The sequence below is a fragment of the Methylobacterium sp. TK26 genome (assembly GCF_055361565.1).
Map to the genome: position 1 here is coordinate 3,766,974 of NZ_CM143965.1, position 112,750 is coordinate 3,879,723.

Below are 112,750 nucleotides of genomic sequence, written 5' to 3' on the forward strand. Positions count from 1 at the left end.
TGCCGATGCGCGCCGAGGTGCTGAAGCAGCTCCCGGACCTCAAGCTCATCGCGGTGGCCGCCACCGGCACGGACGTGGTCGACAAGGCCCAGGCGAAGGCCCAAGGCATCACCGTCGTCAACATCCGCAACTACGCCTTCAACACCGTGCCCGAGCACGTGGTCGGCCTGATGTTCGCCCTGCGCCGGGCCATCGTGCCCTATGCCAACTCGGTGAAGCGGGGCGATTGGGCGAAGTCGCGCCAGTTCTGCTACTTCGACTACCCGATCTACGACATCGCCGGCTCGACGCTCGGCATCGTCGGCTACGGGGCGCTGGGCAAGTCCATCGCCAAGCGGGCCGAGGCCCTGGGCATGAAGGTCCTGGCCTACGACACCTTCCCGCAGGAGGGCCTGTCCGACTTCGAGACGGTGCTCACCCAGTCCGACGTCATCACCCTGCACGTCCCGCTCACGCCGGAGACGAAGGGCCTGATCGGCGCCGCCGAACTGAAGCGGATGAAGCGGAGCGCCATCCTCATCAACACCGCCCGGGGCGGTCCGGTGGACGAGGCGGCTTTGCTCGAAGCCCTCAAGAACGGCACCATCGCGGGCGCCGGCTTCGACGTGGTGGCGCAGGAGCCCCCGCGCGACGGCAACATCTTGTGCGAGGCGGATCTGCCGAACCTCATCGTCACGCCGCACGTCGCCTGGGCGAGCAAGGAGGCGATGCAGATCCTGGCCGACCAGCTCGTCGACAACGTCGAGGCGTTCGTCGCCGGCAAGCCGCAGAACGTGGTCGAGGGGTAGGGCGCTCCGCCCGCGCCGCGCCGTCATTCCGGGGCGCCGCAGGCGAGCCCGGAATCCAGACGCGCGATTTGCCAAGTTCACGCATCGACAGCGCGTCTGGATTCCGGGCTCCGCGACGCGGCCCCGGAATGACGGGGCGGGTCAACCCATAGGCTGTTTCGGCCCGATCAGGGCTCAGGGAAGCGAGACACGATGAAAAAGCTGCTGTTCCAGTTCGACACCGATTCCGCCCCGAGCGTCTTCGACGTGGTGGTGGGCTACGACGGCGGTGCCGACCACATCACCGGATACGGCAACGTCACGCCGGACAATGTCGGCGCCTATGTCGATGGGACGATCTACACCCGCGGCGGGTCGGAGAAGAAGTCGACGGCGATCTTCGTCGGCGGCGGCTCCATGGCCGAGGGCGAGGCGGTGTTCGAGGCGGTGAAGAAGCGCTTCTTCGGCCCGTTCCGCGTCTCCTGCATGCTCGATTCGAACGGCTCGAACACCACGGCCGCCGCCGGCGTCGCGCTGGTGGCCAAGGCCGCCGGCTCGCTGCAGGGCAAGACCGCCGTGGTGCTCGCCGGCACCGGCCCGGTCGGCATGCGCTCGGCCGCGCTCCTGGCAGGCGAGGGCGCGCAGGTGACGATCGCCGGCCGCAGCCTCGACAAGACGCAAGCGGCGGCGGATGCCATCAACAAGCGCTTCAACGTGAGCGTCCAGGCGGCCGCGACCCCGGACGAGGCGTCCCGCATCGCGCTCGCCAAGGGCAAGAACCTGATCTTCTCGGCCGGCGCCATCGGCGTCGAGCTGCTGCCGGAATCGGCCTGGAGCCAGGATCCGGCGGTGGAGTTCCTGGCCGATTACAACGCCCAGCCCCCGACGGGCATCGGCGGCCTCGACGCCATGGACAAGGGCAAGGAGCGCCACGGCAAGAGTGCGTTCGGCGCGCTCGGCATCGGCGGCCTGAAGCTCAAGCTGCACCGGGCCTGCATCGGCAAGCTGTTCGAGAGCACCGACAAGCTGTTCGACGCCGAGGAGATCTACGCCCTCGCCAAGGAGATGGCATGATGGGCGACAAGACCCGGCCCGAGTCCGACTCGATCGAGACGTTCCTGACGGAACTCGCCAGCGCCGCCCCCACCCCCGGCGGCGGCGGGGCGGCGGCCATCTCCGGGGCCATGGGCGCGGCCCTGGTCTCGATGGTGTGCAACCTGACCATCGGCAAGAAGAAGTACGTCGAGGTCGAGGCGGAACTGAAGGACGTGCTGGCCCGCTCCGAGGGCCTGCGCGTCGGCCTCACCGGCATGATCGCCCAGGACGTCGCCGCCTTCGACGCGGTGATGGGGGCCTATGGCCTGCCGAAGGGCACCGACGAGGAGAAGGCCACCCGCTCCGAGCGGATCCAGGCGGCGCTGAAGGAGGCGTGCGACGTGCCGCTCTCCTGCTGCCGGGCTTGCCGGGCGGTGATCGACCTCGCCAAGATCACGGCGGAGAAGGGCAACCTCAACGTCGTGTCGGACGCGGGCGTCGCGGTGCTCTCGGCCTATGCGGGCCTGCGCAGCGCCGCGCTCAACGTCTACGTCAACGCCAAGGGCCTTGAGGATCGCGAGTTCGCGAAGGAGCGCCTGGACGAACTCGAAGGCATCCTGGCCGAGGCCGGGCCGCTGACTGAAGAGATCTACGAGGTGGTCAAGGGTAAGGTGAACTGAGCGGACCTTTCCGCTCGCTTCCCTCCCAATCCCTCCCCTCATCCTGAGGTGCCCGCCTCGGCGGGCCTCGAAGGAGACCTCCAGACCGCTCTGCGATCCCTGGAGCCCTCCTTCGAGGCTGCTTCGCAGCGCCTCAGGATGAGGGAGTGGATGGGGCGGCGGGACGATTATGCCCCGTCCACCCGCCGCAGCCCCTTCTTGTACCGCTGCCCGTTCTCGACATAGCGCCGCGCGGAGTCCCGCAGGCCTTCGACCGCCGCCTCGTCCAGCACCCGGATCGCCTTGGCCGGTGCGCCGACGATCAGGCTGTTGTCCGGGAATTCCTTGCCCTCGGTGACCAGCGCGTTGGCGCCGACGAGGCAGCCCTTCCCGATCCTCGCCCCGTTCAGGACCGTCGCGCCCATGCCGATGAGCGTGCCGTCGCCGATCGTGCAGCCGTGGACGATGGCCCCGTGGCCGACCGTGACGTCCTCGCCGAGGGTCAGCGGGAAGCCCGGATCGACGTGCATCACCACGCCCTCCTGCACGTTGCTGCGGTCGCCGATGCGGATCGGCTCGTTGTCGCCCCGCAGGCTCGCCCCGAACCAGATCCCCACATCGACCCCGAGATGCACCTGCCCGATCACCGCCGCGTCCGGCGCGATCCAGGTGCGGTCCGGGTCGGCGAGCTGGGGGACGTGCGCGTCGAGGGCGTAGAGGGGCATGGCGTCTCTCCGGTCGGGGGGGCTACCACCAGTTGGCGTTGGTGGGGGCGGCGTCGGCGCGGGCCGGCGTGGGTTTCAGCGAACGGTCGAGGGCGGCGAGGATCGCGCGCACCGACGCCTCGCTCTGCGGCGAGGCCGGATCGCGCGGGCGCGGCAGGCCGATGCGGATCGTCTCGTCGAGGCGTCCGGGACGGGGGCGCATCACCACCGCCCGGTCGGCCAGAGCCACTGCCTCCCCGACATCGTGCGTGACGAGCACGACCGTCGGCCGGTGCTCCTCCCACAGGGCGAGGAGATGCCCGTGCAGGTCCTTGCGGGTGAAGGCGTCGAGCGCCGAGAACGGCTCGTCGAGGAGCAGCACCCGGGGCTCGGCCACGAAGGCGCGGGCGATGGAGACCCGCTGCTGCTGGCCGCCCGAGAGGTCGCGGGGCCAGCGCCCGGCATGGTCCGCGAGGCCGACCCGCTCCAGGGCGTGCATCACCCGCGCCCGGCGCTCGCCGCGCTTCAGGTCGGCCAGGCCGAAGCCGACATTGGCGGCGACATCGAGCCAGGGCAGCAGGCGCGGCTCCTGGAACACCAGCCCGACGCCGGGATGGGGGCCGGCGATGGCCTCGCCGTCGAGGGTGATCGCCCCCGCGCTCGGCCGGTCGAGGCCCGCGATCAGGCGGAGCAGGGTGGTCTTGCCGCAGCCGGAGCCGCCGACCAGGGCCAGGATCTCCCCCGCCGGCACGGTGAGCGCGATGCCCTCCAGCGCCCGCGTGCCGTCGGCATAGGTCTTGGTCAGGTCGCCAATGGCGAGCACGCCGCGCTCCGATCGTGTTGAGGGCCGTTCCCGGTCCCCGCTCCCTGTCGCGGGAATGGCACAGGTGAGTCCGGCCTGCCAATGCTAAGTGGGGCCCCGGAGGGCGCGATGACACGTTGGAAGCTCGCTGTCGGTCTCTTGGGTCTGCTCGCCGCCGCGCCCGCCCCGGCGGCCGACCTGCTGCGGCCGGCGCCGCTCGGCCGCTTCCTCGCCACCTGCGAGGATCTCGGCCGCCTCTGCTTCGCGGAGGGCTGCGGGCGCGATCAGATCGAGGCCGCGCAGGGCTGCCGGGCCCAGTGCCGGAGCGCGGTGATCATGACCGTGCGGCCCGTCGCCTGCCCCCTGCCGGCCCCGCCCGAGGCGGTGATCCTCCGCCGCCGGGGCTGAGTTCTTTCCCCTCACGGGTGCCATCACGCGCGGCTTGGTGAAGGAAAAAAGCTCTTCCGTGGGAAAAAGTTGGAGCGTCCTGCAACAAAGTCGCGCGTGCCGCATTGAGCTAGCGCTGACCGTCAATGGTGTGAAGGCCGGTGATCGCCATCCGTTGCGAAGGCCGGACCCCGACCATGCTCAAGAGTGATCTCCACCCGCCGCTCGACGGCCCGAATGCCGATCCCGTCCTCTACGGCGTCGCCGCGGGGCTGGCGCGGCTCTTTCCGCCGGTCGAATCGCCCAATCCCCGCCCGGCGCGGGACGAGCACCGCGACGATGGCGGCCCCGACGCCCCCGGCGAGCGCCGCGAGCGCTGATCAGAGCGAATCGCGCGCCGTATCCTGCCAGCGCACCAGCGGCGCGGTGAGGCCGACGAGGAGCGCGTCGGCGAGCTTGCCGACCACGGCGAAGGCGATGATCGCGGCCAGGATCTGGTCCGGCTTGCCGAATTGCTGGCCATCGACCAGCAGGTAGCCCAGGCCCTCGGACGCGCCCATCAGTTCCGCCGCCACCACGAACAGGAAGCCGAGGCCCAGCCCCGTCCGCAGGGCGGTGAGGGTGGCCGGCAGCACGGCCGGGAGCAGGATCCGCCGGACCTGCGCCGCCTTCGACAGGCGGAACACGCGGCCGACCTCCACGAGCTTGCGGTCCACCGAGGCGATGGCGCCCGCCACCCCGACATAGACCGGGAAGAACACGCCCACCGCGATCAGCAGCACCTTCGGCGTCTCCAGGATGCCGAACCACAGGATGAACAGCGGCACCCAGGCGAGGGAGGGCACCGCGCGGAGCGCCTGCAGGCTCGGATCGATGAGGGCGCGCAGGCGGGGCAGGGTGGCGACCAGGGCGCCGGCCAGGATGCCCGCCAGCGCCCCGAAGGCGAAGCCGAGGCCGACGCGGGCCAGCGTCGCCTGGACATGGATGGCGAGGTCGCCCGAGGCGGCGAGGCCCCAGAGGGTCGCGCCGATCCGGCTCGGCGGCGGTAGCAGCCGGCCGGAGAACAGGTCCGCCGCGACGCCCCCTTCCCACAGCAGGCCGAGCGCCAGGGGCGGCAGCAGCCCGAGCAGCAGGAGGGCGCCGCGCCGGGGGGCGGCGGGCTTCGGATCGGCGTCGGGGATGGCGTTCACCGGGTGGCGGGAGGCCGGATCAGGCGGCCAGCCGCGAGAGAAGGAGCAGGGTCGCGGCGACCGGCGAGGCGGCGGCGATCCACAGGGCAAGGGGGTTGAAACCGCGGGGTCCGGCGGCGCTCACCGGAGCCGGGGCACGCCCGGCCGCATCGCCTCGTCCTGCACCCGATCCGACCGGCATACGCCACCTCCCTGTCGCGGGACGTAGAGAATACCGCAAGCCCTGAAAGCCGCCTCAACCGGGGCGGCTTTCCGGGATCGTCATGAACAGATTCTTACAGGGCGCGGTCGAACTTGAGCTCGCCGTTCGGGCTCTTCAGCACCAGCTGCGAGCCGACGAGGTCCCAGGCGGCTGCCGTCCGCAGGGCGACGAAGAACGCCTGTTCGGTGGCGGCCAGGGACTTGTCGCAGGCCTTCTTGGTGAGGGCGAGGGGCCCCACCGCGATGTGCTGCTCCTTGAGGGGGAAGGCGGTGGCCGCGAAGGTGTTGCAGCCGCCGTAGCCGCGGGCGCGGTACTGCTTGTCCACGATGAAGCTCGGCCGGTCGGCGCCGCCGAAGGGCTTGCCGTTCAGGCTCACCGCCGTCCAGGTGGAATCGAGGGGGAAGTTCTTTTCCTGCGCCTTGGTACCCGGCACGTATTGAGGCTTCTTGCCCTCCTCGCCGCCGGGGCGGCGATAGCCCTTGCCGTAACCCGTGGACGGACCGCCCATCTGCGCCTGCGCCTCGCTCGTCGCGAACACGCCCACGGCCGTCACGGTACAGGCCAGCGTGGCGATCAGCACCGCTCTCATCGTTCTGCCCCTTCAGTCGCGCGTTCGCGCGGATTAGACGTCCGGCGCCCGCCCCCCGGCGGTTCCGGCGTCGGCGTCCATGGCGGCGAATTTCAGCACAATTATGATCATGGCGGGCGCCGCAGGGAAACGTTGCCGTGCGCACGCCGTTGTGGACGCAGTGACGGGAGGGTTGGCGTGACGGGATCCGACGAAGGCGTCCAGAGCGGCGCGGTGCCCTTGGCGATGAGTCCGGCGCAGTCGCGGGCGGCGCGGGGGCTGCTCGGCTGGTCCGAGGCGGAGCTCGCGGAGAAGGCGGGCTGCGAGGCCTCCCTCGTGAGCAGTTTCGAGAACGGCTACGGTGATTCGCCCTCGGGGCAGATCGAGGTGCTGCGCAGCGCGCTGACCGCCGCCGGCATCGTCTTCACCGAATCACCCCATCCGGGGGTGAGCCTCGGCGAGGCGCGGGGCTTCGACGAGGGCACGCGGCTCGGCAACCTGACGACCGAGAACGACCGCTAGCGCTCAGGGCCCGTTCAGCCGGCCTGACCGATGGTCCGGCCGAACCTGGAGAGCCCCGACCGCGATGCGTGCCGACGATTTCCTCGCCGCCGCCGATTCCCTGCCGTTCGGCACCCTCGACGCCCTGGCGGGGCCCGGCGGCCTCGTCGTGGTCGCGCCGCATCCGGACGACGAGAGCCTCGGCTGCGGCGGGCTCATCGCCGCCGCCCGCGCCGAGGGCCGCGACGTGCGCCTCGTCGTGGTGAGCGACGGCTGCGGCTCGCACACCCATTCGGCCCTCTACCCGCCCGAGCGGCTGCGTTCCCTGCGCGAGGACGAGACCCGCCGCGCCGTCACGGTGCTCGGCATGGACCCCGCCCACGTCACCTTCCTGCGCCTGCCCGACGCCCATGTCCCGAGCGCGGGGCACCAGGCCGAGGCGGCGGCGCTCGCCGTGGCCGAGGCGGCGCGGGCGGGGGCGGCGAGCGCCGTGTTCGTGACGTGGCGGCACGATCCCCATTGCGACCACAGGGCCTCCGCCGCCATCGTCGGCCTCGCCCGGCGCCACATGCCGGGGGTGGCGATCTACGAATACCCCGTCTGGGGCTGGACCCTGCCGCCGGAGACCGAGGTCGGCCCCCCGCCGCAGGGGATGCGCCTCGACGTGTCGGCTTACGCGGCGACCAAGGCGGAGGCGGTCCACGCCCACGCCTCGCAGACCACCGACCTCATCAGCGACGACCCCACCGGCTTCCGCCTGGAGCCGGCGATGATCGAACGCCTCTGCGGGCCGAGCGAGCGCTTCGTGGCGGTCCCCGCATGAGCCTCGCGGTCGTCACCCTGAACAAGGGGCGGGGGGCGCATCTCGCACGGCTCCTCGAAGGGCTCGCCAAGGGCCGGGCGCCGGATCGCTGCATCGTCGTGGAGATGGGCGGGGACACGACGCCTCTGCCGCCGCTGCCCTTCCCCGTGGAGCGCGTCCCCCTCGCGGGCGAGGGCCTGCCCCTGGCGGCGGCCCGCAATGCCGGTCGCCGCGCGGCGGGCGCGGCGGACACGCTGGTCTATCTCGATGTCGATTGCATCCCCTCGGCGGATCTCGTCGCGGGCCTCGCGGCGGCGGTCGCGGAGCGGGACGGGCTGATCTGCTGCGCGGTGCGCTACCTCCCGGCGGGCGCCGTGCGGGACGGCTGGCACGAGGAAGACCTCGCGGCGGCGGGGCATCTGCATCCGGTGCGGCACTTCCCCGAATCGGGGATCGTCCCCTCGCCGCAACCCGGCCTGTTCTGGTCGCTGGCCTTCGCGGTGCGGGCCTCGACCTACGACCGGCTCGGCGGGTTCGACGAAAGCTTTGCCGGCTACGGCGCGGAGGACACGGACCTCGCCTTCCGCGCGGACGCTGCGGGGGTGCCGATCCTGTTCCTCGGCGGCCCGCTGGCCTTCCACCAGCACCATGCGGCCTACGACCCGCCCCTGCAGCATTTTCGCGACATCGTCGCCAATGCGCAGCGTTTTCACGACCGCCACGGGATCTGGCCGATGGACGGCTGGCTCGACGGCTTCGCCCGGCTCGGCCTCATCGCGGAGACCTGGCGCGAGGGTATCACCCTGCGGCGCGACCCCACGCCGGAGGAAATCGCCGCCGCCCGGTTACCGGACGACCGCCCGTTCTGACGGGCGGTCCACCGACTTTAGGGGAAAGCCCCCCGGTTCTTGGCGCGGCGCGCGACTTCGCTTATCTTCGGGAGCGGAGCCGGTGATGGCTACACCGGCTCCTGGCGATCACCCGTTAGGGCTCAGCCATTTCAGGACGATTGGGTGAACGGCGAGGCGGAGGTGAACTCTCCACTCGCCGTTTCCTCTCCTGACGACCACCAAAGCGAAGACCATTCGCTTCACTCCCGGCCGCAACCGGCCGCGTGCGGCCCATCACGGGCGGGCTGGTCAGGCCCGCGACAATATCCCTATCAGGGCGGACAGAAGGCGCAACCGAAGTCACGCCTCCTATCCGGTGTGCGCGGTCAGCGCATCGCGTCGGCCTTCTCGATCAGCGCCTCGGCCATGCGGATCGAGGCGATGTCGATGAGGCGGCCGTCGAGGGAGACGGCGCCGCGCCCGGCCTTGGCGGCCTCCTGCATGGCTTCCAGGATGCGGCGGGCCTTGGTCACTTCGGCCTCGGAGGGGGTGAACACCTCGTTGGCGAGCTCGATCTGGCTCGGGTGGATCGCCCACTTGCCCTCGAAGCCCAGGGCCGAACAGCGGCGGGCCGCCGAGCGGTAGCCGTCCGGATCGGAGAAGTCGCCGAACGGGCCGTCGATCGGGCGCAGGCCGTAGGCGCGGCAGGCCACCAGCATCCGGTTCTGGGCGAACAGCCACGGGTCCTGCCAATGGGTCTGGCGGGAGCCGGACTCGTCCTTGTCGGTGAGCACCGAGAAGTCGGGGTTCACGCCGCCGATCACGGTGGAGCGGGCGCGGGTCGAGGCGGCGTAGTCGGCCACGCCGAAGGACATGGCCTCCAGGCGCTTGGACGACTGGGCGATAGCCTCCACGTTGGCCATGCCGAGCGCGGTCTCGATCAGCACCTCGAAGCCGATCTTCTTCTCGCGCTTCTTGGCCTGCTCGATCTGGGTGGTGAGCACGTCGATGGCGTAGACGTCGGCCGGCACGCCGACCTTGGGGATCAGGATCATGTCGAGGCGCGGGCAGGCCTCCACGATGTCCACCACGTCCCGGTACATGTAGTGGGTGTCGAGACCGTTGATGCGGATCATCATGGTCTTGTTGCCCCAATCCAGGTCGTTCAGCGCCTGGATGATGTTCTTGCGGGCCTGCTCCTTGTCGTCGGGCGCGACGGCATCCTCGAGGTCGAGGAAGATCACGTCGGCGGCCGAGGAGGCCGACTTCTCCATGAAGGTCGGGTTCGAGCCGGGGACGGCGAGTTCCGAGCGGTGCAGGCGCGCCTTGGCCTGCTGGATCAGGGTAAAGCTCATTCTTGTTTTCCTCCTTGGGTGGTCTCGTCCCGCGCGGGTGGGATGTGGCGCGCTGGGGTTTCAACTGGGGCCGCCGACCCTTCCGAACAGGGCCGCCGGGGCGTCGCGCTCACCCGGTCGCCCCGAAGCCGACGGCGATGCAGTTGATCGACAGGAGCAGGGCGGATTTCACCGCCTCCTTCCGGTCCTCGTCCGTCTCGCTGCGGTAGCGGGCGAGCAGTTCGACCTGCTCGCGGGAGACTTGGTTGATCGTCGGCAGCCGCCCCTTCAGGCGGTCGCGGAACAGGGGGAAGCGCTCGGCCAGTTCCGAGCCGCCGCTCACCCGCAGCACCATCTCCCGCGTCAGGGCGTATTCGGCCTCGATGGCGGAGAAGATCCGGTCGCGGATGCCCGCATCCGGCACGAGGCCGGCATAGGCGCGGGCGATGTCGAGATCGACCATCAGCAGCGTCTTCTCGACCTCGTCCAGCACGAGGCGCAGCACCCGTGAGTCGGCGAACAACCGCTTCAGGGTGGCCTCGCCCTCCCGGCCGCGCACGTCGATGAAGCTCGCGAGCCCCGAGCCGACGCCGTACCAGCCGGTCACGACGTGCCGGTTCTGCGACCACGCGAACACCCACGGGATCGCCCGCAGGTCCGAGAGCGAGCGGGCGCCGAAGCGCCGGGCCGGGCGCGAGCCGATGTTGAGGAGCGCGATCTCGTCCAGCGGGCTCGCGGCCTGGAAGTAATCGACGAGGCCCTGCGTGTTGAGCAGGTTGACGTAGGCCGCCCGCGAGGCCCCCGCGAGGGCTTCCAGGGCGTCGTCGTGCCCCGCGGGCTGGCCGTTGCCCTCGCCGGCGAGCGCGTGCTCGAACACCGAGGCCGCGAGCAGTTCCATCTGGTAGGCGGCGGTGCCCCGGTTCGCGTATTTGAACGAGACGACCTCGCCCTGCTCGGTGATGCGGAAGCGTCCCCGGATCGAGCCCGGCGGCTGGGCCGCGATGCCGCGATGGGTCGGCACGCCGCCCCGGCTCACCGAGCCGCCGCGCCCGTGGAAGAAGGCGATCGGCACGCCGAGTTCCTGGCCCAGCCGCGTGAGCTTGCTCTGCGCCTTGTAGAGTTCCCAGTTCGCCGCGACGAAGCCGCCATCCTTGTTCGAGTCGGAATAGCCGATCATCACCTCCTGCACCCCGCCCTGCCAGCGGGTGGAGCGGCGCACCACCGGCACGGCGAGCAATTCGCGCATGATGGCGGGGGCGGCGCGCAGGTCGTCGATGGTCTCGAACAGCGGCACGATCGGCAGCGGGCAGATCTCGGTGCCCGATGCGTCGAGGAACACCCCCGCTTCCTTGGCGAGCAGGTAGGCGCCGAGGATGTCCGGCACCGAGCGGGTCATCGACAGGACGAAGGCGCCGAAGGCCTCGCGGTCGAGGTTCTCGCGCATCTCGGCCACGAGGGCGAAGGTGGCCAGCGTCTCGCGGGCGGCGTCCGGCAGGTTCTCGAAGGAGCGCTCGGGGTTGCGCGGCCGGGCGAGGCTGGCGTCGAGCCAGCTCCGCCAGTGCGGGCTGTCCAGCGCCGGGGGCTCGCCGTCGCCGTTCTCCTGCTGCCACAGGGCGCGCAGGGTCTCGCTGGTGCGGGTGGTGTTCTCGCGCAGGTCGAGGCGCACCGTCGAGAAGCGGAAGATCTCCACCATCCGCCGCACCGGCCGCACGAGGTCGCGGGCCAGCGCGCTGCATTTCGCGTCGGCGAGGCCCCGCTCCAGGGTGCGCAGGTCCTCGATCAGCCCGTCCGCGCTCGGATAATCCGGGCCGGACGGGTGCCGCCCCTCGTTACGGGCGATGGTCGCCTCGATCTTGCGCAGGACGCAGGACAGGTACTGGCGATAGGCCTCGCCGGGGTTGCGGCGCTCGATGGCCCGCGCCTGCCCGCTCTCGGACAGCTGGTGCGCCAGGGCCTCGCGGAAGGCCGGGGGCACGGGGAGCGTCCGCTCGGTGAGGGAGAGGGTGCGGCCGAGTTCGCGCACGCCGTCGCGGTAGCGGCTCAGCGAGGCGAGGGCGTTGCGCTGCAGGGTGGTGCGCGTCACCGCCGCCGTGACGAAGGGGTTGCCGTCCCGGTCGCCGCCGATCCACGAGCCGAACTGGAAGAAGGGCGGCACCTTGAACGGGGTGTCGGGATAGGCCTCGCTCAGGGATTCTTCCAGGGAGACCATGGTCTCCGGCAGCATCTCGAACAGCGACTCGTCGAAGAAGTGCAGCCCCCAGGCGACCTCGCGCTCCACCGTCGCCTTTTCGAGGTGCAACTCGCCGGTCATCCAGACCAGTTCGATCTGGTCGCGCAGCTCGTTCATCAGGCCGTTGCGCTCGCGGTCGGTCCAGCGCGGCATCTCCAGTTCGCGCAGCACGAGGTAGATGCGGCGGAACTTCTCCAGCACGGTCACGCGCTTGCCCTCGGTGGGGTGGGCGGTGAGCGTCGGGCGGATACGCAGGTCGTTGAGCAGCGCCTGGATCGTCTCCCGGGGGATGCCCCGGGCGCGGGCCTCGGAGAACACCTTCGCGAAGGAGCCGCCGAGCGCGGCGCGCCCCTCCGTCCGCTCGGTGTGCCGGCGGCGGCGCATGGCGGCGTTCTGCTCCGCGATGGAGATCAGCTGGAACCAGATCCCCTGCACCTGGAGGGCGCGGGCCAGCATCTCCGGCGAGAAGCGCGAGATGTCGGCGGTGCCGTGCAGCACCGCCTCCAGCTCGGGATCGTGCCGGCGGGCGACGTCGAGCAGGGCCTGGAACAAGATGTCCAGCGCGCCCTCGGACGAGGTGCCGGTGATGACCGGCGGCGCGAAGCCGGTGACCGAGGCGGGGCTGGCGTGAAGCGTCGTGGGCATGGGGTCGCCCTCTTTCTTGAAATCGTCGCGACGGTCTCGGCCTTCTCCCACCCGCCGACCTCATCCTGAGGGGCGGCGTCAGCCGCCTCGAAGGAGGCTTCCAGGGGCCGGGCTACCTCAGGATGGGGCCCAGGATGGGAGAAGGCTCACTGGCTGAGCTTCAGGCCGCCCGCGCGAGCACGTCGGCGACGGTCTGGCCGAAGGAGCCGGGGTCCGGCGCCACGGTGAGGCCGTAGCTCTTCATGATCTCGGCCTTCTCGGCGGCGCTGTCGCCGGTCGCCGAGATGATCGCGCCGGCATGGCCCATGCGGCGGCCCTTCGGGGCGGTGAGGCCCGCCACGAAGCCGATCACCGGCTTCGACATGTTGTCCCGGATCCAGGCCGAGGCCTCCGCCTCCTGCGGGCCGCCGATCTCGCCGATCATCAGCACCGCGTCGGTGTCCGGGTCCATCTCGAACAGGGCGAGGTGGTCGAGGAAGGACGAGCCGTTGATCGGGTCGCCGCCGATGCCCACCGAGGTCGAGATGCCGAGGCCCAGTTCCTTCAGCTGCGAGGCGGCCTCGTAGCCGAGGGTGCCGGAGCGCGAGATCACGCCGACATTGCCCTTCAGGTAGATGTGGCCGGGCATGATGCCGAGCATCGACTTGCCGGGCGAGATGATGCCCGCGCAGTTCGGGCCCACCACCATCGTCCGCTTCTCCTTGGGGTAGCGGTAGAGGTAGCGCTTCACCCGCATCATGTCCTGGGCGGGGATGCCGTCGGTGATGGAGCAGACGAGGCGCAGGCCCGCATCGGCCGCCTCCATGATCGCGTCCGCCGCGAAGGGCGGGGCGACGAAGGTGATCGAGGTGGTGGCGCCGGTCGCCTCCACGGCCTCCTTCACGGTGTTGAACACCGGCAGGCCGAGATGGGTGCGCCCGCCCTTGCCGGGCGTGACGCCGCCGACGACGTTGGAGCCGTAATCCAGCATCTCCTTGGCGTGGAAGGTGCCCTTGTCGCCGGTGATGCCCTGGACGATGATCGGCGTGGTTTCGTCGATGAGGATGCTCATGGCGCGATCTCCCCCCTTGGCTCAGCGGTTGCTTTTGGCGGCGTTGCAGGCGTCGACCGCCTTGCGCGCGGCCTCGGTCAGCGTGTCGGCGGTGATGAGGTCGAGGCCGCTCTCGGCCAGGATTTTCTTGCCGGCCTCGACGTTCGTGCCGGCCAGCCGCACCACCAGCGGCACGTCGATCTTCACCTCGCGGGCGGCCTGGATGACGCCCTCGGCCACCCAGTCGCAGCGGTTGATGCCGGCGAAGATGTTGACGAGGATCGCCTTCACGTTGCGATCCGAGAGGACCAGCCGGAAGGCGGTCGCCACGCGCTCGGGGGAGGCGCCGCCGCCCACGTCGAGGAAGTTCGCCGGCTCACCACCGGCGTGCTTGATCATGTCCATCGTGGCCATGGCCAGGCCGGCGCCGTTGACGATGCAGCCGATCTCACCCTCGAGGCCAATGTAGCTGAGGTTGTGCTCGGCGGCCTGGGCCTCGCGCGGGTCGCCCTGGGACGGGTCGTGCATGTCCGCGATGCCGGGGCGGCGGAACAGGGCGTTGTCGTCGAAGGACATCTTGGCGTCGAGCGCCAGCACCCGGTCGTCCTTGGTGACGACCAGCGGGTTGATCTCCAGCATCGTGCCGTCGCAATCGCGGAACGCCCGGTAGGCGTTCATGATCGTCTTCACGGCGGCGGCGACCTGCTTGATGTTGAGGCCGAGCTTGAACGCGATCTCGCGGGCCTGGAACTGCTGCAGGCCGACGGCGGGCTCCACCACGACCTGGATCAGCGCCTGCGGCTCCTCGGCGGCGATCTGCTCGATCTCCATGCCGCCGCGCTGGCTGGCGATGACGCGGACGCGCTCGGCCTTCCGGTCGAGGACGAAGCCCAGATACAACTCGCGCTCGAAGGGGTCGGCGGTCTCGACGTAGACGCGCTGGACCGGCTTGCCCTCAGGCCCGGTCTGGTGCGTGACGAGGCGCTTGCCGAGGAGTTCCTTGGCCGCGTCGCGGACGTCGTTGTAGGTGCGGCAGAGCTTGATGCCGCCGGCCTTGCCGCGGGCGCCGGCATGGATCTGCGCCTTCACCGCCCAGAAGGAGCCGCCGAGTTCGGTGGCGGCGTAGACCGCCTGATCCGGGCTGAAGGCGATGGCGCCTTTCGGAACCGCGACGCCGAAGCTCGCGAGCAGCTCCTTGGCCTGGTACTCGTGAACGTCCATGCGGCGCCTCCTCCGGTGTTTCTTGGTGACCCGTGTTCGGCGCTTATTTTACTTGTGGCCAGGGATTCCGCCCGTCAAATTTTTTGATTTGCTGGGTCAGCCTGCCTTTCTCGCGGCCGCAGCACGAACCGTATGCAATGGTGCGTTGCGAAATGCTTGAAACGACGAAGCCGGACGCATTTCCGCGCCCGGCTTCGACTTGAGGTGCCGGCAAAAATATTTTGCGGTGGCTATCCGAGCAGGTCGATGAGGAACGGAATCAGCGGCGCGTCGGCCGGGGGCATGGCGAGGTCGCGCAAGGCCTTCGGGCGCACCCATTTGAGGGCCTGCCCCTCCAGGGAGCGCGGCGTGCCCTCCCAGCGGCGGCAGACGTAGAGCGGCATCAGCAGGTGGAAGTCGGGATAGGGGTGGCTCGCGAAGGTGAGGGGCGCGAGGCAGGGCTCTTCGACCGTGATGCCGAGCTCTTCCGCCAGCTCGCGGATCAGGGTCTCCTCCGGGCGCTCGCCGGGCTCAACCTTGCCGCCGGGGAACTCCCACAGGCCGGCGAGCTGCTTGCCGGCGGGGCGCTCGCTCACCAGCACGCGACCGTCCGCATCCACGAGGGCCACGGCCACGACGAGGAGGAGGCGAAGGCTGCTCATCGGTCGAGGGCGAAGGTGGCCGAGACGGAGGCCGCGCTCTCGATGCTGCCGGCCTCGATGGGGACCGGCCGCGCCTTCGGGGAGGGCGCCGCCATGGCGCGCATGGCGAAGGGCCCGGGGCCGGTGTCGAGGGCGGTGAGGGTGCAGAGGGTCCCGAGCTTGGCGCCCACGGCCTCGGCCAGGGCGGCGGCGCGGGTGCGGGCATCCTTGGCGGCGGCGACCTGCAGGGCGGCGCGGGCCGCCTCCGGATCGCGCAGGCCGAAGGTGATGCCGTCGATGCGGTTCGCGCCCGAATCGAGAATCCGCCGCAGGAGGTCGCCGAGGCGGCCCATGTCGCCGACGCGCAGCCGCACGATGTTGGTCGCCGCGTAGCCGTCCGGCTCCTCGGTGACGCCCCCCGGCCGGTTGACCGCGCGGGTGGCGGGCTGGAGGCTCACCGCCGCCGTGCCGATATCCGCCGACGACAGGCCGGCATCGCGGGCGATGGCGGTGAGACCCGCCACGGCCTTCGAGGCGGCGTCGAGGGCGGCGGCGGCGTTGGCGCCCTTCGCCTCGATGCCGACGGCGACCTCGGCGAAATCCGGCGCCTGCGCGGAGGAGGCGTGCCCGGTGACGCTGACGTGCCGCTCGCAGGGCCGGTCGTCGGCGCGGGCGGCCCCGCCGCCGGCCAGCAGGGCGAGGAGGGCGAGGGGCGCCGCCCTCACGAGCGGTAATCCCCGTTGATCTCGATGTAGCCCTTGGTCAGGTCGCAGGTCCACACCCGCGCCTTGCCGGCACCGAGGCCGAGGTCGACGCGGATCTCCACCTCCGGCTCCCGCATCACGGCGCTGGCCGCATCCTCGCTGTAGGCGGGGTCGCGGGCGCCCTCGACGGCGACGCGGACATCCCCGAACCAGATCGCGAGACGGTCGCGGTCGGCGGGCTCGCCGGCCTTGCCGACCGCCATCACGACGCGACCCCAATTAGCGTCCTCGCCGGCCACGGCGGTCTTCACCAGCGGCGAGTTGGCGATGGACATCGCGATCCGGTGGGCGGAGGCATCGCTCTCGGCGCCGCCGACCTTCACCGTCACGAACTTGCGCGCGCCCTCGCCGTCGCGGGCGACGAGCTGCGCCAGTTCCGCGAGCAGGTCGTCCAGGGCCGCCTTGAACCCGGCGAGCGCCGGGTCGGCGGCGTCCGCCACCTCGGCGTTGCCGGCTTGGGCCGTGGCGAACAGCATCAGCGTGTCGGAGGTCGAGGTGTCGCCATCGACGGTCACGCAGTTGAAGCTGTCGTTCGCGCCCTGCGCCAGCAGGGCCTGCGCCGCCCCCTGGGACAGGGCGGCGTCGGTGAACACGAAGGCGAGCATCGTCGCCATGTCGGGGGCGATCATCCCCGCGCCCTTGGCGATGCCGTTGATGCGCACCTTGGTGCCGCCGATCTCGGCCTCGCGGGTGGCGAGCTTGGGGAAGGTGTCGGTGGTCATGATGGCATGGGCGGCCTCGGCCCAGGCCTCGGCGCCGTCCCGCGCCCGGCCCGCGCAGTCGGCGAGCACGCCCTCGAACCGCTCGGCCGGCAGCGGCTCGCCGATCACCCCGGTCGAGGCGATGTAGACCTCGTCCTCGGCGCAGGCGGCGGCCTGCGCGGCGATCCGGGCGGTGAGCGCCACGGCCTCGCGGCCGAGCCGGCCGGTGAAGGCGTTGGCGTTGCCCGAATTCACCACGAGGGCGCGGGCCCCGCCGTTGGCGAGGGCGTCACGGCACCAATCGACCGGCGCGGAGGGGCATTTCGAGCGGGTGAACACCCCCGCCGCCCGGGTGCCGGCATCGAGCCCGACGAACAGCACGTCCGTGCGTCCGCTGTAGCGGATGCCGGCCTGGGCGGTGGCGAGGCGCACCCCGGCGACCGGCGGCAGGTCGGGATAGGAGGTGGGCGCGAGGGGCGAAACGGGCGACGGCTTGGACGACATCGAATCGGAGGCTCCGTGATCCGGCTGAGAGCCGGCCGCCCATTGGTGTTGCCCGCCGGGGCCCCGCCGCGTCAACCGATTCCCGAGGCCGTTGCCTCATACGGCGCCACCTTCCACGCATGCCTCCCCCTTGGGCAGAACAGGCGTCCTTTGGGGCAATTTCGCGGTTCCACCCTTGCGCGAAAACGAGATCAGGGCATAGCATGCCGCATTGCAACCCGAAGTGATGGTCTAACGCGCATGGGATCACCCGCCGTCGGAGCCTCCGTACGGTTTCCTTCCGCTACCGGGGGTTGTTACCGCATCCAGGTGCTCGTGGTGGGGCGCGACAAGCGCTGGCGCGACGAGGCGGCGGCGCATGTGCACCGCGTCGGCTATCAGGCCACGCTCTGCGACCGTGGGGTCGATGCGATGACGGTGCTGGCGCTGGGCCTGCCCGTGGATGTCCTGGTCATCGATACGGCGTTGCAGGGCAGCCTGTGCTGCAGCCGCCTCGCCGTGGAGGCGCGGGTGCTGCGGCCGAACCTGCGCATCGTCTTCGCCAGCGACGACACCGACGACGGCATCGCCGACATGATCCCCGACGCCCTTACCGTGGACCGCGACCGCCTCACCGGGGGCGAGGTGGTCGGCACCGTGCGGGACGTGCTGGCCGGGCGGCTGTCCTGAGACGCATTCCGATCCGACCCTCCACGACCTCAGGATGAGGTCGAGGAAGGCGGCTCGTCGCGAAGATTGTCCTCCCGATCCGCCCGCGAGCGGCGGTCGAGGAGGGAGCGGCCCACGGCGCGCAGGGGGGCGGTGAGGCGGCGGACGTCCTCCGCCCGCTCCATGAACCGCTCGCCGTTGCGGATCTCCTTGTCGAGCCGCGCCATGGTCCGGGCGAGCGCCGGATCCTCGTCCTCCAGCCACACCTGCGTCACGCGGGCGAAGGCGATCACCACGCCCTGCAGCTTGAGCTGGCCGAGGGGCCCCTCGGTGTCGATGCCGGCGGCGGCCAGCATGTAGCGGTGCGAGTTCAGCATCACGCCGTTGAGGGCGAGCAGCGAGAACGGGTCGCCGCGCAGGGAGTAGGAGATCCGCTGCAGGGCGGTCTTGTAGGGGGTCATCGCGTCGAGGCGGCGCATCAGCACGTCGAACAGGCGCTCCCGCGTCGGCTCGTCGGCGAGGTCCGTGCCGTCGCCCTCCAGCACCTTCCGGTCGATGATCCGCGCGAGGCCGCCGAGCACCGCGCCCTTGGAGGGGAACAGTTCGCGCAATTCGCCCAGCGTCATCCCCGCCTCGCGGGCAATGTCGCCGACCTCGATGTCGTTCCAGGGCTGCTCGGCGGCGAGCCGCATCAGCGCCTCGACGGCGGCCTCGCGCGGCGCCGGCTTCGGGGCGGCCGGGGCCTCCTCGCGCTCCGGCGCGGCGGCGGGCGCCTCGGTGGCGGCGGCGGAAGCGGCGGGCGCGGCGGCCTTGCGGGGGCGCTTGGTCGGGCCTTTGGGATCAGTCATCGCAGGTCGTCGTTCCGGTTCTGTCCTGCTCCCCATTTAGGCGCGGAACCGCCCCATGTCAGGGGCGGGCGCGGGATGCCGCAGAGAGAAGGCCCCCCGGTTCAGCCCGACAATTCGCCCGCGCGGCGCTGGGCGGCGGCCACCGCCCGGCGCATCAGCGGCGCCATCCCGTCCTCGGCCATCAGCACCTGAAGGGCCGCCGCCGTGGTGCCGCCGGGGGAGGTCACGGCCTGCCGCAGGGCGCCGGCCTCGGTCGCGTCGGCGTCGAGCAGGGCGCCCGCGCCGGCCACCGTCGCCCGCGCCAGCCGCGTCGCCACATCCGGCGCGAGCCCGGCCGCGATCCCGGCCTGGGCCAGGGTCTCGGCCAGGAGGAAGACATAGGCCGGGCCGGAGCCCGACACGGCGGTCACGGCGTCGATCATCGCCTCGTCGTCGAGCCACGCCACCAGGCCCGAGGCCGCGAGCAGCGCGTCGGCGCTCGCCCGCTGGCCCTCGGAGACCGCGCCGTTGGCGAAGGCCCCCGTCGCGCCGTGACCGATGCTCGCCGGCAGGTTCGGCATCGCCCGCACCACGGCCCGCGCCGCCGGCAGGCGCCCGCGCAGGTCGGCGACGGTCTTGCCGGCCAGCACGGAGACGAGGAGGGTGTCGGGCCCGATCCGCTCATCGAGGCCGGGCGCGGCCGCGTCGAGCCCCTGGGGCTTGATCGCGAGCACCAGCACGGCGGCCGGGGCGGGGTCGGGCGGGTTGAGGGCGACGCCCCGGCCGGCGCAGAGCCGCGCCATCGCCTCGGAGGGCGCCGGATCGAGCACGGTGGCGGCGGCGGGGTCGAGGCCGGACTCCAGCCAGCCCGCCAGCATCGCCCCGCCCATCTTGCCCGCGCCGACCAGCATCAGCGAGGCGGGCATGCCCGGCCGGGCGCTCACGCCTCGCCTTCGGTCTCGAACAGGGCGGCGTCGAGGGCCTCACGGGCGTTCTTGCCCGCCCAGAGCACGAACTGGAACGCCTGGAAGTAGCGCTCGCAGGCATCGACCGCGCATTTCATCATGGTCGCGCATTGCGGCTGGGTCGGCACCACCCCGCCCGCCAGGAGCAGGGAGTGGCGGAACATCACCACATGGTCGCTCGACCACAGGTCGAAATGGCCGATCCAGAGCTGCTCGTTCACGAGGCCGATCAGCTTCTGGATCTCGGGGCGGCGGCGCTCCGGCACCTTCAGGTCGAAGGCGCAGGCCACGTGCAGGGCTTCCACGTCCTCGATCCAGGTGAAGGCGACATGATAGTCGGTCCACCGGCCGGGACTGTTCACGGACATCTCGTCCGTTTCCGCCCGGTCGAAGATCCAGTCACGCAGCGAGGCCAGCCGTTCGACCACGTCGAGCGGGTGCTCCGTCCGGTTCGGATCGTGATAGTCGATGTGAAGCAGCGGCATGACGATCCAAGTTGACGGCGCGGATACTGCCCGTGCCGGCGCAATGACGACGTGACGAGAGGCGCATCGACGCCCCGAGATCGAGAGTTGTTTGGCTGATAGGGAGGTGGACGACGAGAACGACTAAGAAACGTGCGCTCTCATCCTTCCGCCTGCCCCGAATCAGTCCATGGCCCAATATAAACCGGGCGCGACTCGCGACACAAAGCCGATTGCGGGATCGGTGAACAGGAAACGGAATCGCCGGGGCGGCTTCCTGTGCAAAACCATTTCCGCCGAAATCAAGCCCCTTCGCTCAGGCCCGCGACCCCGGCGGCGGGGCCCGCCTTGGCTTCCAGGGCGGCGACGCGGGCGGTCAGGGCGTCGTTCTGGGTGCGGAGCGTGGTGACGAGGTCGCGCAGCACGTCCAGCTCCTCGCGGGAGGCCACGTCGAGGTCGCGGATCAGCCGTTCGGCCTGGGCGCGGACGACCGTCTCGGCCTCGCGGCGCACGCCCTGGGCGGCCCCGGCGGCGTCGGTCATCAGGCGGGCGAGGTCGTCGAACAGGCGGTTGGAGGGGGGCATCGTCCGTCTCCCGGAGGGGTCGCCGGAGGCCGCGCCGGCGGCGCTGGCAATTCCGGGGACCGCAAGCGCCCCGACATAAGAATCTTGCGGCGCCGGGGCAACGCCGGCCCGGCTCGGATCTGTGCGTCGTCGGAGAGGGGGGCGCCCTCCGGTCGCGACCGGAAGGCGCCGAACGGCTCACATGCCGCGACGCATCATCCGGCGCTCCATGTGGCGGCGCATCATGCGGCGCTCCATGTGCCGGTGCATCATGCGGCGCTCCATGCGACGGTGCATCATCCGGCGCTCCATCGGCGTCATGCGCACGTCCGTGGTCATGGTCTCGGGGGCGGCGATCGCGGTCGGGGAGGCGGGGACGGCAAGGGCGGGGGTCGCCAGCGCCGCGCCGAACAGGGACGCGAAGGCGGCGGCGGTCAGGGTCAGTTTCCTCACGAGGGAGACTCCAATTCTTCCGTTTGCCGGGATGACACCCGGTTTGTCCTCCCGCAGGGGGAGGTTCGGGGGAGTTGTCTCGTGCCGCGAAGGCACGGCGGACCTGTGCCGGTCCGCCGTGTGTAACGGTCAGGTCAGAGATTCGTTTCCTCGAAAGCTGCGACCCATTCGGCGCAGATGCCGGAGCGGACGATGTCCGCGCGGGTGAACTCCACGATCGGGATCGGCATCATCCGGCTCTTCACGAGGTGGATCACCGTGCGCAGCCCCGAGGTCTCCCGCAGGTCGGTCTGGGACACGTCGCCGTTGATGATGACCTGGCAATCGTCGCCGATGCGGGTCAGGAACATCTTGATCTCGTTGGTGGTGGTGTTCTGCGCCTCGTCGAGGATCACGAGGCAGTTCTTGAAGGTGCGTCCGCGCATCACCTCGAAGGGGACGATCTCGATGTCCCCGGCCTTGAGGGCGATCTCGAAGGCGCCGGCCCCCATCCGCTCCTTCATCGCCTCGGTGAGCGGGGCGACCCAGGGGGCGATCTTCTCTTCGAGGGTTCCGGGGAAGAAGCCGAGCGACCGGCCGGAGGGCACGTTGGGCCGCGTGATGACCACCTTGGCGATGCGGCGCTGGCGGAGCTGGTCGGCGGCGCGGGTTCCGGCGATGTAGGTCTTGCCGGTGCCGGCGGGGCCAAGGACGATGACCTGGGGGGAGCGGCCGAGGGCTTCGAGATACTCGGCCTGGCGATCGGTGAGGGGGAGGATCGGGCTGAGGTGCCGCTCCTCGTCGAACCGTGTGCGGTGGAGGCGGGTCGTTCGGTCTTCAACCAATTCAAGGCGTGCGCGGCGTCTCTTCATGGGTCAACACTCCAACGGGGCTGGCCTATCTGGACGTGTACCTGAACCGACTTAGTCTACGTACTCCTGCTACTCTCAAGCATAACGATGGGCCAATTCTTGGCGCACATCGAAGTTCCAGGGCTTCGAAGGTTGCCTGTGGAGAGTAAACCATTTCTCCCCCGGAACGGAGCCGGCGAAGCAACCAACACACCAAAATCGGCTGCGCGGCAGATTTGTTCGCCGGGTGTGACTCGCGGGTGACGGTTTCGGGCCGGGGGGGCAGAAAGGCGAATCACACGGTTCGCCGTGTCCCGGCGGCCACGCTCAGGCGGGCTGGACGAAGCTGTCGAGGACCATCTTCCGCCCCGCCTTGTCGAAATCGACCGTGAGCTTGTTGCCGTCGACCGCCGCGACCTCGCCGGGGCCGAACTTCATGTGGAAGACCCGCTGTCCCACGCTGTAGGCGGAGGGCGTGCCCGTCGACTTGGCGATCAACTCGCCCTCGATCTGCCGGGGGCCCGACGAGGCGGTGCCCCGCCGGCCGGGGGAGGCGCCGAAGCCGCGCCCGCCGGTATTGGCATTCGTGCGCTCTTGCGCCCGCTGCCAGCCGGGGGTGCCGTAGCTCGATCCGAAGGGTTGCGGGTTCCGGTCGAAGCGCGAGGCGCCGGCCGAGTAATGGGCGGGGGCCTCCACCACGTCCACCGAGGCGGCGGGCAACTCGTCGATGAAGCGCGAGGGGATGGTCGAGGACCACAGGCCGTGGATGCGCCGGTTGACCGCGAAGGACAGCTTCGCGCGCTTGCGGGCGCGGGTGAGGCCGACATGGGCGAGGCGGCGCTCCTCTTCCAGGCCGGCGCGGCCGCTCTCGTCCAGGGCGCGCTGGTTCGGGAATAGGCCGTCCTCCCAGCCGGGGAGGAACACCGTGTCGAATTCCAGCCCCTTGGCGGCGTGCAGCGTCATCAGCGAGACCCGGTCGGCGCCCTCGGCCTCGCTCGCCTCCATCACCAGGGAGACGTGTTCGAGGAAGGCGGCCATGTCGGGGAATTCCTCCATGGAGCGGACGAATTCCTTCAGGTTCTCCAGGCGCCCGGCGGCGTCGGCGGAGCGCTCCTTCTGCCACATCTCGGTGTAGCCGGATTCCTCCAGGATCGTCTGCGCGACCTCGTTGTGCGGCTGGCTCTCCACGAGCCGCGCCCAGCGGGAGAAGCTCTCGGTCAACGCCCGCAGGGTCTGGCGGACCTTGGGCTTCAGCTCGTCGGTCTCGCACAGGCGGCGGGCGGCGGTGAGCAGCGGCACCCGCTCGGCGCGGCCATAGCCGTGCAGTTGCTGCAAGGTGGCGTCGCCGAGGCCGCGCTTGGGCGTGTTGACGATCCGCTCGAAGGCGAGGTCGTCGCTGCCGTTCATGGTGACGCGCAGGTAGGCCAGCGCGTCGCGGATCTCGGCCCGCTCGTAGAAGCGCGGGCCGCCGATCACCCGGTAGGGCAGGCCGAGCTGCACGAACCGGTCCTCGATCTCGCGCATCTGCGCCGAGATGCGCACCAGCACCGCGATCTCCGAGAGCGGGTGCTTCTTCACCTGAAGGGATTCGATGGCCTCGGCGAGCAGCCGCGCCTCCTCCTCGGAATCCCAGGCGCCCGTCACCGTCACCGGCTCGCCGGGCTCGTCCTCGGTGCGCAGCGTCTTGCCGAGCCGGCTCTCGTTCTTGGCGATGAGGCCGGAGGCGGCGGCGAGGATGTGGCCCGTCGAGCGGTAGTTGCGCTCCAGCCGGACCACGGTGGCGCCGGGGAAGTCGTGCTCGAAGCGCAGGATGTTGTCGACCTCGGCGCCGCGCCAGCCATAGATCGACTGGTCGTCGTCGCCGACGCAGGCGACGTTCTTGCGCTTCTGCGCCAGCAGGCGCAGCCACAGGTACTGCGCGACGTTGGTGTCCTGGTACTCGTCGACGAGGATGTACTTGAACCGCTCCTGGTAGTTTTCGAGGACGTCCGGGTTCTCGCGCCAGAGCTTGAGGCAGAGCAGCAGCAGGTCGCCGAAATCGACCGCGTTGAGGGTCGCGAGGCGGGCCTGGTAGGCGGTGTAGAGGGCGCCGCCCTTGCCGAAGGCGAAGGAGGTCGCCTCGCCCGGCGGCACCTGCTCAGGCGAGAGGCCGCGGTTCTTCCAGCCGTCGATCGTGTGGGCGAGGGCGCGGGCGGGCCAGCGCTTCTCGTCGATGTTCTGGTCGGCCAGCACCTGCTTCATCAGGCGAAGCTGGTCGTCGGTGCCGAGGATGGTGAAGTCGGATTTCAGCCCCACCATCTCCGCGTGGCGGCGCAGGATCTTGGTGCCGATGGCGTGGAAGGTGCCGAGCCAGGGCATGCCCTCGCCCGCCGGGCCGATCAGCGACCCGATCCGCGACTTCATCTCGCGGGCGGCCTTGTTGGTGAAGGTCACGGCCAGGATGTCGAAGGGCCGGGCGCGGCCGGTGGTGATCAGGTGGGCGATGCGCGTGGTCAGCACCCGCGTCTTGCCGGTGCCCGCGCCCGCGAGCACGAGGATCGGCCCCTCCGTCGTCTCGACGGCGAGGCGCTGCTCGGGGTTCAGCCCGTCGAGATAGCCGTCCGAATCCCGCCGCAGCGTGCCGAGGGCGCGGGCGGTGATCGAAGCGGTGGGGCCGTCCGCGGCGGGCAGGGCATTCGGGCGGTTCTGCATCGTCCCTCACTGGACCAAATCGCGAACGGCGTCGAGGCCGGAACCCCGCCGCCGGCCGCCGCTTGACCCGTCAGACGTCTCGACACCCGACACCGGAAGGTCCCCCATGCGTCCGTTCACCGCCCTCGCCGCCCTCTCCCTGTCCCTCGCCTTCACGGCCGCCCCGGCTCTGGCGCAGGTGCAGCAGGGCAACCCGAACGCCGCCAACGATTCGATGTCGCGGATGAGCACCCAGCGCTCGCAGGAGATCGGCGCCGGCCCCTCCGCGAACAGCGGCGCGACGATGACCCAGCCGCGCAGCGCGCCGACCCCGCCGCCCGTCCCGACGCCCATCCCCAGGGCCGGCGGCGCCACGGGCCGCTGAGGGCTCGCGCGGGCCCGCCCCCTTCATGCTATAGGCGCGGGCGGGCGGCCCACGGGGGCACGCGGCGAGGTCTGGAACGGGAACGGTGCGTGATCTGCTGACCGCGCTGGCAGGCGCGATCGTCCTCGTCCTGATCGCGGCGCTCGCCGTTCCGCCCTTCATCGACTGGACGGCCCACCGGGCCTTCATCGACCGCACGCTGTCGCAATCCCTCGGGGTGCCGGTGCAGAGCCAGGGCCGGGTCGAGGTGCGGCTCCTGCCCTCGCCGCGCCTGCGCGTCGACCGGCTCGTGGTCGGCGGGCGGGACGGCCCCGCCCTCGACGCCCGCTTCGTGAAATCCGAGATCGCGCTGGCCCCGCTCCTCAAGGGCGAGGCGCGGTTCACCGAGACGCGGGTCGGCCGGGCCGAGATCCGCCTGCCGGTGAGCGAGGGCGAATCGGTCCACCTGCCGCGCGGCCTCCTCGACGGGCTGCGCACGAAGGATCTCGCCATCGAGAGCCTTCACATCCAGCAATTCCTCGTCACCACGGCGGTGCGCGCCACCGGCCGGACGGACCAGTTCACCGCCGACGACGTGCGGGTGCAGGCGCCCTCCCTCGTCGGCCCCTGGCGCGTCGAGGCCACGAGCGGCGGCGTGCCCTTCCGGGCCGTCAGCGGCACGCCCGATCCCGAGGGCCGCCTGCCGGTGAAGATCTCCGGCGGCGGCGACGCCTCGCCCCTGTTCGAGGTCGATGCGCGGTTCGGGCTCGCCCTCGACGACACCGATTCGGATGCCAGCATCGTGCGGGCCGAGGGCACCGCCCGGCTCGTCGTCGGCCCGCCCAGCCAGGCGGCCGGCGCCTACCTGCCCTTCACCCTGGCCGGCACGTTCAAGTCGCGCGGCACGCAGGTGCGGTTCGATCAGGCGAGCGTGGACATCGACCCCGGCGGCAAGACCCTGCGCCTCGAAGGGACCGGCCGCCTCGACCTGCACCAGTGGCGGGCGGCCCTCGCCCTCAAGGCGCGCCGGCTCGATCTCGACGCGTTCCTCACCTCCACCGAGGGCGGGCGCCTGCTGGCGCGGGGCATCCCGCGCGGCGGCTGGGGCCTGCCGGTGATGCTCGATCTCGACGTCGCCGTGGACAGCGCCGCCTTCGGGGCCGCCGAATGGAGCGACATCGCGGTCTCGGGCACGGCGGAGCGGGGCGGCGGGCTGCTGATCCGCCGCCTCGCCGCGACCGGCCCCGGCGAGGCGCGGATCACCGCCAGCGGCGAGATCGAGGGGGCGCCCCTGCGGCTCACCGGCCCGGTCTCGCTCCTCGCCAAGCAGTCGGACGCCCTCGGGCGGCTGCTGCGCCGCCTCGGCGCCGAGGGGCCGTGGCTGAGCCTGCTCGACGGGCGGCCCCTCGACCTCTCGGCGGATGTCGCGGCCTCGTCCTCCGATTTCTCCCTGCGCAACCTGCGCGCCGGGTTCGGCACCGCCCGCCTCAGCGGCAATGCCCGCTACGTCGCCCCGGAGGCCGGCACGCGGGGCCGGTTCGAGGCGCAGCTGCTGGCGAACGGCCTCGACATCGCCGCCCTCCCGCCCTCGGGCACGGCCCTCTCGGCCCTGCGCGACATGGACCTCGCCCTGACCCTCCAGGCGAAGGACGTGCGCTTCGGCAGCGTCGGCTCCGGGGCGGGCACCATCGCCGCGCGGATCCAGTCCGACGGAAGCCGCCTCGTGGTGGACAGCCTCGACGTGACCGACCTCGCGGGCGCCAGCGCCAAGCTCTCCGGCTCCCTCGCGGCGGACGGCACCGGCCGCATCGCCGGCCGGCTCCAGGCCCCCGCCGCCGCGCCCCTGGTCGGTCTGCTCGAACGGGTGTGGTCGGACGAGTTGCAGGCCGTCCCCGCCTTCCTGCGCACCGCGCCCCTCGACCTCGCCGTGGTCCTCGACCGGGACGCGCCGGAGAGCGGCGGCCTGCGGGTGCAGGCCAAGGGCAAGGCCGGCGGCGGCACCCTCGACCTCGCCGTGCGCAGCCGCGACGGACGGTTCCTGGCCGGCAACGGCACGCTCTCCACGCCCCGCGCGGGATCGTGGTTCGGCCGCACCGACATCCCCGGGCTGCAACAGCCGGCGGACCTTCGCTTCACCGCCGAGCCGCGCGGCGCGGTCTCGGAACTGCGCCTGCCGAAGGAGCCCGAGGGGACGGGCTTCGCCCTCACCCTCGCCGGCACCGTGGCGGGGCTCTCCATCGGCACCGACCAGCCGATCCTCCTGCCCGCGAAGGGCGCGGCGCCGGAGGGCGGGCGGATCAGCCTGCGCACGGCCGACCTCGCCCCGTTCCTCGCCCTCGCGGGCGCGGCGCGGCTGGAGCCAGGCGCATGGCCCGCCGACCTCACGGCGACCCTGTCCGCGGACGGGGGCGATCCGCAGGCGGCGGTCTCCGGCGCGATCGCGGGCTCCGCCGTCGAGGGCACGCTCATCCATGGCGGCGACGGCGCCCTGCGCGGCCGCGCGCGCCTCGCCCAGCTGTCGCTGCCCCGCCTCGCGGCCGCGCTTCTCATGCCGCAGGAGGGGGGCCGCCCCGGCCCGCTGCCGGCCCGGCCGCAGGGCAGCCTCGACCTCAGTGTCGCGCGCCTCGATCTCGGCCGGGGGCTCGTCGCCTCGGACGCGGCCTTCACCTTCGGCCTGGAGCCCGACACCCTCACCCTCGGCGGCCTGACGGCGCGGCTGGCGGACGGGCGGCTCTCCGGCACCGCGACCCTGGCGCGCCGGGGCGACAGCTTCGCCGTGACGGGGGAGGGGAGCGCGGAGGACCTGTCGCTCGCCGCCCTGTCCGGGGGCCGCGCGCTCACCGGGCGCCTGACCGCCGGGATGCGGTTCGCGGCGAGCGCCAACGCCCTGCCGGCGCTGGCGGCCAACCTCGCCGGGAGCGGCCGCCTGACGCTGAAGGACCTCGCCGTCTCGGGGCTCGATCCCGCCGCCCTCGGCCGCGCCCTGGCGCTGTCCGCCGAGGCCGAGGATCCGCTGCGCGAGGGACGGCTCGGTGCCCTGGTCTCGCAGGAACTCGGCAAGGCGGGGGCGCAGGCTCCCGCGCCGGTCTCGGCCCCCGCCACGATCGTCGGCGGCGTGCTGCGGGCCGGCCCCCTCGACATCGATCTCGGCCCCGCCCGCTGGACCGGCAGCGTCACCGAGGATCTTCGCGAGGGCCGCCTCGACGCGCGCGGCACCCTCGCCGGCGGCGCGGTGCCCCCGGGCTGGCCGGCGGGCCCGCCTTCGGTGCAGTACGCCCTGACCGGCAGCCTCGCCGACCCGGCGCGGAGCCTCGATGCCGGCTCCCTGGCGACCGGCCTCGCGGCCTTCGTCCTGCAGCGCGAGCTGGAATCGCTGGAACTGAACGAGGCGGATCAGATCGAGCGGCAGCGCCGCCGCGACCGGATCGAACTCGACAAGACCCGCGCGGCCGCCCTCAGGGCCTACGCGGACAAGCTCGCCGCCGAGGAGGCCGAGCGCCAAGCCCGCGAGCGCAGCGAAGCGCCCGCCCCGGCCGCCCCGGAGCCGGTGTCGCCGCAACCGTAGCGACACATTGATCTGCCACCTTTATGGTGGCAGCGTAACCTGCTATGGAGAAGCGCCGGCCGACCTACGATCTCGATGCGGTCAAGCAGGTGCTTGGCGCGGGGGAGACGCTGGCGATCACGACTTCCGCGCTGCGCGATGCCACGGCGCTGGGGTTCGACCGGCACGGCATCGCCGCGACGATCGCAGGCCTCGAACGCGCGATGTTCGTGAAGTCGATGACCACCTTCGCCGACCATCGCGTCTGGCAGGATGTCTATCACGCACCCGTCGCCGGCCTGACGCTCTATGTGAAGGTGCAGGCAGACGTGGTGACTGAGTTTCGCCTCATGTCGTTCAAGGAGCGGTGAGATGCCCCGGCCGATCCTGCCCGAGACGATGACCGCGCCGGAGACGGGCCTGACGCTCGCGCGCGGCGTGCGTCCCTTCGCGGTGACGTACAAGGGCGAGACGCTCACCGTCGACCTGCCGGGCTATTACCCCGACGGCGAGGGGGAGGGGGTCCATGTCGGCGACGACATGACCGTCGTGGATGCGGCTCTGCGGACCCTGAAGGAGAGGATCGACGGGGTGCCGAGCCCGGCGACCATCCGCCGGGTCCGGCGCAAGCTCAAGCTCTCCCAGCGGGAGGCCGGCACCCTGCTGCGGGTCGGCGAGAACGCGTTCGACAAGTACGAGCGCGGCCTCGTGGAACCCAGCGGGCCGACGATCCAACTCATGCGCGTGCTGGACCGCCACCCCGAACTGGCCGAGGAGCTTCGGCTTTCCTACTCCACCCCCGCCGCCGCCAGGGCGAAGGCGTAGATCAAGGCGACCTCCTCCAGGCGGTCGAACCGGCCGGCGGCGCCGCCGTGGCCGGCTTCCATGTTGATCTTGAGCAGGATCGGCCCCCCGCCCGTCATGGTCGCGCGCAGGCGGGCGACCCATTTCGCCGGCTCCCAATAGGTCACGCGCGGGTCGGTGAGGCCGCCCAGCGCCAGGATCGCCGGATAGGCCTTCGCCTGCACGTTGTCGTAGGGCGAGTAGGCGAGGATCGTCTCGAAGGCCGCGACGCTCTCGGCCGGGTTGCCCCATTCGGGCCATTCCGGCGGGGTGAGCGGCAGTTCCGCATCGAGCATCGTGTTCAACACGTCCACGAAGGGCACGTCCGCGACGATCCCACCGAACAGCTCCGGCGCGATGTTGGCGACCGCCCCCATCAGCATCCCGCCCGCCGAGCCGCCATGGGCGACGATGCGCTTCTCCGCCGTGTAGCCGGCGGCGATCAGCGCCCGCGCGCAGGCCACGAAATCCGTGAAGGTGTTGGGCTTCTTCTCGCGCTTGCCGTCGAGGTACCAGCGCCAGCCCTTCTCCGTGCCGCCCCGGACATGGGCGATGGCGTAGACGAAGCCGCGATCCACCAGGGAGAGCAGGTTCGTGCGGAAGGCCGCCGGCATCAGCGTGCCGTAGGAGCCGTAGCCGTAGAGCAGGAGCGGCGCGGTGCCGTCGAGCGCCAGCCCCTTCCGGTGAAGGAGCGAGATCGGCACCTCCTGCCCGTCCTCGGCGGTCGCGAACAGGCGGCGCGTCACGTAGTTCGCCGGATCGTGCCCGCTCGGCACCTCCTGGCGCTTGCGCAGGTAGCGCTCGCGGCTGGCGCAATCGTAGTCGAAGGTCTCGGCCGGGGTCGTCATTGAGGAATAGACGAAGCGGATCCGCGCCGTCTCGAACTCGCTGCCGGGCTGCAGGCCCAGGGAATAGGCCTCCTCCCCGAAGGCCACCGGGTGCTCCTGCCCGTCGAGGAGGTCGCGCACCACGATGCGGGGCTTCGCGTTCTCGATCTCCAGCCGCACCATGTGGCCGGAGAGGACGTGCAGGTGGCGGATCATCACCCCCGCCCGGTGCGGCACCAGATCCCGCCAGTTCTCGATGCCCGGATCGGCGAGGGGCGCGGTGACGACCTTGAAGTCCTCGGCGCCGTCCGCGTTGGTGCGGATGAACAGGCTCTCGCCGTGGTCGTCCACCGAATAGATCAGGAGCGGCGTGCGCGCCTGGACGAGGAGCGGGGGGGAGGCCGGCGCGGCGCGGGCGATGAGGCGCACCTCGGCGGTCTCGTGGTCGCTCGCGGTGATGGCCAGGAACCGGCCGGATTGCGTCTCGGAGATGTGGACGAAGTAGCCGGCATCCGGCTCGACATAGACCGTCTCGTCCTCGGCCTGGGCCTGGCCGAGCCGGTGGAACATCACCCGCGCCGGGCGGTGGTTGGCGTCGAGGGCGACGTACCAGAAGCCGCCGCCGTCCGCCGTCCAGACGGCCTCGCCGGAGGTCGCCTCGATCAGGTCGGTCCCGTCCTCCCCCGTGGCGAGGTCGCGCACCCGGATCGCGTGCAGTTCCGAGCCCTTGGTGTCCGCGCCCCAGGCGAGGCGGGCGTGGTCGTCCGAATGGGCGGCCGAGGCAATCTCGAAGAAGGGCAGCCCGGTGCCCTCCTTGTCGCCGTCGATGAGGATCGTCTCCTCCTCCGGCAGGCCCAGCGGCGCCTCCGGCCGGGTGGGGCGGCGGCAGACCAGGGGGTGCTGCCCGCCGTCCCGGTGGCGGGTGTAATAGGCGAAGGGGCCGTCCGGCTCGGGCACCCCGCTGTCGTCCTCGCGGATGCGGGCGCGCATCTCGGCGACGAGGCGCTTGCGCAGGCCGGCGGTGCCGGCGAGCGCGGCGTCGGTATAGGCGTTCTCCGCGCGGAGATACGCGGCGATGTCCTCCGGCAGCGCGGCGGGGTCCTTCAGCACCGCCTGCCAGTTCGCGGCCTTGAGCCACGCGTAATTGTCCGGGACCACGCGCCCGTGGACGGTGACCTGCGACGGGCGGATCTCGGCGACCGGCGCGTCCCCGCCCTTACCCTTCAGCATCTGCGCGCCCTCCGTCTCGGCATTCATCGTCTCGGCATTCATCGTCTCGGCATTCATGGCGCCGGGTGTGCCGCGTGCGGCGGACGGAGGCAAGCGGAGCCGTCGCGGGGTCGAAAAGCAACTGCGGATCGTAGTTCTGCCTGAAACACTACTGCAGGAGAGGTATTGCAAATCAAATGAGGGATATTGGAAGCAATTGATTCGTCAATTTCCCCGTAGTGGCGTCTTGCGATGCCTTTTACGATATCATATCCGAATTGAATGCCGCATGGTGAGGTTGTCGCGAAGTCAGGCTCCGGCGGCATAAAGCAAGATTGTTAGTGATAACTCAGTCAGCGCGTTAGCGATTTAAAAACTAAACAGGAAACGACACGGGCTATTCACTCACTGCCCTTGAGGTAAGGATCTAAGGTCATGAAAAGACAGCAAATCGCGCTCGACCGGATGCGGATGACCGTCAAGATCGCCACGTCCTACGTCAGCAACAGGAACATCGCGGCGGAAGAACTCGTGCCGCTGCTCGAACGCATCAGTCATGCGCTGGTCGGGGTGGCGACGGGCAAGGTCGTGGCGACGGCGCCCACCGGCCCGCTGGAGCCGGCGGTGCCGGTCAAGAAGTCGGTGACGGACGAATACATCATCTGCCTGGAGGACGGGCGCAGCTTCAAGTCGCTGAAGCGGCACCTGCGCGCGAAATACAACCTCAGCCCCGAGCAGTACCGGGCCAAGTGGGGCCTGCCGCCGGATTACCCGATGGTGGCGCCGAACTACGCCCAGGCCCGCTCCAACCTCGCCAAGGCGATCGGCCTCGGCCAGCCGCGCGAGAGCTTCGGGCGGGCCGCCTGATCCTCCGCTTCGGCCCCGGGTTCCGGCCCGGGGCAGGGCAACGCTTGCGCGCCCGCGGCGTTATGGCTGAGCCAAGCTTGCAGCGTTGGGCTCAGCGAGGAACGACATGGCCCGTGACCCCGTGACCGGCGAGGCGAGCCCCGCCGAGGATCTTGACGCCGTCAACGCCAACCTCGCGGATTGGGCGGCGCGCTCGGCCGCGACCAGCGACGCGCTGGTGGAGCGGTTCGAGGCCATGGGCTACGAGGTCCGCGGCAAGGACGAGGACGCGATCGCCGAGGTGCTGCGCCACCCGCCGACGCGCCCTGTGGGCAGGCCGGCCTGAATTCTTGACTTAAGACTATTTTCTGGTATCTCGGGTTTCCTCCGGTTCACTGCGTCGCGATGAGGGAACAAACCATGAACAAGCGCACCGAGAGCATGGCCCGTGGGCCCCTGCGCCGGGGCGAGGCGCGGCGGGCGGCGCCCGCGAGCGTGATCCTGTCGCGGGAGGCCACGCGGCTGCTGGCGGCCCTGGCGAATCCCGGCGCCGAGGCGCGGCCCGATCCGTTCGACGGGGAGGCGCTGATCGTCCGCCGGGCGGAGGGTGGGGTGTCGCTCGGCGGCGGGCGGTTCCCCCGGCGGGCGGCGGAGGATCTGCGCGCGGCCGACCTCGCGGCGGCGATGGCGGGCGGGCGCGTGGTGGTGACGGCGCCGGGCCTCGCGCGGCTGCGGCGGGAGCAGGGCGGCGCCATCGAGCCGTTCCGGGGGCAGCATCTCGATGTGGTGCGGGGCCGGGGGGCGGGCGAGCCGCCCCTGCGCGATGCCGGGGAGAGCCCGCTCGCCTGGATGGCCCGCCGCCGGGACCGCGACGGGCGCCCGATGATCGATCCCGTAGAGTACGAGGCGGGGGAGCGCCTGCGCCGGGACATCGCCCAGGCGCTGATGCTGCCGAAGATGGGCGCGGACTGGACCGCCCCCCGCGTGGATGGCGGCGGCGCGCGGGACCCGGCCTCGGGGTCCGACACGGCGGTGGCGGCGCGCCAGCGGGTGCGTGCGGCGCTCGCGGCGGTGGGGAGCGACCTGTCGGACCTGCTCCTCGACCTCTGCGGCTTCCTGAAGGGGCTGGAGCGGATCGAGACCGAGCGCCGCTGGCCGGCGCGCTCGGCCAAGGTGGTGGCCCGCATCGCCTTGGCGCGGCTCGCGGAGCATTACGGCCTGGAGCGCGAGGCGCGCGGGTCGGAGCGGGCCCGCTCCCGCCTGTGGCGGATGAACGGCTAGGCCGAGAGGCGCACCGCGTCGCGATGGATGCGGTCGGCCATGGCGCGCACGCCGTTGGAACGCTGCGGCGTCAGGTGCTCGCCGAGGCCGAGCTTGGTGTAAAGGGCGAAGGCGTCGGTGTCGGCGGCTTCGCGGGGGGACTTGCCGTCGAACAGGGCGACCATCAGGGCGACGAGGCCCCGCACGATGTGGGCGTCGCTGTCGCCCTTCACCCGCAGCCTGCGGTCGCCCCCGGCCTCATCCACGGCGAGGTCGAGCCAGACCTGGCTGGCGCAGCCCTGCACCTTGTTGGCCTCGGCGTGCAGGGCCTCGTCGGCGGGGGGCAACTGGCGGCCGAGCTCGATCAGGTAGCGGTAGCGCTCCTCCCAATCGTCGATGAACTCGAAATTGTCGATGATGGTCGTGATCGGCGGCAGCATGGTCGAACTCACGGCGCCTCGGTGGCGCGGGGCAGGGGCAGTTCCAGCGTCAGCGGGTTGGCGGGGGTCGCCTCGCCGCCCACCAGGATCTCGGCCTGCGCGGCGTAGGCGGCGATGAGGCGCGGGCCCAGCTTCGGCACGGTCGGCCGGTTCGGCTCCCCGACATCGCTGACGTTGGAGATGACGGAGACGGTGATCGGCCCGTCCGGCGGCGCCTCGATGCCGATGGCGATGGAGCAGGCCACGGTCTCGGCGGTGGCGTCGAGGCATTCGGCGACGATCTCGGCGACGATCATGCCGAGCGCGTTGGCGGTGCGCGGCTCCACGAGGCCGTTGCCGCCGCCGTTCACCTGCACGCCGATCCGCCCGGCCCGGCGCAACTGCCCGAGGCCGGAGGCGAGGCGGCGCAGGTAGTCGCGCAGGTCGATGGAGGCGATGTGCGGCGCCTCGTGCAGGTGCTGCTGGACGAGGGCGATGGCCCGCACCCGCTGGCCCAGGGCCTCGAAGCTGCCCCGGCAGGCATCCGGCGCGGCGCGGCCGTAGAGGCCGATCAGGCTCACCATCACCTGAAGGTTGTTGCGCACCCGGTGATAGACCTCGGCGAGCAGCGCCTCCTTCTCGGCGAGCGCATGCTCGATATGCTCCTCGGCATGCTTCCGGTCGGTGATGTCGAAGCAGGAGCCGAGATAGCCGAGGAACCGCCCCTCCTCCACGAGGGGGCGCGCGGTGTCGAGGAGCCAGCGGTAGACGCCGTCGTGCCGGCGCAGCCGGAACTCCACGGTGAAGGGCTCCCGCGCGGCGAGCGCCGTCTCGACGATCCGGGCGTGGCGCTCGAAATCCTCCGGGTGCAGGCCCTCGCGCCAGCCCCGGCCAAGCTCGTCCTCCAGGGTCCGCCCGGTGAATTCCAGCCAGCACTCATTGTGGTGGACCGCCTGACCGTACTGGTCGGAACGCCACAACATCAGAGGCACCACGTCCGCGAACTGGCGGAAGCTGTCGCTCAGGGCAGCCGCCCCCGCATCGTCCGACACCTGGGATCCGCTCCGATCAGCCGATGATGGGATTTCGCCCATGCTTAACTCTTAGCGCTATCGGGATGGGTGGCCGAAGGAAACGCGCCGGTCAACGTGTCGGGGTGGGTGCCGTTCCGGCTTCACACAGCGGACATGCCGACGCGGCCCACCTCGCAAGACCACAGGCCCAGGATATGACTTTTATCGTTGACACCGGCACGCTGGTTCGGTAGAAGGTACGCACGCTCAAGAAGTGTGGGGGCGGCCGATGCCTAACAAAGCCGGCCACCCGGCCGCATTGCGCGCCGAGGCGCAGCGTCTCCTTCAAGACAGAAGCCTGACCGTCGGCGCCATCGCGCAGCGGCTGGGCGTGCCCGCACGCACGGTCGTCGGGTGGAACCTGCGCTGCGGCGCGCGGCCGCCGAAGCCCCATCCGCGCACCCTCAAGGAATGGCTCCCGTCGCGGCGGGGGGCGATGTCGCGGCTCCTCGCGGTGCCGGAGATCGACCCCGGCGACGTCGCGGAGGCGGCGGGCTATGCGCGGGACGCGGCGGACATGCTGCTGGCCGCCTTCGGCGCCGCGCCCTGGCGCGAAGCGGACGGGGACGTGGCGGACCCGCCCCGCCTGCGGGCGCGGCTGCGGGCGCATATCGGCCGGCAGATCGCGGTGCTCGACGCGGCGCTTTCGGCGCCGGAGCGGCCGGGGCTCGATTCGGCCAAGGTGCTGCGCGACCTCGGCGGCCTGAAGCGGCTGCTGGACGATCTCGATTCCGATGGGGCAGGGGAGGGCGCGGTCCATGACGAGCCGTCCCGCTCCGACACTTCCGCCGGCGCCGGCGACCCGGCCGCCCTCCGCGAGGAGATCGCGCGGCGCTTTGATCGCTTTGTCGCGGGCGGGGAGGCTCCCTGACTTCCTGGCGGGCCTGCCGCCGGATCTGCTGGCCGGGCTCGACGCGGATTGGCTCCACCGGGCGCGGGCGGATCAGCTCCCGCCGGAGGGCGACTGGACCATCTGGGCGGTGATCGGCGGGCGCGGCTGCGGCAAGACGCGGGCGGGGGCCGAATGGGTCGATGCCCTGGCGCGGGGCGATCCCGCCTTCACGGGGGAGGCGGTGGGGCGGATCGCCCTGGTCGGCGAGACCCTGCACGATGTCCGCGACGTGATGATCGAGGGGGAATCGGGCCTGCTCAACCTGCCCCGGCGGGGCCGGGCGCGGCCCGTCTGGTTCCCGAGCCGCCGCCGGGTGGTCTGGGGCAACGGGGCGGTGGCGCAGGCCTTCTCGGCCGAGGAGGCCGATTCCCTGCGCGGCCCGCAATTCGGCGCGGCCTGGTGCGACGAGATCGCCAAGTGGCGCGAGGCGGAAGCCGCTTTCGACATGCTGCAATTCGGCCTGCGCCTCGGGGCGCGGCCGCGCAGCCTCGTCACCACCACGCCCCGGCCGGTGCCGCTGATCCGGCGGCTGCTCGCCGACCCGCGCACGGTCGTCACGCGGGCGCGCACCCATGACAACGCCGAGAACCTCGCCCCCGATTTCCTCTCGGCGGTGGTCGGGCGCTACGCCGGCACCCGCCTCGGGCGGCAGGAACTCGACGGCGAACTCATCGCCGACCGGCCGGACGCCCTGTGGACGCGGGAGGGGATCGAGGCGGCCCGGGTCGCGGCGGCGCCGGACCTGTCGCGGATCGTCGTGGCGGTGGACCCGCCCGCCAGTTCGGGGGCGCGCTCGGATGCTTGCGGGATCGTCGCCGCCGGGCGGCAGGGGGAGCGCGCCTTCGTGCTGGCGGATGCGAGCCTGCGCCGGGCCACGCCCGAGGCGTGGGCGACGGCGGCCCTCGCGCTCTATCACCGGCTGGAGGCCGACGCCCTGGTGGTGGAGGTGAACCAGGGGGGCGAGATGGCGGAAAGCGTCATCGCCCAATGCGACCCCGCCGTGCCGGTGGTGGCGGTGCGGGCGCGGCGGGGGAAGTACCTGCGGGCGGAGCCGGTCTCGCTGCTCTACGCCCGTGGCCTCGTCCACCATGTCGGCGCGTTGCCCGCGCTGGAGGACGAGATGTGCGATTTCGGGCCGGAGGGCCTGTCGAACGGGGCCTCACCGGACAGGCTCGACGCCCTCGTCTGGGCGCTCACCGACCTCATGCTCGGCGCCCGCGCCGAGCCGAGGATCCGGCGCCTGTAGCGGGACCCGCCCGGCGCCGGGAACCGGCCTTACTTGTTGCTGCCGCCGCCCTGCGGCACGGCGCGGGAGGGCTGGCCCGCATTGCCGCCGGCCGAGGAATTGGTGGTGACGGTGTCGGCGGGGTTGCCGTTCGAGATGGTGGCGGCGTTCGGCGCGCCGGTCGAGCCCGATTGCGGCGTGACCACGGGCGCCGAGGATTGCGGCGCGGTGGGCGGGGTCGCGGCGGTCTGCGCCAGGGCAGCGCCGGTCAGGCCGAGCACGATGGTCGTGGACGCGACGATGGTACGAACGAGCATGTAAGCGAACCCTCTTTCCAAGACGTCTCGCTGTCCAACGTCCCCCGGCGCGAAGAGGTTCGCAGAAAAACGGCGCGCCCCGGGCAGGGCGCGCCGTCAGTAGGTTCGTGGTCTCTGGAACGAACCGTATTCCGAATACAGCATCATGCTGTGGCTCGCTGTGGCGAAAGCATCACGCCCGCCGGGCAATGCGGCATTCTTTCGCGCCTAAGTTGCGTCGCCCCGCGCGACGCCTTCCTCCCGCACGAGGCAAACCATGCCCAAGCTTCTCGACCGGCTCGTCCGGGCGGCCGGACGCGCGCGCCCGGCCCTCGCCACCAAGGCGTCGCCGCCGGGCTTCGCGCTCTATGCCGATTGCCGGCCGAGCTGGACCCCGCGCGATCCGGCCTCCCTGGCGCTCGCGGGCTACCAGCGCAATCCGGTGGTCTACCGGGCGGTGCGGCTCGTGGCGGAATCGGCCGCGAGCCTGCCCCTGGGCGCGGTCTCCGGCGAGGGGCGGGGGCTGATGGCGCTCCTCGCCCGGCCGAACCCGCGCGAGAGCGGCGTGCAGCTGCTGGAGACGGTCTATGCCGACCTGATGCTCGCCGGCTCGGCCTATCTCGAAGCGGTGAGCGTCGATGGCCGCGTGGTGGGGTTGCAGGCCCTGCGGCCGGAGCGGATGCGGGTGGTGACCGGGCCGGACGGCTGGCCGAGCGCCTACGTCTACACGGTGGACGGGCGCAGCCGCCGCTTCGACCTGGCGGACGGGGCGCTGCCGCCGATCCTGGCGCTCAGCCTGTTCCACCCCGGCGACGACCATGGCGGCCTGCCGCCCATCGCGGCGGCGGCCGCCGCGCTCGACATCCACAACGCGGCGGCGGCCTGGAACAAGGCGCTCCTCGACAACGCCGCCCGGCCCTCCGGCGCCCTCGTCTTCGCGGGCGCCTCCCTGTCCGAGACGCAGTTCGACCGGCTGAAGGGCGAGCTGGAGGCGAATTACCAGGGGGCCGGCAATGCCGGGCGCCCGCTCCTCCTCGAAGGCGGGCTCGACTGGAAGCCGCTGGCGCTCTCCCCCCGCGACATGGATTTCGTGGAGGCCAAGAACGCGGCGGCGCGGGAGATCGCCCTGGCCTTCGGGGTGCCGCCCCTGCTCCTCGGCCTGCCGGGGGACAGCACCCACGCCAACTACGCCGAGGCCAACCGCGCCCTCTACCGGCAGACCCTGATCCCCCTCGCGCGGCGCACGGCGCAGACCATCGCCCACTGGCTCGAACCGGCCTTCGGCGCGGTGGAGCTGGAACCGGACCTCGACCGGATCGAGGCCCTGGCCTCCGAGCGGGAATCCCTGTGGCGGCGCGTCCAGGCCGCCGACTTCCTCACCCAGGCCGAGAAGCGCGAGGCGGTGGGCTACCCGCCCGAGGCCTGAGCCCACCACCCCACCCCACCAGGAATGCCCCCATGGATGGCCTCATCACCGGCTATGCCAGCCTGTTCGGCGTGCCCGATCTCGGCCGCGACGTGGTCATGCCCGGCGCCTTCGCCGGCACCCTGGCCCGGCGCGGCGCGGCGGGCGTGCGGATGCTGTTCCAGCACGATCCGGCCGAGCCCATCGGCCGCTGGATCGCGCTCCGCGAGGATGCGCGCGGCCTCTACGCGGAGGGCCGGCTCAACCTCGCCGTCCAGCGCGCCCGCGAGATCGCGGCGCTGATGCGCGAGGGGTCGCTCGACGGCCTCTCCATCGGTTTCCGCACCCTCAGCGCCCGCCCCGGCGCCGACGGGTCCCGCCGCCTGCAGGGGATCGACCTCTGGGAGATCTCCGTCGTGACCTTTCCCCTGCAGCCGGGGGCGCGGGCGAGCCCGAGCCCCAGCCCCGAGGCCCTTCGCGGCCTCGCCCGGCTCATCGCCCCCGCCCGACCCCTTTCCACCCCCCGCCACGAGGTTTGCCGATGACGTTCCATGCCGCCCTCGAAACCAAGGCCGTTCTGCCGCCGCTGGAGAACAAGGCCGCCGAGCCCGCCCCCGTCCGCTCGGCCGTCGATGACGTCGCCGCCGCCTTCGCGGCCTTCAAGGAGACCAACGACACGCGCCTGCGCCAGATCGAGACGCGGCTGTCCGCCGACGTCGTCACCGAGGAGAAGCTCGCCCGCATCGACGCGGCCATCGACGCCGCCCGCACCCGCCTCGACCGGATGGGCCTGGAACGCGCCCGCCCGGCGCTCGCCGACCCGCTCCCCCGCGACGACGGCGCCTCGCAGGAGCACAAGGCGGCCTTCGACCTCTATGTCCGGGCCGGCGAGAGCGGCGGGCTGAAGCGGCTGGAATCCAAGGCGATGTCGGCCGGCTCCGGGCCGGATGGCGGCTACCTCGTCCCCGACAACCTGGAGCGGACGGTGCTGCAGCGGCTCGCCGTCCTCTCGCCGATCCGCGCCATCGCCAGCGTGCAGCAGATCTCCGGCGGCCAGTACAAGCGGGCGGTCTCGACCGGCGCCCCCGTCACCGGCTGGGTGTCGGAGACGGCGGCCCGCCCCGGCACCGACGCGCCGAGCCTCGCGCAGATCGCCTTCCCGGCGGCGGAGCTCTACGCGATGCCCGCCGCCACCCAGACGCTCCTCGACGATGCCGTCGTCAACGTCGAGGAATGGCTGGCGGGGGAGGTCGAGACCGCCTTCGCCGAGCAGGAGGGCATCGCCTTCGTCACCGGCAGCGGCGTCGGGCGGCCGAAGGGCTTCCTCGCCGCCGACACGGTGGCGAACGCCTCCTGGGCGCCGGGCAAGCTCGGCTTCGTCGGCACGGGCAACTCGGCGGCCTTCGCGGCGGCGAACCCGTCCGACGTGCTGTTCGACCTCGTCTACGCCCTGCGGGCCGCCTACCGCCAGAACGCCCGCTTCGTGATGAACCGGAAGACGCAGAGCGCCATCCGCAAGTTCAAGGACGCGGACGGCAACTACCTCTGGCAGCCGGCGCTGGCCGCCGACCGCTCGGCAACGCTGATGGGCTTCCCCGTCACGGAGGCCGAGGCCATGCCCGACATCGGGGCGGGAAGCCTCTCCGTCGCCTTCGGCGACTTCCGGCGGGGCTATCTCGTGGTGGACCGCACGGGCCTGCGGGTGCTGCGCGACCCCTATTCCGCCAAGCCCTACGTGCTGTTCTACACCACGAAGCGCGTCGGCGGCGGGGTGCAGGACTTCGACGCGATCAAGCTCCTGAAGTTCGCCTGATCGCGCGCCCGTCCCGGCCGGTGCGCCTCAGCGCCGGCCGGGACGGGCCATCCAGTCGGAGCGGTGGCGGCGGGGGATCGCCTCGCCGGGCTGCACCTGCGCCAGCTCGGCCGCCCGCGAGGCGATCCAGCCCGTATGCTCGGCCACGGGGGTCACGGCGGTGAAGCCGCCGCAGGCGGTGCGGCGGGCGCCCTGCTGCAAGGCGCCGCTCGACCAGCTGACGACCCCCGCGATGCGGTAGCCGCCGGGCCCGCCGGTCAGGATCGGCCCGCCGGAATCGCCGAGGCAGGCGCCCGCGCCCGCCGTCTCCGCGAGGCGGCGGCGGTCCGTCACCACGGTGACGCGGTTGGCGACCTGCAGGGAGCCGATGGACACGAGCGGGGCCTGCCGCAGCACCCGCGCGCTGCCGCGCCGGTTCTCGGCCACCACGCCGTAGCCGGCGATCTCGACCGTGTCGCCCGTGCCGATGGAGCCGGCGCTGCGCGGGTCGAGGGGCATGTAATCGGCCCCGAGGGGCTGGGCGAGCTTGAGCAGGGCGAGGTCGACGCCCGGCTGGTCCTCCGGCGTCGTGCCGGGGACGAAATCGGGGTGCATCGTCGCGGCGATGACGTCGATGCGGTGCTGCCGGAAGGCGCGGTCCACGCTCACCACGCGGTAGCCCGCCGGGCGCATCACGCAATGGGCGGCGGTGAGGACCAGATCCGGCCCGATCAGCGTGCCGGAGCAGATCTCGCCGTCCGTGCTCTCCACGCGCACCACGAAGCTGCGGGTGCCGTTCGGATCGCGGGAGACCTCGCCCTGGATCACCGCCCGCGCCGGGGGCACCGCCCCGAAGGTCAGGCCGGCGAAGGCCGCGAGGCCGGCGAGGATCGGGCCGGTCGTGCGGGGCATACGGGCGGGCATCGGGGACTCCGGGGGAAGGGCCAAGGCGACGCCAGGGGGACCGTACCCAAGCAACGGTAGTTCAGACAAACCGAGCGGCCAAGCTGCGGTTCCGCAATACTGGCCGTTGTGCCGGGTCATCCAAGGGAATTCTAGGGTGTCCAGCGGGCCGTGATGCCCCACCCCCCGAGGGTGCGGTCGAGCCAGTCGCGCTGGGGGCCGAGGCGCACCGCCTGGGTGAGCCCGCCGCAGGCCCCGCCGATCCAGGCCGAGACCGCGAGCACCGCGCCGTCCGCCCCCGTCACCGGGCCGCCGGAATCCCCCTGGCAGGCGCCCGCGCCCTGGCTGCCTTGAAGCCACAGGAGGATCCCGCTCGGGCCGTAGGGCTCCACCACGGGCACCGCCACGCTGCGGAAGGTGCCGGTGGAGCGCGGATCGCCGGGCCGCGACGCGCCGTAGCCCGCGAGCGTCAGGCTCTCCCCCGCCCGCGCCTGCGCGGCGCCGAGGGTCGCGGGGGCGAAGCGCGGCGGCAGGGGTTCGGCGGTGCGCACCAGCGCGAGGTCGATGGAGCGGCGGCGCTTGGCCACCGCCCCCGGATCGTAGCCCGGATGCACCGCGCGGGCGGCGACCTCCACGAGGACCGGCGCCCCGTCCGTGCCCCGGTAATGCACCCGCAGGGCGTGCGGCCCGGCGGCGCAATGGCCGGCGGTGAGCACCGCGTCGGGCGCGAGCACGACGCCCGTGCACACGCCGCCCACCGCGTTCAGCACCATCACGGCGCCCCCCGGCGGGGTGTCGGCCCCGCCCACGATCGCCGCCGCCGGCCAAGTCGCCAGACAGCACGCCGGAAGGGTCAGGCAGAGGGCGAGCACGGCTCTGGGCAACGGCATCGAACGTCCTGAAGGAGACCCGCGCGATGACCCCGATACGCGCCGCGACGCCCCCCGTCGAGCCGGTGAGCGTCACCGACCTGCGCCTGTACCTGCGCCTCGACCCCGACGACGGCGGCGTCGAGGACGCGCTCCTCGGGCAGCTCCTCGCCGGGGCGCGGGCGAGCCTGGAGCGGGAGGCGCGGCGGGTCCTCGTGCCCGGCCGCTACCGCATCGCCCTGCCGGGCTGGCCGCGCGAGAACTGGCTGCCCCTGCCGCTGAGCCCCCTGGTCGGGCTGGTGCGGGCGGGGCTCGCGGCCCCGGACGGGAGCGTCGCCGACCTGCCCGCCGGGCTCGTGCGCCTCGGGCCGGACCCGGTCGAGGCGCCGGCCCTGTGCTTCACCGGCCCGCTGCCCGATCTCGGCGCGGCGACCCTCGTGATCGAGGTCGCGGCCGGCTACGGCGGCGACGGGCCGCCGCTCCCGGACGACCTCCGGCTCGCCATCCTGCGCCTCGCCGCCGCCCGCTACGAGCACCGGGGCGACGAGCCCGACGACAGCCCCGCCGACGCGCGCCGCCTCGCCGCGCCCGCGCGCCGCCTGCGCCTCTGACGCCCCCCGAAAACCCGGAGCCCGCCATGGCATCCCCTGACCGCCGCCCGTCGCTCGGCGCGCGGCGCCGCCGCTTCGTGCTCGAAAAGCCGGTGGAGCAGCCGGACGGGTTCGGCGGCGTGCTGCGCCGCTACGTGGCGGGCCCCACCCTCTGGGGCGCCATCGCCGTGGTGGGCGACGTGGGTCGCCCGAGCGGGGGCCGGGCCGACAGGCTCGTCACCCACCGCGTCACCCTTCGTGCCCGCGCCGACCTGACCCCCGCCATGCGCCTCAGCGCGGGCCCGCGCCGCTTCGCGATCCGCGCCGTCTCCGACCCGGACGAGCGGGGCCGCGACTGCGTCTGCGAGGTCGAGGAACTGGTGCCGGAGGCGGGCCAATGAGCGACCCGAGCCCGCTGCTCGCCTTCCGCGCCGGCCTCCTCACGCGGTTCGCCGCCGACGCGGCCCTGGTGGCGCTGCTCGGCGGCGGCGTCCGCCTCTACGACGAGCCGCCGCGCGGGGCCGCGCCGGTCTACGCGCTGTTCGGCGAGGCCGAGATCCGCGATGATTCCGTCGACGGCGCCGGCCGCCACCGCCACCGGCACGAGGTGGCGGTGATCGCCAAGCCCGGCTCCGTCCGCACCGCGTTGGACGCCGCCGCGCGGATGGCGGCGCTCCTGGTCCGACCGGACATGCCGCTCCAGGGCTGCCGCCTCGTCACCCTGCGGGTGAGCGCCCTGAAGGCGAGCCGCGACGAGCGCACGGGCGAGGCCCGCGCGACCCTGACGGTCGAGGCCGTCACCGAAGCACTCTGACACGGAGGATGAGATGGGCGCGCAGGCGGGCAAGGACCTGTTGATCCGGGCGAGCGACGGGGCCGGCGGCTACGTCGCGGTGGCGGGCCTGCGGGTCCGGCAATTCAGCCTCAACGCGGAGGCGGTGGATGTCACCAACGCCGATTCCGCCGGCCGCTGGCGGGAACTGCTCGCCGGGGCGGGTGTAATCCGAACCAAAGAATACGCCTACGGACGCATACTCGCGCCAAATACGAACCATACTTCGATCTAGAAAATAAACTTACCCTGCTGATCAAGTTGATGTTCGCATAGTCGCGCAACGCAGCCGAAATAGTTGTTGCGTCCGTCCTCTATTGATCTAGCTCGATCCTCATCGTCCACCTGTTCGACGGCTGTGAATGTCCGCGGCGGCTCTGCAACCGTCCTCTGACAGCCAGCGGCAACGGGTGGCCTTCAGGGTTTGAACAGAGGTCCACAATGGAGAACGTCAATCGCGAGATCGCTATGAAGCGCATCCGTGCGCTGATGGCAAAAACAGTCGCCAACGGCTGTAGTGAGAGCGAGGCGATGGCTGCGGCGGCGAAGGTCGGCGAGCTGATGGACCGCTACGGGCTGACCTACTCCGATCTCGAGCTCAAATCCGAACGCTGTCAGCAGCATGAGGCCACGGATCGCCACCACCACGTCGAGTTGGTCGCGAACGCCATCGCGCGCTTCTGCCACTGCCGTGTGTGGTCCAATGAGGGCCGCATTCAATATTTCGGCTTACAAATTGACGTACTCATCGCTGGCTACATGACGGATCTCTGCCGCACTGCGATGGAAGTCGGCTTCAAGACCTTCCTTCACTCGGACCAGCGTCCGCAGGGCCAAAACGGTCGCACATTGCGCAAGCCGTTCATGGTCGCGATGGCGCTTCGTCTCTCCGAACGCATCAAGGCGATGGCGACGGCACGGGAAAGGACGGCGATCACTGCGGACGGAACGTCTCTTACGCTCGTGAAAAACGCGGTCGTCGACGAGCAGTATCGCGCCCTTGGCTATCAGTTCACTTGGAGTTCTGCTCCCCGACAGTACGGCAACGCAGCAGCACGAGCAGCCGGTCGAGCGGCTGGCGACCGCGTGAACCTCATACCAGGGGTTGGTGGAACACCGCGACCAAAGTCGCTATCGTGACAGCGCCCCTGCCACCTAATCCTAAGTCTCCGGCCGATCGCCCCCGCCATGCGATCGTGCCAAAAGCTTGGTTTGGACAGGGCATCCCGAGAGTGCCGGAGTGCTAGTGGGCCCGGATGAAATCGGAGGTATCGAAGTTGCGCTTTTTCTCGATGGCCGGCGCGAAGATGTTGTCGTGAAAGCCCTGCTTGTGCCCACTGCACCTCCGGTCGAACGCCTTGGCGAACCCCTCTCTATGCATTGTACGGTAGGCGTCGGCGAACACACGAGCGACGCAGATGCAGTGCATGAAACGGTAGTCAAGCCATTTCTGCCCGAATAGGCAATTCTACTTCTGGCAGAACTTGGGGAACAGCCAAAAAATTTCGTCGCATTCGTCCAGGATCTTGTCCCACCTGGCCTGCCCCCATTCGGTGGACCGGGTGTGAAGTTAGTGCATCGTCGGTCGTGTGACGATGGCAGGAGGGGCGGACGGCACTGACCCGCTCGGTTCGGTTGGCCAGATGACGACCTCTGGCGCAGGCGGCTGGTAGCCGAGCGACGAGTGCGGTCTTAGGGTGTTGTAGTGCCTCCGCCATTGCTCGATCACGACGCGGGCTTCCTTGAGCGTGTAGAAGACCTCGCCGTTGAGGAGTTCGTCGCGCAGCTTCGCGTTGAAGCTCTCGCGGTACCCGTTCTCCCACGGGCTGCCCGGCTCGATGTAGGCAGTTGCTGATCCAACCGCAGCGATCCAGTTCACTCCCCGACCGCCAATTCGTGCCAAAGAATCACGAAATCAAGAGGAAATGCACCGAGGCTAGCGGCCGCTCATTGGCGGTGTTTGGCTATGGCCAAGCAATGATTCATATCATGATCAGGCGACATGCCGCTATCCCCGCTCTCAATGACGGCGATTTCGCGCGTAATGATATTTTTCGGGCTATGATCCATGGAATTGTGTTCATGATTGCGAAATTTTGGTCGTGCAACATATGTTTTCTTCCGGCACCGTTCGGAATAAGAATTGGCCCTATAGTCATCACCGGTAATTCGAGATCATCGACATGTTTTACTTTGCGGATAAAGGGCGCAGAATCAAGTCAGCGGCATCGACTCTCGAGGCGCTCCGCACGCCAGTAATGAACCTGGGCGTCAATGGGATCGTCACGGCCGTTAATCCCGCTATGGCCGAACTGCTGCAGCGGGAGGCTGAGCGCCTGCCTAGCCTCTGGCTAGGCAGCGCCTGTGGCCGCCGCGTCGATGATCTTTGCCGCGACGAAAACGGCCGTTCCTTGGCGGCTGGGCCCGGCCAATTCGTGGTCACTCTCGGCGGCAGCCGCTACGACGTGACCGCTACCTCAATACTAGCTGGGACAGAGCACGGCGGGCTAGCGCTAGAATGGGCCGAGGCTGGCCCGCGCCTTGAACGCATGGATCAAGCCCGACGCCTCGCCGCGGTCGAGGCGTCCCAGGCCGTAATCGAGTTCCTACCCGACGGTACCATCGTCGCTGCGAACACTGCCTTCCTCGAACTTATGGGCTTTGCGCTCGACGAGATCCGTGGACGCCACCACTATATGTTCGTTGACCCTCTTTACCGCGACAGCCGAGACTACGCCGCCTTCTGGGATGCGCTGCGCGCAGGACGTGCCGAAGTCGCCGACTTCAAACGCATCACGAAGGCCGGCAAGACGGTCTGGATCAAGGGCTCCTACAACCCGATCCGGGACGAGACCGGCAAGGTCGCCAAGGTAGTGAAATTCGCCACCGACATCACCGCCAAGACCGTCGAGGCCGCGGCACTCAAGGGTCAGGTCGACGCCATCCGCAAGTCGCAGGCGGTGATTAGTTTCGACCTCGACGGGCGCGTCCTTGAGGCCAACGAAAACTTTCTAAAGGCAGTCGGCTACACCGCCGCCGAGGTCGTTGGCCAGCACCACGGCATGTTCGTCGATTCTGAGTACCGCCTTAGCGCGGAGTATGCGCGGTTCTGGGAGGCACTGCGCCGCGGCGAATATCAGGCTGGGCAGTTTCGCCGCCTCGGCAAGGGCGGGCGCGAGGTGTGGATTGAGGCAAGCTACAATCCGATCCTCGATGCCGACGGACGGCCGGTGCAAGTTACGAAGTTCGCCATTGACGTTACTGCGCAGGTCGAGCAGCGCGAGCGGGTACGGCTGATGGAGGAGACCGCTGCCCGGGATCGACTCGAAGCCGAGGCGCGCCACAAGGCAGACCTCGCGGCCATGGCCGATGCCTTCGAGCAGACAGTTGGTTCGGTCCTGACCTCGGTCGCGTCCGCCGCCGCCGAGTTGCAGGCCACCGCCGCCAGCATGTCCGGCATCGCGACCGAGACCGCTCAGCAATCCACCGCCGTGGCTGCCGCCGCTAACCAGGCATCAGCCAACGTCGGCACCGTGGCCGCGGCCGCCGAGCAACTGGGCGCTTCCGTCGACGAGATCGGGCGGCAAGTCGCAGGCTCCGAGGAACTCGCCGGGCAGGCCGTGGCGGAGGCCGACCAAACGGCGGCGCTCGTGCAAGAACTCAGTGAAGCGGTCCGGAAGATCGGCGACGTAGTGGCCATGATCTCGGCCATCGCGGGCCAAACTAACCTGCTCGCCCTCAATGCCACCATCGAGGCGGCGAGGGCCGGCGAGGCTGGGCGCGGTTTCGCTGTGGTCGCTGCCGAGGTTAAGGAACTGGCTAACCAGACCGCACGTGCCACCGACAACATCACGGCGCAGATCGGGCGCATCCAGGGTGCCACGGGCAGCGCGGTCGGGGCTATCGACGGAATCCGCCGCCGTATTCAGGAGATTAATGGGGTCGCATCGTCCATCGCTATCTCCGTGCAGCAGCAGGGCGCAGCCACACAGGAAATCGTGCGCAACGTCTCGGAGGCGGCGGCAGGCACCGGCGAGGTCACGAGCAACGTCACCGGCGTTGCCCGCGCTGCGGAGGAAACTGGCGCAGCGGCTGCACAGGTGCTCACCGCGGCCTCCGACCTATCACGGCAGTCGGAGCACCTCGGTGGTGAGGTCGCCCGGTTCCTGTCTAAGATCCGAGCCGCGTGAGGCGGCTGTGGCCGATCTTTTGATCCTCCCCATCGCCATGACGTTGGACGGCGTCCATCGGCTCCACGACGAGCTGGAAGCGGCGGTTCGCGATGGGGTCGACCTCGGCTCGCGCAGATCGCAGATCGCCTGCTTAACTGCTTCCCTAGCGTGTTCGCTAGAGCAACTGAGGGCGGCGCTTCCGGTCGTGGTTAAGGAAGCAGGCCTTGACGAAGAGTTGGCAGCTACTTTCGTTGTGACCGCAGCTCGCTTGTCGTGCATCGCACAATTGGTAGCCGGCTTAGCTAACGTCTGCGTTAGGGCATCTCGTTCATGATCGCGGGTGCGGAGTGCGGTAGCAGAGCGCCGCACAGGTCCTGCAGACGATCGAAGTATGAATGGCCGTGACGCATTTATGACTGCAGTCTATGGCCCGTTTTCCGGCGGGATCGTGCTGCAATTTACAACGTGAAGCGGTCATCACTCTTCCCGGTTTCAGCCTGCGAGCGTGAGGCTTTGCGCGCTCTCCCGCCTCGGCGCTGCTCAATGTGATCACACGTTCTGACATAGCCTCAATCCTTGGCAGCTATCTCGCTATCGACCCCAGCTCGCCAATCTCGCTGCCCTCAGAGCTTTTTAATGCTTCCATGTGTCAGAAGTACGAAAATAAGTATTTTTGCAACTTACTAATAATATTTATAGCTAAGAACGATATTTATATTTGCGTTGCTGGTTTTTGAAAAGACATACAATAGTATTTTAACCAACATAATCAATTGATAATACGACAGAGTTTTTTGATACCTATGAAAGTTCAATAGTCGGAGATTGTGATGGCTAGTAACATATTAGGTTGTCAGTCTAAGCATATCCTCGAGTCGGATTGCCCTGCAACGGCGGTGTCGAGTGCGTTCGGCCTTGCTCAAGCTGCCACCTATGCGTTCATCACCAGTGACGACAAAGGTCGCATCACCTTTGCGAACAACGCAGCTGCGGCACTTTTCGGTTACAGCCACGCCGAGTTAATAGGCGCAAACATCGATCTTATTGTTCCGGAGCGATTTCGCGCTAGCCACGATAATGGTTTGGCGCGGATGGCCCGGAACGAGCCCTCGCGGCTGTCGGGTCGAACGATCGAAGTTATGGCGCGCCGCCGAGACGGCGGGGAGTTCCCCGCCGAATTTACGCTCTCGATGTGGCGAGATCATTCCGGCCTCAGCTTCGGTGCGATCTTGCGGGACATTTCAGAATGGCGGGCGCGCGACGAGCGTCTGGTCCAATTGGCCCATCATGATCTTCTTACTGGATTACCTAACCGCGCCTTTTTCGAAGAAACACTCAATGCAAGGTTGGTGTCCGGAAAGGCTGTCGGCATCCTTATGCTTGACCTCGACGGCTTCAAAGAAGTAAACGACAGTTGGGGCCACAGCACGGGTGATGCGGTACTTCAAACTCTGGCCATTCGACTGCCGGCTTGGCTCAGGGAGGATGTGGTCCTAGCGAGGTTCGGTGGCGACGAGTTCGCGGTCATGCTGCCGGAAGATGGCAATCTTGCCACGCTCGCCGCGAGCGCGACGTCGCTCCTCGACGCTTTCAACGCTCCGCTCCGTGTTGGATGCCATACCTTCCACCTCGGCGTCAGCATTGGTGGTGCCATCGGTCCGATGCAGGGAGCGTCCGCGGAGGAGCTCATAGGCAATGCTGACTTAGCTATGTTTCGATCGAAGCAAGAGGGCAAGCGCTGCTTTCATCCCTTCCAACCCGCGATGCGCAGCGCGCTACTGTCCCGGTTGGCCCTGCGGGCCGAACTGCACGAGGCAGCCCGGTCGGGCGAGTTCGTGCTGCACTATCAACCGCAGGTCGATCTCGGCACTGGACGCATCGTTGGAGCGGAGGCCCTTTTACGATGGCAGCATCCCAGGCACGGCCTGCTTTTGCCGGGTACCTTCCTGCCTCACCTCGAAGACCATCCCCTAGCCCTCGAAGTCGGGCGCTGGACCGTCGAGGAGGCTTGCCGACAGGCGGCGGCTTGGCGCGACGCAGGCTACCCGGTCGGGAGGATGGGCGTGAATCTGTTCACGGTTCAGGTGCGTTCAGGGACGCTGGCCTCGAACGTGTCCGATGCCATCCGGCGGCATCATCTGAATCCTGGGATGCTGGAGTTGGAAATCACCGAGACTATCATGCTGAGCGCCGACCAAGCGGACATTGACCAGTTCCGCGACCTGCATCACCAAGGAGTCGGCATTGCATTCGATGATTTTGGTACGGGCTATGCCTCGTTGAGCTCGCTCAAGCGATTTCCCTTGACGCGCCTCAAGATCGACCGCGGTTTCATTCGTGATTTGATGGCCGACCGGCACGACGCCGCCGTAGTGCGTGCAATCATCCAGATCGGGAACGATACAGGCCTCGACATCATCGCGGAAGGCATCGAGACCAGGGAACAGGAGGCACAGTTGGTTGAGATGGGCTGCCGGCACGGCCAGGGCTACCTCTATGCCAAGGCGCTTGAGGCGGCGCAGTTTGCTGACTTCATGCGAGCTTCCGAAGACCTTGGTCGCTTGGCCAGTTGAGCGAGCAGCGCAGAATCGTTGCGCGTTCCAATCGCCTTCCACCTATACCTAGCCTGTAAGTATCAACTGCGCTGATCGTCTGCAATGATTTGCTCGCGGGAGAAGCAGCAACGTTCGGCTCCCCGTATTTTCCGCCTCAACGAGTCACTCAACTCCTATTTTGCAAGGGTTGGCGATGACCCGACGCCGTACCACCTCTATGGCCCTGGTAAGGATTTTATGATGCTTCTAAATTTCGAGTAAATGATGCTATTTTTCCAGGACGCTCCTGGTTTCTGCCGCTCCAACGACCGACCATTGGTCGGCGGACAGCCGAACAGCGACCGCCATCACAGGCGATATTGAACTGTCTTCGACGCATCTTATGGCCGCAGGCAAGACGTTTGCGATGTCCGTTGCCGCCGACGTCGCTGCATTCCGGTCGACGTAGGAGCCATGACATGCGCGTATCCTCCGTGTGACCAGTGGGTTCAATCTCATCTTACTTCGCGGCAGCACGCTGCGCTTGCTCGCGGCGCAATGGATCGCAGTCTATTGGAGCGATGCCGGTAAAGATCTCAAATTGGCTGTGCTCTCCGGTCGAGCGCAGCCAAGGGGCGAGGGTGATCCCTGCCTATGCGCCACTTATCTTCATAGGCGCTGAGCGCCCGTTCGCGTGATCGCCCGATCGCGCGCATTGCCGCACCGATTTTTCTCTTTGGTTCCCCGTGATTTTCTCTGGGTGCTGGAAGTTCACAGATGGATAAATTCCGCTCCGGCCGAAACCAGGCCATGGTCGACGACTGCCAGTGCCATAGTGTGCCAAATAGGGAGGTGATACGGCTCCGATCCCCGCGAATGCCGTACGACCCAGTCGGCCAACGAGCTTCGGTACGAAGCGCTCAATGCGTCTGGTATTTTCCGATTTACTGCTGCCGACGCTGATGACTGCACTGGCAAACGCGATACACGCTCGATGTGATGAACAATTAGTACGTCGGCACCATCCGCTGATCGGGCAGCGGCGCTTGCATCTTGAAGTGGAGACCTGCCGGCTGATAGTCGAACGATATCTCTGCCTGGCACTGTACCTTTAGCACGCGCTGAAGCAACGTCGAGCCGAAACCCCTTCGCGTCGGCGGTTCGGTGAGGGGACCACCCCGCTCGGTCCAATCGAGACACAGCACCGATCGGTCGCCCTTCTGCTCGACCGACCAGCTGATTCGGATGCGGCCGCCGGGCACGGACAGCGCCCCGTGCTTCGCTGCGTTCGTCGTCAACTCGTGGATGGCCATCCCGGTAGGGACCGCGAGATCACCGACGAGATCGACGCGCGGCCCGTCAAATACGATGCGAGAGCCCTCGCTGTCGTTATACGGGCCAAGCTCAGCCGTCAGCATGTCGCGTAGCGGGGCCTGCTGCCAATAATCCTCCGTCAGCAGGTTGTGCGTCTTCGCGAGCGAGATCACGCGCGCCGAGAACGCATTGTAAAACGCTTCGACGCTCGTCGCTGACCGGGCCGAAGCCCCGAGCAGCGCCTGCACCGTCGCCAGCGTGTTCTTCACCCGATGGTGCAACTCGCGGATCAGAAGCGTCTGGCGCTCGGCCGTACGCTCTCGCTCCGCGAGATAGGCGCGCGCCTCATGTTGCCGCCGTATCGCGCGCAGAGCCGCACGCACCGCTGTGACCAGGGTTGCAGGATGAAACGGTCGTTCCAGAACGGACACGTTGCCGAGCATTCCGGTAAGGCGGCCTGAAGCTTCAGAACCCCGCTGCGTCAACAGGATGAACGGGAAGTCCGACCACGGCGGCTGCTCGGTGATCCAGTCGGCGAGCGCCTGCCGGTTTGACGATAACAGCGCTTCCTCCGTTACGATCGCGCATCCGCCAGTCTCGAGGCGGGACACAAGATCGCCTAGCGATTGGCAAATCTGTGACCCGATCCTCTCCTCAGCTAGGATGGTCGTGGCGACCGCTGCATCGCGGCCAAGCGGGGCGAAGACCAGCGCCGGCCAGTCCGTCTCAGGCATTGAGTTCGCTGGCGGGCTGGAGCGAGGTGGGCTGCCCTTCGAAGGTCGGAACGCCGGTCATGACCCCTCGAAATTCTCGAAGCGGCTCGCCAATGCGAATACCCCCCGCCTCGATCCGCAACTCCCGGATTGAGTCTTCATGGCCGCTTGTCCGCTTCTTCACGACCGACACAGCCCTACGCATGCGGCCCTCGGCCTCGAAGGCGCGAAACAGGATCACGGTGTCGCTCAGGTAGGTCAGATCGACGGTCGATCCCATCGGCCCGATCACTCCGTGCTGGGCGAGGATCAGGATCGTGATGACACCCTGCTGGTTCAGGTAGGTCAGCAATTCGTGCATTTGCAGGAGCAGATAATTCTCCTCCGGCATGGCGTTGTGATAGCCGGTTAAGCTGTCGATCACGACAGTTGTGACCCCCTCGTGCTCGACAGCGTTCTGCACGATATCCGCGAGTTCACCGGGCGAGACCTCCGCCGGGTCGATCTGTTCGACCCGTAGTTGGCCCAATGCAATTGCGTCGTCCAACGGCATCCCGAGACCACGGGCGCGGCGGCGCAGAACGTTCGTGGTCTCGTCGAAGCTCAGGATCAGCACCTTCTCGCCACGTGCCACCGAGGCGATCACACCCGTCAACGCCACGGTCGATTTGCCGACGCCGGACGGGCCGATCAGCATGGTGCTGGTCCCCCGGTCGAAACCACCGCCGAGCAATCGGTCGAGTGCAGTGTTGCCGGTGCTGCACTGCTCGTCGTCTGACGTGCCGATTGATCGGCAGCAACCAGACGAGGGAACACCGTGAGGCCACCACGCCGGATGACGTAGTCGTGGAAGCCGCCTCGGAATGCCGTGCCACGCATCTTGATCACACGCAGGCGTCTTCTTTCGCCGCCGTAGAGCGGGGCGAGCTGTTCCAACCGGATCACCGCGTGGCTCAAGCTATGCAGGTTCAGGTCGTCCGCCTCCGCGGTCAGATCGTCAAGGAACAGCGCCGTCGCGTTCTGAATGAGCAGGAAGCTGCGCAGGGCATACACCTGACGCCGGTACCGCAGCGATCCCTCCGACAACAGCCGGATCTCGGACAAGCTGTCGAACACGACCCGCTCGGGCTTCGTCCGCTCGATCTCCGCGATCGCCAAGCGAACGGTCTCACCGAGTTCGAGATCGGAGGAGTGGAGGAGGCTTTGCTGCTGCTTCGGATCGAGACTGAGTTCGGGCGGGACGAGCTCGAAGATCTCAATACCGTCGAGCGTCCAGCCGTGGCGTTGCGCAACGTTGAGAAGTTCACGCTTGCTCTCGGACAGCGTGATGTAGAGGCAGCGCTCGCCGCGCTCTACGCCATCAAGCAGGAACTGCATCGCCAGCGTCGTCTTACCCGAACCGGGTCGCCCCTCAATAAGATGCGACCGCTGCGAGGCGTAGCCACCGTCCAGGATATGGTCGAGGCCGGCGACGCCTGTCAAAACCGGCACGGCGTCCTGGTCGATCGATGCCATCAGGCCCTCCGTGACGCCGTCAGATTAAAATGCGGGCCCCAGCCATTGCCTTAACGCAGCGGTTGCGTCTCGTACACGCGAACTCGCCACGAAATGCTCGCCGTCCAGCCGATCATTATTTGGCAACGTTAACTACCATCAAGTCTGGCTGATGAGGCCAAACCGGGCTTGAGCGATCTGATCGTAAGCGACACTTTTCGTCGTCAAAAATCGAGGCCACTATAAGGGCGCTGATAGATTTGCGCGACTGATCCGCCGATATCCCAACAAGCATGTTCAATGTTTAGACTTTTGCCATGTGGAATAACAAAGCGAATTTCCGCCTCACGGATTCCGCAACATTCGCTTCATGATCGCTAATATATATGTCGTATTGTATTACAACCGAATGACATAATTCGTAAACGTTATATGTTATTGATAATTTATGCAGTTCATGCTGTGGAAGCTGATGCATGAAGTGCGGCAAGTCGTAGGTCTAGATGGCACCGCAAGCCCTGGGGTTCAAATGCTAATGCGACGCTTCCGTCCAACTGTCGACCTAGCGCATCCTCGAGGAAACGCCGTCCGAAGCCCTTCCGTATTGGAGCGCCCGACATGCGATCATGACGCTCGATCCAATCGAGAAGGAGACATGGACCACGCCCGTCGCCAAAATCGGTGGTTTGCCATGTTACTGAGAGTTGTCCCTGGTCGCTGGACAGAGCGCCTGCCGTCACCGCGTTGAGAGTAAGTTCGTTGAAGGCTAAACCAAGCGATACGGTCGCCTCGGGGCCGAGCCGAACCGAAGGTCCGCGCATCTGAATGCGGGCGAGGTCGGCCAATGGCGAAAGATTGCGTGCAAGAACGTCCGACAGTTCAACTGCCTCCCATTGTCCAGCTTCTAACAACTCGTGGGCGCGCGATAAGGCAATTAGACGTGCTTCGAAGGAGCGTTGGAATGCCGCGGGGTCGGGTGAGGCTCGCAGGGTTTGGTGGGCAATCGACTGGACGGTCATGAGGGTGTTCCTCACTCGGTGGTTCAACTCATCCTTCATGCGTCGTTGCTGGCGTTGGGCCACCCGGCGCTCGGAAATGTCGCGAGCAATCTTTGAAGCTCCGACAACTTTGCCGTCGGCGTCCCGGATTGGCGAGACTCGCAGCAAGACATCGACGATGTGACCGTCCTTATGCAGACGTTGTGTCTCATAGGCTTCGACACGCTCGCCGTGACGGATCCGATCAAGAATGCGAGGCATCTCGTCTTTGCGGTTGTCTGGGACGATCATTGCGATGGGTTGGCCCATGGCTTCAAGGCCAGTATAGCCGAATAGACGTTCGGCCGCCGCGTTCCAGGTCGAGATGATGCCGTCAAGCGTCTTCGAGATGATGGCGTCGTCCGAGGACTCGACAATGGCAGCCAACCAGTTCTCTGCGACGATCGCATCAGCGCTGCTAAAAGGCATCGTCGTCGATTTCCTTCGGCGCGATGGCAGCATCGCCCGATGTCCGAAGTTCTAAAACTTATATATATTATATTTATAATGTTGTCTTGCGCAGTTTCTGAAATTCTCTCTCCGGAAAGGCGCTTCATCTCGAAAAATTGATCGCTTTTCTGATAATGTAATGGGGGTCGATGAAGGCGATAAGTCCATGCCGCGTGCCCCATCATCATGGGGACTTGAGATTATTTATGTCACGGCGGCCGATACATCGATTAATGGCGTCACCGTTGATCGATTATAGGCCAATCCGCAGGCTTGCCCAGGCCTCTTCGAGGCAGCAACTGACCAAAGGCAAACGCTCGTGGTCGTTCTGCGGCGGCCAAATGTGTATCGCACCATTCCTGCAAATCCGTACGTAGACTCGCGGTATCGTAGGTTGGATCCCTGGGTACGATGAAGGCCTTCAGGCGTACCCCTTCATCGGGGCGCATCAGGCGCACTGCCGCATCAGCCACGCCGACATGGTCTCGCAATACGGCGCAGACGCGGGCCGTGTAGACGTTCCGGCCTGCGACCTGGACTGCATCGTCACGTCGGCCAAGTACGCGGAAAGCAGTATGATCAGCCCAGACGAGGTGATCGGGCAATTCATGAACCTGCATGGTGTCGTCAGCCCGCAATCGCAGGAGCGAACCCTCGACGTCGCCACGCCGCCAGAAGGGGAAGAGCCGATACGTCTCGTTTCCCCCTTCGCGCCAACCGATGCCGGCGGTCTCGGTTGCGCCGTAGACATCGAGGAGCCGCTCAAGCCCAGCCGCTTCAGTCCGGGCGGCTAAATCCGGGGTGCAGGGAGCGCTCGCCGTGACGCCGAAGACATTCGCCGGAATGGTAGGCGTGCATCGCGTAAACATGTCCCAGAACAGCGGATATCCAACGACGAGGTCCCCAGGCTGCAACAACTCCGCCAGACTGACGCCCGCCGATGTCCGTACATCAGCAACGGGCACGCCGAGCGCGTGCGGCAGGAGCACGGTGAACAGGAAGCCGTAGATGTGGTGGGCGGGCACGGTGGAGAGCACCCGGCGGCGGCCTGGGACCAGCCCCTTCAATGCCTGTATCTCTTCGTGAAGGTCCGACAGCGAGTGGCGATGAAGGCAAGGCTCCCCCGTGCTCCCCGAGGTCCTGAATCCGAGCGTCGGTGGCTCGGAGGTCAATCGACTACCGACTGCCTTGACCCAATCACCCAAGGTAAGCCCAGCAAGCAGCGAGGGTTTGGCTTCGGCTTCGTTGGTTGGAAAGACCCCTGAGAGTGCCGTGGCCACACATAGTCTCTCAATAGAATCAAGGGCGAGACCGTCCGACCCGAGCGATAAAATCGGATCCCAGGGCATAGTAGGAAGGTATGCGCCTGGCCGCAGGCGTCCGGTCTCGGTGCTCACGATGTCGGCGACGAGTCGAACGAGCGTGGCCGGATCACGCCACCAGTCAGTGCTGCCTGGTGGAGCAGCGGGATCGATATTGTTCATCGATTAAAAACGCCCTCAGCTCTCCCGACGCATGAAGATCCAGGTCCCCCCACCTGCGGCGGACTGAATCCGGATGGTCAGCTCACGCTCCCGATCCGCGAAGTCGCCGATATGGGTGAAGGCGAGGTCGAGAACCCCCGATGCGCGCGCATGCTCCACGTGTCCACGGAAGCGGGGGGTATCCATGCAGGGCGCGATCTCGGTGAAGAAGTTTCGCCCAAGCCGCGGCAGTGAGCCGGAACCGCCCTGTTCCCGCTGTGTCCGGTTATACGTGACGATGAGGCCATTCTGATCCAGGCGGATCGCACCAAACGGCAACCTATCGATCTCCGTCGGGGGCAAACGCTCGACGGCCCGAGCCAACGCGACCGTCTCGAAGGTCAAGCCATTGTCGTCGGTTGGGCGATCCCCTGGCTGAGCCGCGTCGTCGGAAAAGTTTACGACCGCCACGAGCGAGGCGATGGTCTCCTTCTCGTCAAGGCAGGGTAGGAGAAGGCGTTCGAAGGTGGTGGTGCGGCCGTCGCCAAGACCGTAGCGAACAAATTCGTAAGTTGGCTTCGCCGATCGAACACAACGACGATAGGCCCCCTCCAACGTGTCCTCGCTTTCGTCGCCGATGACATCGATCTTCATCTCAGTAAGTGGGCCGGCGAAACGTCGACGAAGTCCAGCGCCAAGAACGCCGAACCTAAACGTTATCGGCACTCGCGTCTGATCGACCTTGATGTCGGCGATCCATTCTTGGTCGGTAGTATCAAACACGACGTCATCCCGGCGGGGCAAAGAGTTGGCGCGGCGTGCGTGCCTCCATACCTGGAGACAGGAACGCAGGCAGCCCGAGTAGATCCGCTCCTGCAGACGATCGAGGGCCTCGTCATTTTCGGCCATCAAGGAAGCCTGATCGGTCATGTCGAGCAGGGCCTGTGAAAGGGCCTCGGCCGTGAACGGCTTGGCGAGAACCCGTTCGTTCTCCAGCCCCTCTGGGTACCCCTGCCCTGTGATGTAGAGGATCGGCAGCCAAGCGCGCGTCCGGCGGATCTCGGCCACGAGCTTGACGCCATTGTAGTTGCTAAGCAGGTAGTCAGTAATAATGAAGTCGAGGCGTCGTCCATCTTCGAGGACAGCCATGGCCGTCGCACTGTCCCTCGCCACCGTGACGACGTAGCCGAGATCTACCAACTGCTCCGAGACAACGGCCCGGACGAGATCGTCGTCTTCGACGAAGAGGACCCGACCTCCCTGGTGGGTCCGCTGGTCCGCCTCAACCGCCTGCTCATCCTCGAAGAAGCCTGCCTCGGCCGAAGTAGGAATGTAGAGGACGATCTCCGTGCCGTGCCCGATGCGGCTAGTGATGCGGAGGGCCCCGCCGGATTGCAGCATCAGACTTTGGACCATGGCGAGGCCGAGACCGGTCCCCTTGCCCGGAGGCTTTGTCGTGAAGAACGGTTCGAGCACTCGCTGGAGCACGGCGGGATCCATGCCGGGCCCGGTATCGCAGACTCTGATTGCTACCGCTGGTGCACCGCCGAGCTCTGCTGGACGGTCGTCTGTGTCGTGGGGAACCGCTTCCGCACGTATCGTGAGGAGGCCGCCCTCCGGCATCGCATCGCGTGCGTTGACCGCGAGGTTGGTGAGCGCTGCGTGCAACTGGGACGGGTCGATCTGGACTGCGGGCAAACCGGGCTTCAGGTCGATAGCCAGTTTGACAGCGAGGCCTGTCACGTGGCGCAAATGGGGGTCGAGTTCCGCAAATAGCCGGTACAGGTCGACCCTTCCTGCGACCACGTTTTGCCGTCGGGCGAAGGCGAGTAACTGCCTGATCAAAGCGGCACCGCGTTCCGCGGCGTTAGTGCCTTCAGTGGCGATCCGTTGCAGCCGCTCATCCGTCGCACGCTTAGCAATGAGAGCGAACCCGCCTATCACAGCGGCGAGGACGTTGTTGAAGTCATGCGCGACACTGGATGTGAGGTGTCCGAGCGCCTCCAGCTTCTGGCTCTGCAACAGTGCCGCCTGCGCCGCCGCGCGGCGCTTCATCTCGACGAGCAGGCGCTCGTTGCTGCGCGACAGTTCCGCAGTCCGCTCCGCCACGCGCTGCTCAAGCCTGGTATGGCTTTCGGCCAAAGCCGCCTGGGCCGCCTTCAGGGCAGAGAGATCGACGATTAATGCGACATGCTCTGACCGATCCCGTGTCGGATCGATCGCCGCCATGGCGATTTGCACCGGCACGCGGCGATCCCCGATGAGATATTCCTTCTCGTAGGGGCGACAGACTCCGTGCCGGAGAAGCTCCGCGACTGCGATTGCGTCACGCCCCTCATATTCCGGTGCCGTCAATCGACGCCAGTCAATCGCCTCCTCGAGGAACTCGGATCGGCTGCGCCCGATGATATCTAAGAATGCGTCGTTGACTTCGTGCACTGTCCCTGAGGTGTCGCCGAACCCGATGCCGACGATGCCCGATTGCACGATCCGCTGAAGTCGCGCTTCGCTTTCCGAGAGGGCTGCCTCCGCGCGCAAACGTTCGACGGCCGCCCAGGTGCGCTCGCAGATTTCTGCAGCGAGGGCCGCCTCGACGTTGGTCCAGTTCCGGGGCGTCCGACTATGGATGAAGAATATCGAGCAGAGGCGGCCGTCCTTGACGAGGGGGACATCCAAGAGAGCCCGCACGCCGATGGCATTGAAAGCCGCGACAGTCCGCGGCTCCCGGGTGCGGTAGTCTCGCGAGACGTCGTCGATCAAGACGGGTGTGCCCCGCTTGAGCGCTCCGACGAGGCCCACGCCAAACTCCTCCATCCGCCACCGGCCTAGCAGGCTCGGGGCATCCTCCGACCGCCATTCCTGCTCGACGATGCAGGTGGCATGCAGATCGTCCACCTCACCATATCCGGCCTGCGTCGCGCCGAGATGTTCGCCGAGCATCTCGCTTGCCAACGCCATCACGATCCGGGCATCGCTGAGGGATCGGACACGATCAGAAAAAGCGAGGAGGAAGGCCTTGATCCCGGCTTCCGCCGAAGCTGCCGCCTCCTGGGCCTTACGCTCGCTGATGTCTTCAATGACGGCGATGCCGATGCTAGGTACATCGCCGGGCACGTCGACCGCTGACACCGTCACCCGTGCCCAAACGGCATACCCGGCTTTGTGAATATAGCGCTTCTCCACAGCGAAGGAACGCAGGGCTCCGGAGGCCATGCGCTTCAGGGAGATGACCTCTACATCGTCCGGATGGGTTGTCGCCGCCCACTGGCGAGTCAGGAGTTCGGCCGGGCTGTAGCCGACGAGTCGGCAAAGTGTCTCGTTAACGGTCAGCCAGCGCTCGGACTGAAGTTCGATGCAGGCGATGCCTACGGCCGCGTTGTCGAAGATCGAGCGATAGCGAGCCTCGCTCTCCCGGAGCGCCCGTTCGGACGCCTTTGCCTGGCTTAGGTCCCGTCCCTCTGGAATAATATGCTGGACGCGGCCATCGGTACTGAAGACCGGATTCAAAGTAAAATCGATTGGCGCTCGGCTGCCGCCAGCGATCTGAACTTCCGCTTCGTAGCGCACGAATTCGCCCGCTGCGGCGGCAGCGACAGCCTCACGCAAGCGGATCTTCGCCGCCTCGCCTACGTCCCACCAGGGGGTTTCCCAAAAGCGGCGTCCCACCACCTGCCCAGCGGTTAATCCCCCAAACGCTAGGGCAGCGTCGTTGATCTCGACTAGGATGCCGTCGGTGGTGAGAAGCCCGACGAAATTGAACATCGACTGGAAGACAGTTCGGTATCGCGCCTCACTGTCATTGAGGGCGAAGCGGGTCTGCGCGTGTTCGGCGACGATATTGTCTTCACCGCGTTTGCGATCATCGATGTCGGTGCAGGTGCCGATCCAGTGATCGACCTTCCCGTCCGATCGGACCGGGACCGTACGTGCGAGAAACCAGCAATAATGGCCATCAGCCGCCTGGATCCGATATTCGATCTCAAAGGGTTCACTCGCCGCTACCGCGGAAGCCCATGCAGACCTTGTCACCTCCCGATCATCAGGGTGAAGTGCATTCAGCCAACCGTCTCCTAGCAACCTTGATGTTTGACCCGTGAATTCTCTAAAGCGCTGATTTGTGAAGAGACTATTTCCCTCGCAGTCCGCGAGAAAGATCAACGCCGGGAGGGAGTCGGCAAGCGCATGAAATACATCTCGAGCGTTCGCGACAGCTGCAATTCTGTTGGATTTGGTGGATCTCATCGCACCGCCCCATAGACGTCGCCCAGCTAAATTTTATTTTGATTGTCCCACCGTAGCGGGGGCAACTCTACCCTGTCATTCAGTTTTTTCGCTAAGTTATGCCTATCCCTGCATTCAGCCAGCATCCCCATGCTTTTAAGAAAGGGTTTCTAATTTACAAAGTCGAACGAACATTTGAGACCGCCCAACCCCCATACTTGAAGCGTCGCCGATGGCGCACTGGATTTGCGCTTCAACCGCAACTTGCCTCGTGACCATGATGTCAGTTCTGCCGCCATTTACCTTGGTTGTAATTTCACAAACTTCAAGCAGAAAATCCGCAAATGAGCCATTATCTATCATATTTTAAGATAATTTATGCAAGGTCAAACAAAGAAACTTTTTATTTCATTCCAAATATGGCAGCGATACATCAATAAATAATTCAAATATGGTTGCTTGCCTTGCGGCATGCTCAGAATATAAGATTATACTGAACGCAAATTTCTCATGTAAATGTTTTTCTGCATTGTGCGTGCGCATCATGCGACGAGCTTCACGTATCCGTGCTTGATACGGCCTTGTACTGCGTGCAAAGGCATCCGAATTTTCCACGGAGGCATTCGGTTGAAAAGGATGATGACTTTCCTATTGAAGGGCGGTTCGCCCGAGACAATCGTTCATGCGGGCGAAATCGCCGCCGCCTAAGTCTTACATAGCCATGCGCCGGTCGACGAAGTGCATGCTCTGATCGGCGGCATCCATGCGGCCCTAACGAGCCCAGCCGACAGCCCCGCGCCCGCCTCTGTCGCTTTGAGCGCGACAGAAGGCTGAGCGCAGCACGGGTCCACCAATCCGTGCAGAACGATGGCCTGATCAGCTTCCTCGACAGATGCGGCTACAAGGCGCTCAACGCCTTTTGACTGGCCAAGGTCTCGATCCATACGGCTACCGCAAGCATTACGAGCTGCCGAACGCCTATCCAATGGAGCGTCTGAGCTACGCCGCAGGGCGCTCTGCGATACCGAAAGCCGTCGGTCTCGGTTGGACCGGGGCTCAGTCTGCGGGGAAGAGTGAGCAACCACAGATGCGCGATACGTGACAGCAATGCCGGCACGATCTTGCGATGAACGATTTCAATCCAAAATACTTATTTGCCTGATAGCCAGAGTCAGAGACCGCACATCGTTGTGATCGCCACGATTTTCGGTCTAATGTAGCTAATATGCAAGCGGAAAGACTGAGAGGAGGCTGCCTCATCCCTCTCGCGTCAGCCCGGACTTCTCTGCGATGGCCTATCGATCGCTTCTATGCCGCGGCATAGAAGCGATTCCCACAAAATGGACAGCCGCTGCATGTCGTTGCCTCACCTGATGGACCTGATCAAAGGCAACGGCGACATCGGATTGTGGACGGCTAAAATCGGCGACGGGCAGATCCAAGCCTCTCTAGGGGTGTATCGTATTCTCGGGCTCGACCCGTCGCTCCGCCGATCCTACGCGTTCCTCGACGACCTGATGCATCCTGACGATCGGCGGAACCTCGGGCCTATGACACCCCTATTGAACCAGGGGCAGTCCGTGCGACGCGAGTTTCGGATCGTGCGGCCGGACCTCAGCGAGTGTACGATCCGCTGTCATGCCGAGGTCGTCCTCGATGACATCTACCGCCCGATCCGCATTCACGGCGTAATTGAGGACGAGACCCGTCGCCATTCCGCGCATGGCCCACTTGCAATCGAACAAGACCGGCTATCCAAGCTGATCGACACGATCGCCACCGTTGTATGGGTCGCGACAGCCGATGGAAGGGCCCTTAACACATCGCAATGGTGCGCCCTGACCGGCCAGACGCACCAGCAGATGCAGGGCTCCGGCTGGCTCGTCGCCCTGCATCCCGAGGATCGCTTCAGCGCTAAAGCCGCCTGGGCCGATGCAATCGCGAATGCGAGCCCGTACAATACCGACTATCGCGTCCTCTGTTGGGACGGCATCTACCGCTGGTTCAACGCACGTGGCGTACCGATCCGCAATCGCGATGGCACGGTGCGCGAGTGGATCGGCGTCTGTCTCCCGATCCCAGGATGGAATGGGCCGATCCGGTACCAGGCTGCCCGCCTAAACGCACTCGACGATGACGGCAGGTCGAGGATCACGCCCGCCCAGATCCGCGCGGCACGGGCGATGACCAGCATGACGGCCGACGACGTTGCCAAACGGGCGGGCATCTCGGCGCAAACTGTATACCGCATCGAAGCGGGAGCTCTGGACATCGCCGATCGAGCGGCAACAACGAGAACGATGCGGCAGGTTTTCGAGCAAGCCGGTGTGACCTTCACCTTCAGCCCGACGCCGGGGGTTCGCATGGCATGAGAAACACCACGGTACGACACCGATACCAAGCGAGCCCACCGCGCACGAACTGCAATCCCGCGCAGCATGAGACGCGGCTAATGAGTTGGACCGGACTGCTTGGGACAGAGCCGAGTGTAAAATGCTCGACAGCTGAAGCCGCAGCAAATGAGTCCATCTTTTAATTGCTACTCGTCATTCTCAGCCTACACCGGATATGTCAAAGTTTGTCCGGTTGTAATACGTAAAGCGCGCAATTCATATATTAATGCCTGTCTGTACAGTCATGACAGTCGCGTTGTCTGATGAGGCCGCGCCTGCCGCAGTCCAGAATCGGGTGCTTAGGGATGCTGCGCTGGTTCAACGGCCTAACGGGGCGTACAAACGCTGCGGTGGCGCTTACCTTAAAATCAAGCAGCTTTCATGGTCCTACTTACGCCGCGAAGAGTGCTACCTGAGCTATGCAAGTGCACCGACTATTTTGAAATGCGCCCTCGAATGAGACGAACGGCAAAGAATAGGGTTGATAAAATCGCAAGGGGAGACGCTTTTGTCCGAATTGCAAGTCTTGTGAGGCACCTCCGAGGCAAGACGGCACCGCGGCCTTATACCAGGGGCCAATCCAATTCGCGCTGACAGTACCGACACCCTAACGCTAGGTCTATAAGAGACGCGCCAGCGCCACATTACGATGCAACTGGGCAACCTTGCGCACCTCGGCAAGCATGACCTTAGGCGGATCCATGCGCGCGCGGCACCAACATGTTGTGAGCTACCGAACCGCTGAAATCGCCCCAATCAACGCTGTTATCAGAGCAACCGGGGGCAATCCGCGGGAGCGAGGCGTTCAAGCAGCAGATTGTGCGGAATGGCAACGCCCGCAGCGAGCGCATGCAGACTCGCGATGGGCCTGATGCGCCCTCTCAAGGACCGCAAAAACAAAAAAGGCCCTCCGAGTTTAAGGTCTTTTCAGTTCGCACCCAGCTGCAGTCGGAAACGTTCGCTGCCGGGAACCCATGTTCCATTCACGGGGGAACAGTCCCTGGGCGATATCATGAAAATTTTGATGAGTAGGCTATCCTCTTATCTATTTTTTCGAATATTTTGTGCTGCCTAAGCCCACAGGGAACCCCGACAAGCGAAAAGCCCCACTCGATTGCCGGGGTCGCTGTCGCTCTTTGAGGCCAAGCAGCAGCGCCGTCGAGATTAACACGAAGCAATTCGAGGTAAAGAAGGCCCTGGCAGTCTGAGGGTGAGGATGGACTGCCAGGGCCAGCTGGTACTCAAGGGGCCTACGAGCACCAGCCAGAGCTATCATAGGTCAAATAACTGACCGAGGAAGCCCCTGAAAATTAGGAGCCGGATAATTGCGCAGCAACACAAATCTGACACACCCAGGGCGAAGGAAAAATAGATCGTCCGCAATACCTAGTAGTTTACCTCTGGACCAAGCTGCAATCTACAGTACAGCGCGCCATTGTTCGAATATGTCTATATTATATCCGGCGCATTTGAAGCGTATTAAGCGGTTTTAAGACCACCTTTGTCTCAAAGCGACGGGTAATGGATAAGCGGCAGCCCGACCACCAAGGATCGTCATGGCTGGGGTTCAGCTGAGCAGCTTCGAAACTGCTGCTGTGCAAGGTATATAGAATGATCCCGGCTGCATACAGTTCGTCCTGTCTTCTGTCCGATAGGCGATAACTCGCCAACACCGCAATCCGAAAGAACGCCTGTGGATCCTTGTCGAGGCCGGGTTCTTTAAGCTGACCCGGCCGAGGAAGCCGCCTAGGGCAAGCTTCTGTCGCTATCAGCCCCATAGTCAGCCCGCACGAACAAACCGGCCAAAACGGCCCGTCTGTCGTACCCCTCCTCTGTCGGCCTCGGTGTTTGTGGGCGGAACGGCACGACGACTTCGATTTTGCGGGTTCTCAACTCGTCACTCGCGACGAGATCAACACTTCTCGGACGCACTGACTAAATGATAGGCAATTATGTCGTTTGCAAATACGCTGCCACACCGCCTTCGCCATTGAAAGGGTCGGCCGGGTGGTCATAATGGCGAATGGTACGGCGTGGCGCACGGAAGGCATACCTTGTCGGCGTGCCGTCCGCAGCGGCCAAAATCACCGTGTATGCAGTTCTTGCCGAAGCCCCAGTCACCGCTTTGCAACATGCTTCCGTTGTTGCCGGATGCAGACCAAATCAAGCTCATATTGTCGGCGCTCTGTCGCGGAATGTTGCCCGCAAGCTCGGTCTGAAGCCCGACGTGCCAACTAGGGTCTAACTCGCAGCCGACTTCGCCTGTGCGAACCGCGTCAATGGGGTAACAAACGCCGCCGCATCCTCAATCGTCCCGGCCTCACGGCCGACCCCAATGAATCCGCAGCGCTGTTCCTTTGGGGTGAACTCTTCCGTGCAGAGCCTGGTAGGCTTGGAAACTGCTACGAATTGCAAAGCAGTCGGCGGCGCTGTGGACGAGCAGGACGCTAAAGACGACGAGGTGTAATCCGGCAAGAGTGGCGGGCAGGGGCTTGTAGTCGCGAGCCAGTCGGCGGAAACCGACCATCTCGGCGAAGGCGCGCTCGACGACCCACCGGCGTGGCAGCAGCATGTCTTTCGACAGGCTCAGGACGATTGCCGCGCTTGATCTCAGGTGCTCCACGACTTCCAAGGCCATACTATGACCGACGGCTGCTTTCACCGCGCGCTCGCCCTTGTAGCCCTGACCGGCATAAGCGAGGTCCACGCTGTCGCCTGCCGTCTACGCCCTTGGGCACCAGCAGGTTCGTCGCCTCGTAGTTGGCATTGATGTAGAGGTTCGGGTCCTCGTAGAGGTTCACCCGAAACCACCAGGACGCGGTGAAGGCCGAGGCTGAGAAGGCCAACGCGAAGATCGACGAGGCGTTTGAGAAGCTCGCCAAGAAGATCCGCCAGCAAGCCGATAAGGCGAAAGGTAAGATGGACGACACGCAGAGACTCGAGAAGCGTGCTGTCCTGCTGCGACGCTTCGAGTTGTGCTCGGATGCTGCAACGCATCTTGAAGAGCGCCTTCCCCGTAGCGACGACTGAGGCGCAAACCGCATGAAGTCCCGCCAGTCCGAGAGCAGATCCGGCGGTGGGGCACCGTTCGGCATCGCGCCGTCCCGGTATTCACTGCGCCCGTAGCAGACAGCAGCGACGACCCTGAAATCGAGAAGGTCAGCTACGCGCTGCCGGCCGCTTAATCAGACGCGACAGGTAGAAACATCTGGCGCGAGTACCACGGGGCGGAGACAATGCTGACCATCTCCTCCTTGCCATCGAACAGCGTGCTGAGCGTGCCGCCCGATGCTCTGAACGTAAGATTCTGGCCCCGTTTCACGTTATTGGGTTCGCTTAGGATAACGTTCGAGCCTTGATCAATCCGGTAAGTGCGTCTGACTTTGGCATCGACTGCCGAAACGTTCCGACTGACGAGCTGTGACCGTATCGGTGTGGTCTGTTCGTAGGCGATGTGGAAGGCGATCTGCTCTCCACCATCGCCCACCACATTCCACGTCTCCTCGACCATGCTGGATAGGCTTGTGACATGCGCCTGCCGGTCAATCGAGACCTTGGTGGGTCTATAAACGAGGTAGAAGCCTGGAGCCGTTTGAGCGTCACTGTAGCCCTCGATGATCGAGAAGGCGGTGTCCTTATCCTTCCGGCTCGCAATCGAGAGGATAACCCCGGCCTCCTCACCACCTACGGCCTTCCCATTCGCATCCTGTGTGGCCAAACGCTCCGCGAACACTACGGTGAGGTTTGCACCTTTAGCGGGACCTTGGGGGATTGACGCGGCAGTCCAGCCTGCTGGCAGAAACTTCTGGGCGACCTGTTCAGAGATCTTGAAAGTGAGGACAGTCCGAACTTCCTGCGACCACCCAAACGGCGTTCCAAGTTCCTCGCTAGCTTTAGAGTTCTGCGCCACCGATTGATTTAGAATACTGAATGAAAAAACTGTCAGCAGATATAAGCGTAGAGATTTCGGTTGCATGACCGGCCCTCTCAGTGAGGCGGGCAAATTTCGCAAATATTTTGCCGTTCACAAGCGCAATAATTTCCTCTCTAATGCGCGTAGATTCATCTTGGTGAGCAATAGCCGGTGTCGGTCATTCTTGCATGCTCGCAAACTAACAATCAGAATGGCAGTGCTAGCTACGAAAATGATGGCCTGAAGCGCGAACGGGAGCGCTTTCGCCACAACCGTGGCTCGGCGATACATGCGCCCAAACACCAGCTAACTTGTCTCCGCGTTTCGCAAGGGCGCTATTGATGCGAGGAATGGATGCGGACCTTCGGGGCGATGATTGAGAGGGACATAATGGGCAAATTTACGAGAAGGCTACGCACGCTCTGTCTGCTTACAACCGCCGTCTGGGGTATCGCGACCAATGTCCAAGCGGCCGACATCACCGTCCTCTGTTCGCAGGGATTGAAGACCGCCTTGGACGAAATTATTCCGCAGCTTGAGCGGACAAGCGGCGACCGCCTCGTGGTCACCTACGACACCTCCGCAATCCTCAAGGCGCAAATCGATGATGGAAGACAGTTTGATGTTGTGGTCCTGACCCCACCTCTGATCATGGCCTTGATCCAGCAGGGCAAGGTTGTGGACCGCACCGCGACGACGCTCGCTCACACAGGTGTCGGGCTCGCCGTCAAGAAGGGGGCAGCGCGGCCTGACATTGGTTCTGCCGAAGCACTCAAGCAAGCACTCACCAGCGCAGGATCGGTGGCCTACAGCACGTCTGGGGCGAGCGGTTCGGTCTTCGCTGCCGCTCTTCAGAAGCTCGGAATTACCGACGAGGTGAAGGCCAAAGGCAAAGCAATCCCGAACGGTTTGACCGGAGATGTCGTCGCTCGCGGCGAGGCAGACCTTGCCGTGCAACTGATGCCCGAGTTGATGTCAGTTTCAGGGGTGGACGTGGTAGGTCCATTCCCTGCGGAGGTTCAGTCCTTCGTGGTGCTTACTGGAGGCATCTCAGCCACTGCGGACAAGGCTCGCGCCGAGGCGTTCCTTGCATTTCTCAAGGCCAGTGCCGCGGCTGCGGTCATCCGAGCTAAGGGTCTGGAGCCCAGGTAATCAACCAGTTTGGTTGCCGGCGCATGAGAAGCAGACTTCGTACAGGCTTGGAACGGATCGAAGGTGGAATGACCGCGCGGGGTGGCAAAAGGACCTGGGCCTAGCGTCCAGAAGCGGGCGCGGCACCTGCGACCCATGCTGGTCATGCGGGAAATTTTCAGGAATTTCTCAAAGCGGTCATTTTTATGTATATTGATATTGATCTAAATCAAATGAATTCGTCATATGCCGATTGTATTATTTCATATGTTTTGCTCGCTACTTTATGTAAGCCGAAGACAGGCATCGTCTGTCGATATCGCTGCTATTGTCGAGGTTTCGCGTGCGCGAAACGCATCACTCGATGTGACGGGGGCGTTAGTCGCCTCGCTAAACTGGTTTGCCCAGATCCTTGAAGGCCCCGGCGATTCAATAGACAAACTAATGACCAGCATCAGTTGCGACGAGCGTCACCGCGACATCGATATCTTGGTCTACGCGGATATTGCGGAACGGCAATTTGGCGACTGGACACTCGCCTATAACGGGTCCTCGATTTTCATCGAACAGTTGATCGAAGTTCTGGCAGTCCGGAATAATGCGACGCCCGTACCTTTCCACCTGAAGCGCCTTGTCCGGGTCATTGTCGAATTCACCCACTCCTTACATTAAGAGCCTCTAACAAAACCAGGTTTAGCGCGTTGAGTGGAGATGGCGAGACCGCTCCTTCCCGATGGCCTGTGGGCCGAGATCGCACCGCTGCTGCCGCCTGAACGGGCCAAGCCAAAGGGCGGTCGACCTCGAACCTCCGACCGCGCGGCACTGACGGGGATCCTGTTTGTGCTGCGCTCAGGCACGCCGTGGGAGTTGCTGCCCCGGGAGATGGGCTGTGGCTCGGGGATGACCTGCTGGCGGCGCTTGCGGGATTGGCAGAAGGCCGGAGTGTGGGACCGTCTGCAGCACGCGCTTCTCGACCGGCTCGGCCGCCAGAACGGCATCGACTTCAGTCGAGCTTCCCTCGACAACGCCTCGATCGCCGCCAAAAGGGGGGCCCAGCGACGGGCCCGAACCCGACCGATCGGGGCAAGCTGGGCACGAAGCGCCACATCGTCACCGATGCGAAGGGCATCCCCCTCGCTCTGAAGCTGACGGGCGCGAACGTCCATGACAGCCGAATGCTGGAGGCGGTCGTGGATGCCGTCCCGCCGATCCGCTCATGCTGGGGACCGCCGCGCAAGCGTCCCTCGAAGCTGCACGCCGACAAGGCCTACGACCACCGCCGCTGTCGTCAGGCGCTGACCCGCCGGCGCATCCAGCCCCGCATCGCCCGGCGCGGGATCGAGAGCAGCCAGCGGCTGGGACGGCACAGGTGGGTCGTCGAGCGCACGTTGGCGTGGTTCGCCCAGTTCCGTCGCCTCGCCATCCGCTACGAGCGACGACGCGACATCCATCTCGCCTTCTCGACTCTGGCGGCCGCCCTCATCGTCTGGGGCTTCATCGAACGATGGTTTTGTTAGACGTTCTAAGTGTCCTGCGCAGGCGGCGGCGTCTGCTTCGTTCAAATTCCACTCGGACGCGGGCGGTCGCAAATCGACCCTGAGCGGCAACTCTGATAACGATCCGACGCAGTCGTTCACGCGCGGCCGTGCGGCTCCCGGAAGCGGTCGTATGGACGTGCGCGGCATCGTCGAGACTATCGAGCTTCGGACGATCGGACTAAGCTATGGCAGAAGCCAGTCCAACTACGCAAGATCGTCGATCAATTGCGAAGCTCGCACCGGCTGACGGACTAGATCGTGGTCGGGATCGCTCCTTGATTGGCCCGTTTTGCTATTTCGCATAGGCCAAGGCCACTGCCCTATAACGTCGATGGCACGCCACAAAATTGCCCTGATTCAGCAACACGCTCCTTTCTATGGCGTTAAGTGCCGTATTCGGTCGTAAAAATTCTGATATTTTATCAATGAACAGAATTACATCATTTTAGGTCAGAGCTAAGCATTTATCTCAATCCGCCGGCTCGATCTGTTTTTGCATTATAAAGACGGCGATACCTATTTACAATTAGCCACTTAGTCTGATATGAAAGGTTAGACCGTCTCAAAAATGGACAAGACCGACGATAGAGACTGCTAAATTATTTAGAAATATGCCAAAAAATCGGATCAACATCCAGATAGTATCCTGATTGATTATCGCCTAAGCAAACTTGCTCACTAGATTATTTAGAATCTGGATTGAGGCAAGACTTGCTGGCCGTTGAGTACGGCACTTTGGTTCTTGCACTTACTCGTACAATCTATCCGGCTTCGCCGGCTCAAAGATGGACGACGTCGACGAGGTCTTGCGGTGGTGAAGAGGCTCCCTGTGGCCATCGCCGAGGCGGGAACAGCAGCGCGCTTGCGCGCCCACGTCGCTTGCAAGCGCGTTCTACCAGCGCGATGTGACATCGCCTCCTGGGAGACATCGACAAGTCTGCACCTCCTGTTCTCTGGCACCGCAATCCGCTACCGGATCCTCGGAAATGGCAGCCGCCAGATCACGGCGCTGATCCTGCCCGGCGATCTGTGCGATCTCGACGACCACGTCAGTGGGCGCAGCACGACGGTGAACGCCACGATCACGCCCTGCGTGATCGGTTTGATCCCACGGACCGCGCTCTTCGATGACCGTGCGATCAGGCCAGAATGGGCTGACTTCGTCCTCCGCACCCTCGCGCGCAACAACGATATCGCGACCGAATGGATCGTCAGCCTCGGACGACGATCCGCTTATAAGGCCATCGCGCACTTGTTCTGCGAAATCTGGGTGCGAGTGCAGGCGATCACGCTCACCAATGGGGCAGCGTTTCCTCACGAACTCACACAGGTCGATCTAGCCGACATGCTCGGCCTGACCGCGGTTCACATCAATCGTACCCTGCGCGAGTTGCGTGAGGCCAAGCTAATCGAGGTTCGGGGCAAACGGGCGACAATCCTTGATCCAAATGGACTGCGTGCAGTCGCCGATTTTGATGCAACCTATCTTATGTGAAACAAAAGTCTGTCCGCCGGTCACTCAGCAATATCACTCCTTAGATATTGAACTGAGCAAGCCCGATATCTTTAAAGGCCTGCGCAGGACCGGAGCTACCCACCGGTACACCGACGAGCGCAGGACTGCGCGCTCGATAAAGTCCGGTAATTCGCCGCCGAACTCGCAGCCCTTGAGACGTCCGAGGGCGAGCGGATCCTGGCTCCCAATTACCTGCTGCATTTCACCAGCGACCTGCACCAGCAACTGCACGCGCGGACAATCACGATCGCGGCGGTAACGACGTCCTCGTCCTGTTTGGTCACCACCGCGTGACCTCGAAGCTCCACGCATACTGGGACACGGCGGTGATCGAGCGTATCGGTCGAGATGAAACCGCAGTCGCGTCCAAACTCGCGGCCTCGTTCGCCGACCGACGCTCCGCCTGGCAACAGGGGCAGCCCGGGGACTGGGCGCGTGAAGCGTTCGAGGCCGCTCAGGACTTCGCCTAAGCCCTGCCGAATCGATTGTCTCCGACGAGCACGGCACCCCAACCTCCGTGCTCGACGAGGCCTGCAGGGCGAAGGCCGAGGAGACGGCGCGCGAGCAATTGGCAAAGTCTGGGTTTCGCCTCGCTAAGCTGCTCAACGAGGCGCTCCGCTGATCGGCTCGACGCCTCGCTGTCAGCGCTTGCTGAGCCGCCGATGGTTGGCCTGAACCTTCCGACGGTAGCCGCGCACGACCTTGCGCGGCGTCCCGCCCATGGCGATCGTCACAGCCGCCTTACCGGCGGCATGGACCTTCTCGGTCACCAGCAACCGCGCTTCCTTGCTTACCTTCGGCTCGCCGAGCATGAACAGCGCCATCCGCTGGCCGATGACCATTTGCGCCTAGACACCGAGCATTGCGAGCTCTGTGCCCATCGCCAATAGCGAAGATGACTTCTTCGACGCTCTATGACGTGACCGCATGAGACTGCCTCCGTCAGAGTGTGTCCACTGGAAGCGGCCGATCAGAGCCCAGATCGTTGTTGGGATCCAGCCGATCAGCGTGATGTGAAGAACGATACATAGAATGCCCTGAAGCACCTTCCCGCGCAGGAACATTGCTAGCTACGGTGTGAGGATGCAGATCAGGATCATCACCATTGGTGGAGGTCTCCGAATTTTGTCCCAGAACAAGGACAGCGGCGGGTGGTTCCCACGCAGTATCTGCCGCCCCTGGTTCGATCATCGAACGACCATCGATTGACCGCGGTCGCGAAATTCCTCCGCAGAGGTCGGATCATTCGCACCGCCCCGAGGTTATCCTGTTGCACTGCAGCAAAGTGCACGCTCATTCGTCCAAGGTGAACGAGTCGTGTCACACCCCAATCCGCGACGTTCGCGGCTTCAGCTTGGCGCTTCGGACCGCTGCCTCGCAGCGCAAAGGACAACTTCATGCGCCTCGAACTCTTTCTGGGAGTTTCGGCTCTTCTGCTCGGCCTCACGCAGATTCCGGCTCATGCCAGCTCCTGCGCTGAGCAAATCGGCACGATCGAACGTTGCCCCGACAGCGCCGGCGCGGTCCATGTTGCTGGTCTTCAGGACGGACACGCGATCCGCAGCAGTCATTCGCAGAAGGCGCTCGTAGCCGCGCCGACCAGCGAGCCCAGCGACGCCGCGATGATCCCGACGTCAGCGCACGTCACAGATGCGAGACGCCTGCTCGAACGAGCCGCGAACGAGGATCGTCAGGGCCATCAACGTGCCTGCGAAGACACGATGACCGAAGCCAAGGGCATGATCGGCGCATTGCCGTAGGACCCCCTGACGAGCCCCGCTCCCACGGGCCACACATTGCATGACTCCGGAGCGATCCAACCGATCGAGGAGCATGTCCCGCAATCCATCAGGATCACCGCATGACACGCCAATCCTCAACCGGTCGCTGGCTCGCACCGACGCTCATCGGGTCCGCGGCCGCGCTCGCCGCCTTGGCTCTCTACGCCGCCGCGAAGACACGTGAGGCCGAACGCGAGACACCGCCGATCGGCCAGTTTCTCACCGTGGATGGTGTCCGATTGCACTACGTCGAACGGGGTCATGGCGAGCCGCTGGTCCTGATCCACGGCAATGGCATGATGATCCAGGACTTTTTGGTCAGCGGCATCGTCGACGACCTCGCCGAGCGCTACCGCGTCATCATCATCGACCGGCCCGGCTATGGCTACAGCGATCGCCCGCGTGGTCTTTGGACACCACGCGCCCACGCCACGCTGTTCAAGAAGGCGCTTGAGCAACTCGGTGTCACGCAAGCGATTGTGCTCGGACACTCGTGGGGTGCGCTGGTCGCTGTCGCCCTCGCGCTCCTGGCTCCGCGACTCGTCCGCAGCCTCGTCCTGGCCTCCGGGTATTATTACCCGACGCTGCGTGCCGACGTGCTGCTGGCGTCGCCCGTGGCGATCCCGGGCGTCGGCGGCCTGATGCGCCACACCGTGTCACCGGTGCTCGGACGGCTCATGCAGCCCGCCCTCATCAAGGCGATGTTCGCGCCGGCGGCGGTTACGGACCGCTTCGACCGCGAATTTCCGAAAGCCATGATGCTGCGGCCCTTACAGTTGCGCTCATCCTCAGAGGACGCCGCCCTGATGACGCCGGTGACGGTCGAGCTTAAAAAGCACTACCGCGACCTGACGCTCCCGGTGGTGATCATCGTCGGTGGCGACGATCAGATCGCTGACATCGACCGCCAGTCCAAGCGCTTGCACAGCGAACTGCCGAACAGCGAGATCATCGTCGTCCCCGGCATGGGGCACATGATCCAGCATCTTGCACCGCGCGAGGTCATCGCCGCGATCGATCGGGCAGCGGAGCAGGTTCGCGAGGCGGCTTGAACACCGAGCGGAAGAAATCACACATTTGGTGCTCGCACGAGACGACCGAGAAGGGTGGATTTCCGTCAGTCTGCTTCCAAGCGACTTTGCCATGGAGCGGACCTTGTTTCTACACACCCCACAACCCTCTCCGATCATTGCCGGTGAACCTTTGCGCATCCCAATGCAGAATCTCTTAGATATAAAGCACAGAAGATCACTTTTCTAACTTGTATTAGTATTGTTATACCGAATATGGTACGTAATCGTTGTTAATGATTTTTTATTAATACTATGACCCAATAGGACCATATTGACTATCAAGAAGTTGGACACAATGCTGTTCGGCAATCAGAAGTTGCAAGCTAAACTAAAGGCGCTCGACGCTTCACACGCATTGATCGAGTTCGATCTCGCCGGCAAGGTCGTCACTGCCAATCCTAATTTCCTGGCGGTCCTCGGCTACAGCCTCGAAGAGATTCAGGGGCGGCACCACTCCATGTTTGTGGATCCGGCTGACCGGGAGAGCCCCGCCTACCGGACCTTCTGGGAGGCCCTGTGCCGCGGCGAACATCAGGTCGCCACTTACAAACGCATCAGCAAGGGCGGCAAGGAGGTCTGGATCCAGGCGAGCTACAGCCCGCTCATCGGACATAACGGCAAGCCTTATGGCGTGTTCAAATGCGCCACCGACATTACCGCACAGACGCTGCGCAACGCGGATTTCGAGGGCAAGCTGAACGCTCTTGAACGGTCGCAGGGCATCATCGAGTTCAACCTCGATAGCACGATCATCACCGCCAACGAGAACTTCCTCGCGGTGGTCGGCTACAGCCTCGACGAGGTGAAGGGCAAGCGCCACGCGATCTTCATCGATGTGGCCGAACGCGAGAGTGCCGACTACCGGACCTTCTGGGAGGCCCTGCGCCGCGGTGAGTTCCAGCAGGCCGAATTCAAGCGCATCGGCAAGGGGAGCCGGGAGGTCTGGATCCAAGCCACCTATAATCCAGTCCGCGACGCGTCCGGACGCATCGTGAAGGTGGTGAAATTCGCCACCGACATCACCGAGGCCGTCGCTGAGCGGCTGCGGCGAGCCGAGCTGCATAGAGGCGTCGATCGAGATCTCGACGGCATTGCCGTTGCCCTTGCTCAGACCTCGCAGCAGGCTGTCGATGCGGCTAGCGCCGCCGAGGAAGCCTCCAGCAACACCCAGAGTGTTGCCGCTGGATCCGAGGAGCTGGCCGCCTCAGTCGGTGAGATCAGCGGGCAGGTGAACCGCGCTCTGCAGGTGACGGGACGAGCTGTCGAGCAGGCAGTCGCCACCTCGACCGTAGTTGCCGGCCTCGCTTCCGCCGCTCAGCGGATTGGCGAGGTGGTCGAGATGATCAACTCGATCGCCGGGCAGACGAACTTGCTTGCGTTGAACGCGACGATCGAGGCGGCACGGGCCGGTGAGGCAGGCAAGGGCTTTGCGGTTGTGGCTTCCGAAGTGAAGACCCTCGCGGCCCAGACCGCCAAGGCGACTGAGAGCATCAGCGTTCAGATCGCGCAGACGCAAGCCGCCGCGAACCAAGCGGCCGCCGCCATCGCGGGCATCGGTGAGACGATCGGGGAGGTCAACGAGATCTCCTCAGTTATCTCGACAGCCGTAGAGCAGCAGGCCGCCGTCGCTCAGGAGATGTCGAGCAACATGCAGGCCATGACACAGGCCGTGGCGGAGATCAGCCGCAGCGTCAGTCTGATCGCCACCTCGACTCAGGAGGTTGATACCTCAACGCGGCTTGTGCGCGAGGCGTCGCGTGCCATGGTGGCTTAACACTGTAGGTTGCAGCTGCTTCTGCGTCAGCGATTTTCGTCTCAGTTGCAGGCTGTTCGGAGACCACCCCGAGCCGAAGTTGTCGGATGGCTGACTGACGTCCGCTTTGGAGCAGCGCCGAGAGCGCTCCCGGCGGCTAAGTTGGGTCGCAAGGAGAATGGCGGCTCGGGGTGGAAGGCCGCTTGTCCGCATAAGGGCGGCAACTCGGATTAGCAGACGTCCAACATTGGGCCGAAGCTGCCCGATGGGAGCCTGAGCCCTTACCACGGCACGTTGCACACGCTGGAAAAACACAATCGTGGCTTGGCAGCACTCCCTTCGCTGTTGTGCAATAGTCCGCTCATGACGAACTTAATCCGCCTCCCCCTAGGCCGCGCAGTCGCTGACGCTATCGAGACCATCGACGACTTCACACCGTTGCAGGTTTACGGCGCAGCCGTAGGCCACTTTGTGGCACTGATCCGCGCTGAAGGTCGCGAGGCCGGAGAGACATTGCAGCTGATCGTTGGCCAGGAGCGCGGCGAAGCAGCGGAGACCGTGGCAATACTGCCAGACACAAACGTGGGCGAGGCGGAAGCCGAAGCCATGGCGCACGCCATCCTGAGGACTTTGGAAATCGTAAAGGAATCCTTCGTCGGCGGCTCAGGTTCGGCGGTATTGGGCCACTAAGCGGCCATTCTCGCGATGACCTTTTGAACCTGAGAGGCACCCCAGGCCCCGCCTCGCGCGGCCGGGATGCCTCGATCGTTCAGGCCCGCCGCCATTGCCCGCAGAGATGTGGCACCAGTTGCCCTGATGTCGGCGATGATAGGAGCGAGATCTGCGGCCCGGCTGTTCGCAATCTCTTGCTGCCGCGCACGACCCAAGACCCGGCCGAGATCCTGTTTGCCGAGGTGCGTAGGGTTGCCCAACTGCGTAGCCTTGCCAGCCGCCTTGAGAGCGGCGAGTTCGGCGTCAGAAAGTGCAGCATAGAAGGCGCGTTTGGCCGCGAGGGCTTCCCGCGTCCGCTTTGAGATCATCTCCCGCTCGGCCTGTGCGATGACCGCCATGATGCCCACGACCATTTCGTTCGCCTCCGGCATATCGGTGGCAACGAACCGGGCACCGGTCTTCTGTAGACCGAGCAGGAAGTGCGCATCGCGTGACAGGCGATCGAGCTTGGCAATTACCAGGGTTGCGTTCTGCAGGCGGCAGAGCGCTAAGGCCCTCTGCAACTCTGGCCGGTCGTTGCGGCTGCCGCTCTCGATTTCGACGAATTCGGCTAGGACGGTTCGATGGCCGTTGTGAAGGAAGGCGGCCACTGCCTGCCGTTGAGCCTCCAGACCGAGCCCAGAACGGCCTTGCATCTCCGTGGACACTCGGAGGTAGGAAACGAACTTATCTGACATAGTCGCGGCCCCGTGTCTCGATGACTGAGGTGGTCGAAACTTATCATTATCGCCGCGTCGCAATACCCATCTGCTGCCAGATGAATGTCTTCATATTCGCCACAGGCATATCGTGGCTCAGCATACCGTTATGCAGCCATGATCAGGCAACGAACGTCCTGCAGCTATCGTGGATGGCAAAGGTATGACTGCTTTCGGGAAAGCCTTGGCGGGCGTCATTACGGCCGGCTTGGGTCGAAGTCGGTAGGACTGCTCGGGTGGTTCTGCGACCGTCCGCGTGAGCGACCATGCGCAGAAGCAGACGTCGCTGATCAGAGGGTTGCGGCCCCAGCACGGCCATCGAAACCAGCTTGATCTTCAAGCGTTGATGCCAGCCCTGCTGGAGAGCATCATGTTTGCCAAGGTCTTCATTGCTGCCGTGATCGTCGCCGCCGGGTCGGGCCTTGCGCTCGCAGAGACAGCCGCACCGAACGCAGCTGGGACGGCGACCATGACGACCCGTCAAACACCTGATACCGGGGCCGGAGCCTCGAGCGGGAGCACACCGGCGTCGTCCGTGGGCGGAGGTATCATCGGCAGCGATGCCGTGCACGGCACGGGCGCGCACGAGGCGAAAGGCTTGTCTCCGGAGCCGTCGCGGCCTTCGTCAGGGAAGAAGTGACGCGCAACGGCCTTTCAAGCAGAGGTCGGCACGCGCGTCCCGCGGGAGTTGAGCATGCCAATGCTCTTAGCGAGCATGCCAGCCGCCGCCCTAATGTCTTCGGCGGCATCCAGCTCGCCCCTGCCCTCCAAGCTTCGCCGGCAACGGTTCAGTTCCTCCTCGAGATCGCGGGTCAGTACGTGGTCTCCAAGGCTCGAGAGGAGCCTCCGCACCGTATCGGTGAGCGCCGGCAGTCGTTCGGCCGGTACATCATCGATCAACGTCGCAAGGGTCCGCCAGACTTCGGCGGCCAGCGTGTTCTGCATGCTCTCGGACGCCACAACGCCGATCGCGGCGATCGCCAAGATCGCATCGTCCACCCCGCGATCGGCGTAGACGATCCGGGACGAGGGGCGCTCCGGGATCGTATCGGCGCTGCTCCAGCGGGCGATGATGTCCCGAAGGCAGTGGCACACCAGGATCGCCGGTTGTGGGTTCTGCTTCGATGTCGAGGCGGTCGTCCAGGCGATCGAGTAAAGTTGCTCGATCCCGAAGCCGGCATCGCTGTCGATCGTTCGGCGCGGTTCGATCTTGATAGCTGTAATGATCGACCGATCGAGCGCCAACAGCGCCGCGCCCGACAGGGATCGGGCGGCGTGGATGCAAAAAAGTGGGTCGCGGAAGGCGAGGTTGGTGCCGACGCGGGCGATGATTTCGATATCGGCGTCATGCTCCGCGGCGGATCGCTCGATCGTCGGGAGGTCGATACCGCACACCACGCCATAAGCGTCCGTTCGGACGATCCGCGACCACGACAGGCCCGCACGGGGTGTCCGGCGGGTGCCCTCGATCATGCTTCCGTCCACGGCACGGGCCTTGATCGTATGGTCGTGGATCGCGGTGATGACTGAATGCGGACGCATCTGATCGATGGTGCTGTAGATCAGGATCACCACCATGCACAGCGCCGCGCCCGTCATCAGAAGCGAGAGCAGCGCTCCGATAATCGGTTTGTGGTCGGGGTTGGCACTGCCGAGCGTCAACAGCACGAAGACGCTGAGACCTACGAAGAAGCCGAAACTGAGCTTGTTCGAGCGTCGCTGGATGAACTGGTCATAGACATGGGTCGAGAGCGTCGACGCTGTCTGCTGCACGGCGATCAGCAGGAGCGAAAAGGTGATTGACGTCACCGTGATCATACCGGACGCAACGGTACCGAGCAGGCTTGCGATCGCCCCCGTGTCACCCAGGAGATGGGAGAGCCAGGGGATCGGTGTGGGGCCAGGGCGATCCCAGAGCGCGTCATCGAGCAGATAGCTCAGCGCGAATAGACCCAGGAACGCCGCGACGACGATAAGCGGAAGACCGATGAACTCCCGTAACGACCGCCGAACGAGCGCCAGAACTTGGTGGCGCGCCCGATTGATGATGTTCATTCGGCGTTATCGAGCATGCTTGCAGATGGCCGCATCTTACCGGAACTCGTCGTCGGTGCAGCGATGGTCAGCGGATAGTCGTTATCCGCTGATCATCGATTTCTCACTCTGACTGACCGATCAACGCTTCATGTTCTCGGGCAGATGCTCGATGGGATTGACGTTCCCGCTGCTTCCGCCTCCCTGGATCGATCCTCCCTTCATCACATCTGTGGACGAACTGATCGCGCTCGGAGGAGCAACACGTCCGGTCGGCTGATTGGCCGACGCGGCGGAGCTGCCCGCGTTATGCGTCCCGGCAGGCAAGGTTCCTGGGGTCGGCTGATCGATCCTGCTGCCGACCGACTGCGCTTGTGCCGCACCCGGCAGCGTGAGGACCAGCAGGCCGAGTCCGCTCGCGATGGCAAAACGGATCGAAGAGCAGCGTGCATATCGCATCGACAAAGAACTACCTTTCGTCGCGTAGCGGGATGAACGGCCATGCACTAAAGCATGCATGGACGCAGCGATGAAATAAGAAAAACGGCAGCGCAAGCCGCCTTCATGACCAGCTCAAGCCGATTGAGACGTCTTACTTGACGCCGCTCGGCTGGCCGGTCGGACCCATGCCGTACCCACGGCCGTTCGGAGCCGACGCCGATGCCGTTCCCGCTCCCCTATTCCGGTAGATCCGGCGACCCATCTTCGAGCGGTGACGGGTCATCCTGGCCCAACTGGTCGGCGTATCATTCAAACCCGCTGCGCGATCGACGCCGGCGGCCGTTGCCGGTGCGGTGAAGCTGAATGCGGCAAGCGTGAGACCCGCTGCCATAACCAGGAACCGAACTGCCATACCGTTATCTCCTACTTGAGCAGAAACATCACTGAAACAATGCGCCAACCCAAGCTCTCGTGCTTAGTTCCCCGAGGAGATAGACCGTTCAAGCCGACGGGAGCTCGCTCCGGCGTCGATGCGGACGTCTTGGGACACCAAGTTCAGGGTGGTAATGGCCTGTTGGATCAGCGATTATCCCAAGAAAATTTGTATCCCTCGCCCGCGCAAGACCGTACGGAACAGAAGACGGGCGTCCGCTTTCGAGAAGCACCGGTGCACGCTGGAATGGCTCATATGGGTTGGGAACAGACGGATCTCAGCGTCCTTCGAAAGCCGCTCCAAGCGCGTCCGTGACGCCCTTGAGGGTCGCCACGCGGGCTGCTTCATCCGACCCAATATGCGGATCCCGCTGCACGCACGGATCGGCATAGGTAAACGGTGTGTCCTTGGAGCCCTCGACGATTACCCCGTCCGCCGCTTCGTGAAGCGAACGGGCGCGAACCGTCTGCGCGCCCTTGGCGACCGTCGGCTGAGGCGGGCCCGCAGGGTTGTCGAAGACATGCTGGGCCCCCGGGAACACCGTCAAGCTGACCTCGACCCCAGCCGCCTTGAGCCGATCGGTGTAGGCGGCACAGGACGCAGCCGGATTGTAGTCGTCGCCGCTGCCACCGAACATTCGGATCGGCCGCCCGACCGTTGCGGTGTCGTCCTGGAAGCGGATCGAGCAGTCCGGGTACACCGGCAGGAACACGGCCAGGGTGATTCCGGACCGGTTCCAGGCCGCATCGAACCGCTTGAGGCTCGCGTACAGCGACGCCTGTCCGCCGCGCGAGAAGCCCATCACGGCGACCCGTGTCGGATCCACGCGCGGGTGTTTCGCCAAAACGCCCAGCGCCCGGTAGATGTCGAGGATCAGGTTCGTGCGCGACAGCAGGCTCTGATCGGTATTGACCGACGTCAGGCCGCGACCGGTGAACCCATCGAGAGCGAACGTCGAGATCCCGCGTGCGGCGAACGCCCGCTGCCAAAATTCGATGTTGCCGCTTAAGCCCCCCGAGCCGTGCATCACGATGACCGTCGGCAGGCGCTCCGTGGCCGCCCTGGCGATGCGCAGCACACCAGTCACTGTCACAAGCTTTGCCCTGTCAGCAGTGCCGGTCAGGAATTGCCGATCGCTCAGCGTCAGGCTTTCAAACGGGTGGATATCGACGCGGGCGGCGTAGCTGCCGAGGTCAGCGACACCATCGCGCGCGGGCTCGGCCGATGCGCTAGTGCAGTGACGCGGACGGAGGATTCACGCGTACGGTGAGCCGTGCGAGTCTGGGCGATGGCTTAGACGGTATGCGTGCTCCTCGATGCCGATCGACGCGGAACGGTTGGCTGCGATCGCCAGCGACCGCTCCCGTCCGCTCAAGCACACCCAGCGCGCCCGCATCGTTCTGCTCTAAGTCGAGCGCCTGAGCGTCCAGGACGTCGCCCGGCGGGCGGGCGTCAGCCGCCCGGCCGTATGGCGTTGGCAGCAGCGCTACTCCGAGGCGGGCGTCGAAGGTCTGCTGCGCGACAAGACACGTCCACCCGGCACGCCGCCCCATTCGACCGAGACGGTAGCCGAGGTCCTGGCGCTGACCTGCTCGGAGCCGCTGGGCGAGGTCACTCACTGGACTGGTCGCGCCGTAGCTCGTGCTGTCGGGATCTCGTTACGGGCCGTGCAGCGGATCTGGGACGCTCACCGCCTCCAGCCGCATCGTCTGCGCACGTTCAAGCGCTCGCGCGATCCCGCTTTCGCCGCCAAGGTCGAGGATGTCGTCGGCCTCTACATGGATCCGCCGGCCCATGCGGTGGTGCTGTCCATCGATGAGAAGAGCCAGATCCAGGCGCTGGAGCGGACCCGCCTCGACCGGCCACTCGCCCCCGGCCATCCGGCCGCCCAGACCCATGACTACACCCGTCACGGCACGACGACACTGTTTGCTGCCCTCGATGTCTTGGCGGGTACCGTGCTCGGCCTTTGCATGCAGCGCCACCGGAACAGTGAGTTCGTCGGGTTCCTCGACGCCGTCGAGGCCGCCGTCCCGCCCAGCAAGGCGATCCACGCGATCCTCGACAACGTCGCTACCCACAAACATCCGAAGGTCCGCGCCTGGCTGGCTCGCCACCTGCGCTGGACGTTCCACTTCACCCCGACTTCGGCCTCGTGGCTCAACGCCGTCGAGGGCTTCTTCTCAGCGCTGACCCGTCGTCGGCTGCTGCGAGGCTCCTTCACCGGCGTCGTCGACCTGCAGGCGGCGATCAAACGCTACATCGCCGAGCACAACCGGCGCGCCAGAACCTTTCGTCTGGACCAAACCCGCCACCGACATCCTCGCCGCCGTCAGCCGATCCCCTGAACCATCCGTCTGAGTCATTGCACTAGGCCCTAGAGTGTCATCGAAGGGCAAGCAGATCATCGTCGAAGGTGGACCACCAGAGCATGGTCATCTGTATGAATAGGAATGCAGTCGTGCGCAACCGCGCTTCTCGATAGCGACATCCTCAGGTTGAACCTTCATGCAGCGGAACACAACCCATAGTTGCAATCCGTGGGCAAAGCGTGGGCGTAACTACTAGAGGTGTGGATAATTCTGACGTAAATCTGCAATATCGACGGCATGCGAGAGGCGACCGGACTGGATCATGCTGGTTGATGAAGCTTTGATATTTTGAGACCAGACCAATCGGGATCGGAAATTAAAACGATTCCCTGATCAGCGAAGACTCGCTCGATCGCGGACATCGCCAAGCTCTGTAAAGGTCGCGCACCAGCCTCGAATCCCTGCACGGTACGAAGACTAACGCGGGATTCGTCAGCCAGCTGTTTTTGCGACAGCATGAGGATCGCTCGAGCAGCCCGACATTGGGCCGGCGTAATCATCTTTTCCTCATTTGAGACTCAGAGCCGGTTTGCGCAGAAACCGCCATTTGGCGCATTTTGCACAGCTGAAGGCGGGCCTGATGTCAGGCCGCTCGTGTGTCCCGGGAGTACTTGGATGCTGTCTCATCCGTCAGACCACAGTGTTAGCGACTCGCTACTAAAAGCTGCAAGCGACGCAGTCGCTGCCGCAGTGAGTACGAAGTTCCCCCTCGACGAGCTGCTCGGGGCTGAACTCAGTCGCCTCATCAGCATCTCGTCCTCCGTGGTCAAGCGCCATGGGATCCTACTCGAAAAGGCATGCGTCGAAGCCCTGCAAGCCAGCGGTCGCTTCGAGGTCCTGCACAACCCCTGTATCCCCATCACGGCCGCGGCCGACGGTCTCGTCGCAGCGAACTCCGCTGCGAGCCTCGCACGGATCCACCTCCGGTATGATCAGCCTGCGGTGCGCTCCGTCAACCAGGATATCGTCGTCATCGACGTGGCAGCTGGGTGGGCCGGCGCATATAGCGTGAAGCGAGGCGGCGGATCGATGGGCGCAGGGCTTCGCAAGCCGCTCGAGCGCGACGTCGCCGCTGTACGTCTTCTGCTCCGAAGCTACCTGCGCGATCAGGGCTTCGCGACGATCGATGTGGTGACGAGCGCGTGCATCGATTGGTGCGGGGCAGCTGGTCTACCGCCGCATCTCACGGTGCAGGGTCCGGAGGTCGACACGCATTTCGGTGTCCCGGTGATCGAGACCGTCGAACGGATGACGCGTCACCTCCGCGACGAGCTGCATCGCGCCATACCCGAACTCCTCGGTCCGCTCATTCAGCGCTTCGAGTCCCTGCCGCCGACCCGCGCGATGCAGATTCAGGATGCCGCCGAGGCCGCATCGGAGCCTCAAGACAACGCCTCGGTGAATCGGCTGGTCCAGGCGATCTTCCCGATCGGGCCGGACTCGATCCGCATGCCGACGCGCACGCGCAACACGCGCTGATCGCCGTCGAAGCCATCCTTCTACGATCGTCGATCCCCATCCGTCCTGTGCGGGATCGATGCCGTGCGCCCCGGCCGTCGCCGAGCTTGCACATTCCCGACTTGGAGCCTGACATGGATACCTTTGAGGCCGAACTCCACGCGATCGCCCTACGCTGTTCGACCGAGTTTCGCGTCCTGCGCAAGCTGGCCCACCGGGAGTACTGCGAAAAGCCGCTCGGACCGCGAACGAAGATCGGCCTGATCGTCGACGTCGAGACGACGGGTCTCGATACTGGACCTGACGGCGACGAGATCATTGAGGTCGGCCTGCTAAAGTTCGCCTACACGACCGGCGGTGTCGTGCTCGGGGTCCTCGGTCAGTTCACAGGATTTCAGCAGCCCCGCGCGCCCATCCCGGCTCTCGTCAAGCGTCTAACGGGAATCACGGACGATATGGTTCGGGGACAGCACCTCGACGTCGCTGCAATCGCAGCGTTCGCCGCCGACGCCGACATCGTCATCGCCCACAATGCAGCCTTCGATCGACCTTTCCTCGAACTGATCTGCCCGATTTTCGTCACGTTACCTTGGGCTTGCTCGCAAACCGAAGTGCGATGGCTCGAAGAGGGAATCGAGGGGACAAAACTTTGCTACATCGCCTATCACAATCGGTTCTACTACGAGGCTCATCGCGCCATCGACGATGCCTTTGCGCTCTTGGAGATCCTCGAGCACCCGTTGCCAGAGTCAGGCCAGACGCCACTCTATCAGCTGCTCAAAGCCGCTCGATCGCCAAGTCTGCGCGTCTATGCCCTGGGCTTGCCCTACGCGTTGAAGGATCGCGTTCGTGCGCGGGGATACCGTTGGTCGACTGGGGCAGATGGGCGACCACGGGCATGGTATCGCGACGTTACGGCTGACGAGGTCGAGCCCGAGCTTCGGTTCCTCGATGGCCTCGACCGCGGGGATGTCCTCGAGCCGTTCGTTCTAGAATTGGACGCTTTCGCTCGCTTCTCTCACCGGCAAGCGTAATGCGATGGACACCTCAGCATCACCGGGCGGACGGACACCCCCGTCGTCGATCACCGGCCTTCAAGCGAGTGGTCTTACCGACGTGCAAGCCGCAGCAATTGCTCAGCTCGCACGGGTTGCAGCGTGCGAGGCTGCCGATCAGCTGCGCAACGAGGTGGCCCGGTGGCACGCCTATCTCGCACTCTACGTCGTATCGCAGATTGCGATCTTCCTACTGGCAACTGTTCTGGTTCACCACTGCGCATCGACCGCAAAAATCTCAGGTTGGTACAGTCAGCTTGCTCAAGTTTCTCAGTAGTTATTGCGGATTCGAACCTTCAACTCACCAACCCGAAAAACGGTGCTTTCGGTAGCTCCGATGTTGAGGCGCATCATGCTTCACCCCGACCCTCGGAAGCAGATTCGGTCCAAAAACACCGGCCCAAACCTTCAAAACACCCCTGTGGACAAAAATAAGTTGAGTCGGGCCAAAGGCTTGAATCACCTGCGATTCTGGTCGGCGGGGACGTGCTGAGATGAGACGCAACTGTGACGCCCCCTAGCGTAGGACTGCCCCTCGCGCCTAACGAATGAGGGTTGACCGTGAAAAAACGGTGCAGCGAAGGAGAGCGAAAATGAAAAACCAAGTCTGATTTCGGTTCACCTAGCGGGACATCCGGTTCCAGCCGGATGCCCGCCTCGGTGATCAACCGATTGCCGACGCCTACAGCCCTCAAAAGCTGGCGTCGACCATCCGCTAGGATGCTGTGTTGCCTTTAGCGATTCCTCGCTAAAGGCAACACGTGCCGAAGATTCGCACGCCGAGTCCGGTCATGCAAGGGCCTTGGCCGTGTCAGGCCAAACAAACCCTGGCCGCTCACAGCATCCTCAAACGACAGCGATCCTACGTTCGCCCTCCTCGCCACGCCCACGCGTGAACTGGGGCGAGCGTCCCCTTCGCCCGATGCAGCTCCTCGCGAGCGCATCCCGTCAATGAGGACACCCATGTTCGACGACCAGACCTCCAAGATCGACCTCACGGGTGTAACGCCTTGCGCCACATCCAAGACCGAGTTCGAACCTTTCGCCTACCCGGATCCGTCGGGAGCGTCCCGAAGGTTCACGCTTCTCTCGCGAAGCTCGCTACGCGGCAGCTTCGTCGAACCCCGCGACCGTCGCGTCATCACCATTGAAAGCCACATCGAGAAAGATGTGGCGCTCGTGCTGAACGCGCGATCCGATGTGCTGCGCGTCGATGAGCAGCCGGAGGCGGTGGTGTTCCTCGATCCCAAGGGCCGGCCGGGGCAGATCACGTTCGACTTCCGGATCACGATGGTCGACGGACGCCGCATCATGGTCGCTGTTAAGGACGAGGCCCACGCGGTCAAGCACGACGTCGCAGGCTTCCTTCAGCACGTCGCACCCCAGATCTCGTCCGACGTCGCCGACGGGGTGATGCTGGTCACCGAGCGATCGCTCTCCCCCGCGATGAAATCCAATGCCCACTTAATCCAGGCGGTGCGCAGAGATCCACCCAATCCCGCCGACCAAGCCATTCTGGACTTGCTCCCTCATATCCGGGGCGAGGTCCGGATCGGTGACCTCGTCAAGGCGACGCCCTACGGCGGGTCGGCGTTCCGAGCCATCGTCCGCCTCATCGCCCGCCGCGCGATCCTGCTCACCGCGGACGAGCGCATCACCTATCGCAGCCTCGTCTCGGTTGCAGTGAACTACGGGGAGGCCGCGTGATGGTCGCCCAACATCCCTCACATGGGCCCCGCCAGAGGTTGAGTACGACGGACGCCGTGACGATCAACGGCGTCCCTTACCGTGTCACCGCGGGGAGCGAATACGGCTACGTTCTCCAGAACACCCGCACGGGCCTGTTCGAGGACTTCGACCACGCGCGCCTCACCGCCCTCTCCCAGTCTGGCCGATTGGAGTACGCGGCCGATCACTACAGCGCAGTGAGCGCCCGCACGCGCCTCCAGACTGGGTGCGGATCGCTCGCCGCTCTGCCGTCACGCCATCAGCGCATCGTGGCGTGGAAGACGGAGTGGATCACCGCGTTTCTGAAATGGGAAGAGGAACGGCGTGCAGAGTACCTGAATGGCCCAACACGCTATCGCAAAAGCGCTTCGCTTCGCGGTCGCGCGGCAATGGAGAGGGCGCTGGCTGAGATCGACAAAACGATCTCCAATCGCGCCGATGCCCGGTCAAGGCCTCTATCTGACGACGGGACGCTGAAGAAGCCGAGAAAGCTGCGCTGCGGCAGTCCTACTGTGGGCTATCACGGCCCCAGCCTTCGCCAATTTAGGGTTTGGCTGAAGCAGTACGAGGAAGCCAAGAACAACCCGTTCATTCTCCGGCCAAAGACAGCCCGCTGTGGGAACCGGCGACCCCGCTACGCACCCGAGGTCGAGCGCCTGCTGCAGGAGTACGCTGCACGCTACGCCTCCGGGGAGAAGCCGTCGCGTGCGAAGTGTCATCGCGAACTCCGCGCAGCCCTCGCGGAACTGAACGAGGAGAGGCGCGCCCAGGGCCTCCAGTCCTACGCAGTCCCTTCCGAACGGACGCTCAGCCGCCGGATCGCCGCGCTCGACATGTTCCTCGTCGAGGCTCGGCGTCTCGGCGTAGACAGGGCAACACGCAAGCACCGCCCACTCGTCGGTCAGGCCGAGGCACTACGCCCCGGTCAGCGCGTCGAAATGGACGAGTGGAAGATCGATCTGTTCCACGTTCTGTCTCAAACCGACCTGCTGAAGGATCTCACGGACGAGCAACGCGCGGCGCTTAAGAAGAGGCGCTGGTTTCTGTGCGTCGCCATCGACGTGGCCACACGATGCATCCTCGGCCTTCGGGTCGATCAAACGGCGTCGGTGCGCAATGCCCTCGCGACGCTGGAAATGGTGGTCAGCGACAAGGGCCCTCTCGCGACCGCGGCCGGCGCAGTCTCATCGTGGCGTCTGATGATGCTGCGGCCCGAAACCGTGATCACCGACGGGGGTGCGAGCTTCCTCGCCGAAATCTTTCATATTGCCGTCCTCGCGCTGGGCGGAGCGCATGACATCCCACCCGCCGGGATGCCGCACCTGCGAGGCACGATCGAGCGCCTCTTCCGAACCTTGGGCTCACAGCTCGTCAGCTACTTTTCGGGCCAATCGTTCTCAAGCAAACATGTCCGTGGCGATTATCCGGCGATGGCGCGCGCGAGCCTCACGATCGAGGAGTTCGTCCTCGCCGTCGTTCGGTATGCGGTCGATGTCTACCATCAGACGCCTCATGAAGGATTAGGCGGCGAAACGCCCTTCAACGCTTGGACGCGTCTGACCGATCTTTATTCAGTCATTCCAGTCCCAGGTCGCGACGAGCGCCGCGCCATATTCGGTATGCGCTTCGACCGCATTCTGGGTCGGCACGGCGTGCGCTTCTTGGGCCTCGACTACCGCTCGGACCTCTTGCGCGATCACTATCTCAAACGTGGGGGTGAGCGCCTCGACATCCGTGTGGATCCGCAGGACATCGGGGCGATCTCGGTCGAGATCGACGGCCTCTGGCATGAGGTCCGCGCGGCCACTTCGGGGTTCGACGGTCTAAGCCTGAGCGACCATCAGGCCCTTTGTGGTGAGCTCCGCAAGCGTTTCGCGGCTCAGGCCAAGCTCTCGGAACCCGTCGTGTTGGGAGCGATCAAGGCTCTGCGCGACCGAGCGTCAGCCGCCAAGGAGGCGGCGACGTTCCTTTGCCGGTTCAACGAACCGGAGGACATCGCACGAGCGGAGAAGGCCCTGAGGGGCTTCTCAATCCCCACGGACGAGGACTTCGCCGCACAACCCATCGCCGATCCCCTCGACGGTGTGATCCCCACCGGTGGAACCCGGAATTCCACACCGGGTGCCGGGGGTACGACGAGCAACGACGTCGCCCCGATCAAGTCAAAGCGTCCTAACGTCGGCCTCGACGACTGATACGTTGGGCCCGCTTCGCGCGGGCGGAACCCTTTCCATTTTATCACAACAAAAAGGATCCGCGATGTCTCAGTCGACCTCCTACGATACGATCGACCCCTTGGGCTATCTCCCTGGCTTATTGACGGAACGGGAGCATCAGACCGCCCAGATCATGGAGATGGTGCGGGGACAGTACATCACCTCTGCAGGCGATATCGTTTACATGAAGGCGCTACGCGGCCTCCTCAAGAATGCGGGCATGCGCGCCGATCCCACCGCTCCGCATTCCCGCCACAACCGCCGCGAAGGTCGCCTCCTCGTCATTACTGGGGAAAGCGGCGCAGGAAAGTCCCGTCGGTTGAAGAGAACCCTGCGTAAGCACCCCGCCCTAAAGAACTTCAAACTCCCGAGCCCGGACAGTCCAATCGTATACGTCAATGTCCCCTCACCATGCACCCTCATGCAATTGGGGAGACAGACGCTGGCGATGACCGGCTACCCCCTCGAGCGCGAACTCCGCGAACACCGGACCTGGGAGCACGTTCGCCAGCGCCTCGATCGAGGAGACAAGCTTATTATTGTGTACGATGAGATGCAACATATCACCCAAACGTCAAACTTGGGCGAACAAGAAAAGATTGCAAACACGATCAAAGATCTATTGATCAACGACGTGTGGCGCGTCTCCGTGATCGTGTGCGGGCTCCCCGAAGTCTCAGACTTCATTCGGAGCGATAATCAGTTGAAGCGCCGCGCCCGGTTCATCGCTGTCAAGTCCCTGATGATGCCGGAGGATAATGCCAATGTCGCGACCATGGTTACCATCCTCGCCCGCGTCGCAGGGTTGTCCGTCGCCCCCGACATCGAGACGGATCTCGCCCCGCGCCTGATCCACGCGTCCGGCTGTCAATGGGGCACGGCCATCGACCTGACGCACGAAGCGATCGAGAGCGCTCTGGAACCGGATGACCTCGATCTCGAGCCGCACGACGATGAAATCGCCCTCGACAGTTCCGGGAACACCCCGACCGCCGGTGGGCTCATGCGCCACCATTTCGCTGAGGCGTTCGAGGGTCTCGACGCATGCCCCCCCGATGAGAACCCCTTCATCCGCCGCGACTGGACATCGATCCGCGTGGCCGCACCGGCCACCCTGCAAGAGAAAATTCGCGCACGAGCTGAGCAGAAGGGGAGAAGGAGGGCTGCGCCATGAATCCGGCCCTCGCCCTACGCTGCGATCTGCTCGCGGATGAATCGCTCCCAAGCTGGGTTTCCCGGCTGGCCGTCCTCAACTGCGCCGACACGGCCCACGAGTTCTGTCTCGATATGGGCTTTCATTTCCGGACCTGCGCCTCGGGCCATCCCACAGCCTTGGCCAAGCTCGGTGAGCTAACGGGTCTCTCGCACGAGGTTTTGCACCATGCGAGTTTCGTCACCAGCGGGCACGATGTATCTCTAAGAGGCGAGCGCCTCGCTCCCGGGATGGTCCGTCGATCACGGATCCATGTCTGCCCCATCTGCACGGGCGAGGACATGGATGCTGCCCAGACCACCGGTGCGCCAGCCCCCTACGGCCGCATCCTGTGGCAGATCTCCGCGATGCGAAGCTGCCACCGCCACGGATGCGCGCTCGTCGAGATCACCCGCCCGCGCGGGCTGACCATGCACGATTTCACGCTCAATCTGAAAGGACGCCGAGACGAACTCCAGCGGCTCGCCGATCATCCGCAGCCACGCCATGCGTCTGCGCTCGAAACCTATATCGCCAACCGTCTGGAACAGGCTCCCACAGGATCGCCATGGCTCGACCGCCTGTCCCTGCACGTCGTCGTGCCGACCTGTGAGATGCTCGGTACCCTGATCCTGTTTGGATCGACCACGCGGTTCAAGGGCATGACCGACCGCGATCTGCATTGCGCCGGCGATGCGGGGTTCGAGATCGCCCAGAGCGGTGAACCCGCCATACGAAGCACACTGTCCGAGATCGCCAACGCCTTCGTTCGCAATCCGCACGGACGTCAAGGCCCGGCATCAATCTACGGGGCCTTCTATCTCCTCCTCTCGTTGCATCACAACGATCAGGCGTTCGAGCCCGTCTGCGACATCGTCCGCCGCCACGTGATCGAGACGATGCCGTTTGGACCCGGCGACCATGTCCTGGGACGACCGGTCGACGTCCGATTCATCCATTCCGCCAAGACCGCTTCTCGGGACACCGGACGCAACCCGAGGCGCTTGCGCAAGTTCCTGATCGAAGTCGGGATCATCGGCGCGGATCAAAACCGCTTGAGCCACGACGCCGTGACTTTCGACGTCGCGACCACACGGGAGGTGATCGCAGCCGAAACCGACAGTCTCATGTTGCCGAACGTTGCTGCACTCCTGCAGGTCAGCCGCTACCAAGTGGGTCAATTCGCCGATCGCGGCTTTCTTCATCCGCTCGTCGCGTATCGTGCAAAGCACAACCATCGTCGCCGCATCTACGCGCGCCAGACGGTGGACGAATTCTTCGCTCGCCTCATGGCCCGTGCTGTGCCCATCAAAACGCCCGGCGAAACACACTTGCCCGTCATCCTCGCCGCGCAAAGAGCGGGGTGTGACGCCGCATTCCTGGTTGGTCTCATCCTGAACGGACAACTCGAGTGGGTCGGACATCATATCGCCGAGACCGGCATGCCGTCGATCCTTGTCGACTTGGAAGAAGTCAGGGGCAGGGTCGAGGCGAATCCGGACGACCTGTCCCTGCGCAAGGTTCGGATGCGAATGAAAACGAACCGTGCCGTCGTAAGAGCGCTCCTACGGGAGGGGTACCTTGATGCCAGGATCGCAACCCTCACTGCGAACCGAAATCCCGTCCGCTTAATTGAACGGTCAAGCCTGGACGGGTTCCAAGCCGCCTACGTGTCGATCCCGGAACTCGCGAGGACGCACGACAGAAGCCACCACTCGGTCCGTCAGGCCCTGAACGGGATCGCGCCAGCAATCGAGAAAGATCGCGTCGGGCTGGAATTCTACCGACGCGCCGATCTTCCATTGTTCTGACGCCGCCACACGCGGCGCGAGACGGACCGCAGGCCAGCGCTACCCTTCGGCCCGCCGCTCGGATGACACGCCCATTTGCAACAACACCATCATCACCCTGTTTCAGGCCGAACTGAACGGTACCTGTCACGGCAATGCTCGCTGATGCGGAATCCTCGAGTGCGAAACCATCGCCGTTTGAACGCTTCAAGCATCGTCATCATAGGGATGGCACGTCGTCCAGGCTCGACCCTTGCACTTGTCGCAACCGTCGAATCGAACTGAACGAACGCACGATTCCGCCACCTGCAGATTGCTGATGCAGCCTCCCACAAGGAGGAAATCGTATCCACATCGTTCCCGCTACCAAACCGAACCTTGGCCGCAAGGCCATCACAGCGTCGTGCTCCGACGACGGCAATTCGGTTCGATATGGGCCTCGCTTTGCGTCCGACTTCGAAACGAAACAATTTAATAACAATATCTTAGTCGATATCATAGGTGAAACTTTGGTTCGGTTTACAGCGGGCGTGCGCCGCGCCTCGGTCTCGGGCTCCGGCGTGTTCCGGGACCAGGCGTCGGACCTGCGCCTGCGGCAGATGTTCTTCGACGGGCAGGTCGCGCCCTTCCAGATCGTGGTGCCCGCCTTCGGGACGATGGAGGGGCCGTTCCAGATCGCGAGCCTCGAGTATCGCGGCGAGCATACGGGCGAAGTCACCTTCGACATGAGCCTGGAATCGGCCGGCGCCCTCACCTTCACGGCGGCCTGAGGGAGGGCGACGCCATGGCCAACCGCAGGCGCGGCGAGGTGCCCCTCGCCCTCGGGGGACACCGCTACACCCTCTGCCTCACCCTCGGGGCGCTGGCCGACCTGGAGGACGCGCTGCGGGCCGGCGACCTCGCCGGGCTCAGCCAGCGCCTCGCCGCCGGCCGCCCCCGCACCGCCGACCTGATCGCGCTCCTCGGCGCCGCCCTGCGCGGCGGCGGCCACGCCCTCACCGACGAGGACGTGCGCCGCCTGCCGCTGGCGGGCGACATGGACGCCCTGGTCGAGGCCCTCGCCGCCGTGCTGGAGGCGGCCTTCGGCGCGGGGCCGCCGGAAAACCCTCCCCCGCCGTGGGGGGAGGAGCGCGGGGCCTGAGCCCCGCCCCCCCACGGCCCTTTCCCTGGGACGACGCCCTCGCCCTCGCCCTCGGGCCGCTCGGCTGGCGCCCGGCCGATTTCTGGGCGGCGACGCCCCGTGAACTCGCCGCCGCCCTCGGCCGGGCCGGCGCCCCCGACGGGCTCGGCCGGGCCGAGTTCGAACGGATGCTCGCGGCCCATCCCGATCCCTCGCCCCGCAGGAGCGCCCCATGAGCGACGAGACCGACACCGACCGGCAGAACACTGCGCGGGCCGCGCAGCTCACGAACCTCGACCGGCTCTCGCAGAATTTCGGCCGCAGCCTCAGCGGCGCGCTCGCCCGCAGCGCCACCTCCGGCCGCAGCCTCGACGGGGTGCTGGGCACCCTGGGCGCCCGCCTCGCGACCCTCGCGGCGAAGGCCGCCGCCAAGCCCCTGCAGGCCGGCTTCCGGAGCCTGTTCGATTCCCTCGGGGAGGCGGAGTCGGAGGAGTCCGCTCCGACCTTCGCCCGGGGGGCCGTCTTCCGGGGCGGGCGGGTCACGCCCTTCGCCGCCGGCGGGGTCGTGGCGGCGCCGACCTACTTCCCCATGGCGGGCGGCGCCGGGCTGATGGGCGAGGCGGGGCCGGAGGCGATCATGCCGCTGCGCCGGGGGGCGGACGGCAAGCTCGGCGTCGCGGCGGGGGCGCCGGCCCGGCCGGTTGCGGTGAACGTCACCATTTCGACGCCGGACCCCGCCGCCTTCCGCCGCTCCGAGGCGCAGGTCGCCGCGACCCTGGCGCGGGCGGTGGCCCGTGGCCAGCGCGCCCTCTGACCGGGAGGGCGCCATGGCCGACGACTTCCACGAGGTTCTGTTCCCCCTCGACGTCGCCCTGCGCGGCAGCGGCGGCCCCCAGCGGCTGACGGAGATCGTCTCGCTGGCCTCGGGGCGGGAGCACCGCAACGGCCGCTGGGCCGATTCCCGCCGCCGCTACGATGCCGGGTTCGGCATCCGCAGCCTCGACGCGCTCCACGCGGTGATCGCCTTCTTCGAGGAAAGGCGCGGGCGCCTCTACGGCTTCCGCTACCGCGACAGGGTGGATTTCCGCTCCGGCCCGCCGGGGCAGGCGCCGGGGCCGTTCGACCAAGTGATCGGGCGCGGCGACGGCGCGGCCACGACCTTCCCCCTCGTGAAGACCTATGGCGGCGGCTTCGCGCCCTACCGCAGGGCCATCGCCAAGCCGGTGGCGGGCAGCGTGCGGGTGGCGGTGGCGGGCACCGAACTCGCGGGCACCGCCTTCGCCTGCGACCCGGCGACGGGCCTCGTGACCCTGGTGCGCCCCCCGGCCGCGAACGCCGCCGTGACGGCGGGCTTCGCCTTCGACGTGCCCGTCCGCTTCGACACCGACGACCTCACCATCGACCTCGCCGCCTTCACGGCGGGGGAGATCCCGAAAGTGCCGCTCGTGGAGATCGTGCCGTGAGGGACCTGCCCCCCGCCTTCGCCGCCCATTGCGCGGGCGGCGTCACCACCCTGTGCCGCTGCTGGTCCCTGCGCCGCCGGGACGGCGTCGCCCTCGGCTTCACCGACCATGACCGCGACGTGACCGTCGCCGGCCTCGTCCACGCCGCCCGCACCGGGCTGGAGGCGGCCGAGGCCAGCGCCGAGGGGGGCTTTTCCGTCTCCGGCGGCGACGTCGCGGGGGCTCTGTCCTCCCTCGGGCTCACCGAGGCGGACATCGCGGGCGGCCTCTACGACGGGGCGAGCGTCGAGACCTGGCTCGTGGACTGGACCGCCCCGGAGACGCGCCTCCTCCTCGACATCGGCACGATCGGCGAGATCCGCCGCGAGGACGAGGCCTTCGTGGCCGAGCTGCGCGGGGTCGCCGCCCGCCTCGATGCCGAGGTCGGGCGCAGCTACCGGGCGACCTGCGGCGCCGTGCTGGGCGATGCCCGCTGCCGGGTCGACCTCGCGGCGTGGCGGGGGGCGGGCCGCGTCCTCGCCCTGCCGGAGCCGGCCACCCTGCGCGTCGCCCTGGATGGGAATGGCGCGGACGGGCTGTTCACGGGCGGGCGCCTCGCCTGGACCGGGGGCGCCAATGCCGGGCTCACGGCCGACCTGCGCCTGCAGGCGGGGGACCTCGTGGAATTGTGGGAGGCGCCGTCGCGCCCGGCGGCGGCGGGGGACACGTTCACCCTCACGGCCGGCTGCGACAAGCGCTTCGCCACCTGCCGCGACCGCTTCGCCAACGCGGTGAACTTCCAGGGCTTCCCGCACATGCCGGGCAACGACACCCTGCTGCACGGGGGGCCCGGCTCCGCGCCGGTCCTCGACGGCGGGAGCCAGTTCCGATGATCGGCGAGGAGGCCGTGGCGCAGGCGCGCCTGTGGCTCGGCACGCCCTACCGCCATCAGGCCTCGCTGCGCGGCGTCGGGTGCGATTGCCTCGGCCTGCTGCGCGGCGTCTGGCGGGGGCTCTACGGCGACGAGCCGGAGCGCCCGCCGCCCTACGCTGCCACCTGGGCGGAATCGGCGCCCATCGGCACCGACCCGTTCCGCGAGGCCGCCGCCCGCCATCTCCTCCCCGTCGAGGAGCCGCTGCCGGCCTACCGGCCCGCCCCCGGCGACGTGCTGCTGTTCGCCTTCCGCGCGCACCTGCCCGCCCGCCACTGCGCCATCGCCACCGGGCCGGGCGCGATGATCCACGCCCACGACCGGGCGGAGGTGACGGAAGTCGCCCTCACCCCCTGGTGGCGGCGGCATCTGGCGGGGGCGTTCCGCTTCCCGCCACGGTCAGCCTGACGCCCAGGACATCCATGACCTTGCGAACCGTCTCGTAGCGGAGCTTCGAGCCGGGTGTCAGCGCCTTGTACAGGCTCTCCCGGCCGAGCCCCGCCTCGCGGGCGATCTGCGCCATGCCGCGTGCCTTGGCGACGTCGCCCAAGGCGGCGACGAACAGGCCGGGATCAGGGTCCTCGAGGGCGGCGGCAAGGTACTCGGCAATCGCCTCCTCGCTGTCGAGGAATTCGGACGCATCGAAGGGGCTGAAGCGCATCAGACGGCTCCGTCTAGGTCGGCGGCCATGTCCTTGGCCTTCAGGATGTCGCGGCTCTGGCTCGACTTGTCGCCACCGATCAGCAGCAGGTACGTCACCTCGCCCCGGCGAACGTAGTAGAGGCGGTAGCCTGGTCCATAGGCGATGCGCATCTCGTACAGGCCGTCGCCGACCGGCTTGACGTCCCCGAAATTGCCCTCGCCCGCCGCCCGGATCCGCGCCGTGATCCGCGCCTTCGCGCGGGCATCCGGCAGGGCGCGGAGCCACCTGCGGAACACGTCTGACAGCATGATCGTCGGCACGAGGCATCCGTATCCGACTGGATACGGTTCGGCAAGCGCGTGGTCCGCCGATCCCCTCGCTCTTCGTGGAAGCACTCATGGCGACCCTGGTCCTCTCCACCATCGGCAATGCCCTCGGCTCCGCCCTCGGGGGGCCCGTCGGCGGGGCGTTCGGGCGCGCGGCCGGGGCGGCGCTCGGCGGCGCGCTGTTCGGCGCGGGCCACAAGACCCGCTTCGTGGAGGGGCCGCGCCTGTCCGACGTGGCGGGCATGACCTCCACCGAGGGCGACCCGATCCCGCGCGTCTACGGCCGGGCGCGGATCGGCGGGTGCCTGATCTGGGCGACGCGGCCCCTGGAAATCGCCAACACCCACGTCGAGCGCGCGGCCTCGCCCTCCAAGGGGTCGGGCGGCCAGCGCACCGTGCGCACCGCCTACGCCTATTACGCCAACCTCGCGGTGGGGCTGTGCGAGGGCGAGATCGCCTATGTCCGCCGGATCTGGGCGGACGGGGTCGAGGTGGACCGGACGCGCCTCACGCTGCGCGTCCACACCGGCGCGGCGGATCAGGTGCCCGATCCGCTGATCGTCGCCAAGGAGGGCGCGCAGGACGCCCCGGGCTATCGCGGCCTCGCCTACGTGGTGTTCGAGGCCCTGCCGCTGGCCGATTACGGCAACCGCATCCCGCAATTCACCTTCGAGGTGGTGCGGCCGGTCAACGGCCTGTGCCCGCTGATCCGCGCCGTCGATCTCATCCCCGGCGCGGGGGAGTTCGTCCTCGATCCCGCCGCCGTCACGGTGGATCTCGGCTGCGGGCGCACGCAGGCCGCCAACCGCCACCAGCAGGCCCGTGCGAGCGACGTGCTCGCCTCTCTCGACGCGCTCCAGGCCCTCTGCCCCAACCTGCGCCGGGTCGCCGTCGTGGCGGCGTGGTTCGGGGACGACCTGCGCGCCGGCCGGTGCCGCATCGCGCCGAAGGTCGAGACCGCGCTGAAGGCGACGACGGGCGATGAATGGAGCGTCGCCGGCCTGTCGCGCGAGGCGGCGGGCACCGTCTCCCTCCTGCCCGACGGCACCACCCCCGCCTATGGCGGCACGCCCTCCGATGCCGGGCTCGGGCGCCTCGTGGCGGACCTCTCCGCGCGGGGGCTCGACGTGGTGCTCTACCCCTTCGTGATGATGGACGTGCCGCCGGGCAACGCCCTGCCGGACCCGCGCGACCCGGCGGCCCGCCAGCCGCCCTATCCCTGGCGCGGGCGCATCACCTGCGATCCCGCCCCCGGCGTCGCCGGAAGCCCGGACGGCACGCAGGCCGCCGAGACCCATGTCGCGGCCTTCTTCGCCAACGGCTACCGCGCCCTCGTCCTGCATTACGCCGACCTCGCCGCCGGGTGGATCGGCGCGGGCGCGCGGATCGCGGGCTTCCTCGTCGGCAGCGAACTCCTCGGGCTGACGCGGGTGCGGGGCGCCTCCGGCTACCCGGCGGTTGGCGCCTTGCGCGACCTCGCCGCCGAGGTGCGGCGGCGGCTCGGGGCGGGCGTGCCCCTCGTCTACGCCGCCGACTGGACCGAGTACGGCGCCCATGTCCGCGATGGCGGGGCGAGCATCCGCTTCCCCCTCGACGCCCTGTTCGCGGATGCCAACATCGCGGCGGTCGGCATCGACTGGTACCCGCCCTTCACTGACTGGCGCGACGGGCCGGGCCATGCCGACCTCGCGCTGGCGGGCGACATCCACGACCGCGCCTACCTGAAGGCTTCGGGCGCCTCGGGCGAGGCGTTCGACTGGTACTACCCGGACGCGGCGGCCCGCGCCGCGCAGGACCGCCACCCGATCACCGACGGCGCCTCCGGCAAGTCGTGGATCTACCGGCCGAAGGACCTCGTCGGCTGGTGGTCGAACCGCCACGTCGAGCGCGACGGCGGCGTCGAGACCCGCGCCACCGCCTGGGTGCCGGCGGGCAAGCCGATCTGGCTCACGGAGGTGGGCGTGCCGGCGGTGGACAAGGGCACGAACGGCCCCAACGTCTTCCCCGATCCGAAATCCGCCGAGAACGCCGTCCCGCCCTTCTCGCGCGGGGTGCGCGACGACCTGATCCAGCTGCGCGGCCTGGAGGCGGTGCTCACGCGGTTCGACCCCGCCGCGCCGGGCTTCACGGCCGCCGACAACCCGGTCTCGCCGGTCTATGGCGGGCGGATGGTCGATCCGGCCAGCGTCTTCGTCTGGTGCTGGGACGCGCGGCCCTTCCCCGTCTTCTCCGACATGACGGCCACCTGGGCGGACGCGCCGCAATGGGGCCTCGGCCACTGGATCATCGGCCGGATCGAGGGCTGCGACCTCGACCTCCTGATCGCGCGCATCCTCGCCGAGTTCGGCTTCGACGCCCCCGTCACGGTGGAGGCGGCGGCCTTCTGCGACGGCTACGCCATCGACCGGCCGCTCACCGCGCGGGGTGCGCTCGAACCCCTGGCGCAGGTCTTCGGCCTCGACGTGTCGGCCACGGGCGGCACCCTGCGCCTGCGCGGACCCCGTCGCGACGCGCCCCTCGCCCTGGCGGAATCCGACCTCGTGCGGACTTCGGAGGAGGCGGCGCTCCTGCGCCGTGTCCGCGCCGAGGAGAGCGCGCTGCCCCTGAGCGTCGCCCTCGCCATCACCGATGCGGAGAGCCTCGATTACCGCCGGGCCGGCGCCGCCGCGACCCGGCCCGTGGGCGGGCGGCGCGGGCAGACCAAGCTCGACACCGCCCTCGTCACCCGCCGCGAGGTGGGCGACGCCCTCGCGGAGGAATGGCTCGACCGGCTAATCGCCGCCCGCGACAGCGCCACCCTCACCCTGAGCCCGCGGCGGCAGGAGGTGGAGCCCGGCGACCTCCTCGCCCTGCCGGGGGACGGGATGGTCGTGCGCGTCGAGCGCATCGACGACAGCCCGGCCGGGCGGCGGATCGCGGGCAGCCGGGTGCCGCCTCGCGCCGGCCCCGCCCGCGCCGTGGCGCGGGGCCGTTCCGCGCCGCTGCCGGCGGCGTCCCCCGCGCCGGGGGCGCCGTTCCCCGTCGCCCTGGACCTGCCGGTGGACCGGGGCAGCCCGACCGCCCTGCAATACCTCGCCGTCGCCGCCGAGCCCTGGCCGGGGCCGATGGTCGTGTGGCGCGCGGAAGCCGAGGGCGCCTTCGCCGTACAGGGCAGCGTCGACTTTCCCGCCTGCCTCGGGCGCCTCCTCGCGCCCCTGCCGCCGGGCCCGCTCTGTCGCCTCGACCGGGGCACGCGCCTGCCGGTGATGCTGCGGCGGGCGGGGGCGCTCGCCTCGGTGCCGCTGCCCGCGATGCTGGCCGGCGGCAACCTCTTCGCCGTCGTGGCGCCGGACGGGACGGTGGAGATCCTCTCCGCCGCCGGGGCCGAGGCGACCGGCGCCGACACGTTCCGGCTGACGGGCCTGCTGCGCGGCCTTGCCGGCAGCGAGGCGGCGGCGGGCCGGGGCGCGCCGACGGGGAGCCTGATCGTGCGCCTCGACGACGGCGCGGCGATCCCCCTCGTGGACCGGCTCGACGAGGCGGGCCGCGCCTTCCGCTACCGGATCGGCGCGCAGGGGCTCGATCCGGCCGATCCGGCCATGGCCCCGCTCTCTGCGACGGCCGGGCTCGCGGCGTTGCGGCCCCTGCGGCCGGTGCATCTGCGGGCGCGGCGGGTCGGCGGCGACGTCAGCCTCTCGTGGATCCGCCGGGCGCGGCGCGCGGCCGACGCCTGGGAGCCGGCCGACATCCCCCTGGACGAGGCCGCCGAGCGCTACGCGGTCACGCTCCACGCCAACGGCGCGGCGATCCGCTCGCTCACGGCGACCGGCCCCGCCCTGGTCTACCCGGCCGCCGACGAGACCGCCGATTTCGGCGGGCCGCAGCGCGCCCTCGACGTGGCGGTGGCGCAGGCCGGCGCCGCCGCCGGGCTCGGGCCGGCGACCCGCGCCCTCGTCCCCATCCGCACCGCCTGATCCCGGAGGAGCCCCCCATGTCCGATGTCACGCCCCATCTCGGCCTGCCGCTCCTCGCGGCGGGGCAGGCGCAGAAGCACGTCACCCACAACGAGGCGCTGACCCTGCTCGACGGCCTCGTGCAGCTCGCCTGCCGGGACAAGGACCTCGCCTCGCCCCCCGTGAACCCCGCCGAGGGCGACCGCTACCTCGTCACCGCCGCGACGCCGACCGGCGCCTGGGCGGGGCTCTCGGGGCAGGTGGTCCGCTTCACGGACGGGGTCTGGGTCGGCGCCGTGCCGGCGGCGGGCTGGCTCGCCTACGTCGCCGACGAGAAGCTGGTCTACGCCTTCGACGGGAGCATGTGGGCGTCCCTGACCACGGCGGGCTCCGCCCCCGCCGCCACCGACCGCCTGGGGGTGAACGCCCAGGCCGACGCCACGAACCGGCTGGCGGTGAAGACGGACGCGGCGTTCCTGTCGTGGGACGACGTCACGCCGGGCTCCGGCGACCTGCGCGTCACCGTCAACAAGAAGGCGGCGGCCCAGGATGCCGGCTTCGTCTTCCAGACGGGATGGTCCAGCCGCGCCCTGTTCGGGACGCTGGGCGGAGACGATCTGGTGCTCAAGACCTCGCCGGACGGCCAGAGCTTCCACACGGCGCTCACCGCCAGGGCCGCGACGGGCGTGGTCGCCTTCGAGGCGAGCCCGACCGCCCCGACCCCCGATGCGGGCGATGCCACCACCCGGCTCGCCACCACCGCCTTCGTCGCGGCGAGCGCGGCGGCGGCCACGGCGCGGGTGCAGGTGTCCGACGCCGCCTACACGATCCGGGGCAGCGACCGCACGGTGGCGGTGATCGCGCTGACGGCGGCGCGCACCCTCACCCTGCCGGCGGCCTCGGCCTACCCGCAGGGCACGGTGCTGACCGTGATGGACGAGAGCGGCGCCTGCTCGGGGGCCTGCGCCGTCACCATCGCCGCGCAGGGCAGCGACCGGATCAACGGGCTCGCGGCCACCGCCCTGGTGACGCCCTACGGCAGCGTCGCGCTGCAGAGCAACGGCTACAACAAGTGGACGGTGAACGACCGGGGGCTCACCTTCAACGAGCGCACCTTCGTGGACGTGGCGGAGCCGGCCTCGACGCAGATCGTCCAGGGCGGCTTCCCCCGGATCACGATGCGGAGCGTGAACAGCGATCCCGGCGGCAACTGGAACGCGACGGAGAGCTGGTACACCTGCCCGCGCCGGGGCATCTACCAGATCACGGCGTCCCTGCGGGTGAAGGACCAGAGCAGCGCCGGCACGCAATACGGGATCGGGGTCTACACCTCCGAGGCGGACGGCCCATGGTTCCTGTGGTGCGGCGTCGGCCCGACCCCGGCGACGCGCTCGACCTATCCGTACAGCCGGCTGTCGCTGCAGAACGCCGGGGACCGGCTGCGGATGTTCAGCTACTCGGACCAGGGCGTGTACGTGAGTACCGCCGGCCTGCAGATCTGCCTCGTCGCCGACGCGGCCTAGCCATGGTGGCGCCTTCCCCCTCCGACGCGGCGGCCGATCCGTTCGCGGCCCGCTGCGCCCGCCTCGGGCCGGTGCTGATGCGCGACCTCGCGCTCACCGACGTCCAGGCCGCCGGCCTCCTCGGCAATCTGGGCCACGAGACCGGCGGCTTCCGCCATCTCCAGGAGATCGCGCCCCTCGTGCCGGGCTCGCGCGGCGGCTGGGGCCTCGCGCAATGGACCGGCCCGCGCCGGGTGGCGATGGAGGCCTGGAGCCGGGCGCGCGGTCTCGATCCCGCCTCCGACGCCGCCAACGAGGGCTACCTGATCGCCGAGTTGCGCGGGCCCGAATCCGCCGCCCTCGACGCCCTGCGCCGCTGCGCGACCCTCGACCGGGCGACGGAGACCGTCTGCCGCCTGTTCGAACGCCCGGCCATCCCCGCCCTGCCGCGCCGCCTCGCCTACGCGCGGCGGGCCCTGCGGGCGATCCGCCCCACCCCCGTTCCCCACCCGCCAGGAGGTCCCCATGACCCGCGTCCCGCTCGTCCTCGCCCTGCTCTCCGCCGCCGGCCCCGCCGCCGCGGCCTCCCCGGAGGCCGCCGCCCTTCCCTGGGGTGACTGGCTCTCGGCGGCCCTGTCCGCCGCCTCCTCGGCCCTCGTCCCCGTCGCGGCGGCGGCGGTGACGGCCGGCATCGCCCGCACCGCCCCCTGGGCCAGCTCGATCCTCACCCGCGAGCGGGTCGAGGCAGCGATCCGCGCAGGCGTCGATTACGGCCAGAACGCCGTGTCCGGCGCCATGCGCGGCCGCAGCGTCGCCGTGAGCGTGGCCCCGGCGGTGGTGGCCGAGGGCACAAGGCACGTCCTCGCCACCGCGCCGGCCCGCGTCGTGCGCGGCGCGGGCGGGGCGGAGGGCGTGGCGGCGCGGATCTTCCGCGCGCTGCCCCTCGACGCGCAGGGCAGCGCCGAGACGGTCCTCGAACCGGCCCTGCGCCTCCTGAAGGCCGATCCGCCCCGCCGGGGCTGAGGGAAGGGGCGGGGGGGAAGGGGCGGGGGGACGGCCGCGTGGCCGGAGGAGGTGCGATGACGGCCCGTTCCCCCGATCCCCCCGACGCCCCGCCCCCCTGGCAGGCCTGGATCGCCCGCCAGAGCGCGCAGCGGCTCGCCCTCCTCGACGAGATCGTGGACGAGCGCATCGCGCGGCGGGCGCTGCGCGCGTTCCTCTGCCGCCTGAAACACGCCGTCGTCGCCGCCTTCCTCGGCGCGGCGGCGGTGGCCCACTGGTTCTCGGATCAGGCGGCCTGGATCGCCGAGCGTTTGCCGGCGCTGCGGCTGCTCTGGCGCCTCGTCACGGGAGGGCACTGATGCCGGACAAGGCCGACCGCGTCCTCACCCGCCTCTGGCTTGCCGTGGCCGCCCCCCTCGCCCTGGCGGTGAGCCTGCATCTCGGGGCGCTGTTCGGCGCGGGGCTCCGTCCCCAACCGGTGATGGAACCGGGGGCGGGCTCGGCCGTCATGGTCTGCAGCCGACGATCCGCCCATGAGAAGCTTTGCCCCTTCCCCGCCGAGAACTGACGCCCGCCGGACGAACTCCGGTATTCAGGGGGCATTCAGTGCCTGGAGCACAAAGCTCGGCCCAATGCGCCACGCCATCGCCCTTGCTGCCATCTGCCTGACCGTCGCGGCCTTCGTCGCGGGCGGGATCGGCTCCATGGCCGAGGACGCCCCGGCGACGCAAACCGCCCAGGCCGCCCTGTCGCCGGCCCCCCGCGTCGAGACCTGCCTCTCCCCCGCCGACATGCGCGAGGAGGTGGGCGAGCGCCGGGTGATCGAGCCCATCGCCGCCATCCGCGCCGCGCGCACGGTGATCCCGCGAGCCGAGATCCAGCGGGCCAGCCTCTGCCGGCACGAGGACGGACTCGTGTACATGCTGACGGCCTTGCGCCGGGACGGGCATTTCGTGCACGTCATCGTGGATGCGCGCACTGGCAAGGTCGCGGGTCAATACTGACGGGGTGCCGCCCGCCCCAGGGGACCCCAAGGGAGATGTGACGTGCGACTGCTCGTCGTCGAGGATGACAAGGACATCAACCGGCAGGTCGTGGCCGCGCTGGAGGAGGCGGGCTACGTCGCCGACAAGGCGTATGACGGCGAGGAGGGGGGCTATCTCGGCGAGAGCGAGCCCTACGACGCCATCATCCTCGACATGGGCCTGCCCAAGGCGGACGGCGTGAGCGTGCTGCAGAAGTGGCGCCGGGCCGGGGTGAAGACGCCGGTCATCATCCTCACCGCCCGCGACCGCTGGTCGGACAAGGTCGACGGCTTCGATGCCGGCGCCGACGACTACGTGACCAAGCCCTTCCACATGGAGGAGCTGATGGCCCGTGTCCGCGCCCTGCTGCGCCGGGCCGCCGGCCACGCCTCCAGCCAGATCACCTGCGGGCCCGTGACCCTCGACACCCGCTCCGGCAAGGTCTTCGTGGACGGCGCCCAGGTGAAGCTGACGAGCCACGAATACCGGCTGCTGTCCTACCTGATGCACCATACCGGCCGGGTCGTCTCCCGCGCCGAACTGACCGAACACCTGTACGACCAGGATTTCGACCGCGACTCGAACACGATCGAGGTCTTCGTCGGCCGGCTGCGTAAGAAGCTGGCGGTGGATCTCATCCAGACCGTGCGCGGCCTCGGCTACCTCGTGGACCCGAACCAGCCGGCGGCGCGGGTGTGAGGGGTTAGAGGCTTGCCCGAATGCTTGCGTCATTCTTCGCGGACGGCCACCATCGCGCGTGACGACGCTCGAGGGTGGCTCGCGGAGCGGTGGTTACTTCGAAACATGCATACTACTACGCGTTGAAGACTGCCTCCAGGGAGGCGGTGGCGCGCAGTATGACGGCCAAGATCGGCGCGAGCCCGGGGGGCAGCGCCTGGGCCGGCGTGACCTTCGCCTCGATCGACTCGTCGGCGACCGACCATGCCCGGCTCGAATGGCCCCGATACTATTCGGAGCGGACGCATCTGGGCTTCAAGGAGAGCTGGGAATCGCTCCACCGGAGATTCCAGCCGATCCCGTCGTATTTCGATCTCGCGATCTGGCAGCGGATCGAAGGCGGGGATGTCCTGCAGGGGCTGGCCCTCGGAAAGCCGTCCGACGGAAAGACCCACCTCACCCTCAATTGGGTCGAGCGGTCGTTCGCGCCGACATACCTCGCCGGGGGCATCCTCCTGCCGATCCTGGCCTGCGCGGAAGAATACGCCAAGCTCCTCGGGTGCCGTCGGGTGCTCGTCAAGAACCCCGTTGACCCTTCAAAATACCAGCGATACGGCTATCATCCGTACGCGTTACGCCGCGTCCGCGCGGCCTACCTGTGCAGGGAATTGTGACATGGCCAACAGAAACATGGCCAACAATGCGCCCACGCCTGCGGCGGCCATCGCCGTGCGGGACGAGATGACGGCCGCCCTCGATGCGGGCTTCGCCCATGCCGCGGCGTTCTATGCGGCCGGTCGCGACACGCTGATCGACCGCATCGCGCAGGACGAGTGGACCGCGTGGGACGGCCGCGACGAGATGGCCCTGGTCACAGATCCCGATGGAATCGATCTGACCGATGAGATGGTTCGCGATCTTGCGGCATAGGCCGTGACGGCACCCCTCGCGCGTCGGCCCCGCCACGGCGGGGCTTTTTGTTGCGGGCAGCCGCACCGGGACTAGCATGCGCCGCGTTCTCGACCTTTTCGCCTTGCGGCGGCGCTCCATCGCCGTGCGCCTCGCCGTCTCGGCCTTTCTGTCGAGTTCGGCGATCCTGCTGATCGCCGCCTGGATCCTCACGACCCTCTACCGCGAGAACACCGAGCGCGCCTTCGACAGCCGGCTCCTCGTCTTCACGAACAACCTCGCCACCGACCTCGTCACCCCCAACGATCCCGAGAGCCGCACCTTCTCCCTGGGCGATCCGCGCTTCGATCTGCCCCTGTCCGGCTGGTACTGGCAGGTCGGCAAGCCCGATGCGAAGCCGCGCGACATCCGCACCTCGCGCTCCCTCGTCGGCGTGGCGTTGCCGCCGGCCACCGACGCGGACGGCAAGGTCGGCGTCGGGCAGATCCGCCAGGGCTACGGCAAGGGCCAGGACGGGCGGCTCCTGCGCATCATGGAGCGCGACGTCGATCTCGGCGAGGAGGGCCGCTACACCGTGCGCGTGGCCGGGCCGGCCGACGAGATCGTCAACGACGTCGACCGCTTCCGCAACGCCCTCTACATGACCTTCGCGCTCCTCGGGGCGTCGCTGGCCTTGACCACGCTGCTGCAGATCCGCTTCGGCCTCGCGCCCTTGAAGAAGATGCGCGCGGCGCTCGGCGCCGTCCGCCAGGGCGAGGCCGACCGCATCACCGGGACTTATCCCCGCGACATCGCGCCGCTGACCGGCGAGGTGAACCTGCTCATCGAGACCAACCGCGAGATCCTGGAGCGCGCCCGCACGCAGGTCGGCAACCTCGCCCACGCCCTGAAGACGCCGCTCTCGATCATCGTCAACGAGGTCGGCTCGTCCGACGCGCCGGAGGACCTCGCCCTGAAGATCCGCGAGCAGGCGGCGGTGATGCGCGATCAGGTGAACTACCACCTCGACCGGGCGCGGGCGGCGGCGCTGGCGGGCACGCTGGGCACCTCCACGGAGATCGAGCCGGCGCTGGCGGGCCTCGTTCGTACCTTCGGCAAGATCTACCGCGACAAGGACATCGCCTACGAGGTCCACGTGCCGCCGGGCGTGCGCTTCCGGGGCGAGCGCCAGGACTTCGAGGAGATGGTCGGCAACCTCGTCGACAACGCCTCCAAGTGGGCGCACGGCCGGGTGGCGATCCGGGCCGAGGTGATCGCCCGGGACGGCTATCCCCTCCTCGTCGTCGCCATCGAGGACGACGGCCCCGGCCTGCCGCCGGAGGCGCGGCAGGCGGTGCTCGGGCGCGGGCGGCGCCTCGACGAATCGAAGCCGGGCTCGGGGCTCGGCCTCTCCATCGTGGCCGACCTCGCCGCCCTCTATCGCGGGCGCTTCAGCCTCGATCAGGCCACGCTCGGCGGCCTGCGGGCCGTGCTCGAAGTGCCCGGCGACGCGCCGGCCGGGGCAGCGGCCCATTGAGCGTGCGGCCAAGGTAAGGGTTGCTACCGGGCACGAGTTGGGTGACACCGTGCCGCCCGTCCGAGGCATGACGTCGGGTCGGAGCCGCCTCCATATGAAGACCGGACCCATCCGGTCCGCACGCGGGATCTGATGACGGCGATCTGGTTCATCCTGGCGGGCATGACCGCCCTGGCCGTGCTCAGCCTGCTCTGGCCGCTGTCGCGACGCGTCGCCGACCCGCGCGGCGAGGAGCCGGACGCGCTCGTCGCCACCGAGACGGCCTTCTACGAGGACCAGCTCGCCGAGATCGCCCGCGACGTGGAGCGCGGCCTGATGGCGCCGGAGGAGGCCGAGGCCGCCCGTGCCGAGGCCGCCCGCCGCCTGCTGCGTGCGAGCCGCGAGGCCGACGGCAAGGCCGAGGACGCGCCGACGCTGGCCGAGCCGCGCCTGCGCCGCCGCCGGGCGGCCTCCGCCTTCGCCCTCTCGACCATCCCGCTCGTCGCCCTCATCGCCTACGGGCTCTACGGCTCGCCGGAACTGCCCGCGCAGACCGAGGCCGACCGTACGGCGGCGCGCGGCGGCACCGACGAACTCGCCAAGGCCGTCGGCCAGATCGAGGCGCGGCTGTCCCGCGATCCCGACGACGCGCGCGGCTGGCAGGTCCTCGCCCCGGTCTACATGCGCACCGGCCGCTTCGACGAGGCGGCCCGCGCCTACGGGCAACTCGCCCGGCTGAAGGGCGACCCGCCCGAGATCCTGGCCGATTGGGGCGAGGCCCTGACGGCGGCGGGCGACGGCACCGTCTCCCCCGAGGCCAAGAGCCTCTTCGAGCGGGCGCTCGCCAAGGATCCGAAGGCCGCCAAGGCCCGCTTCTACGTCGCCCGCGCCGCCGAGCAGGGCGGCGACACCGGCGAGGCGATCCGCCAGCTCACCACCCTCGAAGGCACGAGCGCCCCCGACGCCCCCTGGCTCGGCGTCGTCCGCTCGACGCTGGCCCGGCTGAAGGGCGAGCCCGCCCCGCCCCCCGCCGCGCCCGAGGGTCCGCCCACGATCCCCGCCGAGCAGCAGGCCGCCATCCGCGGCATGGTCGATGGGCTCGACGCGCGGCTGAAGGCCGGCACCGGCACGCCGGACGAGTGGGTGCGGCTGATCCGCTCGCGCACCGTGCTCGGCGAGCGCGATCAGGCGATGGCGGCCTTGGCCCGCGCCCGCACGGCGCTGGCCTCCGACCCGCAGGGCCTCGCCCATGTCGAGGGGGCGGCCGGCGAACTCGGCCTCGGGCAGGCCCAGGCCAACCCTTCCGCCGTTCCCACCCCCACCCCCACGGCCAAGGCCGACACCGACGCCGCCATGGCGGCGGTGCGGGCGATGCCCCCGGCCGAGCGGGACGCGGCGGTGCGCGGCATGGTCGAGGCCCTGGACCGGCGCCTCGCGGCCAAGGGCGGCAGCCCCGACGAGTGGATGCGGCTCGTGCGCTCCTACAGCGTCCTGGGCGAGCGCGATCAGGCGGTGAAGGCCCTCGACCGCGCCCGCATGGCCCTCGCCGCCAACCCCGAGGCGGTGGCCCGGATCGACGGACTCGCCCATGACCTCGACCTCGCCGCCCCTGTCGCCAAAGGTCGCCCCTGAGGGCCAGGCGGCCTTCCGCCCTTGACCGGGAGGCCGCCGCGTCCGACACCCTCTGGCCATAGTAGGGGGAACGATCCGTCGTGACGCGCAAGAAGCGCCGCCTGATCCTGATCGCCGCCTGCGGCAGCGTGCTCGCGCTGGCCGTGGGGCTGATCCTGTTCGCGATGAGCGGCTCCATCGTCTTCTTCAAGTCGCCCTCGGAGATCGAGGCGCAGGCGATCCCCACCGGCACGCGCCTGCGGCTCGGCGGCCTCGTGCAGGACGGCTCGCTGAAGCGCGGGCCGGACCAGACCATCGACTTCGCGGTCACGGACCACGGCGCCACCATCGCCGTGCAGTACAAGGGCCTCCTGCCGGACCTGTTCCGGGAGGGGCAGGGCGTGGTGGCCGAGGGCGTGCTGGAGCCGGGCAACCGCTTCCGCGCCGACACGGTGCTGGCCAAGCACGACGAATCCTACATGCCCCGCGAAGTCGCCGACGCCCTCAAGAAGCAGGGCCGGTGGCAGGAGGGGGGGCCGCAGGGCGGGCCGCAGGGCCAGGCGCCCGCCGCCTCGGCCTCGGCCGGCGGCACGCTCGGGCCGCGCAGCGAACGGTGAGGCTCACGTGATCGTCGAGACCGGACATTTCGCCCTCGCCCTGGCGCTCGCCCTGTCCCTCGTCCAGACGGCGATGCCGATCTGGGCGGCGCGCTCGGGCGACCCGACCCTGCGGCAGGCCACCTTCCAGGCGGCGCTCGGCGCCTTCGCCTGCGTGCTCTTCGCCTTCGCGGCCCTCACCTGGGCGCATGTCACGTCGGACTTCTCGGTCCAGAACGTGGTCGAGAACTCGCACACGCAGAAGCCGCTGATCTACAAGATCTCCGGCGTGTGGGGGAACCACGAGGGCTCGATGCTCCTCTGGGTGCTCATCCTCACCCTATTCGGCGCCTGCGTCGCGGCCGCGCGCAATTCGGTGCCGCCGAGGCTCAGGGCGAACACGCTGGGCGTGCAGGGGCTCGTCAGCTTCGTCTTCCTGCTGTTCATCATCACGACCTCGAACCCGTTCACCCGCGTGGTGCCGGCGCCGCTCGAGGGCCGCGACCTGAACCCGCTGCTGCAGGATCCCGGCCTCGCCATCCACCCGCCGCTCCTCTACCTCGGCTATGTCGGGTTCTCGATCTCCTTCGCCTTCGCCGCCGCCGCGCTGATCGAGGGCCGCATCGACGCCGTCTGGGCGCGGGCCGTGAGGCCCTGGACCCTCTCGGCGTGGTGCTTCCTCACGCTCGGCATCGCGATGGGCTCCTACTGGGCCTATTACGAGCTCGGCTGGGGCGGCTGGTGGTTCTGGGATCCGGTGGAGAACGCCTCCCTGATGCCGTGGATCGCGGGCACGGCGCTCCTCCATTCCACCGTGGTGATGGAGAAGCGCGATGCCCTGAAGGTCTGGACGGTGCTGCTCGCCATCCTCACCTTCTCGCTCTCGCTGGTGGGCACCTTCATCGTCCGCTCGGGCGTGCTGACCTCGGTGCATTCCTTCGCCACCGATCCGACGCGCGGCGTGTTCATCCTCGGCATCCTCGTGCTGTTCATCGGCGGGTCGCTGGCCTTGTTCGCATGGCGGGCGCCGCTGCTGCGGCAGGGCGGCCTGTTCGCGCCGATCTCCCGCGAGGGGTCGCTCGTCCTCAACAACCTCTTCCTCGTCGCGGCCTGCGCGACGGTGTTCGTGGGCACGCTCTACCCGCTGCTCCTGGAGATGCTGACCGGCGACAAGATCACCGTCGGCCCGCCCTTCTTCAATTCCACCTTCGTGCCCCTGGCGATCCCGCTGCTGCTGATCGTGCCGTTCGGGCAGGCCCTGGCCTGGAAGCGCGGGGATCTGCACGCCGCGACGCAGCGCCTGTTCTTCGCCCTCGCCCTGGCGCTGGCCGCCGGCCTCGCGGTGCTGGCCTTCCATTCGGGCGGGCCCTGGATGGCGCCGGTCGGCATCGGGCTCGGCGCCTACCTCATCATCGGCTCCGTGCTGGAGATCGTCGGCCGCGCCCGCGGCTACGGCGCGCGGCGCACCCGCGCGGCCGGGGAGATCGCCCGCCGGGCCATCGGCCTGCCGCGCTCGGCCTGGGGCACGGCCTTCGCCCATGCGGGCGTCGGCGTGGTGGTGATCGGCATCGCCGCCCAGGGCTGGGCGGGCGAGGGGCTGGCGAGCCTCAACCCGGGGGGCACGCTCACGGTCGGCCCCTACGTGGCGACGCTCGATTCCGTCGCCCCGCGCAAGGGCCCGAACTACGAGGAGGCGGGCGCCTTCCTCACCATCCGCAACCGCGAGGGCGACGAGATCGGCAAGGTCGAGACCGGCCGCCGCTTCTATCCGAGCCGGCAGATGACCGTGACCGAATCCGGCTTGCTCACCATCGGCGCCAGCCAGGTCTATGCGAGCCTCGGCGAGGTCGGGAAGGACGGTGCCATCGGCCTGCGGCTTTACTACAAGCCGCTGGTGCTGCTGATCTGGCTCGGCGCCGTGGTGATGGCCTTGGGCGGCGGCCTCTCCCTCACCGACCGGCGGATGCGCGTCGGCGCCCCCGCCAAGGCGAAGGGCCGTGCCCTTCCCGCGAGCGCGGTGCCTGCGGAATGAGCGTGACGGCCCGCTGCGCGCTCGCCGCCGCGCTCCTCCTCGCCCCGCTCCCGGCGCTCGCCGTGCAGCCGGGCGAGGTGATGAAGGACCCCGCCCTGGAACACCGGGCGCGGGAGATCTCCGAGGGGCTGCGCTGCCTCGTCTGCCAGAACCAGTCCATCGACGATTCCGACGCGCCCCTTGCCAAGGACCTCCGCCTGCTGGTCCGCGACCGCTTGGCGAAGGGCGACAGCAACGAGGCGGTGCGGGACTACGTCGTGGCCCGCTACGGCGAGTTCGTGCTGCTGCGCCCGGTCTTCGCCCTCCACACCCTCATCCTGTGGCTGACGCCCGCGCTCGCCGTGGTGCTCGGCCTGTTCGGCCTGTGGCGCCTCGCGCGCCGCCGCTCCGTCGCCCCCGTGCGGCATCTTTCGGCCGCCGAGGAGGCGGAGGTCGCCGCGCTGCTGCGACGGGAGTAGGCTCGCCCCCATCGGCTTGATTCGCCCCTCCGGACCGTTCGGCACGAGTCTTGGAACTCGGCACGAGTCTTGGATCCGACAGCGGATCATACGAAGTGGGGAGGGGACGATGACCGCTGCGACGCTGACCATCTCCAGCCGCAACTATTCCTCCTGGTCCTTGCGGGGCTGGCTGATCTGCCGGATGGCGGGTCTCGATTTCTCCACCGAACTCCTGTCCGGCGAGGACACGACCAGCCGGGCGGAGCTGCTGCATCTCTCGCCGTCCTTCCTCGTGCCCCGGCTGCGCCACGGCGAC

Annotated in this window: 105 protein-coding genes and 6 pseudogenes (2 of these 111 only partly in view); 71 read left to right on the forward strand and 40 right to left on the reverse strand. The window is 67.3% G+C overall.

The features are described from left to right. The 3 genes from ACXJ1Y_RS18325 to fchA form a co-directional block, all read left to right on the forward strand. A protein-coding gene (locus tag ACXJ1Y_RS18325) for a D-2-hydroxyacid dehydrogenase (RefSeq protein ID WP_463847562.1) crosses the window boundary here: on the forward strand, positions 1–788 show its 3' portion. Its footprint begins 157 nt before the window's first position; the window shows 788 of its 945 coding nt (coding positions 158–945); its start codon lies beyond the left edge, outside the window; the stop codon is at positions 786–788. 192 nt (positions 789–980) lie between these two features. Next, entirely contained in the window at positions 981–1,841 is an 861-nt protein-coding gene (locus tag ACXJ1Y_RS18330; protein ID WP_463847563.1) for an NADP-dependent methylenetetrahydromethanopterin/methylenetetrahydrofolate dehydrogenase, read from the forward strand. Further along, on the forward strand, positions 1,841–2,482 hold the full coding sequence (fchA, locus tag ACXJ1Y_RS18335) for a methenyltetrahydrofolate cyclohydrolase (RefSeq protein WP_243959284.1): 642 nt from the start codon (positions 1,841–1,843) through the stop codon (positions 2,480–2,482). Before ACXJ1Y_RS18330 ends, fchA begins: the two co-directional genes overlap by 1 nt. Positions 2,483–2,649: 167 nt before the next feature. On the opposite strand, the gene ACXJ1Y_RS18340 is transcribed toward fchA, so the two are convergent. Next, positions 2,650–3,186, reverse strand: coding sequence for a gamma carbonic anhydrase family protein (locus ACXJ1Y_RS18340; protein WP_463847564.1), 537 nt, complete (start codon positions 3,184–3,186; stop codon positions 2,650–2,652). Positions 3,187–3,208: 22 nt separating this feature from the next. Further along, positions 3,209–3,988 carry an ABC transporter ATP-binding protein gene (locus ACXJ1Y_RS18345; protein WP_463847565.1) on the reverse strand — a complete coding sequence of 260 codons (780 nt, stop codon included), beginning with the start codon at positions 3,986–3,988 and terminating at the stop codon, positions 3,209–3,211. 108 nt (positions 3,989–4,096) lie between these two features. On the opposite strand from ACXJ1Y_RS18345, the gene ACXJ1Y_RS18350 reads away from it, so the two are divergent. Together ACXJ1Y_RS18350 and ACXJ1Y_RS18355 are read left to right on the forward strand one after the other, a co-directional pair. Continuing rightward, positions 4,097–4,375 (forward strand): hypothetical protein, encoded by a 279-nt coding sequence (locus tag ACXJ1Y_RS18350; protein ID WP_463847566.1) that lies wholly within the window; start codon positions 4,097–4,099, stop codon positions 4,373–4,375. 176 nt (positions 4,376–4,551) lie between these two features. Next, positions 4,552–4,734 (forward strand): hypothetical protein, encoded by a 183-nt coding sequence (locus tag ACXJ1Y_RS18355; RefSeq protein ID WP_463847567.1) that lies wholly within the window; start codon positions 4,552–4,554, stop codon positions 4,732–4,734. On the opposite strand, the gene ACXJ1Y_RS18360 is transcribed toward ACXJ1Y_RS18355, so the two are convergent. Both ACXJ1Y_RS18360 and ACXJ1Y_RS18365 read right to left on the reverse strand, forming a co-directional pair. Then, positions 4,735–5,535 carry an ABC transporter permease gene (locus ACXJ1Y_RS18360; RefSeq protein ID WP_463850164.1) on the reverse strand — a complete coding sequence of 267 codons (801 nt, stop codon included), beginning with the start codon at positions 5,533–5,535 and terminating at the stop codon, positions 4,735–4,737. A gap of 284 nt (positions 5,536–5,819) precedes the next feature. Continuing rightward, entirely contained in the window at positions 5,820–6,335 is a 516-nt protein-coding gene (locus ACXJ1Y_RS18365) for an META domain-containing protein (protein ID WP_463847568.1), read from the reverse strand. A gap of 177 nt (positions 6,336–6,512) precedes the next feature. On the opposite strand from ACXJ1Y_RS18365, the gene ACXJ1Y_RS18370 reads away from it, so the two are divergent. The 3 genes from ACXJ1Y_RS18370 to ACXJ1Y_RS18380 all read left to right on the forward strand — a co-directional run bounded on the left by ACXJ1Y_RS18370 (position 6,513) and on the right by ACXJ1Y_RS18380 (position 8,486). After that, positions 6,513–6,836 (forward strand): helix-turn-helix domain-containing protein, encoded by a 324-nt coding sequence (locus tag ACXJ1Y_RS18370; protein WP_463847569.1) that lies wholly within the window; start codon positions 6,513–6,515, stop codon positions 6,834–6,836. A gap of 64 nt (positions 6,837–6,900) precedes the next feature. Further along, complete coding sequence (locus ACXJ1Y_RS18375) at positions 6,901–7,638, forward strand: PIG-L deacetylase family protein (RefSeq protein ID WP_463847570.1); 738 nt, start codon at positions 6,901–6,903, stop codon at positions 7,636–7,638. Beyond that, positions 7,635–8,486, forward strand: a complete 852-nt coding sequence (locus tag ACXJ1Y_RS18380) for a glycosyltransferase family 2 protein (protein ID WP_463847571.1) — start codon at positions 7,635–7,637, stop codon at positions 8,484–8,486. Before ACXJ1Y_RS18375 ends, ACXJ1Y_RS18380 begins: the two co-directional genes overlap by 4 nt. 347 nt (positions 8,487–8,833) lie before the next feature. Here the strand turns inward: ACXJ1Y_RS18380 and ACXJ1Y_RS18385 are convergent, their stop codons facing one another. The 7 genes from ACXJ1Y_RS18385 to argJ all read right to left on the reverse strand — a co-directional run bounded on the left by ACXJ1Y_RS18385 (position 8,834) and on the right by argJ (position 17,496). Then, on the reverse strand, positions 8,834–9,802 hold the full coding sequence (locus ACXJ1Y_RS18385; RefSeq protein ID WP_463847572.1) for an HpcH/HpaI aldolase/citrate lyase family protein: 969 nt from the start codon (positions 9,800–9,802) through the stop codon (positions 8,834–8,836). A gap of 109 nt (positions 9,803–9,911) precedes the next feature. After that, positions 9,912–12,656, reverse strand: coding sequence for a phosphoenolpyruvate carboxylase (locus ACXJ1Y_RS18390; RefSeq protein WP_463847573.1), 2,745 nt, complete (start codon positions 12,654–12,656; stop codon positions 9,912–9,914). Between the two features lie 160 nt (positions 12,657–12,816). Further along, complete coding sequence (sucD, locus tag ACXJ1Y_RS18395) at positions 12,817–13,707, reverse strand: succinate--CoA ligase subunit alpha (RefSeq protein WP_243959259.1); 891 nt, start codon at positions 13,705–13,707, stop codon at positions 12,817–12,819. 21 nt (positions 13,708–13,728) lie between these two features. Continuing rightward, the gene (locus ACXJ1Y_RS18400) at positions 13,729–14,907 is read right to left on the reverse strand and encodes a malate--CoA ligase subunit beta (protein WP_463847574.1); all 1,179 of its coding nucleotides are present in this window, start codon (positions 14,905–14,907) and stop codon (positions 13,729–13,731) included. A 230-nt stretch (positions 14,908–15,137) separates the two neighbouring features. Further along, positions 15,138–15,548 (reverse strand): (deoxy)nucleoside triphosphate pyrophosphohydrolase, encoded by a 411-nt coding sequence (locus ACXJ1Y_RS18405; RefSeq protein WP_463847575.1) that lies wholly within the window; start codon positions 15,546–15,548, stop codon positions 15,138–15,140. Continuing rightward, positions 15,545–16,252 carry an SIMPL domain-containing protein gene (locus ACXJ1Y_RS18410; protein WP_463847576.1) on the reverse strand — a complete coding sequence of 236 codons (708 nt, stop codon included), beginning with the start codon at positions 16,250–16,252 and terminating at the stop codon, positions 15,545–15,547. The genes ACXJ1Y_RS18405 and ACXJ1Y_RS18410 overlap by 4 nt, the downstream gene beginning before the upstream one ends. Then, positions 16,249–17,496 (reverse strand): bifunctional glutamate N-acetyltransferase/amino-acid acetyltransferase ArgJ, encoded by a 1,248-nt coding sequence (argJ, locus tag ACXJ1Y_RS18415; RefSeq protein WP_463847577.1) that lies wholly within the window; start codon positions 17,494–17,496, stop codon positions 16,249–16,251. The genes ACXJ1Y_RS18410 and argJ overlap by 4 nt, the downstream gene beginning before the upstream one ends. Before the next feature lie 318 nt (positions 17,497–17,814). Between argJ and ACXJ1Y_RS18420 the strand changes: the two genes are divergently transcribed. After that, positions 17,815–18,165 carry a response regulator gene (locus ACXJ1Y_RS18420; protein ID WP_463847578.1) on the forward strand — a complete coding sequence of 117 codons (351 nt, stop codon included), beginning with the start codon at positions 17,815–17,817 and terminating at the stop codon, positions 18,163–18,165. 29 nt (positions 18,166–18,194) lie between these two features. Here ACXJ1Y_RS18420 and ACXJ1Y_RS18425 read toward each other — a convergent pair whose 3' ends face one another. The 7 genes from ACXJ1Y_RS18425 to ACXJ1Y_RS18455 form a co-directional block, all read right to left on the reverse strand. Next, positions 18,195–18,992 (reverse strand): TetR/AcrR family transcriptional regulator, encoded by a 798-nt coding sequence (locus tag ACXJ1Y_RS18425; RefSeq protein ID WP_463847579.1) that lies wholly within the window; start codon positions 18,990–18,992, stop codon positions 18,195–18,197. Between the two features lie 101 nt (positions 18,993–19,093). Then, positions 19,094–19,897, reverse strand: coding sequence for a pyrroline-5-carboxylate reductase (gene proC / locus ACXJ1Y_RS18430; protein ID WP_463850165.1), 804 nt, complete (start codon positions 19,895–19,897; stop codon positions 19,094–19,096). Between the two features lie 14 nt (positions 19,898–19,911). Beyond that, positions 19,912–20,421, reverse strand: coding sequence for a type III secretion system chaperone family protein (locus ACXJ1Y_RS18435; RefSeq protein ID WP_243959244.1), 510 nt, complete (start codon positions 20,419–20,421; stop codon positions 19,912–19,914). 281 nt (positions 20,422–20,702) lie between these two features. Then, positions 20,703–20,984 (reverse strand): accessory factor UbiK family protein, encoded by a 282-nt coding sequence (locus tag ACXJ1Y_RS18440; protein WP_243959242.1) that lies wholly within the window; start codon positions 20,982–20,984, stop codon positions 20,703–20,705. 177 nt (positions 20,985–21,161) lie between these two features. Then, a complete protein-coding gene (locus ACXJ1Y_RS18445; protein WP_463847580.1) occupies positions 21,162–21,416 on the reverse strand; it encodes a hypothetical protein in 255 nt (84 codons plus the stop codon). A 134-nt stretch (positions 21,417–21,550) separates the two neighbouring features. Beyond that, positions 21,551–22,267, reverse strand: coding sequence for a PhoH family protein (locus ACXJ1Y_RS18450; protein WP_463847581.1), 717 nt, complete (start codon positions 22,265–22,267; stop codon positions 21,551–21,553). Positions 22,268–22,573: 306 nt separating this feature from the next. Further along, a complete protein-coding gene (locus tag ACXJ1Y_RS18455; protein WP_463847582.1) occupies positions 22,574–24,937 on the reverse strand; it encodes an ATP-dependent helicase in 2,364 nt (787 codons plus the stop codon). 106 nt (positions 24,938–25,043) lie between these two features. On the opposite strand from ACXJ1Y_RS18455, the gene ACXJ1Y_RS18460 reads away from it, so the two are divergent. The 4 genes from ACXJ1Y_RS18460 (at position 25,044) to ACXJ1Y_RS18475 (ending at position 29,649) form a co-directional block, all read left to right on the forward strand. Then, on the forward strand, positions 25,044–25,301 hold the full coding sequence (locus tag ACXJ1Y_RS18460) for a hypothetical protein (RefSeq protein ID WP_463847583.1): 258 nt from the start codon (positions 25,044–25,046) through the stop codon (positions 25,299–25,301). A gap of 85 nt (positions 25,302–25,386) precedes the next feature. Next, positions 25,387–28,845, forward strand: coding sequence for an AsmA family protein (locus tag ACXJ1Y_RS18465; RefSeq protein ID WP_463847584.1), 3,459 nt, complete (start codon positions 25,387–25,389; stop codon positions 28,843–28,845). 44 nt (positions 28,846–28,889) lie between these two features. Continuing rightward, positions 28,890–29,195, forward strand: a complete 306-nt coding sequence (locus ACXJ1Y_RS18470; RefSeq protein ID WP_463847585.1) for a type II toxin-antitoxin system MqsR family toxin — start codon at positions 28,890–28,892, stop codon at positions 29,193–29,195. Between the two features lies 1 nt (position 29,196). Continuing rightward, the gene (locus ACXJ1Y_RS18475; protein ID WP_463847586.1) at positions 29,197–29,649 is read left to right on the forward strand and encodes a type II toxin-antitoxin system MqsA family antitoxin; all 453 of its coding nucleotides are present in this window, start codon (positions 29,197–29,199) and stop codon (positions 29,647–29,649) included. Here the strand turns inward: ACXJ1Y_RS18475 and ACXJ1Y_RS18480 are convergent. Beyond that, positions 29,613–31,724 carry a S9 family peptidase gene (locus ACXJ1Y_RS18480; RefSeq protein ID WP_463850166.1) on the reverse strand — a complete coding sequence of 704 codons (2,112 nt, stop codon included), beginning with the start codon at positions 31,722–31,724 and terminating at the stop codon, positions 29,613–29,615. The two genes, ACXJ1Y_RS18475 and ACXJ1Y_RS18480, sit on opposite strands and share 37 nt — an antisense overlap. A gap of 414 nt (positions 31,725–32,138) precedes the next feature. Between ACXJ1Y_RS18480 and ACXJ1Y_RS18485 the strand changes: the two genes are divergently transcribed. From ACXJ1Y_RS18485 to ACXJ1Y_RS18495, 3 genes are all read left to right on the forward strand, one after another. Beyond that, positions 32,139–32,570 carry a Ros/MucR family transcriptional regulator gene (locus ACXJ1Y_RS18485; RefSeq protein ID WP_463847587.1) on the forward strand — a complete coding sequence of 144 codons (432 nt, stop codon included), beginning with the start codon at positions 32,139–32,141 and terminating at the stop codon, positions 32,568–32,570. A gap of 106 nt (positions 32,571–32,676) precedes the next feature. Continuing rightward, positions 32,677–32,895, forward strand: coding sequence for a hypothetical protein (locus ACXJ1Y_RS18490; protein ID WP_463847588.1), 219 nt, complete (start codon positions 32,677–32,679; stop codon positions 32,893–32,895). Between the two features lie 95 nt (positions 32,896–32,990). Then, complete coding sequence (locus ACXJ1Y_RS18495) at positions 32,991–33,830, forward strand: DUF6456 domain-containing protein (RefSeq protein ID WP_463850167.1); 840 nt, start codon at positions 32,991–32,993, stop codon at positions 33,828–33,830. On the opposite strand, the gene ACXJ1Y_RS18500 is transcribed toward ACXJ1Y_RS18495, so the two are convergent. Further along, positions 33,827–34,249, reverse strand: a complete 423-nt coding sequence (locus ACXJ1Y_RS18500; protein WP_243959221.1) for a SufE family protein — start codon at positions 34,247–34,249, stop codon at positions 33,827–33,829. The genes ACXJ1Y_RS18495 and ACXJ1Y_RS18500 overlap by 4 nt on opposite strands. Before the next feature lie 8 nt (positions 34,250–34,257). Beyond that, positions 34,258–35,322, reverse strand: coding sequence for a sensor histidine kinase (locus tag ACXJ1Y_RS18505; RefSeq protein ID WP_463847589.1), 1,065 nt, complete (start codon positions 35,320–35,322; stop codon positions 34,258–34,260). A gap of 208 nt (positions 35,323–35,530) precedes the next feature. On the opposite strand from ACXJ1Y_RS18505, the gene ACXJ1Y_RS18510 reads away from it, so the two are divergent. Together ACXJ1Y_RS18510 and ACXJ1Y_RS18515 are read left to right on the forward strand one after the other, a co-directional pair. Then, entirely contained in the window at positions 35,531–36,172 is a 642-nt protein-coding gene (locus ACXJ1Y_RS18510; protein WP_463847590.1) for a hypothetical protein, read from the forward strand. Continuing rightward, positions 36,147–37,439, forward strand: a complete 1,293-nt coding sequence (locus tag ACXJ1Y_RS18515) for a DNA-packaging protein (protein WP_463850168.1) — start codon at positions 36,147–36,149, stop codon at positions 37,437–37,439. Before ACXJ1Y_RS18510 ends, ACXJ1Y_RS18515 begins: the two co-directional genes overlap by 26 nt. A 29-nt stretch (positions 37,440–37,468) precedes the next feature. Here the strand turns inward: ACXJ1Y_RS18515 and ACXJ1Y_RS18520 are convergent, their stop codons facing one another. Then, positions 37,469–37,735 carry a hypothetical protein gene (locus tag ACXJ1Y_RS18520; protein WP_243959215.1) on the reverse strand — a complete coding sequence of 89 codons (267 nt, stop codon included), beginning with the start codon at positions 37,733–37,735 and terminating at the stop codon, positions 37,469–37,471. Positions 37,736–37,991: 256 nt separating this feature from the next. Here ACXJ1Y_RS18520 and ACXJ1Y_RS18525 point away from each other — a divergent pair, with 256 nt between their 5' ends. Genes ACXJ1Y_RS18525 through ACXJ1Y_RS18535 form a run of 3 tightly spaced genes read left to right on the forward strand, consistent with a single transcriptional unit; the run spans position 37,992 to position 40,932 of the window. Beyond that, a complete protein-coding gene (locus tag ACXJ1Y_RS18525; RefSeq protein WP_463847591.1) occupies positions 37,992–39,140 on the forward strand; it encodes a phage portal protein in 1,149 nt (382 codons plus the stop codon). 32 nt (positions 39,141–39,172) lie between these two features. Next, the gene (locus ACXJ1Y_RS18530) at positions 39,173–39,664 is read left to right on the forward strand and encodes an HK97 family phage prohead protease (RefSeq protein WP_463847592.1); all 492 of its coding nucleotides are present in this window, start codon (positions 39,173–39,175) and stop codon (positions 39,662–39,664) included. Beyond that, entirely contained in the window at positions 39,661–40,932 is a 1,272-nt protein-coding gene (locus tag ACXJ1Y_RS18535; RefSeq protein ID WP_463847593.1) for a phage major capsid protein, read from the forward strand. The genes ACXJ1Y_RS18530 and ACXJ1Y_RS18535 overlap by 4 nt, the downstream gene beginning before the upstream one ends. A gap of 27 nt (positions 40,933–40,959) precedes the next feature. Here ACXJ1Y_RS18535 and ACXJ1Y_RS18540 read toward each other — a convergent pair whose 3' ends face one another. Beyond that, entirely contained in the window at positions 40,960–41,835 is an 876-nt protein-coding gene (locus ACXJ1Y_RS18540; RefSeq protein WP_463847594.1) for a S1 family peptidase, read from the reverse strand. A gap of 131 nt (positions 41,836–41,966) precedes the next feature. Then, a complete protein-coding gene (locus ACXJ1Y_RS18545) occupies positions 41,967–42,704 on the reverse strand; it encodes a S1 family peptidase (RefSeq protein ID WP_463847595.1) in 738 nt (245 codons plus the stop codon). Positions 42,705–42,730: 26 nt separating this feature from the next. On the opposite strand from ACXJ1Y_RS18545, the gene ACXJ1Y_RS18550 reads away from it, so the two are divergent. The 5 genes and pseudogenes from ACXJ1Y_RS18550 to ACXJ1Y_RS18570 all read left to right on the forward strand — a co-directional run bounded on the left by ACXJ1Y_RS18550 (position 42,731) and on the right by ACXJ1Y_RS18570 (position 45,245). Further along, positions 42,731–43,294, forward strand: a complete 564-nt coding sequence (locus ACXJ1Y_RS18550; RefSeq protein ID WP_463847596.1) for a head-tail connector protein — start codon at positions 42,731–42,733, stop codon at positions 43,292–43,294. Between the two features lie 26 nt (positions 43,295–43,320). Beyond that, positions 43,321–43,674, forward strand: coding sequence for a head-tail adaptor protein (locus ACXJ1Y_RS18555; RefSeq protein ID WP_463847597.1), 354 nt, complete (start codon positions 43,321–43,323; stop codon positions 43,672–43,674). Beyond that, positions 43,671–44,087 (forward strand): tail completion protein gp17, encoded by a 417-nt coding sequence (gp17, locus tag ACXJ1Y_RS18560; protein ID WP_463847598.1) that lies wholly within the window; start codon positions 43,671–43,673, stop codon positions 44,085–44,087. Before ACXJ1Y_RS18555 ends, gp17 begins: the two co-directional genes overlap by 4 nt. A 13-nt stretch (positions 44,088–44,100) precedes the next feature. Then, positions 44,101–44,280: pseudogene (locus ACXJ1Y_RS18565) on the forward strand (phage major tail protein, TP901-1 family); the annotation flags it as partial. A gap of 266 nt (positions 44,281–44,546) precedes the next feature. Further along, entirely contained in the window at positions 44,547–45,245 is a 699-nt protein-coding gene (locus ACXJ1Y_RS18570) for a DUF2786 domain-containing protein (protein ID WP_463847599.1), read from the forward strand. A 430-nt stretch (positions 45,246–45,675) separates the two neighbouring features. On the opposite strand, the pseudogene ACXJ1Y_RS18575 reads toward ACXJ1Y_RS18570, so the two are convergent. Continuing rightward, positions 45,676–45,978 (reverse strand): annotated as a pseudogene (locus ACXJ1Y_RS18575) (integrase core domain-containing protein); the annotation flags it as partial. A gap of 310 nt (positions 45,979–46,288) precedes the next feature. Here ACXJ1Y_RS18575 and ACXJ1Y_RS18580 point away from each other — a divergent pair. Beyond that, positions 46,289–48,295, forward strand: coding sequence for a methyl-accepting chemotaxis protein (locus ACXJ1Y_RS18580; protein ID WP_463847600.1), 2,007 nt, complete (start codon positions 46,289–46,291; stop codon positions 48,293–48,295). An 878-nt stretch (positions 48,296–49,173) separates the two neighbouring features. Continuing rightward, a complete protein-coding gene (locus ACXJ1Y_RS18585) occupies positions 49,174–50,850 on the forward strand; it encodes a putative bifunctional diguanylate cyclase/phosphodiesterase (RefSeq protein WP_463847601.1) in 1,677 nt (558 codons plus the stop codon). 968 nt (positions 50,851–51,818) lie between these two features. Here the strand turns inward: ACXJ1Y_RS18585 and ACXJ1Y_RS18590 are convergent. The 5 genes and pseudogenes from ACXJ1Y_RS18590 to ACXJ1Y_RS18610 all read right to left on the reverse strand — a co-directional run bounded on the left by ACXJ1Y_RS18590 (position 51,819) and on the right by ACXJ1Y_RS18610 (position 61,524). Further along, on the reverse strand, positions 51,819–52,859 hold the full coding sequence (locus ACXJ1Y_RS18590; protein ID WP_463847602.1) for a sensor histidine kinase: 1,041 nt from the start codon (positions 52,857–52,859) through the stop codon (positions 51,819–51,821). After that, positions 52,852–54,353 (reverse strand): annotated as a pseudogene (locus ACXJ1Y_RS18595) (ATPase domain-containing protein). The gene ACXJ1Y_RS18590 and the pseudogene ACXJ1Y_RS18595 overlap by 8 nt, the downstream one beginning before the upstream one ends. Before the next feature lie 434 nt (positions 54,354–54,787). Next, entirely contained in the window at positions 54,788–55,831 is a 1,044-nt protein-coding gene (locus tag ACXJ1Y_RS18600) for a sensor histidine kinase (protein ID WP_463847603.1), read from the reverse strand. Positions 55,832–56,058: 227 nt separating this feature from the next. Beyond that, positions 56,059–57,099 carry an AMP-binding protein gene (locus ACXJ1Y_RS18605; RefSeq protein ID WP_463847604.1) on the reverse strand — a complete coding sequence of 347 codons (1,041 nt, stop codon included), beginning with the start codon at positions 57,097–57,099 and terminating at the stop codon, positions 56,059–56,061. 219 nt (positions 57,100–57,318) lie between these two features. Further along, positions 57,319–61,524: a PAS domain S-box protein gene (locus tag ACXJ1Y_RS18610; protein WP_463847605.1), complete on the reverse strand. Its 4,206-nt coding sequence runs from the start codon at positions 61,522–61,524 to the stop codon at positions 57,319–57,321. 871 nt (positions 61,525–62,395) lie between these two features. Between ACXJ1Y_RS18610 and ACXJ1Y_RS18615 the strand changes: the two genes are divergently transcribed. After that, positions 62,396–62,605, forward strand: coding sequence for a MucR family transcriptional regulator (locus tag ACXJ1Y_RS18615; protein WP_463847606.1), 210 nt, complete (start codon positions 62,396–62,398; stop codon positions 62,603–62,605). 238 nt (positions 62,606–62,843) lie between these two features. Continuing rightward, positions 62,844–63,875, forward strand: a complete 1,032-nt coding sequence (locus ACXJ1Y_RS18620; RefSeq protein WP_463847607.1) for a PAS domain-containing protein — start codon at positions 62,844–62,846, stop codon at positions 63,873–63,875. Between the two features lie 2,341 nt (positions 63,876–66,216). Here the strand turns inward: ACXJ1Y_RS18620 and ACXJ1Y_RS18625 are convergent. Then, the gene (locus tag ACXJ1Y_RS18625; RefSeq protein WP_463847608.1) at positions 66,217–66,603 is read right to left on the reverse strand and encodes a hypothetical protein; all 387 of its coding nucleotides are present in this window, start codon (positions 66,601–66,603) and stop codon (positions 66,217–66,219) included. Between the two features lie 113 nt (positions 66,604–66,716). On the opposite strand from ACXJ1Y_RS18625, the gene ACXJ1Y_RS18630 reads away from it, so the two are divergent. Beyond that, positions 66,717–66,926 carry a hypothetical protein gene (locus ACXJ1Y_RS18630; RefSeq protein ID WP_463847609.1) on the forward strand — a complete coding sequence of 70 codons (210 nt, stop codon included), beginning with the start codon at positions 66,717–66,719 and terminating at the stop codon, positions 66,924–66,926. A 151-nt stretch (positions 66,927–67,077) separates the two neighbouring features. Here ACXJ1Y_RS18630 and ACXJ1Y_RS18635 read toward each other — a convergent pair whose 3' ends face one another. Beyond that, positions 67,078–67,872 (reverse strand): hypothetical protein, encoded by a 795-nt coding sequence (locus ACXJ1Y_RS18635; protein WP_463847610.1) that lies wholly within the window; start codon positions 67,870–67,872, stop codon positions 67,078–67,080. A 291-nt stretch (positions 67,873–68,163) separates the two neighbouring features. On the opposite strand from ACXJ1Y_RS18635, the gene ACXJ1Y_RS18640 reads away from it, so the two are divergent. The 5 genes and pseudogenes from ACXJ1Y_RS18640 to ACXJ1Y_RS18660 form a co-directional block, all read left to right on the forward strand. Further along, entirely contained in the window at positions 68,164–68,961 is a 798-nt protein-coding gene (locus ACXJ1Y_RS18640) for a molybdate ABC transporter substrate-binding protein (RefSeq protein ID WP_463847611.1), read from the forward strand. A gap of 246 nt (positions 68,962–69,207) precedes the next feature. Further along, positions 69,208–69,612 (forward strand): BLUF domain-containing protein, encoded by a 405-nt coding sequence (locus tag ACXJ1Y_RS18645; RefSeq protein WP_463850169.1) that lies wholly within the window; start codon positions 69,208–69,210, stop codon positions 69,610–69,612. 39 nt (positions 69,613–69,651) lie between these two features. Further along, positions 69,652–70,457 (forward strand): IS5 family transposase gene (locus tag ACXJ1Y_RS18650; protein ID WP_463847612.1). Its coding sequence is split into 2 segments (ribosomal slippage): positions 69,652–69,982 and positions 69,982–70,457, totalling 807 coding nucleotides; the frame shifts between segments, so codons are not numbered across the junction. Between the two features lie 850 nt (positions 70,458–71,307). Continuing rightward, positions 71,308–71,973, forward strand: coding sequence for a Crp/Fnr family transcriptional regulator (locus ACXJ1Y_RS18655; protein ID WP_463847613.1), 666 nt, complete (start codon positions 71,308–71,310; stop codon positions 71,971–71,973). A gap of 269 nt (positions 71,974–72,242) precedes the next feature. Beyond that, positions 72,243–72,464 (forward strand): annotated as a pseudogene (locus tag ACXJ1Y_RS18660) (S1/P1 nuclease); the annotation flags it as partial. A 171-nt stretch (positions 72,465–72,635) separates the two neighbouring features. Here ACXJ1Y_RS18660 and ACXJ1Y_RS18665 read toward each other — a convergent pair. Continuing rightward, complete coding sequence (locus ACXJ1Y_RS18665; RefSeq protein ID WP_463847614.1) at positions 72,636–72,836, reverse strand: hypothetical protein; 201 nt, start codon at positions 72,834–72,836, stop codon at positions 72,636–72,638. A 555-nt stretch (positions 72,837–73,391) separates the two neighbouring features. On the opposite strand from ACXJ1Y_RS18665, the gene ACXJ1Y_RS18670 reads away from it, so the two are divergent. The 4 genes from ACXJ1Y_RS18670 (at position 73,392) to ACXJ1Y_RS18685 (ending at position 77,291) form a co-directional block, all read left to right on the forward strand. Continuing rightward, positions 73,392–73,754 carry a hypothetical protein gene (locus tag ACXJ1Y_RS18670; protein WP_463847615.1) on the forward strand — a complete coding sequence of 121 codons (363 nt, stop codon included), beginning with the start codon at positions 73,392–73,394 and terminating at the stop codon, positions 73,752–73,754. 101 nt (positions 73,755–73,855) lie between these two features. Continuing rightward, entirely contained in the window at positions 73,856–74,827 is a 972-nt protein-coding gene (locus tag ACXJ1Y_RS18675) for an alpha/beta fold hydrolase (RefSeq protein WP_463847616.1), read from the forward strand. Between the two features lie 316 nt (positions 74,828–75,143). After that, complete coding sequence (locus ACXJ1Y_RS18680; protein WP_463847617.1) at positions 75,144–76,622, forward strand: methyl-accepting chemotaxis protein; 1,479 nt, start codon at positions 75,144–75,146, stop codon at positions 76,620–76,622. Positions 76,623–76,964: 342 nt separating this feature from the next. Beyond that, positions 76,965–77,291, forward strand: a complete 327-nt coding sequence (locus tag ACXJ1Y_RS18685; protein WP_463847618.1) for a hypothetical protein — start codon at positions 76,965–76,967, stop codon at positions 77,289–77,291. Here the strand turns inward: ACXJ1Y_RS18685 and ACXJ1Y_RS18690 are convergent. Continuing rightward, positions 77,288–78,010 carry a recombinase family protein gene (locus ACXJ1Y_RS18690; protein WP_463847619.1) on the reverse strand — a complete coding sequence of 241 codons (723 nt, stop codon included), beginning with the start codon at positions 78,008–78,010 and terminating at the stop codon, positions 77,288–77,290. The two genes, ACXJ1Y_RS18685 and ACXJ1Y_RS18690, sit on opposite strands and share 4 nt — an antisense overlap. A 277-nt stretch (positions 78,011–78,287) precedes the next feature. Here ACXJ1Y_RS18690 and ACXJ1Y_RS18695 point away from each other — a divergent pair, with 277 nt between their 5' ends. Beyond that, a complete protein-coding gene (locus ACXJ1Y_RS18695) occupies positions 78,288–78,671 on the forward strand; it encodes a hypothetical protein (RefSeq protein WP_463847620.1) in 384 nt (127 codons plus the stop codon). Positions 78,672–78,685: 14 nt separating this feature from the next. Here ACXJ1Y_RS18695 and ACXJ1Y_RS18700 read toward each other — a convergent pair whose 3' ends face one another. From ACXJ1Y_RS18700 to ACXJ1Y_RS18710, 3 genes are all read right to left on the reverse strand, one after another. Further along, entirely contained in the window at positions 78,686–80,086 is a 1,401-nt protein-coding gene (locus ACXJ1Y_RS18700; RefSeq protein ID WP_463847621.1) for a DUF2254 family protein, read from the reverse strand. Between the two features lie 120 nt (positions 80,087–80,206). Beyond that, positions 80,207–80,620, reverse strand: a complete 414-nt coding sequence (locus ACXJ1Y_RS18705; RefSeq protein ID WP_463847622.1) for a hypothetical protein — start codon at positions 80,618–80,620, stop codon at positions 80,207–80,209. Positions 80,621–81,216: 596 nt separating this feature from the next. Next, positions 81,217–82,017 (reverse strand): dienelactone hydrolase family protein, encoded by an 801-nt coding sequence (locus ACXJ1Y_RS18710; protein WP_463847623.1) that lies wholly within the window; start codon positions 82,015–82,017, stop codon positions 81,217–81,219. A gap of 238 nt (positions 82,018–82,255) precedes the next feature. Here ACXJ1Y_RS18710 and ACXJ1Y_RS18715 point away from each other — a divergent pair. Next, a pseudogene (locus ACXJ1Y_RS18715) lies at positions 82,256–83,300 on the forward strand (IS630 family transposase). A gap of 271 nt (positions 83,301–83,571) precedes the next feature. On the opposite strand, the gene ACXJ1Y_RS18720 reads toward ACXJ1Y_RS18715, so the two are convergent. Beyond that, on the reverse strand, positions 83,572–83,811 hold the full coding sequence (locus tag ACXJ1Y_RS18720; RefSeq protein WP_463847624.1) for a helix-turn-helix domain-containing protein: 240 nt from the start codon (positions 83,809–83,811) through the stop codon (positions 83,572–83,574). Between the two features lie 190 nt (positions 83,812–84,001). On the opposite strand from ACXJ1Y_RS18720, the gene ACXJ1Y_RS18725 reads away from it, so the two are divergent. The 13 genes and pseudogenes from ACXJ1Y_RS18725 to ACXJ1Y_RS18785 all read left to right on the forward strand — a co-directional run bounded on the left by ACXJ1Y_RS18725 (position 84,002) and on the right by ACXJ1Y_RS18785 (position 96,651). Next, positions 84,002–84,790 (forward strand): hypothetical protein, encoded by a 789-nt coding sequence (locus tag ACXJ1Y_RS18725; protein ID WP_463847625.1) that lies wholly within the window; start codon positions 84,002–84,004, stop codon positions 84,788–84,790. A gap of 113 nt (positions 84,791–84,903) precedes the next feature. After that, positions 84,904–85,803 carry a 3'-5' exonuclease gene (locus ACXJ1Y_RS18730; protein ID WP_463847626.1) on the forward strand — a complete coding sequence of 300 codons (900 nt, stop codon included), beginning with the start codon at positions 84,904–84,906 and terminating at the stop codon, positions 85,801–85,803. Between the two features lie 984 nt (positions 85,804–86,787). Next, a complete protein-coding gene (locus ACXJ1Y_RS18735) occupies positions 86,788–87,531 on the forward strand; it encodes a hypothetical protein (RefSeq protein WP_463847627.1) in 744 nt (247 codons plus the stop codon). Positions 87,532–87,587: 56 nt separating this feature from the next. Next, positions 87,588–89,747, forward strand: a complete 2,160-nt coding sequence (locus ACXJ1Y_RS18740; RefSeq protein WP_463847628.1) for a transposase — start codon at positions 87,588–87,590, stop codon at positions 89,745–89,747. A gap of 64 nt (positions 89,748–89,811) precedes the next feature. Beyond that, complete coding sequence (locus tag ACXJ1Y_RS18745) at positions 89,812–90,942, forward strand: ATP-binding protein (RefSeq protein ID WP_463847629.1); 1,131 nt, start codon at positions 89,812–89,814, stop codon at positions 90,940–90,942. Next, on the forward strand, positions 90,939–92,771 hold the full coding sequence (locus tag ACXJ1Y_RS18750) for a TniQ family protein (protein WP_463847630.1): 1,833 nt from the start codon (positions 90,939–90,941) through the stop codon (positions 92,769–92,771). The genes ACXJ1Y_RS18745 and ACXJ1Y_RS18750 overlap by 4 nt, the downstream gene beginning before the upstream one ends. A 503-nt stretch (positions 92,772–93,274) precedes the next feature. Next, a pseudogene (locus tag ACXJ1Y_RS18755) lies at positions 93,275–93,520 on the forward strand (phage major tail protein, TP901-1 family); the annotation flags it as partial. 14 nt (positions 93,521–93,534) lie between these two features. Beyond that, the gene (locus ACXJ1Y_RS18760; protein ID WP_463847631.1) at positions 93,535–93,891 is read left to right on the forward strand and encodes a gene transfer agent family protein; all 357 of its coding nucleotides are present in this window, start codon (positions 93,535–93,537) and stop codon (positions 93,889–93,891) included. Beyond that, on the forward strand, positions 93,867–94,106 hold the full coding sequence (locus ACXJ1Y_RS18765; protein ID WP_243959195.1) for a phage tail assembly chaperone: 240 nt from the start codon (positions 93,867–93,869) through the stop codon (positions 94,104–94,106). Before ACXJ1Y_RS18760 ends, ACXJ1Y_RS18765 begins: the two co-directional genes overlap by 25 nt. Further along, complete coding sequence (locus ACXJ1Y_RS18770) at positions 94,103–94,684, forward strand: phage tail tape measure protein (protein ID WP_463847632.1); 582 nt, start codon at positions 94,103–94,105, stop codon at positions 94,682–94,684. Before ACXJ1Y_RS18765 ends, ACXJ1Y_RS18770 begins: the two co-directional genes overlap by 4 nt. Positions 94,685–94,697: 13 nt before the next feature. After that, positions 94,698–95,333, forward strand: coding sequence for a phage distal tail protein, Rcc01695 family (locus ACXJ1Y_RS18775; RefSeq protein WP_463847633.1), 636 nt, complete (start codon positions 94,698–94,700; stop codon positions 95,331–95,333). Beyond that, on the forward strand, positions 95,330–96,205 hold the full coding sequence (locus ACXJ1Y_RS18780) for a phage/gene transfer agent baseplate hub protein (RefSeq protein ID WP_463847634.1): 876 nt from the start codon (positions 95,330–95,332) through the stop codon (positions 96,203–96,205). The genes ACXJ1Y_RS18775 and ACXJ1Y_RS18780 overlap by 4 nt, the downstream gene beginning before the upstream one ends. Continuing rightward, positions 96,202–96,651, forward strand: a complete 450-nt coding sequence (locus ACXJ1Y_RS18785; RefSeq protein ID WP_463847635.1) for an NlpC/P60 family protein — start codon at positions 96,202–96,204, stop codon at positions 96,649–96,651. The genes ACXJ1Y_RS18780 and ACXJ1Y_RS18785 overlap by 4 nt, the downstream gene beginning before the upstream one ends. On the opposite strand, the gene ACXJ1Y_RS18790 is transcribed toward ACXJ1Y_RS18785, so the two are convergent. Together ACXJ1Y_RS18790 and ACXJ1Y_RS18795 are read right to left on the reverse strand one after the other, a co-directional pair. Continuing rightward, the gene (locus ACXJ1Y_RS18790) at positions 96,590–96,904 is read right to left on the reverse strand and encodes an addiction module antidote protein (protein WP_463847636.1); all 315 of its coding nucleotides are present in this window, start codon (positions 96,902–96,904) and stop codon (positions 96,590–96,592) included. The genes ACXJ1Y_RS18785 and ACXJ1Y_RS18790 overlap by 62 nt on opposite strands. Continuing rightward, positions 96,904–97,206 carry a type II toxin-antitoxin system RelE/ParE family toxin gene (locus ACXJ1Y_RS18795; protein ID WP_463847637.1) on the reverse strand — a complete coding sequence of 101 codons (303 nt, stop codon included), beginning with the start codon at positions 97,204–97,206 and terminating at the stop codon, positions 96,904–96,906. The genes ACXJ1Y_RS18790 and ACXJ1Y_RS18795 overlap by 1 nt, the downstream gene beginning before the upstream one ends. A gap of 77 nt (positions 97,207–97,283) precedes the next feature. Between ACXJ1Y_RS18795 and ACXJ1Y_RS18800 the strand changes: the two genes are divergently transcribed. From ACXJ1Y_RS18800 to ACXJ1Y_RS18875, 16 genes are all read left to right on the forward strand, one after another. Next, entirely contained in the window at positions 97,284–101,165 is a 3,882-nt protein-coding gene (locus ACXJ1Y_RS18800; protein ID WP_463847638.1) for a baseplate multidomain protein megatron, read from the forward strand. Positions 101,166–101,182: 17 nt separating this feature from the next. Continuing rightward, positions 101,183–102,667, forward strand: a complete 1,485-nt coding sequence (locus ACXJ1Y_RS18805; protein WP_463847639.1) for a DUF2793 domain-containing protein — start codon at positions 101,183–101,185, stop codon at positions 102,665–102,667. Positions 102,668–102,669: 2 nt separating this feature from the next. Next, positions 102,670–103,263 (forward strand): phage tail tip lysozyme, encoded by a 594-nt coding sequence (locus tag ACXJ1Y_RS18810; protein WP_463847640.1) that lies wholly within the window; start codon positions 102,670–102,672, stop codon positions 103,261–103,263. Further along, on the forward strand, positions 103,172–103,669 hold the full coding sequence (locus ACXJ1Y_RS18815; RefSeq protein ID WP_463847641.1) for a hypothetical protein: 498 nt from the start codon (positions 103,172–103,174) through the stop codon (positions 103,667–103,669). The genes ACXJ1Y_RS18810 and ACXJ1Y_RS18815 overlap by 92 nt, the downstream gene beginning before the upstream one ends. A gap of 56 nt (positions 103,670–103,725) precedes the next feature. Continuing rightward, positions 103,726–104,007: a hypothetical protein gene (locus tag ACXJ1Y_RS18820; RefSeq protein WP_342162506.1), complete on the forward strand. Its 282-nt coding sequence runs from the start codon at positions 103,726–103,728 to the stop codon at positions 104,005–104,007. Then, positions 104,007–104,216 carry a hypothetical protein gene (locus ACXJ1Y_RS18825; protein ID WP_463847642.1) on the forward strand — a complete coding sequence of 70 codons (210 nt, stop codon included), beginning with the start codon at positions 104,007–104,009 and terminating at the stop codon, positions 104,214–104,216. Before ACXJ1Y_RS18820 ends, ACXJ1Y_RS18825 begins: the two co-directional genes overlap by 1 nt. Positions 104,217–104,280: 64 nt before the next feature. Then, positions 104,281–104,652 carry a PepSY domain-containing protein gene (locus ACXJ1Y_RS18830; protein WP_463847643.1) on the forward strand — a complete coding sequence of 124 codons (372 nt, stop codon included), beginning with the start codon at positions 104,281–104,283 and terminating at the stop codon, positions 104,650–104,652. Between the two features lie 42 nt (positions 104,653–104,694). Continuing rightward, positions 104,695–105,372, forward strand: a complete 678-nt coding sequence (locus ACXJ1Y_RS18835) for a response regulator transcription factor (RefSeq protein ID WP_243959171.1) — start codon at positions 104,695–104,697, stop codon at positions 105,370–105,372. 146 nt (positions 105,373–105,518) lie between these two features. Beyond that, entirely contained in the window at positions 105,519–106,025 is a 507-nt protein-coding gene (locus ACXJ1Y_RS18840; RefSeq protein WP_463847644.1) for a hypothetical protein, read from the forward strand. 16 nt (positions 106,026–106,041) lie between these two features. Next, a complete protein-coding gene (locus ACXJ1Y_RS18845) occupies positions 106,042–106,281 on the forward strand; it encodes a hypothetical protein (protein WP_463847645.1) in 240 nt (79 codons plus the stop codon). 76 nt (positions 106,282–106,357) lie between these two features. Continuing rightward, positions 106,358–107,776, forward strand: coding sequence for an ATP-binding protein (locus tag ACXJ1Y_RS18850; protein WP_463847646.1), 1,419 nt, complete (start codon positions 106,358–106,360; stop codon positions 107,774–107,776). A gap of 132 nt (positions 107,777–107,908) precedes the next feature. After that, positions 107,909–109,387: a c-type cytochrome biogenesis protein CcmI gene (gene ccmI / locus ACXJ1Y_RS18855; protein WP_463847647.1), complete on the forward strand. Its 1,479-nt coding sequence runs from the start codon at positions 107,909–107,911 to the stop codon at positions 109,385–109,387. 80 nt (positions 109,388–109,467) lie between these two features. Continuing rightward, a complete protein-coding gene (ccmE, locus tag ACXJ1Y_RS18860; protein ID WP_463847648.1) occupies positions 109,468–109,983 on the forward strand; it encodes a cytochrome c maturation protein CcmE in 516 nt (171 codons plus the stop codon). A gap of 7 nt (positions 109,984–109,990) precedes the next feature. Beyond that, a complete protein-coding gene (locus ACXJ1Y_RS18865; protein WP_463847649.1) occupies positions 109,991–111,994 on the forward strand; it encodes a heme lyase CcmF/NrfE family subunit in 2,004 nt (667 codons plus the stop codon). Then, positions 111,991–112,452: a cytochrome c-type biogenesis protein gene (locus tag ACXJ1Y_RS18870; protein WP_463847650.1), complete on the forward strand. Its 462-nt coding sequence runs from the start codon at positions 111,991–111,993 to the stop codon at positions 112,450–112,452. Before ACXJ1Y_RS18865 ends, ACXJ1Y_RS18870 begins: the two co-directional genes overlap by 4 nt. A gap of 109 nt (positions 112,453–112,561) precedes the next feature. After that, positions 112,562–112,750, forward strand: partial view of a glutathione S-transferase family protein gene (locus ACXJ1Y_RS18875; RefSeq protein ID WP_463847651.1) — the start only. Its footprint extends 468 nt past the window's final position; 189 of the gene's 657 nt are visible here — the first part of the coding sequence; the start codon lies at positions 112,562–112,564; its stop codon lies beyond the right edge, outside the window.

Coding starts and splice junctions, on each gene's coding strand:
- ACXJ1Y_RS18330 (WP_463847563.1), top strand. CDS start 981: ATGAAAAAGCTGCTGTTCCAGTTCGACACCGATTCCGCCCCGAGCGTC.
- fchA (WP_243959284.1), top strand. CDS start 1,841: ATGGGCGACAAGACCCGGCCCGAGTCCGACTCGATCGAGACGTTCCTG.
- ACXJ1Y_RS18340 (WP_463847564.1), bottom strand. CDS start 3,186: ATGCCCCTCTACGCCCTCGACGCGCACGTCCCCCAGCTCGCCGACCCG.
- ACXJ1Y_RS18350 (WP_463847566.1), top strand. CDS start 4,097: ATGACACGTTGGAAGCTCGCTGTCGGTCTCTTGGGTCTGCTCGCCGCC.
- ACXJ1Y_RS18355 (WP_463847567.1), top strand. CDS start 4,552: ATGCTCAAGAGTGATCTCCACCCGCCGCTCGACGGCCCGAATGCCGAT.
- ACXJ1Y_RS18365 (WP_463847568.1), bottom strand. CDS start 6,335: ATGAGAGCGGTGCTGATCGCCACGCTGGCCTGTACCGTGACGGCCGTG.
- ACXJ1Y_RS18375 (WP_463847570.1), top strand. CDS start 6,901: ATGCGTGCCGACGATTTCCTCGCCGCCGCCGATTCCCTGCCGTTCGGC.
- ACXJ1Y_RS18380 (WP_463847571.1), top strand. CDS start 7,635: ATGAGCCTCGCGGTCGTCACCCTGAACAAGGGGCGGGGGGCGCATCTC.
- ACXJ1Y_RS18385 (WP_463847572.1), bottom strand. CDS start 9,802: ATGAGCTTTACCCTGATCCAGCAGGCCAAGGCGCGCCTGCACCGCTCG.
- ACXJ1Y_RS18390 (WP_463847573.1), bottom strand. CDS start 12,656: ATGCCCACGACGCTTCACGCCAGCCCCGCCTCGGTCACCGGCTTCGCG.
- sucD (WP_243959259.1), bottom strand. CDS start 13,707: ATGAGCATCCTCATCGACGAAACCACGCCGATCATCGTCCAGGGCATC.
- ACXJ1Y_RS18400 (WP_463847574.1), bottom strand. CDS start 14,907: ATGGACGTTCACGAGTACCAGGCCAAGGAGCTGCTCGCGAGCTTCGGC.
- ACXJ1Y_RS18405 (WP_463847575.1), bottom strand. CDS start 15,548: ATGAGCAGCCTTCGCCTCCTCCTCGTCGTGGCCGTGGCCCTCGTGGAT.
- argJ (WP_463847577.1), bottom strand. CDS start 17,496: ATGTCGTCCAAGCCGTCGCCCGTTTCGCCCCTCGCGCCCACCTCCTAT.
- ACXJ1Y_RS18425 (WP_463847579.1), bottom strand. CDS start 18,992: ATGACTGATCCCAAAGGCCCGACCAAGCGCCCCCGCAAGGCCGCCGCG.
- proC (WP_463850165.1), bottom strand. CDS start 19,897: ATGCCCGCCTCGCTGATGCTGGTCGGCGCGGGCAAGATGGGCGGGGCG.
- ACXJ1Y_RS18435 (WP_243959244.1), bottom strand. CDS start 20,421: ATGCCGCTGCTTCACATCGACTATCACGATCCGAACCGGACGGAGCAC.
- ACXJ1Y_RS18440 (WP_243959242.1), bottom strand. CDS start 20,984: ATGCCCCCCTCCAACCGCCTGTTCGACGACCTCGCCCGCCTGATGACC.
- ACXJ1Y_RS18450 (WP_463847581.1), bottom strand. CDS start 22,267: ATGAAGAGACGCCGCGCACGCCTTGAATTGGTTGAAGACCGAACGACC.
- ACXJ1Y_RS18455 (WP_463847582.1), bottom strand. CDS start 24,937: ATGCAGAACCGCCCGAATGCCCTGCCCGCCGCGGACGGCCCCACCGCT.
- ACXJ1Y_RS18460 (WP_463847583.1), top strand. CDS start 25,044: ATGCGTCCGTTCACCGCCCTCGCCGCCCTCTCCCTGTCCCTCGCCTTC.
- ACXJ1Y_RS18470 (WP_463847585.1), top strand. CDS start 28,890: ATGGAGAAGCGCCGGCCGACCTACGATCTCGATGCGGTCAAGCAGGTG.
- ACXJ1Y_RS18475 (WP_463847586.1), top strand. CDS start 29,197: ATGCCCCGGCCGATCCTGCCCGAGACGATGACCGCGCCGGAGACGGGC.
- ACXJ1Y_RS18480 (WP_463850166.1), bottom strand. CDS start 31,724: ATGCTGAAGGGTAAGGGCGGGGACGCGCCGGTCGCCGAGATCCGCCCG.
- ACXJ1Y_RS18485 (WP_463847587.1), top strand. CDS start 32,139: ATGAAAAGACAGCAAATCGCGCTCGACCGGATGCGGATGACCGTCAAG.
- ACXJ1Y_RS18490 (WP_463847588.1), top strand. CDS start 32,677: ATGGCCCGTGACCCCGTGACCGGCGAGGCGAGCCCCGCCGAGGATCTT.
- ACXJ1Y_RS18495 (WP_463850167.1), top strand. CDS start 32,991: ATGGCCCGTGGGCCCCTGCGCCGGGGCGAGGCGCGGCGGGCGGCGCCC.
- ACXJ1Y_RS18500 (WP_243959221.1), bottom strand. CDS start 34,249: ATGCTGCCGCCGATCACGACCATCATCGACAATTTCGAGTTCATCGAC.
- ACXJ1Y_RS18505 (WP_463847589.1), bottom strand. CDS start 35,322: ATGGGCGAAATCCCATCATCGGCTGATCGGAGCGGATCCCAGGTGTCG.
- ACXJ1Y_RS18510 (WP_463847590.1), top strand. CDS start 35,531: ATGCCTAACAAAGCCGGCCACCCGGCCGCATTGCGCGCCGAGGCGCAG.
- ACXJ1Y_RS18520 (WP_243959215.1), bottom strand. CDS start 37,735: ATGCTCGTTCGTACCATCGTCGCGTCCACGACCATCGTGCTCGGCCTG.
- ACXJ1Y_RS18525 (WP_463847591.1), top strand. CDS start 37,992: ATGCCCAAGCTTCTCGACCGGCTCGTCCGGGCGGCCGGACGCGCGCGC.
- ACXJ1Y_RS18530 (WP_463847592.1), top strand. CDS start 39,173: ATGGATGGCCTCATCACCGGCTATGCCAGCCTGTTCGGCGTGCCCGAT.
- ACXJ1Y_RS18535 (WP_463847593.1), top strand. CDS start 39,661: ATGACGTTCCATGCCGCCCTCGAAACCAAGGCCGTTCTGCCGCCGCTG.
- ACXJ1Y_RS18540 (WP_463847594.1), bottom strand. CDS start 41,835: ATGCCCGCCCGTATGCCCCGCACGACCGGCCCGATCCTCGCCGGCCTC.
- ACXJ1Y_RS18545 (WP_463847595.1), bottom strand. CDS start 42,704: ATGCCGTTGCCCAGAGCCGTGCTCGCCCTCTGCCTGACCCTTCCGGCG.
- ACXJ1Y_RS18550 (WP_463847596.1), top strand. CDS start 42,731: ATGACCCCGATACGCGCCGCGACGCCCCCCGTCGAGCCGGTGAGCGTC.
- ACXJ1Y_RS18555 (WP_463847597.1), top strand. CDS start 43,321: ATGGCATCCCCTGACCGCCGCCCGTCGCTCGGCGCGCGGCGCCGCCGC.
- gp17 (WP_463847598.1), top strand. CDS start 43,671: ATGAGCGACCCGAGCCCGCTGCTCGCCTTCCGCGCCGGCCTCCTCACG.
- ACXJ1Y_RS18570 (WP_463847599.1), top strand. CDS start 44,547: ATGGAGAACGTCAATCGCGAGATCGCTATGAAGCGCATCCGTGCGCTG.
- ACXJ1Y_RS18580 (WP_463847600.1), top strand. CDS start 46,289: ATGTTTTACTTTGCGGATAAAGGGCGCAGAATCAAGTCAGCGGCATCG.
- ACXJ1Y_RS18590 (WP_463847602.1), bottom strand. CDS start 52,859: ATGCCTGAGACGGACTGGCCGGCGCTGGTCTTCGCCCCGCTTGGCCGC.
- ACXJ1Y_RS18600 (WP_463847603.1), bottom strand. CDS start 55,831: ATGCTGCCATCGCGCCGAAGGAAATCGACGACGATGCCTTTTAGCAGC.
- ACXJ1Y_RS18610 (WP_463847605.1), bottom strand. CDS start 61,524: ATGAGATCCACCAAATCCAACAGAATTGCAGCTGTCGCGAACGCTCGA.
- ACXJ1Y_RS18615 (WP_463847606.1), top strand. CDS start 62,396: ATGCGGCTACAAGGCGCTCAACGCCTTTTGACTGGCCAAGGTCTCGAT.
- ACXJ1Y_RS18620 (WP_463847607.1), top strand. CDS start 62,844: ATGGACAGCCGCTGCATGTCGTTGCCTCACCTGATGGACCTGATCAAA.
- ACXJ1Y_RS18635 (WP_463847610.1), bottom strand. CDS start 67,872: ATGCAACCGAAATCTCTACGCTTATATCTGCTGACAGTTTTTTCATTC.
- ACXJ1Y_RS18640 (WP_463847611.1), top strand. CDS start 68,164: ATGCGGACCTTCGGGGCGATGATTGAGAGGGACATAATGGGCAAATTT.
- ACXJ1Y_RS18645 (WP_463850169.1), top strand. CDS start 69,208: ATGTTTTGCTCGCTACTTTATGTAAGCCGAAGACAGGCATCGTCTGTC.
- ACXJ1Y_RS18665 (WP_463847614.1), bottom strand. CDS start 72,836: ATGGTCATCGGCCAGCGGATGGCGCTGTTCATGCTCGGCGAGCCGAAG.
- ACXJ1Y_RS18670 (WP_463847615.1), top strand. CDS start 73,392: ATGCGCCTCGAACTCTTTCTGGGAGTTTCGGCTCTTCTGCTCGGCCTC.
- ACXJ1Y_RS18675 (WP_463847616.1), top strand. CDS start 73,856: ATGACACGCCAATCCTCAACCGGTCGCTGGCTCGCACCGACGCTCATC.
- ACXJ1Y_RS18680 (WP_463847617.1), top strand. CDS start 75,144: ATGCTGTTCGGCAATCAGAAGTTGCAAGCTAAACTAAAGGCGCTCGAC.
- ACXJ1Y_RS18685 (WP_463847618.1), top strand. CDS start 76,965: ATGACGAACTTAATCCGCCTCCCCCTAGGCCGCGCAGTCGCTGACGCT.
- ACXJ1Y_RS18690 (WP_463847619.1), bottom strand. CDS start 78,010: ATGTCAGATAAGTTCGTTTCCTACCTCCGAGTGTCCACGGAGATGCAA.
- ACXJ1Y_RS18700 (WP_463847621.1), bottom strand. CDS start 80,086: ATGAACATCATCAATCGGGCGCGCCACCAAGTTCTGGCGCTCGTTCGG.
- ACXJ1Y_RS18720 (WP_463847624.1), bottom strand. CDS start 83,811: ATGATTACGCCGGCCCAATGTCGGGCTGCTCGAGCGATCCTCATGCTG.
- ACXJ1Y_RS18730 (WP_463847626.1), top strand. CDS start 84,904: ATGGATACCTTTGAGGCCGAACTCCACGCGATCGCCCTACGCTGTTCG.
- ACXJ1Y_RS18735 (WP_463847627.1), top strand. CDS start 86,788: ATGTTCGACGACCAGACCTCCAAGATCGACCTCACGGGTGTAACGCCT.
- ACXJ1Y_RS18745 (WP_463847629.1), top strand. CDS start 89,812: ATGTCTCAGTCGACCTCCTACGATACGATCGACCCCTTGGGCTATCTC.
- ACXJ1Y_RS18750 (WP_463847630.1), top strand. CDS start 90,939: ATGAATCCGGCCCTCGCCCTACGCTGCGATCTGCTCGCGGATGAATCG.
- ACXJ1Y_RS18760 (WP_463847631.1), top strand. CDS start 93,535: ATGGCCAACCGCAGGCGCGGCGAGGTGCCCCTCGCCCTCGGGGGACAC.
- ACXJ1Y_RS18770 (WP_463847632.1), top strand. CDS start 94,103: ATGAGCGACGAGACCGACACCGACCGGCAGAACACTGCGCGGGCCGCG.
- ACXJ1Y_RS18775 (WP_463847633.1), top strand. CDS start 94,698: ATGGCCGACGACTTCCACGAGGTTCTGTTCCCCCTCGACGTCGCCCTG.
- ACXJ1Y_RS18785 (WP_463847635.1), top strand. CDS start 96,202: ATGATCGGCGAGGAGGCCGTGGCGCAGGCGCGCCTGTGGCTCGGCACG.
- ACXJ1Y_RS18790 (WP_463847636.1), bottom strand. CDS start 96,904: ATGCGCTTCAGCCCCTTCGATGCGTCCGAATTCCTCGACAGCGAGGAG.
- ACXJ1Y_RS18800 (WP_463847638.1), top strand. CDS start 97,284: ATGGCGACCCTGGTCCTCTCCACCATCGGCAATGCCCTCGGCTCCGCC.
- ACXJ1Y_RS18805 (WP_463847639.1), top strand. CDS start 101,183: ATGTCCGATGTCACGCCCCATCTCGGCCTGCCGCTCCTCGCGGCGGGG.
- ACXJ1Y_RS18810 (WP_463847640.1), top strand. CDS start 102,670: ATGGTGGCGCCTTCCCCCTCCGACGCGGCGGCCGATCCGTTCGCGGCC.
- ACXJ1Y_RS18815 (WP_463847641.1), top strand. CDS start 103,172: ATGACCCGCGTCCCGCTCGTCCTCGCCCTGCTCTCCGCCGCCGGCCCC.
- ACXJ1Y_RS18820 (WP_342162506.1), top strand. CDS start 103,726: ATGACGGCCCGTTCCCCCGATCCCCCCGACGCCCCGCCCCCCTGGCAG.
- ACXJ1Y_RS18825 (WP_463847642.1), top strand. CDS start 104,007: ATGCCGGACAAGGCCGACCGCGTCCTCACCCGCCTCTGGCTTGCCGTG.
- ACXJ1Y_RS18830 (WP_463847643.1), top strand. CDS start 104,281: ATGCGCCACGCCATCGCCCTTGCTGCCATCTGCCTGACCGTCGCGGCC.
- ACXJ1Y_RS18845 (WP_463847645.1), top strand. CDS start 106,042: ATGGCCAACAATGCGCCCACGCCTGCGGCGGCCATCGCCGTGCGGGAC.
- ACXJ1Y_RS18850 (WP_463847646.1), top strand. CDS start 106,358: ATGCGCCGCGTTCTCGACCTTTTCGCCTTGCGGCGGCGCTCCATCGCC.
- ccmI (WP_463847647.1), top strand. CDS start 107,909: ATGACGGCGATCTGGTTCATCCTGGCGGGCATGACCGCCCTGGCCGTG.
- ACXJ1Y_RS18870 (WP_463847650.1), top strand. CDS start 111,991: ATGAGCGTGACGGCCCGCTGCGCGCTCGCCGCCGCGCTCCTCCTCGCC.